This is a genomic window from Brenneria goodwinii (assembly GCF_002291445.1).
GTDB classification, from domain to species: domain Bacteria; phylum Pseudomonadota; class Gammaproteobacteria; order Enterobacterales; family Enterobacteriaceae; genus Brenneria; species Brenneria goodwinii.
The window spans coordinates 3,798,908-3,914,250 of sequence record NZ_CP014137.1; the positions used below are offsets into that span (position 1 = coordinate 3,798,908).

Genomic DNA, 115,343 nt, shown 5'->3' on the forward strand with positions numbered 1-115,343 from the left:
TGGCGATGTGTAAACCATCGGAGTCCGCATCCGCCAGAATACAGATCTTGCCGTAACGCAGCTGACTCAGATCGTCGCTATCGGGATCGATGCCGATCGCCACCGAAATATCGTGTACTTCCTGCGAGGCCAGCACTTCATCGGAAGAGACTTCCCAGGTATTCAGGATCTTACCCTTAAGCGGCATGATCGCCTGGAATTCGCGTTCCCGCGCCTGCTTGGCCGAACCGCCCGCCGAATCCCCTTCCACCAGAAACAGCTCGGTACGGTTTAGATCCTGCGAGGTGCAATCGGCCAGCTTGCCGGGCAGCGCCGGGCCGCTGGTCAACTTTTTACGCACCACTTTTTTGGCGGCGCGCATGCGGCGCTGAGCGCTGGCAATCGCCAGTTCCGCCAGTTGTTCGGCGGTTTGAATGTTTTGGTTCAACCACAGGCTGAACGCATCTTTCACCACGCCGGAAACAAATGCCGCGCACTGCCGCGAGGACAGGCGTTCTTTGGTTTGTCCGGCGAACTGCGGATCCTGCATTTTTACCGACAGCACATAGGCGCAGCGCTCCCAGATATCGTCGGCGCTCAGCTTCACGCCGCGCGGCAGAATATTGCGGAATTCGCAAAATTCGCGCATGGCGTCCAACAGACCCTGGCGCAATCCGTTAACGTGCGTACCGCCCATCGGCGTGGGGATCAGGTTGACATAGCTTTCGGTCAACAATTCGCCGCCTTCCGGCAACCACAGCAGCGCCCAGTCCACCGCTTCGGTATCGCCGTCGATCGCGCCCAGAAACGGTTTCTCCGGCAGCGTGATCAATCCATTCACCGCTTCACACAGGTAATCTTTCAATCCATCCTGGTAGCACCAGCGCTGCTCGGTATCATTGACCTTATCTTTAAAGACGATCTCTACGCCGGGACACAATACGGCTTTGGCTTTCAGCAGGTGCGTCAAACGCGATATGGAAAAACGCGGGCTATCGAAGAATTTTTCATCCGGCCAGAAATGTACGCGGGTGCCGGTATTACGGCGGCCGCAGGTTCCGGTGACGGTGAGATCCTGCACTTTATCGCCATTCTCAAACGCCATGTCATACACCTGTCCATCGCGCCGTACCGTCACCTCCACCCGTGAAGACAACGCGTTGACCACCGAGATCCCCACGCCGTGCAACCCGCCCGAAAACTGATAATTTTTATTGGAGAATTTACCGCCGGCATGCAACCGGCACATGATCAGCTCAACGGCCGGGACGCCCTCTTCCGGGTGGATATCCACCGGCATTCCCCGGCCGTCGTCGATCACTTCCAATGACTGATCGGCGTGCAGAATCACATCAATCCGGCGGGCATGCCCTGCCAATGCCTCATCGACGCTATTGTCTATTACCTCTTGCCCCAAATGGTTGGGACGCGAAGTATCGGTGTACATTCCCGGACGACGGCGCACCGGTTCTAGCCCGCTGAGTACTTCAATCGAATCAGCGTTATAACTTGATTGAGTCATGGTTTGATTTAATTCGTTGTTTTAAATGAAAAATGATGAACGTTACCGATGTGCGCTTCTCACCAGAAAATGACCGACAACGTTCACCTGCACGCCGTCGTATCATCACGGCTGACACCCTGATGTTCAGTCTGTCGTGAGCCCCAAAAAATTCACTATGGGTGAAAAAAAGTGCTCGAATCCGACAAAGGCATGATTACCCCCTGATTCCACTGTTTGACGACAGTGGGTGTAATAGGCTACAGCCTGCCGATAATCCAGCACTTCATCCCCGGTCTGAACCAGTAGCCACAATAAGTCGGGCGACTCCAGCGGTTCAACCTGCATGACCTTCAGATCGTAAACGTGCCGAGACTCTAGCACATATTGTTCGCCGGTGTAGGGGTTCTGATATTCGCCCAAATAATCAAGCAATAGCTCAAACGGCTTTACCGCCGGATTCACCACCACGGCGGGTAGGGTAAAACACTGGGATAGCCAGGTGGCATAATAACCACCGAGCGAGGAGCCAACAATACCTAGCGGACGACCGGCACGCTCCATCACCAGCGACTCCATCATTTCAGCCGCATCAGCCGGATAAGGAGGAAGCTGCGGCACCAGCATCTCGATATCAGGATGCTGATGCGCCAGCCACGCCTTTAACGCCAGGGCTTTCGTTGAATGGGGCGTACTGTTGAAACCATGAAGATAGAGTAAAGCCGGCATCAGTAACCGTCCGAATCCATGTCAGGCAGGAATTCGCTGCCCGCCAGACGAAACACCTCGGTTTCCAACCTGCCGTCCGGCATTAAATCCAGATAACGCCAGCCCGGCGCGACATCGTCGATGGCGAAATTGGTGCAGTGCGGTTTAAACTGCACGCAGGTGGATGGCGTTGCCAGCAGGCGTTTGCCGTGCCACTCAAGATCGAGTTCCTGATGAATATGCCCGCACAAAACGGTGTTCACCAATGGATAACGATCCAGCACCGCGGCCAGATTGTGCGCGTTGCGCAAGCTGTGTTGATCGAGCCAGTTGCAGCCGGAAGGGTGGGGATGATGATGGAGCAATAGCAGAGTAAAACGATCCGGCTGGCTTTGCAGGCTACGTTCGAGCCAATCGAGCTGATAGTCGCTGAGTTCGCCGTGCGGTACGCCGAACACCTGGCTATCCAGCAGAATAATCTGCCATTTATCGCCCAACAGCACATGTTTGGACGGCTCAATCCCCTCTTCGTCCAGCGTATCGAACATCGCCGGCTGAAAATCATGGTTACCCGGCAGCCACACGCAAGGCGCCGACAATTGGCGGATCCCACGGGAGAAGTGACGATAGGCTTCCAGTGAATGGTCCTGTGCCAAATCGCCTGTCGCGACGATCAAATCGAATGCATATTGCTGCGCCTGGATGGCATTCAACACAGAGTGATAACTGCGATATGTGTTAACGCCAAGCAGTGTCTCATGCTCACCGGCAAAAAGGTGGGTGTCTGTTATTTGTAAAATCCTGATTCTGGCCCCACTCGCCACAGGAAGTGTCAACAGGCTTTCCAAATGATGGTGTCCTTGGTTACTTAAATCTGTCTAACAAACTGGGATCGACATCGAACCATACGCCAAACAATATTTTAGCCAATCAGCCAGAAACTGATTAATTTGATGCTTTTCGTCACGTTGATGTAACTTCTTATTCGGATAATCATAACGTGCCTTGAAGCGGAAGATCTGCTGACTGGCACACACTTCCGCAACCAGCGCGTCATGATATAACCTGACCGTCATCATGGGCAGGCTCCAGTAACTCACCGCCGGCGCGGTCTGCTGAATCCTGACCAAAGAGGTATAACGGGTCGATTCGAGGATAGTTAAGCGATAGACGGTATTATTGACGTGATAAACCGCAGTTTCACCGACTTCGTCGATACGGGGCAGCAAACGCCGTAATTGCATGAAATTGGTTTCGCATAGCCTCATCATTGCCGGGAAATCCGGGGTATAACGCTTCATAAATTCAATCCACCCACTCGTTTCTCAGTTTTTCATGGTGCAACGCCAACCATTGCAAGGCAATGACGGAAGCTGCGTTATCGATAATCCCTTCCTCAACCCACTGATAGCTCTGTTCACGACTCACCACATGCACCCGGATATCTTCATTTTCTTCCGCCAGGCCATGAATCCCTGCCGCGGTGCGGGTATCCACTTCCCCCACCATAACAGCCAAACGCTCGCTGGTGCCACCAGGACTGGCAAGATAGTTGACGATCGGCTGACAGCGACCGACGACCAGGCCGGCTTCTTCCTGGGCTTCCCGCCGGGCGACGTCTTCCAGGCTTTCCCCCGGTTCGATCATGCCGGCGACCAGTTCCAGCAGCCAAGGGGAAACGCTGCTGTCATAAGCGGCGATGCGTATCTGTTCAACCAACACCACTTCATCGCGCACAGGATCATACGGCAGCAGAACAACCGCATGCCCGCGCTCGAAGATCTCGCGGCTGACTTCATCACTCATTTCACCATTAAACAGGCGATGACGGAAACGATAGCGCACCAGCGAAAAAAAACCTTTATATAATTCTTCTCGTGCAATAATTTCTACGTCATCTTTATTAAAGGTGACAGGACTGGATACTGAAGACACCATAGTTCAACTCCTGTTCCGGGTATTGATGGAATCCATCATTGTATGGCGAAAATTCCAGTCATCATACTCGCTGTTGTTTGTGCTAGATTTACATAAAATCAGAATCTATCCCAGCGGGCATTATTACCTTAGACCGTTTTAGTACGGCAAGTGCAAACTGTATACGCATGAAAGCCCTGCGCCGCAGAGCCTAAATGATACGGGAGCCTTCCTGATAGGATAGATCCCAAAGATATGGCACATTCAGTTACCTCATCTTATTGGCAGATTCTGATAGAATCGGAAACTATTCGTCTTATAGACAGCGCTATCATAGAAACATTGCTGTACAACAAGGAACGCAAATGAAGAAATTGCTCCCTCTTCTCATTGGTTTGAGCCTGGGCGGTTTTAGTTTAATGAGTCAGGCGGAAAACCTGTTACAGGTATACCAGCAAGCCAAAAACACCAATCCAGACTTACGTAGCTCAGCAGCCACTCGTGATGCCGCGTTTGAAAAAATCAATGAAGCACGAAGCCCGCTGCTGCCGCAATTAGGTTTAGGCGCGGATTATACTTATACCGACGGTTTCCGTGATAACAGCGGCGTCAATAATGATGTCAAAAGCGCCTCATTACAGTTAACCCAAACACTGTTTGATATGTCTAAATGGCGCGCCCTGACTTTGCAGGAAAAGCAGGCCGGCATTGAAGACGTCACCTATCAGACTTCGCAGCAAACGCTCATCCTGAATACCGCAACCGCGTATTTCAACGTTCTACGCGCCATTGACTCGCTGTCTTATATCAACGCACAGAAACAGGCTATTTATCGCCAGTTGGATCAGACCACCCAGCGTTTTAATGTCGGCCTGGTTGCGATTACCGACGTACAGAACGCCCGCGCCGAGTACGATAGCGTCCTTGCCAACGAAGTGTTGGCTCGTAATACGCTGGACAACTATTTGGAAGTTCTGCGCCAGGTGAGCGGCAATTTTTATCCGCAGTTGGCGAGCCTGGACATCAACCGCTTCTCGACCCAGAAACCCACGGCCGTCAACAATCTGTTGAAAGAAGCCGAAAACCGCAACCTAAGCCTGTTGTCCGCGCGGTTGAGTCAGGATCTGGCGCGTGAGCAAATTCGTTACGCCCAGACCGGCCATATGCCGACGCTGGATCTGACCGCTTCCAGCAGCGTAAGCGATACCAGTTATTCCGGTTCGAACGCCCGCGGCAGTTCATATAACGACACGAACGCCGGCCAGAACAAAGTAGGGATCAGCTTTAACCTGCCGCTGTATAGCGGCGGCGCGACCAGTTCGCAGGTAAAACAGGCCCAGCATAGTTTCGTCAGTTCCAGCGAACTGCTGGAAAGCGCCCACCGCGCCGTCGTTCAAACCGTGCGTTCGTCGTTCAACAATATTTCAGCGTCTATCAGCAGCATCAACGCGTACAAGCAGGCCGAGGTTTCCGCGCAGAGTTCTCTGGACGCGATGGAAGCCGGCTATCAGGTCGGCACCCGTACCATTGTCGATGTGCTGGACGCCACCACGACGCTGTATAACGCCAAACAGCAGCTTTCCAGCGCCCGCTATGATTACCTAATTAATCAGCTAAACATTAAGTCCGCCCTGGGCACGCTAAACGAAAGCGATCTGCAGGCGCTGAATGCCACATTAGGCCAGCCGGTTTCAACCACGCCGCCAGTGGCCGACAACAACGGCGGCGCAGCGCGTCAGTAATCATGCGCCATACCGATTCAAGGGGAACGGGCTGTTCCCCTTTTTTGTTGTTTTTTCAAGCCGCCGCGACATAACGTCAGGAAATGCTCCCGACATTTTTTATCGCCACCCACCGATAAAGCGAGGCACCGCACAACCGAATGTATAGCAACGTAAAGAGTCGCCGGGTTACTGCCATTGGTGCTTTAAATTCAGGCGGCCTTCCCCTATTCTTAAGCGCAATTGTTAACAATTGGGCTTGATGCCTTCTCTCTGGGATTAACACGATGAAACGCACCAAAAATATCAATCAGGAAACGTTCCGTAAGGGATGGCGAACTTATCGCTTGGCTCCCATCGCGTTAGCGGTCAGTACGGTATTTGTGTTAGCCGGCTGCGAGCAGGCCGATGAAACGGTTTCGCTTTATCAGAATGCGGATGACTGTTCGCGCGCCAACCCATCCATGAGCGAACAATGCACCACGGCTTACAATAATGCGCTGAAAGAAGCCGAAAAAACCGCCCCCAAATACGCCACCCGCGAAGACTGTGTGGCAGAGTTTGGCGAAGCGCAGTGCACTCAGGCGCCGGCGCCCGCCCAGGCAGGCATGGCCGCGGAATCCCAGCAGAGCGGCAGCTTCTGGATGCCGCTGATGGCGGGTTACATGATGGGCCGGATGATGAGCGGCGGCGGTTACGCGCAACAGCCGCTGTTTACGTCAAAATCCCCCGCCAGCCCGGCTAACGGACAATTCGTCGACGCTTCCGGTAAAAACTACGGCAACGCCACCACGGGCCGCACCATCAACGTACCGAAAACGGCTCTGGCGCCCAAACCCGCCACTACCAGCACCATCACCCGCGGCGGATTCGGCGAAACGGTGGCCAAACAAACCGCGATGCAACGCAGCAGCGCCAGTTCCAGTTCTTCCCGTAGCATGGGGGGCTGAGGACACATTTAATGAAGCGAATTGAAATTACCGAACGCCCGGACTGGCGTGAAAAAGCTACGGAATTCGGATTCCAGTTTCACACCATGTATGGAGAGCGTTACTGGTGTGAAGAGGCGTACTATCAGTTCACGCTGGCGCAAATTGAAGAATTGGAAGATACCAGCGCAGAGTTGCACCAGATGTGTCTGCAGGTGGTGGAGAAGGTCGTCGGCAGCGATGAACTGATGGCCAAATTTCGCATTCCCAAACATACCTGGGAATTCGTCAGACATTCATGGCGAACCAACCAGCCGTCGCTCTATTCGCGTCTCGATTTGGCCTATGACGGAAAAACGCCCGCCAAGCTGCTGGAGAATAACGCCGATACGCCAACTTCACTTTATGAAGCGGCATTTTTCCAATGGCTGTGGTTGGAAGATCAAATCAAAGCAGGGCAATTGCCGCAAACCGCCGATCAGTACAACAGCATTCAGGAAAAACTGATCGAACGATTTGAAGATCTCAGACTGAATCATGGCTTTGGCCTACTGCATTTCGCCTGCTGTCAGGACACCGCAGAAGATCGCGGCACAGTGCAATACCTGCAGGATTGCGCGCTGGAAGCGGGCCTGCCGAGCGAGTTTCTTTATATTGAGGAAATCGGCCTCGGTGAAAAAGGACAGTTTACCGATCTGGAAAATCAGGTCATTAGTAATCTGTTTAAACTCTACCCGTGGGAGTTCATGCTGCGCGAGATGTTTTCCACCAAGCTTGAAGATGCCGGCGTACGCTGGCTGGAGCCAGCCTGGAAGAGCATTGTGTCCAACAAAGCCTTGCTGCCCATGCTGTGGGAGATGTTCCCGGATCACCCGAACCTGCTACCCGCTTATTTCGCGGAAGACGCGCACCCCGAGCTGGAGAATTACGTCATCAAGCCGCTGTTCTCACGCGAAGGCGCCAATATTCAAATTGTGGAAAACGGCAGGGAGATTGCCGCGGTGGGCGGCCCTTATGGCGAAGAGGGCAAGATCATCCAGCAGTACCATCCCCTGCCCAAATTTGGCGACAGCTATACGCTGATCGGCAGTTGGCTGGTCAACGATCAGCCTTGCGGCATCGGCATGCGCGAGGATAAGGAATTAATTACTCAGGATTTATCGCGTTTTTATCCGCATATTATTCTGGACTAGCCATAACAAGGCACGGCTTTATACCGTGTCTTCAGGCTGTTGATAAAGCCAATGATTACTCGCCCCGCTAGTGGAGCTCGCCCCTTGGGCCGCCGCAAGCGGCGTTCAAAAACGCACGCGTTTTTGTAGGGGAAACACGAGGGGAGGTTCCCGTAGGGACGCCTCACCCCCGTGGTCGCCCCGGGTATCTCGGCTTAACAGACCGGTTTGTCAGCAAGCGCCTTGTTCGCGTTATCCCACCTGTACCGACAACATACTCAGCGAGCCCATTTCAATCCCGTCCACCGGAATGGTTATCGCTTCTTTACCGTCCCAGCATCCTAAAACGTAAAGCAGCGGCAGATAGTGGTCGGGCGTAGGATTGGATAATGCCGCGCCGTCATGCCGCATAAAGTTCACCAGCGGATGATCATCCCCTTGATAGGCCAGATTATCGCGGACAAACTGATTAAACGAAACCGCCCAGGGATAGGGCTCCGCATCGCCGTTCCATTTAGCCATACGCAGGTTATGCACCACGTTACCGCTGGCGACAATCATGATGCCCTCATCACGCAGGGCGCCCAGTTTCTTACCCAACTGATAGTGATACGCCGCGGGCTGTGTGCCATCTACGCTAAGCTGCACTACCGGGATGTCGGCTTGCGGATACATTTTTATCAGCACGCCCCAGGAGCCGTGATCCAATCCCCATTCACCGCGATCCGCCGCCACCGGGATCGGCGCTAAAAGTCGTTGAATTTTTTCGGCCAAATCAGGCGATCCCGGCGCCGGATACTGCGTATCAAACAGCGCCTGCGGAAAACCGCCGAAATCATGAATCGTCCGGGGCTTATCCATCGCCGTTACCGCCGTGCCACGGGTATACCAGTGGGCGGAAACCGCTACGATGGCTTTTGGCCGCGGCAATATTTCCCCCAGCTTCTGCCATGTCTGAGTGTACAGATTGTTCTCCAGCACATTCATCGGACTGCCATGACCGAGAAACAGTGCGGGCATACGGGAAGCGTTGTTCATCGCAGTATCCTTAGTAAAATATCAGCATCGTGCCACAGCATGTTATGGCAATCACTGTACGCCTTTTGCACATCAGAAAAACTCGGATATCTGTGATAAAGAACATCAATAAATTTGAAGGGATTGTGTAGGCATAAAAAAACGGTCAACGTGTATGGTGAAACACACGTTGACCGTTAAGCCGGGTTCTTTCATGAATAGCGTCGTGGACAGTCATTCATCTTTGCGCCTGGTTCGCACAGGCAAAAAAACCGCCGCAGCGGAATTTTATAAATAGAGTGGAGTTGACCGTTAAGCCGCGTTCTTTCATGAATAGCGTCGTGGACAGTCATTCATCTTTGCGCCCGGTTCGCGCGGGCAAAAAACCGCCGGAGCGGAATTTTATAAATAGAGTGGAGTTGACCGTTAAGCCGGGTTCTGTCGTGGACAGTCATTCATCTAGGCCAGCAATCGCTCGCTGGCTCAAGCAGCCTACCCGGGTTCAGTACGGGCCGTACCATGTGAACCCCTATTTGGCCTTGCTCCGGGTGGAGTTTACCGTGCCACGAACTGTTGCCAGCCGTGCGGTGCGCTCTTACCGCACCCTTTCACCCTTACCTGATCCCGCTTATGCGGGCCATCGGCGGTTTGCTCTCTGTTGCACTTGTCGTAGGCTTGCGCCTCCCAGGCGTTACCTGGCACCCTGCCCTATGGAGCCCGGACTTTCCTCCCCTCCACCTGTCTCCCCCGAAAGGGACGGCAGTGAAGCGGCGACTGTCTGGTCAACTCCGGCGCGGATTGTATAGTGTTTTACGCTACCTGTCATCCTTCCTGCTGGTCGAGCGCGTACTTATACAACGCATTTTTCTTAACCCCGTGTATTTCGGCGGCTAACGCGGCGGCCTTTTTCAAGGGCAATTCCTTCTGCAACAGGGACATGGTACGCAAAGCCTCGGCCGGCAACGCCTCGGCATCCGCTTTATGCCCTTCGACAATCAGCACCATCTCGCCTTTACGACGGTTCTCGTCTTCCCTCACCCAGGCCAGTAGTTCGCCTACCGGCGCGCCATAAATCGACTCCCAGGTTTTAGTGATTTCACGCGCCAACACAACATAACGCTGCGGTCCCAAGACGTCTGCCATGTCCTGCAAACTGTCCAGCAGCCGGTGTGTCGACTCATAAAAAATCAGGGTTCTCGCCTCTTCCTGCAACTCACGCAGCGTATCCTTACGCGCCTTGGTTTTTGCCGGCAGAAAACCCTCATAGCAGAAACGGTCTGAAGGCAGCCCGGCGGCGGAAAGCGCGGCGATCGCCGCACAGGCGCCGGGTAACGGCACAACACGGATCCCCGCCTCGCGGCAGCGGCGCACCAGGTGATAGCCGGGATCGTTAATCAATGGCGTTCCCGCGTCGGAAACCAGCGCGATACTTTGCCCATCTTGCAATTTCGCCAATACCGAATCCGCTTTTTGCTGTTCATTGTGATCGTGTAATGCGAACAGCCGTGCATTAATTGCAAAATGTTGTAACAACAGACCGGTATGCCGGGTATCCTCTGCAGCAATCAGATCGACGCTCTGCAATACGGCCAGAGCACGCTGGGTAATATCCCCCAGATTGCCAATCGGCGTAGGGACAATGTAAAGGGTGGATGCAGAAATGTCTGCTTGTTGGTCTTGATTCATTGTTTCATCCGGGTTGCCGATTTAATATTGAGCATCTTTAAAAAAAATCATTGGATACAGTATGCTTTCCTTTTGTTCCGTCCGTACTCAAACAGGGCGTATTCTCCCTGTATTGTTAGCGGCGCTGTTTCTTGCAGGCTGTCCAAGTCAGGCGCCGCAAAGCCCTCCACCTGAGATTCAGGGCAAGGCTGACGCTTCTGCCGATTATTATCTGCAACAGATGCAGCAAAGCGGCGATAGTAACAAGGCTGCCTGGCAATTACTCGCAATTCGCGCCTTATTGCAGGAAGGCAAAGTGCCGCTGGCAAGTCAGCAGTTTAGCGCATTACCGGCCAATTTAAGCGCTGCGCAGAAGCTGGAACAGCAATTATTGAGCGCCGAACTGTCCGTTGCGCAAAATAATATGGATGCCGCCAATACGGCATTAAGCCAACTGGACGTCAAGGCGCTCTCCGCCCAGCAGCAGCTTCGCTACTACGATGCGCAAATTATGGCGAATCAACGGCGCCCGTCGGCGACATTGCTGCGCGCCTATATTGCTCAGGAACCCTTACTGCAAGGGGGCTCCGCCCGCCAAGCGAATATCGACCAAACCTGGCTGGCGCTGGTGCAGATGACGCCGCAGGAGTCTGATTCAATACTGATCAATGCCGATGAAAACGTTCTGCAGGGCTGGCTCGATCTACTTAGCGACTATCAGGCCAACCGCCAGTCTCCCGACCAGCTAAAATCGGCGATTCAGGATTGGCAAACCCGCTACCCGCGCCATCCGGCGGCCCAAATGTTGCCGACGCAGTTGACGCTATTTACTGATTTCCATCCGTCGCAGGTCAGCAGTATCGCCCTGCTCTTGCCATTAAATGGCCAGGCGCAGGTGTTTGCCAACGCCATCCAGCAGGGATTTAACGCGGCGAGAAACGGTCAGGCCATGTTAACAGGCTCATTACCGCAAGCGGACGCCGCATCGGCCGGCGACGGTCAGCAAATCAATTCCCCGGACCAAAGCACCGAAGCCGCCGATAACCAGAACGGCCAGGATGATCAGAACGGGCAAGACGGTCAGCCGATTGCGCAATACAGCGACGAGGCTACCCCGGTAACGCCTCCCGCCGAGCAGTCGTCTCTCCCCAGCTCATTGCCGGTAAAAGTATATGACACATCATCGCAACCTTTAGCGAATGTGCTGGCGCAGGCGCAGCAGGACGGCGCTTCTCTTGTCATCGGGCCGCTGTTGAAAAATGAAGTGGAACAGTTGGCGACCAGCCAGTCTCCCTTGAATATTCTGGCGCTCAATCAGCCGGAACATGTGCAAAATGCCCCTAATATCTGCTACTTCGCTTTATCGCCGGAAGATGAAGCCAGAGACGCCGCCAAGTTTATTCATCAGCAAGGCAAACAGCAGCCGTTACTCCTGGTGCCGCGCGGAAACCTGGGCGATCGCGTCGTTAATGCGTTTGCGCAGGCCTGGAGCCAGCAAGGCGGCGGTCTCCTGTTGCAACAGCGCTTCGGCAGCACCATTGAACTCAAACAGGCGATCAACAGCGGCGCGGGTCTGAGCCTGAGCGGCCAACCGGTTAACCAGACATCCCAGACGCCGCCAGGAACAACCGTAGGCGATTTAACCATCCCGGCACAGGTAGAACCGGTGGTCAACTTATCGATGGGCGGTAATATCGATGCCGTTTACATCATCGCCACGCCTGATGAACTGTCGCTGATCAAACCCATGATCGATATGCGTACCACATCGCGCGCACGTCCCGCGCTGTATGCCAGTTCTCGCAGTTTCCAGGCAGGCAGCGGCCCCGATTTCCGTCTGGAAATGGAAGGATTACAATTCAGCGAGATCCCGCTATTGGCGGGCGCGAACCCAGCGCTGATGCAGCAGGTAAACAGCCAGTTCAAAAACGATTACTCACTGGCGCGCCTCTATGCGATGGGAATGGACGCCTGGACGTTGGCCAGCCACTTTGCCGAAATGCGCCAGATGCCTGGTCATCAGGTTGCCGGGGCAACCGGTATACTGAGCGCAACGCCCGACTGCGTGATCAACCGGCAGATGACCTGGCTGCGATATCGTCAAGGTCAGTTGGTGCCGGCATCCTGAATACTCGGGCAACCGGCGCGGATTATGAACAGCGGGCCCGGCGCTATCTTGAACGCGTCGGCTTGACCTTCACCGCCGCCAATGTCATGTTGCGCGGCGGTGAGCTGGATTTAATTATGCGCGACCGGCAAACCTGGGTCTTTGTGGAGGTTCGCTATCGGCGAAATGCCGACTTTGGCGGTGCCGCCGCCAGCGTCACCCGGCGCAAACAACAGCGGTTGCTTCATGCCGCCGCCGTCTGGCTGGCACAGCGCGGGAGCAGTTTTGATACGGCGGACTGCCGCTTCGACGTACTGGCGATTACCGGCGACCAGATTACCTGGCTTCCCAACGCCTTCAACGCGCAGGGATGATGCATGTCATAAACAATCCCAACGAGATTATACGGGGCATTTATCACGCACTGCGGCATACGGATAACGGATGAATGCCTCTGGCCCAGTCAGCGTACATATGGGCGCTAAGTTCATGGACTCTAATTAAAAGTAGGTTAATTCAACGTGCTGGATAGAATAAAAGTTTGTTTTACCGAGAGTATTCAGACGCAGATTGCTGCTGCGGAAGCCTTACCGGACGCCATCTCCCGTGCGGCCATCGTGCTGGTGCAGTGCCTGCTGAATGGCAACAAAATTCTGTGCTGCGGCAACGGCACGTCCGCCGCCAATTCCCAGCATTTTGCGGCCAGCATGATTAATCGTTTTGAGGCGGAACGCCCCAGTTTACCGGCGATTGCACTTAATGCCGATAACGTGGTCTTAACTGCGATCGCCAACGATCGGCTGCATGAAGAGGTCTACGCCAAGCAAGTTCGGGCATTGGGACAAACCGGCGATGTGTTGCTGGCGATATCAACCCGCGGAAATAGCAGAGACATTGTCAAAGCGGTGGAAGCGGCGGTGACCAGAGATATGACGATTGTCGCTTTAACCGGCTACGATGGCGGCGAACTCGCCGGGCTGCTCGGTCCACAGGATGTGGAAATCCGCATTCCTTCGCACCGTAGCGCCCGTATTCAGGAAATGCACATGCTGACCGTTAACTGCCTGTGCGATTTAATTGATAACACACTTTTTCCACACCAGAACGATTAAGGAGCACTACATGAGGATAAGTTCTGCATTTGCCGTGCTGTCTATCGCCCTCTTGTTACAAGGTTGTGTTGGCGCGGTAGTGGTTGGAAGCGCTGCTGTCGCCACCAAGAGCGCCACCGATCCCCGCACCGTGGGGACGCAGGTTGACGACGGCACACTGGAAATCCGTGTGACCAATGCGCTCGGCAAAGACGAGCAATTGAAAAAAGAGGCCCGCATTGTCGCTACCGCCTATCAGGGAAAAGTTCTGTTGACGGGACAGGCGCCGACGACCGAATTATCCGAACGGGCTAAACAGATTGCGCTCGGCGTAGATGGCGCGGCCGAAGTGTATAACGAAATTCGCCAGGGCAACCCCGTTTCACTGGGAACCGCCTCAATGGATACCTGGATCACCACCAAAGTACGTTCTCAGATCCTGGCAAGCGACACGGTTAAATCTTCCAACGTGAAGGTCACAACCGAAAATGGCGAAGTATTTCTGCTCGGCCTGGTTACCCAGCGCGAAGGCGCGTCAGCGGCTGAAATCGCCAGTAAAATCAGCGGCGTAAAACACGTCACCACCGCATTTACTTATCTGCAATAAGTCATGCTCCCACCCCAGCCGCCGATGAAAACATCCGCGGCTGGGGTCGTCAGCGTATTGGCCCTGTCCTATTCTCGCTTTCCGCAGGGATAACCGCGCAAAAGTTTTTTCAGCTGGCGGGATTTACCTGCCCATCGCGCCGTATCCGGGGTAAACCCTCCGCTTTGCTCGGATCCGGCCACCAGTAGGCGCTGAGGCTCAAATAATCATGTTTTGAACCGCTGGGAGGTAGGGATCTTTTCTGGGTGACGCAGGGATTCGTGATTTTCAGAACGCGATCGGCCTGCGCGAGCAATTGACGGTAAGCCAAACGCATTTGCGGTTTCGCCGTATGTTGCTGCAACTGTTGCTTCGCCGACGCCAGTTGGCTCGGCGCTAAAAAAGCGTAAGGCGTGTTCGCTTCATCAGCCGAACTGATTGTTGCAACGCCGCTCCATAGCGATGCGCTAAACAGTAATAAATAACGTAGCCGCGTATTTTCCCTCGCCACAACACCTTTCAGGACATTGCGTCGTGAGTCGTGAGTCATCCGGCATATCGCTTACCACATGAAACCGATTCAGTTTAAGCCATTTGCACGCAAAAACGCTTCGCCGCCGATCTGACGCATCTGGCGTAAAATCCATTGCTGGCGCTGAATCACGTACCCGGACGGCGCATTGACGCGAAAACGGATCGGATTTGGCAATACCGCCGCCAGCAAAGCCGACTCACTCGCGGTCAGCCTGCGGGCGGACTTATTGAAATAATGCCTTGAGGCGGCTTCCACACCAAAAATACCGGGGCCGAACTCCGCAATATTCAGATACACCGTCAGGATCCGCCGTTTGGTCCATACCAGTTCAACCCCGGCGGTAATTCCGGCTTCGAGACCTTTGCGCAGCCAACTGCGGCCATCCCACAAAAACAGATTCTTCACCATCTGCTGGGAAAGCGTGGATGCCCCGCGGATCCGCTGCGTATTACGCTCATTATGTCGCAGCGCCGAGTTAATGGCGTCAAAATCAAACCCCCAATGATCGGGGAATTTCTGATCTTCTGCGGCGATCACCGCCAGCGCCATTGACGGAGCGATATCATCCATTGCGACCCAGGACGAATGGGCGACGTAGGAAAAATCGCCGTTCAGCCATGCGCTGATCTGACGGTCGGCCATCACGGAGGAAAACGGTACCGGCAGAAAAGAAAACAGCACAATACCCGCCAGCCAGAGTCCCAATACCGCTAGCAGACACCGGACAATCAAGCGCTTAAAACGCATCAGCAGACCGTTACGGCGACGGCTCAATCTCATTCAATCAAGTCCAGCACGCGAGCGACCAGCTTGTCGATACCTTTTGCCGCTTCACTGATTGAGTTAGCTAACATGTAAGCGGGCGTGGTAACGACTTTGTGCTCTGCATCCACCACGATATCATCGACCGGGCAAACAACGTGAATCCCCCCCATTTCCTCAATGATTTCAGCAGTATCAATATCATTACCAATTGTAACTCTGAGTGGTTCGCCCAATAGCCTTGGTAACAGTGCGGGACTGATGCAAATAAAACCAATTGGTTTATTCTGCTTATAAATTTCCTGTGTGAGTAATTTTAAATTTTCATCAACATGACATGCCGCGCCCTGAGTGGCAAAGTCGCTTAAATTTTTGGCGGAGCCAAAACCGCCGGGTACAATCAACGCATCAAGTTGTTGCGCATCAGCGTCTGAAAGCGGTTGAATTTTTCCTCTGGCGATCCTGGCGGACTCGACTAAAACGTTGCGATTCTCATTGGTTACGTCACCTGTCAGGTGATTAACAACATCGGATTGCGGTTTATCGGGTGCAAAACAAACCGCCTCTGCCCCGGCCCTATCCAATGCAAGCAGCGTCAGCACTGCTTCATGAATCTCTGAACCATCATAAACACCACACCCGCTCAGGACAATGCCGACTCTTTTCATCATCTTTTCCCTCATTTCATTACATCAACTAATTGATTTTTTAATTGACAAACACTAATCTACATCACAGATTTTAATGATTCTTCTAACTGAAGTTTCCGCTTTTGCTATTTTGTTGCTTGATGAAGATGTAACATAATTAGGATATGCATATCCGCACTTGCGAGTTCACGAACCCTGATATCTAAATGCAGGTGCCCGTTTTCCCTGGTGTTGGCGCATAATTCGCGCACCCCGGCCTCGGTCGGGGTCATTTTTTTTCTGGCCCCCCCTTTTCGCATTCCCTTTCGATCCTACGCTTCATACGGTGAAACTTTGTCCCGGCGTTTTTTGCTCGCCACATCCCTGTGCCTCGTTCTTTGGGCCTTCACGGCGTGACGTTAAGAAACGTTCTTGCCGTTTTTTTCAGCCTCCGCCACCCAATCCTTCAGCACCTGAACATCATGACGCCAGTCATGCTTAAGTTCATCAATCCATTCCTGAACGTTATCCCACCAGGCCGGCAGTGTTGCCGTCTGTATCTGTTGGGCAATCTGTTGCAGATGGCGCAGCCCGACCGATCCCGCCGCGCCTTTAATCTTATGCCCCTCTTCAGTAATCCCTTTCTGATCGCGCGCCGTCATATTGGAATCGAGTATCGCCAGATACCCCGGCATCATTTGCTCAAACATATCCAAGCCCTGGTAAATCAATTTTGGCCCCACCAGCTCCAGATACTGTTCCAGCATCGCAACATCCAACAGGTCTTCGTTAATCGTTGCGCTCCCTTTTTCGACGGCGGGTTCCTCTGTACGGGGAACTTGGTAATCCCAATATTGTTTAATCACCGTCGTTAACGCAGGGACCGACAACGGTTTACTGAGCACGTCGTCCATACCGGCGTTCAGATACTCTTTTTTGTCTTTCAATACGTTGGCCGTTAACGCGACCAGCGGCGGCAATCGGCGATTGACGTAGCGCTTGCGGATCTCACGAGCGACATCCAGCCCCGTCATATCCGGCAGTTGAATGTCCAGCAACGCCAAATCAAACTCATCGGGATCGAACATATCCAGCGCTTCCTGACCGGTCATCGCCACTTCCACGCTGCTGCCCAATTTTTCCAGCACCGAGCGCGCCACCACCACATTCAGCTCAATATCTTCCACCAGCAGCACATGCAGCGCCGGCAACGGCATCTCATCGTCAAGCTCCGGACTGCTGAGCGAATCCTCAACGCTTGGCGCGGTAACCGTCACGGTAAAGCAAGACCCTTTGCCCTGAACGCTGGCGACATGAATATCTCCGCCCATGTTCTGCGCCAGACGTTTTGACACCGACAGGCCGATTCCCGTACCTGTCGCCGGTTTCCCGCCGTGCTGGTCTTTTACCTGATAGTACATGGCAAAGATTTTTTCCAATTCATCCGCCGGGATGCCCATGCCCGAATCCTCGACCTCAAAGCGCAGACAATCGCCCTTTTCATGCCATACGCGCACCACGATTTCCCCTTTCGGCGTGAACTTCACGGCGTTGCTGAGCAGATTCCACAATATCTGCCGTAGGCGGGTGCCATCGGTGATAATCTTCTGCGGCAGCGGTTGGTGCGGTTCCATAATCAACTTCAGTCCTTTCGGCTGAGCCAGCAGCCCGCCCAGGTTCTCCAGATCGACCAGAAATTCGGTGAAGTCTATCGGCTGGTTGTCCAACTGCACCTTGCGGCGCTCCTGCTTGTCCATTTCAATCACGTCGTTAAAGATGTTGCCCAGCGTAATCGCGCTGACATGAATGGTTTTCAGATACTTTTGCTGCTCGGCATCGAGTTGCGTATCCAGCAGGATGCGGCTTAATCCGACAATGCCGTTAAGCGGCGTACGCAGCTCGTGGCTGATCGTTGAAATGAAAGTGGTCTTCTCCCTGCTGGCGTTCTCTAACGCGTCCTGGTAACGCTTACGCTCCGTTATATCGCGCCCAAAGCCCATCAGCCCGTGACGTTTGCCCATGCGATCGTAAAAAGGAACCTTTCGCAGCTCAAAACAGGCTTTGCGCCCATCGGGATAGACCAGCCATTGCTCATACGTCAGCGAAACATTGTGGCGGAATACTTTCTCGTCCGTTTCCATCACTTTTTCAGCGATATCCGGGGGATAAACATCCTGCGGCGTCAGGCCGATCAGCTGCTTCTGGCTTTTGCCCACCAGCAGTTCCATCGCACGGTTGCAGCCAGAGAACTCTTTTTCTTCATTGCGGTAATAGACCAAATCGGGCGAGGCATCGAGAAAGGATCGCAACAATGCGGACTGTTGTTCCAATTCAATCTGCGCCTGCTCGCGGCGGGACATCTCTTCCTTCAGTTTGCTCACCACCCGCAGGCGCGCTTCTTCCGATTTGATGCGATCGGCGATTTCCTGATTAAGCTGAGCGATGTTTTCCTGAAGCTGTTCATTCAACTCAAGATCGCGGTGACGCATCTCTTCGAGCTTCGCCACCAGCTTTGACAAACGCTGACGCGACTCTTCAAGCTGTTCCACCACCACGGAAAGAAAATAAACCGCCCACGGGGTAATCAGTAACCCAAAAAAGACGGAACGAACAACGTCGATATTTTCCACTTTCCCGCTGAGCAGCAGGGTGACGGCCATCTGCACCACCATCGCCAGCAGCACCAACACCGAGGCCAGCAGCAGTGAAAAACGGACAAGACCCAGTTTTACCATTAAATCAACGTAGTACTGAGCTAACAGGCGGATTTGCTTCATAGTGGTTTCCTTAAGCGCGAACCACCGAATCATACCGTAAAATGGCGGCGCATACGGCACCGGCGCAACATATAGTTTGCCGGCGGTATTATAAATCCGCGTTAATGGCGAACGCCCCGCGGCGCTAACTAAATAGGCTGGTACAGATAAGGCGTGCCCAACGCCGAACCCTGAACGCCATGCTGCTGCAGATAGCGATCCAGTTCGACCATGCCGGTCCAGCGATTCTCACACCAGAGTGGAGCGAGCAACGTCGGGCGGCGGGCGCTGGCGGAAATGCGATGATAGATAATTTCCGGCGGCGTGCGGCGGATCATCTCGCCGGCGGTCGAGACATATTCCTCCAGCGACAGAGCGGGTAACCGGCCCGCGCGCCAGGCTTTGGCCATAATGCTGCCTTCGACGATGTGCAACGGATGGAGTTTGATGCCTTCCACGCCGGTTGCAACCACCCGATCGAGCGTGGAGAAACAGCGCTGCGCATCTTCGCCCGGCAGACCGACGATGAGATGACAGCAAACTTTCAAACCCCGTTCGCGGGCGCGCCGAACCGTCCGTTGGTAACATCCGAAGTCATGGCCGCGGTTAATCCGGTGCAGCGTTTTATCGCAGGCGCTCTGCAGACCGAGCTCCAGCCACACTTCATAGCCCTTATCGTGATAACCAGACAGTAAATCCAACACGCTATCCGGCACGCAGTCAGGCCGGGTGCCGACGCACAGCCCCACCATATCCGCCTGGGCCAGCGCCGCCTGATACATGCTTTGCAAGACATTAACTTCGGCATAGGTGCTGGTATAAGCCTGAAAATAGGCCAGATAGCGGCTGGCCCGGTTTATTTTCCCGGCCTGCGCGCTTAGCTGCTGGGCGATGCTGCGCTGCTGCATCTGTTCGTCGGCAAACGAAGCGACATTACAGAACGTACAGCCTCCCCGCCCCAGCGTACCGTCCCGATTCGGGCAGCTAAAACCGCCATGCAGCGTGAGCTTGTGTATCTTCTCCCCGTAACGGCGTTGAAGATTTCCACCAAACATATTGATTAATTTTTGTAATTGCATATTCTGATCAACCCTCTTGAGGAAGAGCAGCCTACTCCGTCAGCCTTTTGGCCGCGATGACGCCGATCAATCCCCCTCCCTTGATCAAAATGAATTATTATTCGCTTTTAGTGCAAATAAACTCATATTGAGGGTGATTAATTTTTCTTATCCGCTCTGCCGAACTTATTAGAAGATGACGGAAAAATGAAAAACAGTGTCATAAGTTAAAAAATTCAACAAAAGCAGTATAAGATTCCAAGAAGCAAAAATATGGCAGCATGTAGAAGAGACATTATGATATATGCATAGTGATACAGCTCACAGTTCAATCAAACCCAATAATCCCTCATTGGCATATTTTTACTAAAAAAATCATTAAGTTTCATAGGTATAACTAAATATTATTCCTTAATAACCTATATTGCATGGGTATTTGACCTGAACAGGCTTTCTCGCTAATTTGGGAATCCGCTGGAAGCTTTCCCGACAAGTTTTCGACTTGTCATATTTATGCAGTAAATGAAGACTCCCTCTAAAACAAGTCATTCATCACTTGTGAGACCGTCACGAGAGGCCAAAGAAGAGAGCGGCAGGTATACGCAGCTCAACGCCAAGGCGCCTTTCTCGCAGTAGGTTATGAGAGTCACACAGAGCCCGGGGAGGTTCACTATTATGTTGTACGATTCATCTCAAGAGAGAGACAACTGTGGTTTTGGATTAATCGCCCATATAGAAGGTGAACCGAGCCACAAGGTAGTGCGTACCGCGATTCACGCACTTGCCCGCATGCAGCACCGTGGCGCGATCCTTGCTGACGGCAAGACCGGCGACGGCTGTGGCTTATTACTTCAAAAACCCGATCGCTTCTTCCGTCTGGTGGCGGAGGAGCGCGGCTGGCGGTTAGCCAAAAACTACTCCGTCGGCATGATGTTCCTCAATCAGGACGAAGAGCTGGCCCGGGCCGCTCGCCGCATTGTCGAAGAAGAGCTGCAAAACGAAACGCTCTCCGTGCTTGGCTGGCGTGAAGTGCCGACCAATCCTGACGTATTGGGTGAAATCGCGCTGTCCTCTCTGCCGCGTATTGAGCAAATTTTCGTCAACGCCCCGGCCGGCTGGCTGCAAAGCGATATGGAACGCCGTTTGTTTATGGCGCGCCGGCGTATCGAAAAACGGATTGAAGACAAAGAATTCTACGTTTGTAGCTTCTCCAATCTGGTTACCATCTATAAAGGTTTGTGCATGCCGGCGGACCTGCCGCGCTTCTATCTCGATCTGGCCGACCTGCGTCTGGAGTCAGCGATCTGTCTGTTCCACCAGCGCTTCTCGACCAACACCGTACCACGCTGGCCGCTGGCGCAACCGTTCCGCTATCTGGCGCACAACGGCGAAATCAACACCATTGCCGGTAACCGACAATGGGCGCGCGCCCGTGCTTATAAATTCAAGACGCCGCTGATCCCCGATCTGCAAGACGCCTCCCCGTTCGTCAACGAAACCGGCTCCGACTCCAGCTCACTGGACAACATGCTGGAACTGTTCCTCAGCGGCGGTATGGATATTATCCGCGCCATGCGTCTGCTGGTGCCGCCGGCCTGGCAGAATAACCCGGATATGGATCCGGAGCTGCGCGCCTTCTTTGACTTTAACTCCATGCACATGGAGCCATGGGACGGCCCGGCGGGCATCGTGATGTCCGACGGACGCTACGCCGCCTGTAACCTGGATCGTAACGGCCTGCGCCCGGCGCGCTACGTCATCACCAAAGATAAGCTGATTACCTGCGCCTCCGAAGTGGGGATCTGGGATTACCAGCCGGATGAAGTGGTCGAAAAAGGCCGCGTCGGACCGGGCGAGCTGATGGTTATCGATACCCGTCACGGACGCATTCTGCACTCCGCCGAAACCGATGACGACCTCAAAAGCCGCCACCCGTATAAAGAGTGGATGGAGAAGAACGTTCAGCGTCTGGTGCCGTTTGAAGAGCTGCCGGACGATCAGGTCGGCAACCGCGAATTCGACGATGCCCTGCTGGAAACCTATCAGAAACAGTTTGGCTACAGCGCCGAAGAGCTGGATCAGATCCTGCGCGTGCTGGGGGAAAACGGACAGGAAGCCACCGGCTCAATGGGGGACGATACGCCATTCGCCGTGCTTTCCAGCCGCCCGCGCATTATTTATGACTACTTCCGCCAGCAGTTTGCCCAGGTGACCAACCCGCCCATCGATCCACTACGTGAAGCGCACGTGATGTCGTTGGCGACCTGCATCGGGCGTGAAATGAACGTCTTCTGCGAAGCGGAAGGACAGGCCCACCGGCTGAGCTTTAAATCGCCGATCCTGCTCTACTCCGATTTCAAACAGTTGCTCTCGCAGGATCGTCAACACTACCGCGCTGATGTGCTGGATCTGACGTTCGAACCAGAAAAGCAAACGCTGCAACAGACTATAGAAAAACTGTGCGACGCCGCCGAACACAAAGTACGCGACGGCGCGGTTCTGCTGGTGCTCTCCGACCGCGGGATTGCCGAAAAACGGCTGCCGGTGCCGGCGCCGATGGCGGTTGGCGCCATCCAACGCCGCCTGGTTGAAAAAAGCCTGCGCTGCGACGCCAACCTGATTGTCGAAACCGCCAGCGCGCGCGATCCGCACCATTTCGCCGTACTGCTCGGCTTCGGCGCCACGGCGATTTATCCTTACCTCGCTTACGAAACGCTGGCGCGGATGGTGGATAACCGCACCATTGAAAAACCCTATCGGGCAGTGATGCTGAACTACCGCAACGGCATCAACAAGGGGCTGTACAAGATCATGTCCAAAATGGGCATCTCCACCGTCGCCTCCTATCGTTGTTCCCAGCTGTTCGAAGCCGTCGGCCTGCATCGGGACGTTTCGACCCAGTGCTTCCAGGGCGTAGTCAGCCGTATCGGCGGAGCCAACTTCAGCGACTTCGAACAGGATTTGCAAAACCTCGCCAAGCGCGCCTGGCTGAAACGCAAAACCCTGGACCAGGGCGGACTGCTGAAATTCATTCACGGCGGCGAATATCACGCCTACAACCCCGACGTGGTCACCTCGTTGCAGAAGGCGGTTAAAAGCGGCGAATACAGCGATTACGAGCAATACTCCAAGCTGGTTAACCAACGCCCGACGGCGACCCTGCGCGACCTGCTGGCGTTGAAACCGCAGGAAGGCGCCGCGATCTCTATCGATGAAGTCGAACCCGCGACGGAAATGTTCAAACGTTTCGATACCGCCGCGATGTCAATCGGCGCCCTCAGCCCCGAAGCGCATGAGTCTCTGGCTGAAGCGATGAACAGTTTGGGCGGTTTCTCAAACTCCGGGGAAGGCGGTGAAGATCCGGCGCGCTACCGCACCAATAAGGTTTCCCGTATCAAACAGGTGGCCTCCGGCCGCTTTGGCGTCACGCCCGCTTATTTGGTCAACGCCGACGTCATTCAGATTAAAGTGGCGCAGGGCGCCAAGCCCGGCGAAGGCGGCCAGTTGCCCGGCGATAAAGTCACGCCTTACATCGCCAGACTGCGTTACTCCGTGCCGGGCGTGACGTTGATTTCACCGCCGCCGCACCATGATATTTACTCAATCGAAGACTTGGCGCAGCTGATTTTCGATCTGAAACAGATCAACCCGAAAGCCATGATCTCGGTAAAACTGGTTTCCGAACCGGGCGTCGGCACCATCGCCACCGGCGTGGCGAAAGCCTATGCCGATCTGATTACCATCGCCGGTTACGATGGCGGCACCGGCGCCAGCCCGCTCACCTCCGTGAAGTACGCCGGCTGTCCGTGGGAATTAGGTCTGGTGGAAACCCAGCAGGCGCTGGTCGCCAACGGTTTGCGCCATAAAATCCGCCTGCAGGTGGACGGCGGCCTGAAAACCGGACTGGACATCATCAAGGCGGCGATCCTGGGTGCGGAAAGCTTCGGTTTCGGTACCGGCCCGATGGTGGCGTTAGGCTGTAAATACCTGCGCATCTGCCACCTGAACAACTGTGCGACCGGTGTCGCCACGCAGGACGAAAAACTGCGTCGCGATCACTACCACGGTTTGCCGGAGCGCGTGACCAACTACTTTAAATTCATCGCGCATGAAACCCGGATGCTAATGGCGGAGCTAGGCGTGAGCCGACTGGTGGATTTGATCGGCCGTACCGACCTGCTGGTCGAGCTGGAGGGTTTCACCGCCAAACAGAACAAGCTGGATCTCTCCCCGCTGCTGCATACCGCCCAACCTCAGCCGGGTAAAACGCTGTACTGCACCGAGAGCAACCCGTCATTCGATAAGGGGCTGCTGAACAAAGAACTGCTGGCGCAGGCGTTGCCGCATGTGGAAGCGAAACAGAGTAAAGCGCTCTACTTTGATATCCGCAACACCGACCGTTCCGTGGGCGCGACCCTGTCTGGCGAAATTGCCGCGCAGTATGGCGACCAAGGACTGGCGAGCGATCCGATTAAAGTTTATCTCACCGGTACGGCCGGGCAGAGCTTTGGCGTCTGGAATGCGGGCGGCGTTGAGTTGGCGCTGACCGGCGATGCCAATGACTATGTCGGCAAAGGCATGGCCGGCGGCAGTATCGCCGTGCGTCCTCCGGTGGGATCGGCATTCCGCAGCCATGAAGCCAGCATTATCGGCAACACCTGTCTGTATGGCGCGACGGGCGGCAAGCTTTTCGCCGCAGGGCGCGCCGGCGAACGTTTTGCCGTACGTAACTCCGGCGCCATCACCGTCGTGGAAGGTATCGGCGATAACGGCTGTGAATATATGACAGGCGGTATCGTTTGTGTGCTGGGCCGTACCGGCGTTAACTTCGGCGCGGGTATGACCGGCGGTTTCGCCTACGTCCTGGACGAAGACGGCGAATTCCGCAAACGTGTTAACCTGGAACTGGTGGAAGTGCTGGATGTAGAACAACTGGCGATTCATGAAGAACATTTGCGCGGGCTGATTACCGAGCATGTACAGCATACCGGTTCGCAACGCGCAGAAGAGATCCTCGCTAACTGGCCGGCATGGGCATCGAAATTCGCCCTGGTGAAACCGAAGTCAAGTGATGTGAAGGCGTTGTTGGGTCACCGTAGTCGTTCCGCAGCCGAGCTGCGGGTTTTGGCGCAGTAAGAGGTCATCATGAGTCAGAATGTTTATCAATTTATCGACCTACAGCGCGTTGATCCGCCGAAAAAACCGCTGAAAATTCGTAAAATTGAGTTTATTGAAATTTACGAGCCGTTCTCGGAAAGTCAGTCCAAAGCACAGGCAGACCGCTGCCTGTCATGCGGTAACCCTTATTGCGAGTGGAAATGTCCGGTCCATAACTATATTCCCAACTGGCTGAAGCTGGCCAACGAAGGCCGCATCATTGAAGCAGCGGAGCTATCGCATCAAACCAACAGCCTGCCGGAAGTCTGTGGCCGCGTTTGCCCGCAGGATCGCCTGTGTGAAGGCTCCTGTACGCTTAATGACGAATTCGGCGCGGTCACCATCGGCAACATTGAACGCTATATCAATGACAAAGCGTTGGAAATGGGCTGGAAGCCGGATGTGTCCAACGTACTGCCAACCGGCAAACGCGTGGCGATCGTCGGCGCCGGGCCGGCAGGGCTGGCCTGCGCCGACGTCCTGGCGCGTAACGGCGTACAGACGGTGGTGTTCGATCGCCATCCTGAAATCGGCGGCCTGCTGACCTTCGGCATTCCGGCATTCAAGCTGGGAAAAGAAGTCATGGTCAAGCGCCGCGAGATTTTCAGCGGCATGGGCATTGAGTTCCGTCTGAATACCGAAGTGGGTAAAGACGTTCAGTTAAAAGAATTGCTGGCTGAATACGACTCCGTGTTCCTCGGCGTCGGCACGTATCAATCCATGCGTGGCGGGCTGGAAAACGAAGAGGCGTCGGGCGTTTATGACGCGCTGCCTTTCCTGATCGCCAACACCAAGCAGTTGATGGGCTTTGCAGCATCGCAGGAAGAGCCGTATATCACCATGCAAGGCAAGCGTGTTGTGGTTCTGGGCGGCGGCGATACCGCGATGGACTGCGTGCGTACGTCGATTCGTCAGGGCGCGACGCACGTTACCTGCGCCTATCGTCGTGATGAAGCGAACATGCCGGGTTCTAAACGCGAAGTGAAAAACGCGCGTGAGGAAGGGGTCGAGTTTAAATTCAACCTGCAGCCGCTGAGCATTGAGATCAACGGTTCAGGTGAGGTTTGCGGCGTCAGAATGGCGCGCACCGCGCTGGGCGCCCCCGATATCAATGGCCGCCGGCGCCCTGAAATCGTTGAAGGCTCAGAGCACGTACTGGAAGCGGACGCCATCGTTATGGCATTCGGCTTCCGTCCGCACAGAATGGAATGGCTGGCGGAATACGGTGTGGAATTGGATAAACAAGGCCGCATTATTGCACCGGAAGGCAACGAAAATGCCTTCCAAACCAGTAACCCTAAAATCTTTGCCGGCGGCGATGCCGTGCGCGGCTCCGATTTAGTGGTTACCGCGATTGCCGAAGGGCGCAAGGCCGCCGACGGCATCATGAACTACCTGGAAGTCTAATCCCGCCCATCCTCCCCTTCGCCGGGGAGGAATCTTTGCCATCGCGATATCGCGTAGAATCAGCGAGCGCTTTGAGCGTCGGTGTGGCAGCCATATTCACAGCGGTGTTATCCCGTATAGGATCCTGACGGCTACGCGAATTTAAATTTAAACAGAATGGGGCTTTCCCAGATATTCTCATGGAAGGGATTATTGAAACCAGCGAGACATTTCGCCTTCCAGTTCATCAAGCAACTGATAGCGGCGGCGGTATTCAGCCCGTTTCTTACTTGCTATGCTTTCAATGGGTTTACGGGGAATGCGCAGCGGTAGCTGAAAATATCCAGACGTCATTTTGCGCCCGCCGATAGATAACCAGAATTCATCATAATCAGCGTGCAATACGTCCTTCTTACTGCGATAACGCCAGTTTCGGTAAATATGACCGCCATTACCTACCGCGATAATTTGGTCAATGCCAAGATAATGCGCTAATGAACAAACGCCTTCCAGCGCCAATCGTTTGGGAAACAGTCCATAGCATGCCTTGGTCGTCTCATGAATTTCCGTGTGCGGCACTTCCTTATCCGCCCCCTGTAGACCACCGATGAATATCGTTGGCCGTTGGCCGTAATTCATCAGTATAAAGGTGATTTTCGCCAGAATAACTCCATCGGCATTACACGATAATAACGTCATTTCCCCCTCTCGGTTCAGATTAGAGAGAGAGGCCATTTTTAACATAACCTTATTACCCTGTTTATCCACGGCGTTACCAAGAACGGCAGGCTCTTTATTTAAGCATCCTAATAGCAGTTTCAAAGGCATGCGTTGTGTTATCAAGGTGTAATGATCACGCAATGCAAATAAGCATTCAAGTTTGCTCATTTTTACGGTCAGATACGGCCGGTGCAGTTTACAAGGTAAGTCGGGTTGTACATGCAGAATTTGCTCTATCAACAAATTGGATGCCAAAATATCCGCCAGACTAATAGTGAGGCGCCAATTAAATAGCGAACGGCATAGAAACTTCAAGCGGAATGAAAGTTTTTTCCATTCTTTACTTGGTATAACGTCGCCATTAACTAATGCAATCATTAACTGCCAACCGTTAGTGATTCTATTAGCCGGGAGTGGAACCACGAATTGAGACACGATAAAAACCCTTGTTTTATTAAAGAATAACGCTTGCACAGCGAGATAAATCATTTACGATACAATGAAAATTGTAAAAAAGTGGTCGTTATAATTTTCATCGAATAACAAAAATAAACCGGCCATGCTTGATGACATCATTATTCATCAACCCGTAGCCTTAATGCCTATCAACTTGATCGCCCTATTACAATCACCTTGTTCTAATATCTACATCCTTGAACAAGGTATCTAGAACAGCAATCAATATCCTTATCACTTTATTAAACCTTAGATTTTACAAGAAATGATGAAGATACTATCAAGATTCAATTAATTCGGTTTGGCATCTCTTCTCTATTAATACGGATGTAAGCCAACTCGTTATTAATGAACTGACGAGGAAAAGGCGGGGAAAAAACAAGATTAATACGATTAAGGCAACCGATAGTAATAGTTATTCTGGATTCATTTAATTTTACATTTTCTATTCTTAGAAAGAAATCGTATCGTTAAAAACGAGTTAATTGCTTCTATCAGCGTTACCTCTCCGGCGCCGCTATTTCTTGCAAAAGAGTCAGGGCCAATGCATTTTCAAGCGCCTGCAACCGAGTAGCGCCACCATCGCTCGTCAAATAATCATTTTTTGGCGATCGTCCGCTCTTCCGACATTGCCGTCACGGATAGACGAAAAGTCTTGAGCGAAGGCGAATTGAACGACCTGGCAGTAGAATCTTCTGTTTTATCTGAATCGCTCCCAATCAGGCAATATCTTGAAATATTATCTCATAAAATTACCATTAATCATCATAATCAACTACTTGGAATCTTCTATTATAGTGTCTAATATTGCCATATACATTTAGATCGATATTAACTATAACTTTAATTTATTTTAAGGAGATCACATGGCAGTTAAAGTAGCGCTTGTCACTGGTGCAGGTCAGGGAATTGGTCGTGCTATCGCGCTGCGACTGGCAAAAGACGGCTTTGCCATTTCCGCGGTAGATTACAACACAGAGACCGCCAAGAACGTCGCAGAAGAGATTAATAAAGCCGGTGGAAAAGCTATCGCCATTCAGGCCGATGTTTCCGATCGTGATGCGGTTTTTGCCGCGGTTGCAGAGACGCGGAAACAACTAGGCGACTTCAACGTTATCGTCAATAATGCGGGTATCGCGCCCAATATGCAGTTTGAAGTTACGCCGCCGGAAGTGATTGAACGCGTTAATAAAATCAACGTTAACGGCGTTATCTGGGGGATGCAGGCCGCGATTGAAGCGTTTAAATCCCTTAAGCACGGCGGCAAAATCGTTAACGCCTGTTCACAGGCCGGTCATCTGGGCAACCCCGACCTGGCGGTTTACAGCGCCAGTAAATTCGCCGTTCGCGGCCTGACGCAGAGCGTCGCGCGCGAAGTGGCGAAATACGGCATTACCGTAAATGGTTACTGCCCTGGAGTGGTCAATACGCCGATGTGGCGCGAGCGGGATCGCATCGTTTCCGAAGAAGCGGGCAAACCCGCGGGTTATGCTACAGCCGAATTCGCCAAGCAAATCACGCTGGGCCGTCTTTCCGAGCCGGAAGATGTGGCTGCCTGCGTGTCTTATCTGGCCGGCCCCGACTCTGACTATATGACCGGACAATCCTTACTGATCGATGGCGGGATGGTGTTTAGCTAATCGCCGAATCGCATACCGATGCGTAGCCGGGCCTCTGCGCCCGGTTGTTCCCCGCCGGAACAACACTAGGTGTTGTATAAATTCACGATCTCCTGCTCTGTCATTTCCCGGGTTTTCTCAGCAAACGAGTAATAGCTGGGCTTTTTGTCGATATAGATCTGAGCAACCAGTTTTTTCTCGGCATTCCCGTCAAACAGTCCAACCGGTACGAAATAGGTCTCTGGCGAGAGCAATTTAAAGAACAGGTGTGTGCCGCATACCTTACAAAACGCCCGCTCAGCCCATTCTGAAGAGCGATATGAAGTGATATTGGCTTCACCTTCTATCGATATATCGTGCTGGCAATCAACCGACATCAAAGGCCCGCCGCTCCACTTTTCACACATACCGCAATGGCAGGCGGTTACCTCTTTAATCGCTTTCGCGGTCGAAATCGTCACGCCGCCGCATAAGCAAGTTCCCTTATAGATCATAACTTCCTCCGTCACAAAAATGCACAAGACTCTACGATGAATCCCAGCAAAACATGCGCTGATTCAGAATGTAAAAAGGGCACAATCAATGTGCCCTTATATCAGTGTGATACGCTATTTAACAACCCGCAACGAGGGTCTTCCCCCTTTGGGGGGCTGGGGAGGATCGTCCTCAGGATTATCGCCTTCATCCGTCACGCCTGGCGGATTATTATCGACGATCGACATCACCGTGCCGGATGTGGCGGTTTCATCCTGGAAATCGTCAAACTCTCCCGCCGACTCATAAGCGGGTTCAGGCTCAAACATCGTGCCAGCGCCATTCTCACGAGCGTAAATAGCCAGCACCGCCGCCATGGGTACATAAACCTGGCGCGGCACGCCACCGAAGCGGGCGTTAAAACGAACGCTGTCATCAGCTAGTTCAAGGCCACCAACAGCACGAGGTGCGATATTCAGCACAATCTGCCCGTCTCGGGCAAATTCCATCGGAACCATAACACCTGGCAGGGTCACATCAATAACCAGGTGCGGCGTCAGCTGGTTATCCAGCAACCAGTCATAAAAAGCCCGTAACAAATACGGCCGACGCGGAGACAGTTGAGACAACGTCATGTCGTTTAACCTCTGGTTTGCAAACGCATTTCACGCTCAGCTTCCGTCAGGGAAGCCAGGAATGCATCACGCTCAAAGACGCGCGTCATGTAACCTTTCAATTCTTTCGCGCCAGAACCGCTTAACTCGATCCCTAATTGCGGCAAACGCCATAACAGGGGAGCCAAATAGCAGTCTACCAGGCTGAACTCTTCGCTCATGAAATACGGAGCTTCATTGAAAACGGGCGCGACCGCCAGTAATTCTTCACGCAGTTGTTTGCGAGCGGCATCGGCTTCCTGTGCGTTGCCCTGCATAATTTTATTCAGCAAAGAGTACCAGTCATTTTCAATACGATGCATCATCAGACGACTGTTGCCACGCGCTACCGGGTACACCGGCATCAACGGCGGATGGGGGAAACGTTCGTCCAGATACTCCATGATAATACGTGATTCATAGAGCGTCAGTTCACGGTCGACAAGCGTCGGCACGGAACCATAAGGATTGAGGTCAATAAGATCCTGCGGTAGATTATCCATGTCTACCTGCTCAATCTCGACACTCACACCTTTCTCCGCCAGTACAATGCGGACCTGATGGCTAAAAATGTCGGACGGACCAGAAAACAGCGTCATTACCGAACGTTTGTTGGCAGCGACAGCCATGAAAACCTCCAAGTTTATCGAGAAAATACGGCGGATAGCCGATATGCTATGTATCCTGCAAACCTATCTCTGCATTTTGTCATTCGGGGTAAAAAACCATCTGGCAAAATCAGTCGTTTTAGAAAAAACCACTTGCTGGCAAACAGGCATAAAACCGGCGGATAGTTTATCAGATTTTGTCCGTTCTGTGGGGGCACTCGCGTAATTTCATCGTTAACACACAGAAAATGAAGACTATTTTTTTTCGATAAAATTTTCGATAGCGATAATCTTACAGACAGAAAAAACCCGGCGACAAGCACCGGGTTTTTCGCATTGATTCCGCTGCAAAAACAGCAGGAAATTAACGCTTGGAGAACTGAGGACGACGGCGTGCTTTACGCAGACCGACTTTCTTACGTTCAACCTGACGAGCATCACGGGTAACGAAACCTGCTTTACGCAGTTCGCCACGCAGAGACTCATCATACTCCATCAGAGCGCGGGTGATACCGTGACGGATCGCACCAGCCTGACCAGAGATACCACCACCTTTAACGGTGATGTACAGATCCAGTTTTTCAACCATGTCTACCAGTTCCAGCGGCTGGCGAACTACCATGCGGGCAGTTTCACGGCCAAAGTACTGTTCCAGACTACGCTGGTTGATAACGATGTTACCACTGCCCGGTTTGATAAATACGCGAGCGGCGGAGCTTTTGCGGCGACCAGTGCCGTAGTATTGATTTTCAGCCATTGCCTATAATCCCGATTAAATGTCCAGAACTTGCGGTTGCTGTGCCGCGTGATTGTGCTCAGTACCCGCGTAAACTTTCAGTTTACGGAACATTGCACGACCCAGCGGGCCCTTCGGCAGCATGCCTTTAACCGCGATTTCAATCACACGCTCAGGACGGCGGGCAATCATCTCTTCAAAGGTCGCTTGTTTGATACCACCGATGTGACCGGAGTGATGGTAATACATTTTGTCGGAACGCTTGTTACCGGTTACGGCAACTTTGTCTGCGTTCAGAACGATGATGTAATCACCGGTATCAACATGCGGAGTATATTCCGCTTTATGCTTGCCGCGCAGGCGACTAGCCAGTTCAGTTGCGAGGCGACCCAAGGTCTTACCGCTCGCGTCAACAACGTACCAGTCGCGTTTTACGGTTTCTGGTTTAGCTGTAAAAGTTTTCATTAAAAGCTTACCCAATAATTAGTTACACGTTGGTGAACACCCAAACGCTCGAAAACAGTTGAGGCTCACACGACCATCAAGTCCAGCAAACCTACCCCTTCGAATAGCCATTGCCGGCACTATAAAGTTTTTGGGAAAAAAACTTCGTTGTAACGTGGGGTCGCAAGATTATAGAGAAGTCGTTATCAAAAATCGACCTTTTTTCTTGTCCGGGCCAAGAAAAATCACCGGTCTACGCTAAATGCGGCTGGCGTAAATACTCCTCGCTCTGCATTTCCTGTAGCCGGGACAAACAGCGCTGATATTCAAACTTCAGGTGTTCGCCTTGATAGACCTCAAACATGGGCGCCTGCGCGGAGATAATCAGTTTCACCCGCCGTTCATAGAATTCATCCACCAGCGCCAGGAAGCGGCGGGCCACGTTTTCATCCTTCGTCTCCATCACCGTCACGTTATGCAGCAGCACGGTATGATAGAGCTGGGACAGCGCAATATAGTCATTCTGGCTGCGGGCATCGGCACAGAGCGTGGCAAAGTCCACCGACAGCACGCCATCCCCCGCGCTAAGCGTCGGCAGAGAACGATGGTTGATCTCCAACACCGGACCGGGCGGCGCAAACGGCTTACCGGACAGCCGTGTAAACATCCGTTGCATTTCCGTTGCAACGTCGGGAGAGAGCGGCGTCAAATACAGATGCGCCTGCGTCAGCGTGCGCAACCGGTAATCGATACCCGCATCGACGTTGCGCACGTCGCAATATTGCTTAATCAATTCAATGGCCGGTAGAAAACGCGCCCGCTGCAGGCCGTTGCGATACAAATCGTCCGGCGGAATATTCGACGTGGCCACCAGGGTAATGCCGCGGGAAAATAGCGCGCGCAGCAGTTCGGCCAGCAGCATGGCATCCGTAATATCCGAGACGAAAAACTCATCAAAACACAGCACATCCGCTTCGGCTTTAAATCCGTCGGCCACCTTTTCCAGCGGATTCTCCTGTCCCTGCAGTTGGTTCAGCTCTTCATGAACGCGCAGCATAAAACGGTGAAAATGCAGCCGTAACTTTCGTTCAGTCGGCAAACTATGGAAAAACAGATCCATCAGCCAGGTTTTGCCGCGCCCTACGCCGCCCCACATGTACAAGCCCTGAACGGGAACCGCCGCGCGCTTATCGCTTAATCCCAGCCACGCGCGCCATTTTCCCAGCCGCCCTGCCTTATCGCCGCCAGAATGCGCCATGCGCCCGCATAACGCCTGATGAATGTTATCCAACTGCACCATGGTTTGATGTTGTACGTCGTCAGGCTGATATTCTCCGGCTGACAGCGCCTGCCGATAAAGCGTTAACGGTGTTGTTTGCTGCATAGTGTTCGCTATCCCTGAGAAAAAACTTAGTGATGTTTTGTCGCGCGTTGCCGTCGGTTCGAGCCGTAATCGTAGCAGTTAACCATCCTGATGCCAGAGAAGAGTCAACATTCCCTTAAGTCATCACGCTTCAGGATTCCACTCAGACAAGGTTAGCGGTTATAGTGACTATTATTAAGTGAAAATCCCTACGGAACAACGAAGTCAAAATAGGAGTCATTATGACCTGGGAGTACGCGCTGATTGGTTTAGTTGTCGGTATTATTATTGGCGCTGTCGCCATGCGCTTCGGCAATCGTAAGATGCGGCAACAGCAGGTATTACAAAACGAACTGGAAAAAAGCAAAGCGGAACTGGAAGAGTATCGTCAGGAACTGGTCGGGCATTTTGCCCGTAGCGCAGAGCTGCTGGACAACATGGCGCGTGATTACCGCCAGCTTTACCAGCACATGGCGAAAAGCTCCAACAACTTGTTGCCCGACGTTCCCGGTCAGGATAATCCCTTTAAATATCGCTTAACCGAAGCAGAGGCGGACAACGATCAGGCGCCGGTGGATATGCCTCCGCGCGACTATTCTGACGGCGCATCCGGTTTGTTGCGCGGCGAGCCCCCGCTGCGCAAGTAAACGCGCGCTGATTCAGCGTGAGGCTTGTTCCGGCCTCACGCGTTCAGCCCGCCTGTCCCCGTGAAAGCCCCCCGCGTAAGCTATGGTTACAATCTACTGACGAAACAGCAGTGAACTTTACACACCAATCGCCAGTCAGACTCTTCACCATATGTTTAAGTTTATATATCATCGTTTTATTCATCCGCAGGTTGTGAGAGAGTTAATCAACAATGAAGAAAAAATCTTTATTATTTAGTGCACTGGCGATGAGCATAGGCCTAACTCTATCATCGCTCCCGGCAGCTCACGCTACGCTGCCTGCGGTCATACCGGGGCAGCAGCAGCTTCCCAGCCTGGCTCCTATGCTGGAAAAAGTCTTACCCGCCGTGGTCAGCGTACATATCGAAGGCACCAGGACGCAGAGCCAGCGCGTGCCGGAAGAGTTCAAATTCTTCTTTGGTCCCAACGCTCCGCAAGACAAGCAAAGCGCCCGACCGTTCGCCGGATTGGGTTCCGGTGTGATTATCGATGCGGCGAAAGGCTATGTTCTGACCAATAATCACGTCATTAATAATGCTGACAAGATCCGCGTACAGTTGAATGACGGGCGTGAATACGAAGCCAAACTGATCGGCCGTGACGAGCAGAGCGATATCGCCCTGCTGCAGTTAGTCGATGCCAAAAATCTCGTTGAAATCAAAATGGCGGACTCCGATCGCCTACGCGTCGGCGATTTCGCCGTGGCCGTGGGAAACCCCTTCGGTCTTGGGCAAACGGCGACATCCGGTATTATCTCCGCACTGGGCCGCAGCGGGCTGAATCTGGAAGGGTTGGAAAACTTCATCCAGACAGACGCCTCGATTAACCGGGGCAACTCCGGCGGCGCACTGGTTAACCTGAACGGCGAACTGATCGGTATTAATACCGCCATTCTGGCTCCTGGCGGTGGCAATATCGGCATTGGCTTCGCGATCCCCAGCAATATGGCCCAGAATCTGGCTCAGCAGTTGGTTGAGTTTGGTGAAGTAAGACGGGGTCTCCTGGGCATCAAAGGCAGCGAGATGACATCCGAAATGGCGAAAGCCTTTAAGGTTGATGTGCAGCGCGGCGCTTTCGTCAGCGAGGTGCTGCCGCAATCCGCCGCGGCGAAAGCCGGGATAAAAGCGGGCGACGTGCTGACATCGCTGGATGGTAAACCGATCAGCAGCTTTGCGGAACTGCGCGCCAAGGTCGGCACAACGGCGCCGGGTAAAACCGTGAAAGTCGGCCTGCTGCGCGACGGGAAACAGATGGAAGTCAGCGTGGTGCTGGATAACAGCAACACAACCACGACCAATGCGGAAACGCTGTACCCCGCCCTGCAGGGCGCTTCGCTGACCAACGGTCAGTTGAAAAATGGCAGCAAAGGCGTCCAGATTGATAATGTCACTAAAGATTCGCCGGCCGCTCAGATAGGTCTGCAGAAAGGCGATATCATTATCGGCGTAAACCGTGAACGAGTAGAAAACATCACTCAATTGCGTAAAATTCTGGAAGCGAAACCGGTTGTTCTGGCGCTCAATATCGTGCGTGGCGACGAAACAATTTACCTGCTACTGCGTTAACGCCGAGCGCGTTTTTTAACGTCGAAGACGGCTAGCATAAAAAATCGGGCACTGCGCCATGCAGTGCCCGTTTATCTCATGGTATTCTCACGTCATAATTCTTTTTTACAGTAAAAAACACGCCCATGCTTGTTAAGTTATTCCGTTCCACACTGATTGGAGTGATCGTCGCCGGCCTTCTGCTATTCGCCTTACCGATGCTGCGAACCGGTACGCCTTTGCTTCAGAGCAGTAATGATAATAATGACAAGTACGCCGAAGATGCGCCGTTAAGCTATTACCATGGCGTACGTCGGGCCGCGCCCGCCGTGGTAAATGTTTATAACCGTGTTCCCAATCCGGATCAGTTGAATGAACTTAATGTTCAAACTCTCGGTTCCGGCGTGATTATGAGCGAAAATGGTTACATCCTAACCAATAAACATGTGATTAATAACGCACAGCAGATTCTGGTTGCACTGCAAGACGGCCGACTTTTTGAGGCGATGGTTGTTGGTTCAGATAGCTTGACCGATCTGGCCGTACTGCAGATTAACGGCGCCGGTCTGCCTGTCATTCCAATTAACCCGAACCGCACCGCGCATATCGGCGATGTGGTGATGGCGATTGGCAACCCCTACAACCTGGGGCAGACCATCACGCAGGGGATCATCAGCGCCACGGGCCGTGTCGGGCTCAGCGCCGCCGGGGATAACCGCCAGAACGGGCGGCAAAACCTTTTGCAAACCGATGCGTCAATTAACCGGGGCAACTCGGGCGGCGCCTTGGTTAATACGCTGGGCGAACTGGTTGGCATCAATACGTTGTCTTTCGATAAAAGCAGCGATGGAGAAACGCCGGAAGGCATCAGCTTCGCTATTCCTGTCGCCCTGGCGACCAAGGTGATGGACAAACTTATCCGTGATGGCCGTGTCATCCGTGGTTATATCGGCATTAACGGTATACAGATGGAAAATCTCGACCAGAAAGGCATCGAACAGGGAAGAATGAGCGGGATCCTGGTGAAAACGGTCGATCCGGGCGGACCTGCGGATAAAGCGGGCATCCAGGTTAACGATATTCTGCTGAGCGTTAACAACAAGCCTACCCGCTCGGTTATCGAAACCATGGATCAGGTGGCGGAGTTACATCCGGGCACCGTCATTCCCGTAACCATCGAACGGGATAAAAAATCGCTCACGCTGAATATGACGATTCAGGAATTTCCGGTTAACTAACCGCTCTCATTCGGCGGACAGGCGGATAACCATCCGAGGTTGATGACATAGCCCATAATGCGCCACCGTCATCCTCCGCAACCCCACGCCTGTCATTCCCGCAGTAGTGGCCGGGAATCTCCCGCTGAAACCGTAAACAGCCATTAGCTGATTCCCGCCTGCGCGGGAATGACGGGTTTGGAAGGTTTTGTCAGCGACTTTACCGGGTAGCGATAAGCCACCCGGTCTGCTTTCATTGGCTAGTCGCTTTCTTTCACGCGTTCGATATTGGCGCCCAGCGCGCGCAACTTATCTTCAATACGCTCGTAGCCACGATCGATATGGTAAATGCGATCGACCACCGTCACGCCTTCGGCGATACAGCCAGCCAGCACCAGACTGGCCGATGCGCGTAAATCCGTCGCCATAACCTGCGCGCCAGACAGTTTTTCCACACCGTGGCAGATCACCGTATTGCTTTCAATTTCCGCCTGGGCGCCCATGCGGATCAGCTCCGGCACGTGCATAAAGCGATTTTCAAAAATCGTTTCGGTAATCACACCGGTTCCTTCAGCAACCAGATTCAACAGGCTGAACTGCGCCTGCATATCCGTCGGGAAGCCGGGATGAGGCGCGGTGCGGATCGTCACGGCTTTCGGCCGCCGGCCATGCATATCCAGGCTAATCCAATCCTCGCCGGTTTCGATATCCGCCCCGGCTTCACGCAGTTTCGCCAACACCGCATCCAACGTATCGGGACGGGTATGACGGCAGACCACTTTACCGCCTGAAATCGCCGCCGCGACAAGGAACGTCCCGGTTTCAATACGGTCCGGCAACACACGATAGACACCGCCGCCCAAACGCGCGACGCCTTCAATGACGACCTTGTCGCTGCCCGCGCCGCTGATTTTCGCGCCCAGCGTATTCAGGAAGTTCGCCGTATCGACGATTTCCGGCTCGCGCGCCGCGTTTTCGATGACGGTGGTTCCTTCGGCCAGCGTTGCCGCGCTCATGATGGTCACCGTGGCGCCCACGCTGACCTTATCCATCACGATGTGCGCCCCTTGCAGACGCCCCTTCACCGAAGCCTTGACATAGCCCTCTTCCAGGGTGATTTCCGCCCCAAGCTGTTCAAGGCCGCTGATATGTAAATCAACCGGACGCGCACCGATGGCGCACCCGCCGGGCAGTGAAACCTGTCCTTGTCCAAAACGCGCCACCAGCGGCCCCAAGGCCCAGATGGAAGCCCGCATGGTTTTTACCAAATCATAAGGCGCACAGAATACATTAACCTCGCTGGCGTCAACGTGTACCGAACCATTACGTTCAACGCGCGCGCCCAGCTGGCTGAGGAGTTTCATCGTGGTATCAATGTCTCTCAGCTTTGGTACATTCTGGATTTCCACCGGCTCTTCCGCGAGCAAAGCGGCAAACAGGATGGGCAGGGCCGCATTCTTGGCCCCGGAAACGGTGACTTCACCAGTGAGCCGGGTTGGCCCCTGCACACGAAATTTATCCATAGCGGCTGTTTCTCAGTGTTTCAAATTCAATATTGCGTCACATGGCCGCAGGCTTAAAAACCATTAAGCTTACGGTCGCGCTGCCATTCTTCCGGCGTATATGCCTTGATTGACAGGGCGTGGATGCGGTTGTCCGCGATATACTCCGTCAGTGGAGTATAAACGGCCTGCTGCTTTTTCACTCGACTCATTCCGGCGAACAGCTCACCTACGGCAATGACCTGAAAGTGGCTGCCATCGCCGGATACGTGGACTTCCTCCAGCGCCAATGCATTCATCAGCACATCTTTAATTTCGTTATTTTCCATCGCTCTCGATTTCTATGTCAGGGGGGGATGATAAACAGGGTGGTATATTAGTTGAATACGGCGCTGTCTTAAACAAGGAAAAAGCCCCTAATGTGCAACGCCAAAAGGGGATACGGATAACATATTGTCGAGACTGGCTATACGCCTGACTCAACAGGAATGATTTCATTCAGGTTATACAGTGCGATTAGCGTTTTTAACCGATCGCCCGCCCCGATGATTCTCAGCTCTCCCCCATTCAGCGAGCGCTGGTAATAAAAATGAATCAACAAAGCCAGACCGGCGGAGTCGACCCGGCTTAGTCCAGACACATCCAGCGTGGTCTTATCTGCCAGTAACATCTCACGCTGTTGCCAGAGCGGCAACAGCGTTTCACGATCCAGACCACCGGCTAAAACCAGCGTTGCTTGCTGTGACTGCCAGCTCAGTGCATTATCCATTTTTCTTACCCAGATTAGTTTTGCTTATCCAGCGTAATGGGTTGTTTCGACGCCGCTTCCAACTGCTGGGTCAGGCCATCAACGCCTTTCTGGCGCAGCGTCGTCGCCCATTCATTTTGCTTGGTGGTAATCATACTGACGCCTTCGGCAATCATGTCATAAGCCTGCCAATAGCCGGTTTGCGTATTCTTGCGCCACTGGAAATCAAGGCGAACCGGCGGACGGCCGCCGCTATCGATAATCGTCACGCGAATGGCGATAATATTGGCGTCGCCCAACGGCTGCTCAGGCGCGATCTGATAGGTTTGTCCGTGATATAGCGCCAGCGCCTGGCCGTATGCCTGTTCCAGATAGGCTTCAAAAGCCTTGAAATAGGCATCGCGTTGCGCCGGCGTGGCATCTTTATAGTAACGGCCGAGGACCAATGCGCCGGCATATCTGATCTGCACATACGGCAGCAGTTCTTCGCGCACAACGTTACGCAGATAGTCCGGATTTTGTCTGATGCGCGGCTGCTCGGTTTTCAGGCGGGTAAAAGTTTTTTCCGCCGCTTCGCTCATCAGGCGGTAAGGATTCGTTTGATCCGCGGCGCTGGCCAATGGCGCAACCACCAGCAAAGCCACTATCAGTAAACGTTTAAACATGCAGCTATCCTCTTATGGATGTGAAGTTACGGGTTGATCCTGAGGCGCAGGTGCCGCCGTCGCATCTGCGGCCGGCGCCGAATTCCCCTGCCCGGCATTATCCTCGTTGTTGCCGCCGCTCTTATATAAGAATTGACCGATGAGATCCTCCAGCACCATGGCTGACTTGGTGTCCTGAATGACGCCGCCGTCTTTCAGGATCGACGTTCCCATCTCCTCATCCTCAAAACCGATATTCAACGCCAGATACTGTTCGCCCAACAGGCCGGACGTGCGGATAGCCAGAGAGCTGGTGTCCGGAATATGGTCGTAACGTTGCTCGATATCCATCGCCACGCGAGGAAGGTACGTTTTCTCGTCAAGAGAAATATCCGCAACCCTGCCTATAACTACGCCGCCGACTCTTATCGGCGAACGGGCCTTCAACCCGCCGATATTGTCAAACGTCGCGTATAAACGATAGGTAGGCTCGCTGCCGATTGACTTGAGATCGGCCACTCTCAGACACAAAAAGATAATGGCGAACAGCGCAATCAGTATAAATACGCCAACCCAGATTTCATTTTTCTTTGTTTGCATCGACTCAGTTCCCAAACATCAGTGCTGTCAGCACAAAATCCAATCCCAATACCGCTAATGATGAATGCACGACGGTACGGGTCGTTGCACGGCTGATCCCTTCTGAAGTAGGAATCGCATCATAACCATTAAACAGCGCAATCCAGGTCACCGTGATGGCGAAAACCACGCTTTTAATCAAGCAGTTCAGCATGTCCTGCCGCCACTCAACGGCCCCCTGCATGGCCGACCAGAAAAATCCGCTATCTATGCCCTTCCAGTCAACGCCGACCAACGATCCGCCCCAGATACCAATGGCGACAAAGATGATCGTCAACAGCGGCATACTGATTACCCCAGCCCAGAAACGCGGGGCCACCACGCGCCTTAGCGGATCGACCGCCATCATTTCCATGCTGGAAAGCTGCTCGGTGGCCTTCATCAGGCCAATCTCCGCCGTCAGTGCCGAACCGGCGCGACCGGCAAACAGCAACGCCGTGACGACCGGGCCGAGCTCGCGCAGCAACGATAGGGCGACCATCATCCCCAGACTGGCTTCAGCGCTATAGGTGGTCAGAACAAGATAACCCTGCAGCCCCAGCACCATGCCGATGAACAGGCCGGATACCATAATAATCAACAGCGACTGCACACCCACGCTGTAAAGCTGTTTGATGAGCTGCGGCCACTGTTTCCTGAATTCAGGCTTGCCCACTAATGCATTGAACAGCATCAGTCCGGCACGGCCAAAAGAAGCACAGGTAGAAATTCCCTGACGTCCCAGCGACGCCAATGCCTGTAAAAACATGAATTATTTAACCCCCAGATGAACCTAGCAGTGCGGTTTTATAGTCACCCGCCGGATAACGGAAAGGAACCGGCCCGTCGGCGACGCCGTCCAGAAACTGACGTACGCGGGAGTCATCGTTCATTTGCAATTGCGCCGTCGTGCCTTCAGCCACAACCTGCTGCTCGGCGATGATGTAAGCGTAGTCGGCGATGCTCATCACTTCCGGCACATCATGAGAAACGACGACGCAGGTGACGCCCAGTGCGTGATTCAGTTCATCAATTAGCTTCACCAGCGTTCCCATGGTTATCGGATCCTGACCGACGAAAGGTTCATCAAACATAATCAGTTGCGGATCAAGCGCAATCGCCCGCGCCAGCGCGGCGCGACGGGCCATCCCGCCGGAAAGCTCGGCGGGCATCAGCGAGGCGGCGCCGCGCAGGCCCACCGCCTCCAGTTTCATCATGACGGTGCTGTGCAACAGCGGCTCCGGCAAACGGCTGTGCTCGCGCAGCGGCCAGGCGACGTTATCGAACACGTTCAGGTCGGTGAATAACGCGCCGGATTGAAACAACATGCTCATTTTTTTACGGGCTTCATACAGCGCAGAACGTGAAAGCGCCGGAATGTTGTCGCCATCAAACCAGATTTCACCGCTATCCGGCGGTATCTGCCCGCCAATCAAGCGCAACAATGTCGTTTTACCGATACCGGAAGGCCCCATAATCGCGGTGATCTTCCCCCTGGGAACATTGAGCGTGATATCGGTGAAAATCTGCCGTTTCCCGCGCCGAAAATTCAGACCGCGAATTTCAACCAGATTAGTAGTCTCATGGTCCATTATCTTATATTCCTTACCGATCAGCATATTACGTATGTTCGTTCCGGTTTAACGAATAACTGTAATATGAACGTATCTATAAAGCGTAACGGCCGCCCTTGTCCGTGGCCCGAATTTTACAAAAAATTACGGTAACTTCTTGTCTAAAGGGGCTGAAACAAAACTGCCATAGGTTTTACTTTTCCGCCTCACGCAGTCAGAATTAGCGCTAATGATGAAAAGCATCCTTTTCGTTCAGAATTCGTCCAAAACTGCTGGTTTACATCGCTTAAGCCAGTAATTATACCTCAATAAAGGACGCTGCATGCTTTTTGCAACCGTACTCTTGATAGTTGGTTTGGTATTACTGGTCTATGGCGCCGATCGTCTGGTCTATGGCGCGGCGGTTCTCGCGCGTTCTTTTGGCATATCCCCGCTGATTATCGGTATCACCATCGTCGGGTTCGGAACCTCTCTGCCAGAACTGATTGTGTCCGTCACGGCGGCGTTAAACCAACAGATCGATATGGCCGTGGGTAACGTTTTGGGCTCAAATATTGCGAATATTCTGTTAATCCTCGGCAGCGCCGCGTTGATCCGCCCTTTAACGGTTCATTCCGAACTGCTGCGCCGCGAATTTCCGCTTATGCTGTTGGTCACCGTTTTATGCGGCTTTCTGCTGCATGATAGTTACCTGAGCCGCACGGACGGCGTGTTACTGTTGATCGCCGCCGGACTGTTTATGCTGCTGATGTTCAGAATGACGCGTCTGGCCCAGCAGGATGGCTCCGATGCCCTGGCGCAGGAACAGTTGGCGGAATTGCCGCAGGAAGACAGCAATCAGACGGTCGCCATCTTATGGCTGATCCTCGGCCTGATTATTCTGCCGATGGCCGCTCGCATGGTGATCGATAACGCCACCGTGATAGCCCGCCATTTTCACATCAGCGAATTGACCATCGGCCTGACCGTTCTGGCGATCGGCACCAGCCTGCCGGAATTGGCGACGGCGATTGTTGGCACGCTGAAAAAAGAAGATGATATTGCGCTGGGCAATCTGATTGGCTCGAATATTTTTAATATCGCGATCGTTCTGGGCGTACCGGCGCTGCTTTCTCCGGGAGCGCTCAACCCACTGGCATTCCAGCGCGATTACTGGGTCATGCTGGGGGCCAGCGCGCTGCTGACCGCGCTTTGCCTCAGCAAAAAACGCTGCATCGGACAAGGCGCCGGCGCACTTTTATTATGTGCTTTCATCGCTTACCTTTCGGCGTTGTTCTTTTTTCCCTAACCAGAACATCAAAACAAGCAGGATTATCCAGGTATGTCACATTTTGAACTACAACCCGGTTTTGATTTTCAGCAAGCAGGTAAACAGGTACTGAACATTGAACGCGACGGGCTGGCGCAACTCGACCAATACATCGACGGCAACTTCACCCAGGCCTGTGAAAAGATATTCTACTGCCAGGGGAAAGTGGTGGTGATGGGCATGGGGAAATCCGGCCATGTCGGTTGCAAAATGGCCGCCACCTTCGCCAGCACCGGCACCCCGGCGTTTTTCGTCCATCCGGGTGAAGCCAGCCACGGCGATCTGGGAATGGTCACGCCGCACGATATTGTGATAGCCATTTCCAACTCCGGCGAATCCAATGAAATTTTATCGCTGATCCCGGTATTGAAACGCCAGAAAATTTTCCTGATCTGCATGACGGGCAACCCTGAAAGCACGATGGGAAAAGCCGCCGACATCCATCTATGCGTTCACGTTCCGCAGGAAGCCTGCCCGCTTGGGCTGGCGCCCACCAGCAGCACGACGGCGACGCTGGTGATGGGCGACGCCATGGCGGTGGCGCTATTACAGGCGCGCGGTTTCACCGCCGAAGATTTTGCCTTATCCCACCCCGGCGGCGCACTGGGTCGCAAACTGCTGCTGCGCGTCAGCGATATAATGCACTCCGGCGATGAAATCCCGCACGTTCCCCTTGACGCCTCTCTGCGTGACGCGCTGCTGGAAATTACGCGCAAAAATCTGGGGATGACGGTAATCTGCGACGCGGAGATGAATATCCAGGGGATCTTCACCGACGGCGACCTGCGCAGAATATTCGACATGAATATTGACTTGAACAGCGCCCGTATTGCTGATGTTATGACCGCGGGCGGCATTCGCGTTACGCCGCAAACGCTGGCGGTGGATGCCCTGAATCTGATGCAATCCCGCCACATTACATCGTTGCTGGTCGCGGAGAACAGCCGGCTGCTCGGTATCGTTCACATGCACGATATGCTGCGTGCCGGCGTCGTGTGATCCCATACTGTAGAGTGAAAGAAGCAAGGATAAACCTGAATGAGTGAAACCGGGGCACAAACCGCTACCTGCTATGGACCTGTCGATCGTCAGGTACTGGATAAAGCCCGTGAAGTTCGTTTGTTGATTTGCGATGTCGACGGCGTGCTGTCTGATGGCTTGATTTACATGGGCAATCAGGGCGAAGAGCTGAAAGCATTCAACGTCCGGGACGGTTACGGCATCCGTTGTTTGCTGACATCCGGGATCGAGGTTGCCATCATTACCGGCCGATCGGCCAATATGCTGGTCGATCGTTGTAAAACATTGGGGATCACGCATCTTTATCAGGGACAATCGGACAAGATTTTGGCCTTCAACGATCTGTTGGATAAACTGTCGGTGAAGGCCAGCCAGACGGCCTATATCGGCGACGATCTGATCGACTGGCCGGTAATGTCGCAAGTGGGGCTGAGCGTTGCCGTTGCGGACGCGCATCCGATGCTGCTGCCGCGGGCGGACTATGTTACGCGTATCGCCGGCGGGCGTGGCGCGGTGCGTGAACTTTGCGATTTAATTCTGCTCTCACAAGGTAAGCTGGAAGATGCCAAAGGGTTGTCGATATGAGTAAAACAAAGCGTTGGCTGACAGCCTTGCTGGCACTGCTGGTACTCGTGTTGATCGGCTGGAATTTAACCGATCAGGATACGGAGTCGGCGCCGGATAACCCAGGCAATGTGGCGCCGGTCTATACCAGCGAAAAAACCACGACGCTGGTTTACAGCCCGGACGGGAAACTAACCTATCGGCTGATTGCAGACAAAGCGGAGTATTTCGACGACGAGCAGCTCAGTTGGTTCACGACGCCCGTCGCCACGCTGTTTAACGACCAGGGAACGGCCACCTGGTCGGTGCGCGCCGATCGCGCCAAACTAACCAAAGAAAAAATGCTCTATCTGTATGGCCACGTTGAGGTCAACAGTCTGACGAATGATTCACAGTTGGAGCGGATTAAAACCGACAACGCCCAGGTCAATCTGGTGACTCAGGATGTCTCTTCCGACGACGAGGTTACCCTGTATGGCGCCAGTTTCACCTCTAACGGGATGAAAATGCGTGGTAATCTGCGTGAGAAAACAGCCGAGTTGATCGAAAAGGTAAAAACCTCCTATGAAATTCAAAACAATAAATAATTCGCTGCGTAACACCCTGCTCGCCAGCTCGCTGTTAGCCGTTAGCGTTCCGATCTTCGCCGTGACCGGGGATAGCAATCAGCCCATTCACATTGATTCAGCACAGCAGTCTCTGGATATGCAGAGCAACACCGTGACCTTTACCGGTAACGTGGTGGTCAAGCAGGGAACAATCGAGGTAAAGGCCGATAAAGTGGTGGTCACCCGCCCACAGGGCGAGCAAGGCCGCGAAGTAGTGGAAGGATACGGCAATCCGGTCACATTTTACCAAATGCAGGACAACGGCAAGCCGGTGAAAGGGCGCGCCCAAAAAATCCGTTACGAACTGGCTAATGATTTTCTGGTGCTGACCGGCGACGCCTATCTGGAACAGTTGGATAGCAACGTCAAAGGCGACCGCATCACTTATTTGGTGAAGCAGCAGCAAATGGAAGCGTTCAGCGACAAAGGCAAACGCGTTACCACGGTATTGGTTCCTTCTCAACTTCAGCAAAAAGAGAATCAGGGACAAACCTCCAATTCTCAACCCTCGAAACCACGAGTCACTGAATAACTTATGGCAACATTAATCGCAGAAAACCTGGCTAAGGCGTATAAAGGCCGTAAGGTCGTGGAAGATGTCAGCCTGACCGTTAACTCCGGCGAAATCGTCGGTCTGTTGGGCCCGAACGGCGCCGGGAAAACCACGACGTTTTATATGGTTGTGGGCATTGTCCAGCGTGACGCAGGGCGGATCGTGATCGATGACGAAGATATCAGTCTGCTTCCGCTCCACGATCGCGCGCTTAGAGGTATCGGCTACCTACCGCAGGAAGCCTCGATCTTTCGCCGGTTAAGCGTGTACGACAACCTGATGGCGATATTGCAGATCCGCAAGGATCTAACCTCTGAGCAGCAGGAAGATCGGGCGAATGAACTGATGGAAGAATTCCATATTATTCATTTGCGCGATAGTCTGGGACAATCGCTCTCCGGTGGGGAAAGACGCCGGGTGGAAATCGCCCGCGCACTGGCGGCGAATCCTAAATTTATCCTGCTGGATGAACCTTTTGCCGGTGTTGACCCCATTTCGGTGATTGATATAAAAAAAATAATTGAGCATCTGCGTGACAGCGGACTGGGCGTGTTGATAACCGATCATAACGTCCGCGAAACGCTGGATGTCTGTGAGCGCGCCTATATCGTTAGTCAGGGGCATTTAATCGCTCACGGCTCACCGACGGAGATACTGGCCGACGAGCAGGTAAAACGCGTCTATCTGGGCGAAGGCTTTAGACTCTGATAGGGTAGGTTTTTATTGCATATTTTAGCCCCAATAGATTTCAGGGCGCAGCAAAGCGGTAACCGAATGATTTCTCAGGATTTCAGTCTGGGTTCAGCAAGGGAAACCGGCAGCGCTGCAACCGGAAAGATACAGGGAATATAAAGGAAGTTAGCGCAACTTATGAAGCAAGGTTTGCAACTCAGGCTTAGCCAGCAACTGGCCATGACTCCACAGCTACAGCAGGCAATCCGTCTGTTGCAACTGTCCACGCTTGAACTGCAACAAGAGATTCAACTGGCGCTGGAAAGCAATCCGTTACTTGAGCAGACGGACAATCACGAAGAAATCGAGTCATTTGAGACCACAGACAGCGATTCACTGGATACCGGCGAAGCGCTTGAACAAAAAGATATGCCGGAAGAGTTACCGCTTGACGCAACCTGGGATGAGATCTATTCCGCAGGCACGCCATCCGGCACCGGCACCGATTATCGCGATGAAGAATTACCGATCTACCAGGGGGAAACCACCCAAACCCTGCAGGATTACCTGATGTGGCAGGTCGAACTGACGCCCTTTTCCGATACCGATGCCGCCATCGCGACATCCATCGTCGATGCCGTAGACACCACGGGTTATCTCACCGTGCCGCTGGAAGACATTCTCGACAGCATCGGCGATGAAAGCGTTACGCTGGATGAAGTCGAAGCGGTGCTGAAACGCGTTCAGCGTTTTGATCCCGTTGGCGTTGCGGCCCGCGATCTGCGTGACTGTCTGTTGGTTCAGCTCTCCCAATTCGCCGACGATACGCCTCGTCTCGCGGAGGCGCGACTGATCGTCAGCGAGTACCTCGACCTGCTGGCAAATCATGATTTCCGCAGTCTGATCCGCGCCACCCGGCTGAAAGAAGAGGTGCTAAAAGAAGCATTGGCGCTGATTCAGTCCCTCGATCCCCGTCCGGGTCAGTCAATCAACACCGGTGAGTCGGAATATGTTATTCCGGATGTTCTGGTGCGGAAAATTCATGGCCGCTGGGTGGTGGAACTGAATACCGACAGCATCCCCCGGTTACAGATTAATCAGCAGTATGCCGCGCTAGGCAACAGCGTGCGCAGCGACAGCGACGGCCAGTTTATCCGCAGCCACTTACAGGAAGCCCGCTGGTTAATCAAAAGTCTGGAAAGCCGTAATGATACGCTGCTCAAGGTCACCCGCTGCATCGTCGAACAGCAGCAGGAATTCTTTGATCAGGGCGAAGAATTCATGAAGCCGATGGTTCTGGCGGATATCGCCCAGGTCGTCGATATGCATGAATCCACGATTTCCCGTGTGACGACGCAGAAGTTCCTGCACAGTCCGCGCGGCATTTTTGAACTAAAATACTTCTTCTCCAGCCATGTGAATACCGATAATGGGGGGGAAGCCTCCTCAACGGCGATCCGGGCGCTGGTCAAGAAGTTAATCGCTGCGGAGAACCCCGCCAAACCGTTAAGCGACAGTAAGCTCACCACGCTGCTCTCCGAGCAAGGCATTATCGTGGCGCGGCGTACCGTTGCGAAATATCGAGAGTCTTTATCTATCCCACCATCGAACCAGCGTAAACAATTGGTTTGATCTCAACTAGAAGGAAGACGCTATGCAGCTCAACATTACCGGACACCATATCGAAATTACCGAGCCTCTACGCGATTTCGTGAATACCAAATTCGCCAAGTTGGAGCAATTTTTCGACCGCATTAACCAGGTCAATGTGATACTTAAAGTGGAGAAAGTGCAAAAGATCGCCGACGCCACGCTCCACGTTAATGGCGGAGAGCTGCATGCCACATCAGAAGCGGAAGATATGTACGCGGCCATCGATCTCTTAATCGATAAACTGGCCCGGCAGTTGAACAAGCATAAAGACAAGCTCAAACAACACTGATTTTCCTCTCTGGCCGTTTAACCAGAGATCAGACCTGGTCCATAGGTTTTATGGGCCAGGCTCATACGGAGTGAACGCACCGTCAGGTGAATATAAAATGAACAACGATCCCATATTGCAACTCAGCACAGTGTTACGTCCCGAGTGCACCCAAAGCGCCGTCCATTGCCAAAGCAAAAAACGGGCATTGGAAATCATTAGCGAGCTGGCCGCCAAACAGCTGAATCTGCCCACGCAGATTATCTTTGACGCCTTGCTCATTCGTGAACGCATGGGCAGCACCGGTATCGGAAATGGCATCGCCATCCCTCATGGCAAACTTGAAGGGGAGGATGTACTGGGAGCAGTCGGGGTATTTATCCAGTTGGAACAACCTGTCGCATTCGATGCCATTGATAATCAACCCGTTGATTTACTTTTTGCCTTGCTGGTTCCCGCAGAACAATGTAAAACCCATTTACATACGCTTTCGCTTGCCGCCAAACGATTGGCCGATAAAACCGTTTGCCGCCGTTTGCGCGCCGCGCAAAGTGATGAAGAGCTGTATCAGATTATGACGGAAGCCGGTTAAATCAGAGGTGAATGCCGATGGTCAATGGCCGCATCGTCTGTAATAAGCCTGTTATATCCTAAATCATTCGAGTGACAGGAAGGCGGCGACGCGGGGATGGAGCGAATAACAAAACCAACGCACATGCAACTTGCAGTATGACGGGTATGGTCGTTCATTGTATTATCGAAAACCAATGTATTATCAAAAACCATTGTATTATCAAAAACCATTGTATTATCAAAAACCGTTGTATTATCGAAAGCTATCGTATTCTCGAAAACAAGGGCAGCGCTAGTTCGCCATCACGTTGCCAAGGGGGAGTCGTCAGATGGTGCTGATGATCGTCAGTGGTCGCTCAGGCTCAGGGAAATCCGTCGCCCTGCGTGCGCTGGAAGATATGGGATTCTACTGCGTAGATAACCTTCCTGTGGTTTTGCTGCCGGAATTGGCTAATACGCTGGCTGCGCGGAACATCTCTGCGGCGGTCAGCATTGATGTGCGCAACATGCCGGAATCGCCGGAAATATTTGAGCACGCCATGGCGCAACTGCCGCAAAGTTTCTCGCCACAGCTGCTGTTTCTGGATGCCGATCGCAATACGCTGATCCGCCGTTACAGCGATACCCGCCGTCTGCACCCGCTGTCCAGCAAGAATTTATCGCTGGAAAGCGCCATTGATGAAGAAAACGATCTGCTGGAACCGCTGCGATCGCGCGCCGATCTGATCATCGACACCTCGGAGATGTCGGTACATGAGCTGGCGGAGATGCTGCGTACCCGCCTGCTCGGCAAACGGGAACGTGAACTGACGATGGTTTTTGAATCCTTCGGCTATAAGCATGGCATCCCGATCGATGCCGATTATGTGTTTGATGTCCGCTTCCTGCCTAACCCCCACTGGGATCCGAAATTACGTCCGATGACCGGTTTGGATAAACCCGTAGCCGCCTTCCTCGACCGGCATACCGAAGTACATAATTTTATCTATCAGACCCGCAGCTATCTGGAACTGTGGCTGCCCATGCTGGAAACCAATAACCGCAGCTACCTGACGGTGGCGATTGGCTGTACCGGCGGGAAACACCGTTCCGTTTATGTCGCGGAACAGCTGGCTGATTATTTCCGTTCGCGCGGTAAAAATGTACAGTCCCGCCATCGCACACTGGAAAAACGCAAGTAATCATGACCGTCAGGCAATTTGTTGAAATAAAAAACAAGCTGGGTATGCACGCCCGTCCCGCCATGCAGCTGTTTGAACTGGTGCAAAGTTTTAATGCCGAGGTGATATTGCGCAATGACAGCGGCACTGAGGCGGAAGCCAGCAGCGTGATTGCCATGCTGATGCTGGATTCGGCCAAAGGCCGGGTTATCGAAGTGGAAGCCAGCGGCCCGGATGAGGTTCAGGCGCTGGCCGCCGTTATTGAACTATTCGAAGCCGGATTCAACGAAGAATAACGCGCCGCATCATCCGGCCCCGTAATGAGCGGTACGGAATCACTCTCCCGCAATCTTCATTTCAGGCAATAACACCGACCCACATTGAATATTGCTGCGTGTTTCGATGTCGTTCCCTACGGTCACGATATTGCGCAGCATCTCTTTCAGGTTGCCCGCGATGGTAATCTCACTGACCGGATACTGAATTTCGCCATTTTCGACCCAAAACCCGGAAGCTCCGCGGGAATAGTCCCCGGTCACGCCGCTGACGCCCTGGCCCATCAGCTCGGTAACCAGCAATCCTTTCCCCATCTGTTTCAGCAACCCGTTGAAATCCAACCCCTGCCCGGCGATACGCCAGTTATGAATACCGCCGGCATGACCCGTGCTCTTCATCCCCAGCTTACGGGCCGCGTAGCTGGTCAGCAGCCAGGTTTGCAGCACGCCGTCCTTCACAATTTCACGCTGGCTGGTACGCACCCCTTCGCTGTCAAACGGCGTAGAGGCCAGCCCTTTGCGCAGATGCGGCAGCTCTTCAATCGTCAGCCACTCAGGCAGAATTTGCTGACCCAGCTTATCCAGCAGGAAGGTTGATTTACGGTATACGCTGCCGCCGCTAATCGCCCCGACCAGATGGCCGAACAACCCGGTCGCCACTTCGGCGGAAAACAAAACGGGAGCCTGCATGGTCGGCAGCTTACGCGGAGACAGGCGCGACAGCGTACGGCGCGCGCACTCTTCGCCGACCCATTCCGGAGTGCGTAATTCATCCAACGAGCGAGCGATGGTGTAGGCATAGTCGCGCTCCATATCCCCATTCACTTCCGCGATCACGCAACTGGACATGGAGTGGCGGCTGGAACAATAACTTTGCAGCATACCGTGGCTATTGCCAAAAACCTTGATGCCATAATGGCTGTTAAAGCTGCCGCCTTCGGTATTGGTGATGCGCTTATCCGCCTGCAGCGCGGCCTGTTCCGCGCGGGCCGCCAGTTCAATCCCCCGTTCCGCATCCAATTCTGACGGATGGAACAGATCCAGATCCGGCGCGTCAAACGCCAGCAGCTCTTTATCCGCCGGGCCGGCGTACGGATCGACGGAGGTGTAGCGGGCAATATCCAACGCGGCCTGCACGGTACGGGCTATCGCATCCGGACTCAAATCGGTGGACGATGCGTTGCCCTTACGCTGTTGGTGATACACCGTAATACCCAGCGCGCCATCGCTGTTAAATTCAACGTTTTCAACTTCACCATAGCGGGTGCTAACGCCAATCCCTGTCGTTTTTGACACCGCGACTTCCGCCGCATCGGAACCCGCTCGCGCCAGTTCCAGAGCCTGAGCAACCGCCTGTTCCAGCGCTTTACGCTGTTGTGCAACCTGAATGATTATTGTCATCGTCCTGCCATAATGAATGAGAAAACCGAAACCAATATATACCTGCAACGTGAAAGATGAAGGGTATAAAAGGGTGTAGCATAGTGCCTCTAAGTCTAACAGGATCTTTAGACAATTTCGCACAAAGCCCAAACCTGTTAGGATCGGCTTCTTTTTATGACGGGCGCCTTGTCCGTCGCTCTGAGAGCCGCCGCGGCGGCGTTAAAAATTGATGGAAGGCGTCCGGTCTTCCCCCCCTGGCGGGCTAACGCTCCGGCGTTTTTTTCTCCTGGAAATTTTTTAAGGATCCAACCATGAACAAGAAACCCGAAGACTGGCTTGATGAAGTCCCGGACAATAATGAAGACGACGATGATGATGAAATTATCTGGGTCAGTAAGAGCGAGATAAAACGTGATGCCGAAGCGCTGAAAGATCTCGGCGCGGAACTGGTTGAGTTGGGTAAAAACGCGCTGGAGCGAATTCCGCTGGATGACGATCTGCGCGCGGCGATCGAACTGGCGCAGCGCATCAAGAAAGAGGGACGCCGCCGCCAGTTACAGTTGATCGGCAAAATGCTGCGCGCCCGCGATCCGGAACCCATTCAGACCGCGTTGGATAAACTGAGAAACCGCCATAATCAGCAGGTGGTGCTTTTCCACAAGCTGGAACAGTTGCGCGATCGTCTGATGGCCGAGGGGGACGATGCCATTCCCGACGTTCTGGCGCGCTATCCTCATGCGGATCGCCAGCAGTTACGCTCGCTGATACGTAACGCGCAGAAGGAAAAGGCGGCCAATAAACCGCCAAAGTCCATGCGCCAGATTTTTCAGTATCTGCGTGAGCTGGCGGAAGCCGGCGAATAAAATAATAGGATAAAAAGCAAGCCCCAGAAATGGGGCCACGCGGTCAGCGTGCGGGCACCAACGCTGCGCCATTGCCGGCGGCCCAGAAGAGAAATTCGCCGCCAGACTCACCGCTTAGTCAGCCCGTAGTGGCGGCTCCAGGCTTCCAATTGCGCAGGAGGCAACGGCCGGGAGAATAAAAAACCCTGAGCCAGCTCATAACCTTGTTGCGCCAATATTTCACGCTGCGTTTCATTTTCCACGCCTTCCGCCACGATGCATAAATCAAGTTTATCGCCGATATGGGTAACGGCATCGGTCAGCACGCGATTTTTATGATGACATTCAATGTCATGAACGAAACTCTGGTCGAGTTTCACTTCATCAAAATTAATACGGTTCAGATAGCTTAAGCTGGCGAAGCCGGTGCCGAAATCATCCATCGATAACTTGACCCCCAGCTCGCGCACCTTATTCAGGATATTCATGGTATCGGCATTGCCATCCAGAATCACCTCTTCGGTAATTTCGATGGTCAGATTGTCTGGCGGTAACGACAACTGCGACAATATGCGGGAAATCAGCGCCGGCAGTTCAGGATTGTGGAAATTGGTGGGCGACAGATTAATCGATACCGTCGGTACATTCACGCCGCGCCGGTGCCAGTCGGCGAGTTGCCGGCAAGCCTCCTGAAGGACCCATTCCCCCAGCTTGTCCATCAGCCCGCACTCCTCCGCCAGTGGAATGAATCGAATAGGGGAAATTTCGCCGAACTCCGGGTGGAACCAGCGGGAAAGAGCTTCAACGCCATGGATCTCGCCATTCTTCAGGCTAATCTGCGGCTGATAGTAGAGCTGCAGGGAAAAGTCTTCCAGAGCTTTCCTCAACGCGCTTTCCAGCGTCAAACGCCTTTTAGCGATCTCATTCATCTCTTTGTTAAAAAAGCCCAAACGCCCACGCAGGTGATACTTCGCCTGGTGCAAGGCGATATCCGCCCCCTGAATCAACGCCCCCATATCATGGCTGTTATCAGGGTATAAATTGATGCCTATGGTGACGGAGGGGGTCACCATGACCCCATCGATAGGAACCGTTTTTGACAACATCGACAGCAATCGTTCGGCCTTTGCCGTGACATCCCGAACATCGTCAATGTTCAACAGCATGGCAAACTCGTCAACAGAAAGTTTGCCGACGAGATCGGCCGCGCCGCATTGCTGGCGCAGGCACTCCGCAATATGGCAGAGCAACTTATCGCCGGCCGCCGCGCCCAAAGAGCCGCTAACCTGCTTGAAACGATCGAGACTGATCATCAGCACGGCTAACGTGTTTCCCCTACGGGCGGCGTTAATAACGGCATTATCCGCGCTGGCGCGGAACAAATTACGATTCGGCAAGCCGGTTAAAGGATCAAAAAAAGCCAACAGCCTGATCTTTTCACTGGACTCATACCGTTCTATCGCCAATGCGCAAAGCCCGGTACTGAGCGTAACCAGGTTCTGATGAAATTTACTGGGCCCGCGCTCCTGCCGAAAATAGAACGCAAGCGTGCCGATGACCTTATTCTGGCTTGAAAAAATGGGGCTGGACCAACAGGCGGCCAATCCTAAAGGCAACACCAGATCGCAACACTCTTCCCATAGCGGATTGTGGGCAATATCACGCACCATCACAGGCACGCCTAGCCAGGCTGCGGTGCCGCTGGAACCAGACTTCGGCCCGATGGGAATGCCGTCCAACGCCTGACTGTAAGAAGCGGGCAATCGCGGTGACGCCAGCGGCCGCAGACAGCCATGCTCATCCACGCGCGACACGCTGCATATCACCTCAGGAGCGATACTTTCTATCTCCAGGCAGAGCCGTTCCATCACTTCTTCCAACGGTCTGTCACGGGCGAGCGCTTCCAACACCGGAAATTGCAACACCTCATACATTTTGGTGGCGGTAATTTCGGTAAAGACGCTGATGGCATACATAATATTATTGCGCTCATCATAAAAATGATTGAGTGCAATAGAGCACCATAACGGATAGCCGGATTTATGATAAACCCGGGTTTCAACACGATAGCGATGATGAGCCTCCCGGACCTCATCCTTATCCGGCTGACAGCCAAACTCGGTTTCACACCGGATAAGCGTTCCTGGGTCATGACCTGACGCCTCCTGCTGGCTATAACCGAAAAGCTGTGTAAAACCGGCGTTCACGAAAGCGGTTCGCCGCTGACCGTCAACATAACGGGCAATAAGTATGGCGCTGTCACTACCGTTGACGGCGGCTGCCAATAGCCCTTCCTCAATCGATTCTGTAACAGTCTCCGCCTTTAAAGGGTGACTTTTCATAAAATTAACCTTTTCAATCAACAGAACCATCATCGCTATTGCATAGCCGCGCCGGAAAACGGTAGACACCCGGCGCGGCTTAACGTCAGCATTGAATCGCATGTGCTGACTCGCCGTCATTCACCCCTGACCGACGCTCACCCTTTGCCGATAAGGATACCGTCGGTGGCGGCATCGGCATCGTTATTCCTTCCCGATAAGGTGAATACGCGCATTGACGCTTCTAACAAATCAGCCTGTTCGGCCAGCGAACCGGTGGCGGATGAGGCTTCTTCCACCAACGCGGCATTTTGCTGTGCGACCTGCTCCAACTGCGTTACCGCAATGTTGACCTGTTCGATCCCCTGACTCTGCTCTTCCGAAGCTAATGAAATGGCGGAAACCAATTCCTTCACTTTATTTACTTCGGCCAACAGCGTTTCCATGTCATTCCCGGATGTCGTCGCCAGCGTGAACCCTTGATGTATTCTACTACTGGTATCTTCAATTAACTCTTTGATCTCTTTAGCTGATCTGGCGCTACGTTGCGCCAGATTACGCACCTCGGAAGCCACCACCGCAAAGCCTTTTCCGGCCTCGCCGGCTCTGGCCGCTTCAACCGCGGCATTCAGCGCCAGGATATTGGTTTGGAAAGCAATGGAATCGATCACGCCGATAATGCTGGAGATCTGCGCCGAGCTTTCGGAAATATCATTCATCCGCTTAACAATATTGGTGATGTTGTCGCCATTCTTTTGCGCCAACCCGGCCATATTTTCCGTCATTCCGGTGACCTGCCGGGTATTTTCGGTATTCTGTTTCACCGATGAAGTCAGTTCTTCCATACTGGCGGCCGTTTGCTCAATCGACGACGCCTGCTCTTCCGTTCGTGATGATAAATCCTGGTTGCCGGCGGCAATCTGACGCGTGCCGACGGAAATAACCTCGGAAGATTCTCTAACATCGGAAACAATGACTTTCAGTGACTGTTTCATATCTTCCAGCGAGGTCAATAATCCCCCCATTTCCGTTTTGGGCTGACGCGGGATATCAAGCGACAGGTCGCCTTTGGCAATCAGGCTGAAAACATGCTTAGCCTCATTGATGGGCGAGAAGATAATCGCGCCAACCAACATTTTTGATAGCACAATCAACACAATAGTTAAAACAATGGCGACGATCACCACCCCCACGTTGATTTTATAGGAGGCAGCGGAATGTTCGATTTCCTGGTCGCCCAACGCGCTCGCAAAAGTAGAAAATTCGTCAATACTGTTCTGCAGCTCTTCGCCCTTTTTTGAGACCGTTGTGGTTATCATCTGGTAAAAAAGATCTAAGTTACCTGAATCCAGCGCCTGCCTGGCGGGCGTGATGCCCTCTTTTATATAAGTATCGTAGGCCTTCTCAATGTTAAGACGCAGCTGCCGTCCTTGTTCCGTCACCGGGACAATACCGTGCAGCGTCTCCATATTTTTATTCGCTGAATTTAAGTAACTCTCCGCTTTCGCCGACATAACATCGGAGCTTCGCCCCTCTTCTTTGGCCATGGCCAAATTATAAAGCACAATTCGGTTACTTAATAAATCAGCATATAACGCATGGAGTTGATTGAGCTGATCCCCTTCAATTCTGTCTATGGTATACAAAGCACCTTTACTTTTTGTCAGCGCATTGATACTAAAAGCGCTGACGCCGATAAGTGAAAGGCTGAACAACCCTATAATTATAGTCAGCCCCAGGCTTATTTTTACTTTCTTAAACATCGCCACCTCCAAAAATATTAACAACGGTGACTATCGTCCTGATTGAATAAACCTTTATCACAAATTTTTTATTTAAAACGATCACCCGGCATAAGAGTTCAATCAAGATAATGATCTCGATTACGAGTCAGTTGCTAGTGATAAATGTCACAAAATCATCTTTACGCATTGAAATAATCCCACTACAAAACAGTTTACATCTCATTTATTTTTACGAGAACAATCAAATGATTTACATTATTAATTAATCAATAAAAAAGTAGCCATAAAGTAAAAAAATAAACATAATTAATTGTTTTAACTGTCATTTATTAAATGATAATTCAACGCCATTATTAACGTAAAAATAAAAAAATATATAAAAGATAATAATCAATCGAGGAGTATGGATGCTAATGAAATATTTCTGGCGTAATATTCATTAGCGGGATAATTTCCGCACTTATAACCACGGTTATTACACCGAACATTTAGCCTTTCAACTCCGGTAAACAGTAATATTATCGACGGTATCCGTTCAGTTAGCCAACACCGCTGACGTGATTTTAATTTAGTTAGGGAAGCAAGTGAACACATCATCAATGAAGGGATACGGTTGAAAAAATAATAGCCCTACCATGTTTTATTATACCATCGAACATATATTCAGCGGCGACAGGTAATATTCGCACAAAAATAATAGCCGGATGAAAAAAACTTAAGCAAAAAAACAGCGGAATATTGAAAAATAACTTTATTTATCAACACGACAGAATAAAAATCCAGGAATAAAAAAGCGCCAGCCCATTGAGACCGGCGCTCCCGTTTATCATCCTGCCGACGATATCGGCTTACGCCGTACCGCCCACGGTGAGATTATCCAGTTTCAGCGTCGGCTGACCAACGCCCACCGGCAGGCTTTGCCCTTCCTTACCGCAGACGCCCACGCCTTTATCCAGCGCCAGATCGTTTCCTACCATCGAAATCTGCTGCATCGCCTCAATACCGGAACCGATAAGGGTAGCGCCTTTCACCGGGCTGGTTATGCGGCCTTTCTCAATCAGGTAGGCTTCCGACGTGGAAAAGACAAACTTCCCGGAGGTAATATCCACCTGGCCGCCGCCAAAATTCGGCGCATACAAACCATAATCCACGCTGGCGATAATCTCTTCCGGCGTTGATTTTCCATCCAGCATGTAGGTATTGGTCATGCGCGGCATCGGTAAATGGGCATAGGATTCACGCCGGCCATTACCCGTTGGAGAGACGCCCATCAGGCGGGCATTGAGTTTATCCTGCATGTAACCTTTCAGGATCCCGTTCTCGATCAGCACATTGTATTGCCCCGGCACCCCTTCGTCATCCATCGCCAGCGAGCCGCGGCGGCCATCCAGCGTACCGTCGTCGACCACGGTGCAAATCTCAGACGCCACCAGTTCGCCTATCTGACCGCTGAATACCGATGTGCCGCGACGGTTGAAATCCCCTTCCAAACCGTGGCCCACCGCCTCATGCAACAGCACGCCCGGCCAGCCCGCGCCCAACACCACCGGCATGGAGCCGGCCGGCGCCGCAACCGCAGACAGATTAACCAACGCCATGCGCACGGCTTCCTTCGCCCAGGCATCGACGCGCGTTTCACCGGCCGTCGTTTCCCAGAAATAGTCATAACCGCCGCGCGCGCCGCCGCCGCTGGAACCGCGTTCACGTTTGCCGTCCGCCTCGACCAGTACGCTGATCGACAAGCGAACCAGCGGACGAACATCCGCCGCCAGCGTGCCGTCGGTGGCGGCGACCAGCACCAATTCGTACACGCCGCTCAAACTGGCGGTAACTTCCTGCACTCTGGCATCGGCGGCGCGGGCCACCGTATCCGCGCGCTGCAATAGGGCTATTTTGTCTTCACGGCTCAGGCTATCCAACGGATTAAGCGGAGAATAAAGCGCGCGATGGGGAACCTCTCCCAGCGTATGCGCGACGCCGTTGCCCTGTTCGCGCACAATACTGCGCGCTGCCTGGGCGCTCTGGTGTAGCGCGTTCAGGGTGAGCTGATCGGCATAGGCAAAACCCGTTTTTTCGCCATTAATGGCGCGAATCCCCACCCCCTGATCGATATTGTAGGAGCCGTCCTTAATAATACGGTCTTCCAACACCCAGGATTCGTGATAACTGGACTGAAAATAGAGGTCGGCATAATCCAGACGACGCTCATTTAACACCTCCAGCACAGAGGACAGGTCTTGAAGACTCAACTTGTTTGCGGTGAGTAATTGCTCACTGACAAAAGACAGACTCATATTTTTTCACTCTTTATTAAATGAAATCGGGTGGACGAACCGCGTTGAGTATTTCGTCGCTACTCGGACTTATTTATGACTCGGTTCACGCAGTACTTCCTGAATCTTCGGCTGATCAAGGCTACCGGAAATCTGGTAGCGGATCAGCGAAATCTTATTCCATAACGGCGCCAGCACCTTACTGGCGGCAAATACGGCGGCGCCCACCACCGGGTTAATGACAAATGCCGTCGCCACGCCCACCGTGGCTGAAATTTCTGGGGCAATGACCGCTTCCATATCGATCTGGCGATTCACCAGATCGACATTGCCCTTCATGGCGATATCCGCTTCCAACCCATCCACCAGCATATCGTCGGTATGCAAAACACCGTCTTTAATCCACGCGGTGCTGCGGATGGAGTCGAAGTAAAAACCACTGCCAAAGGTATCGCGGAAATCCAGCCTGAGCTTGCGCAGCAACGCATCAAAGCTGACCAACCGCAACAATTGTCCGGCCTGTCCGGTGCCCGCGTCGGCAATTTCGCCCTTGCCTACCCGCGTATGCAGTATACCGCTCAGGCTGGCGATATCGGGCGCCCAGGGCTTCCCGCGCCAGTAAAGATCGTAATCGACATCGAAAGCCCCGGCACGCAGCGGCGTATCAATGCCAAACCATTCGGCATTCTGTATCAGACTCTCGCCCGATACCTTTCCTTTCAGTGCGGTACGGGCGCCTTCGGCGTTTTCCTGCCAGCTGCCATTCACCGTCAGCCGCGCTTTCCCGGTATCAATGACTCCATCACTTAACGTCAGTTTCTCTTTTTCCGGCTGCAGCCTTCCCTGAACCTGACCGAAATTTTGCCCGACGAACCAGCACTGATGACAATTTATCTGTAATGCGGGCCAATTTTCAAAGCGCACGCCCTGCTCATTCAGCGGCGACTTGTTCTCAGCCAGCGTGATAGGGTTAGTCGCCTCATCGCCTTTCCATTGAGGATTGTAGTAGAGGTAGCGAATATCGCCGCGCCACATGCCGCTGCCGGGTATATCAAGCGTCGCGTCGATTTCGCGCCCCTTAAGCCCCACCTCGCTGCCGCCGCCCAGGGTATTCTTGCCGGTAATCGATAAATCGTGCCACTGCTGTCCCAACAGTTTAAGTTCCGGCGTACGCACGGTGATGTCCGTAGGCAGGCGGACGCGGCTGGCGGCGTCGGTAACCGTAGGGCTTAGCGATGACCGCGCAGACGGCAGCAGCCCAAGCCAACGCTCGCCATCCAGCGCGGGAAGATCGATAGACAGAGTCGACGCTGCCGGCAAAGGCGGCGTTTTCGCCCCTCTCTGCAATGCGCCGCGCGCCAGCGTTACCGTATGGCCTTTCAGCAACCACTGGCTGTTAAACCCATACTCCTTACCCGCACTCCCCTGCATCGTGAAACCGTTCAGGTCGCCCCGGGTCTTTATCTGCAATGCTACGTTCTCTCCGGCCGCTTTGTTCAACGGCGAGGGTAAGTGACTACTCACTTTGTCGAGATCGGCCAGAATATCGATACTATAAGTCGGTTTGCCGCCATGAGGCAGAGTCACGGATACCGCGCTTTTCCAATCCGCGCCGCCGGAGAGACGCTCGGCGACCAACGTTGGCAATCCTGGCAAACGGGAGGGTTGCCACCCCCCTTGCAGACCGATATTCACCAGAAACGCCTTATCCTGCTCTTCCGTGGTGAAATCCACCGTCATCGGCTGATTGAGCCAATTGGCCTGTAGCGTTTCACTACGCAAGTTGCCGTTGTCATAACGGAATTTACCGGTCAGATTTTTTATCGTGGTTGATAATGGCTCGATGTAAAGGCTGTTGTTATTTAATGCGATATCCCCGCCGGCTTTGACTTCCCCGCCGGCCAGCGGAATATCCAGATGCAGCGACCCCTGCACCGCGCCGCCGATCTGTAGCGCTTCAAGCGCGCTCCCCAGCGAGGATTTCATCGGCGTCTGTTGGAAATAATCACCGATATCCGCTCCCTGCCCTTCCAACTCGCCGTCGACCAGCAAATGTTCCTGGTGATAATCAGGGATGACGGCGCGGATATTCCTGCCCTCCACTTTTCCCAACCAGATTTGCGGCGCCAGCATCCATAAGCCGTTATTGGCAAAATCAAGATTGATATCCAGCTGCGTTAACGCAGGCCAGCCCGGTTGAAACTCGAAGGTCGAATTTTTGACCGGCACCCAAACTTCGAATTGTCCTTCATTGTGGGCGTAGGGGAAACGTTGTGGATTGCCCGCAAATATCAACGTGCCGTTATCCACATAGCCGCTCTTCAGCGCGCCGCTCAGATAGTTCACCAGCTCCGTTCCCATGAAGGGTTCGGGGTAATAGCGCCAGGCATCGGCGGCATCCGTCAAACGCAGGCCAGCCAGAATGTCCAGTCTTGGCTCCCCTTTTTCCGGCTGCTGATAATGGAAATCGCCGTTTACCCACAGCGACCTGGCCTGTACATCCAGCCCGTGGCTCCAGAGTTCCCATCCCTGACTGTTATACCGCCAGTTAAGCGCGCCGCCGGCCTGATGAATCTCCAACGGCGCCCGGAACATGCCATCGGACGGTAGCGTGCTGTTCGCCAGCGTTAGATCCGCCCGTCCCTGTTCGGCGCTGCCGCTCAGCTTGCCGGAAAAGTGTTCCACGCCCGGCAGGTGCTGCCACGCCTGCCAGCTCACGTCATGCCATTGGGCCTGGAAACGGCTCTTCTCCGGCTGCTGCAAAGGGATGTCGATCGCCAGAGAATCCAGCATGCCTTTCGGCTGCAGCGCATCCCAGCGGGTTTTCAAGGTGGGCGTGGTCGTGGATAACAGCGGCAGCACGCTTCCCAAACGCGTCAGATCGAGGTTACCGGCCCGAACACGCAATTCTCCCTGGGCGTCGGTTCCCGGCGGAAGATGCTCGCTCTTCGGCAGCCAAAGGGCTGCAAGTCGGCCTTTCGGCCAGGCTACGCCATCGGTTGCCAGATTCAGCGCCGGCACGGCAAGCTGCCAGCCATTTTCCTGACGGCTGGCGTGCAGCACCATATCGTTAACGCTCAGATGGTGGGTATCCTCATTCTCGGCCCAGGAAGCGGTTCCCTGATGAAGAAACACGTCTGCGCCATGAATATCGCCGCCACCGACCTTGAGCCAGGCCGACAGGCTGAAGTCGGCGCTTTCCAGGCCGGTATTATTCGTCATCCAGCGGCTCAGCCAGGGCTTCATGTCGATATTGTCGGCCTGCAGGTAGATCGTGCCGTTATTCAGCCGCCCTTGCGCATCGTCCAAATCCATCCTCATCTGCACCACGCCATGCTGACCGTTAAAGCTCGACAGGCTGATAAGTCCTTCGGCGCGGTGGCGCCGATCGCTATTCAGCCAGGTCAGTTGAGGGATGCTGAATTCGGCCCGCGAGCCGGAAGGCGTCAGAAAAGAAACATGGCTGTCGCGCAGGTCGAAATGATCGAACTGGCGCAGAAAAAGGTCGTTCAACCGGCCGGATTCCATCAGGTTGTCATCCTGACGCTCTCCGGTCAGCGTGGTATTGAGGTCGAGCTGTAGTTGATAAAAAGTGAGATCGCGGAACTGCCAGCGCCCATGCAGCAAAGATTGCCAGACATCCAGCGCCAGGGTGATCCGCTCAGCCCGCCAATTCGACTCCGGCAGGCGGGTTTGAAACTTTTCGATTTCCAGCGTGGGACCGAAAGACGCCCAGTGTCCTTTAAGCGATCCGATCTCCAGCGGCACCCCTGCGACAGACTGAGTCCATGCGACCAACTGCGGCCGGAAATAATCGAGCTGTGGCAGCACCAATCTTAAACCGCTGACTAACAGCGCAACAATCACGATAAGAGTGGCGCCCGTGACTAGCAATATTCCGGGCAGTCGCCTCACGTATTTCTCCTTGTTTTCGTCACCGACGACGAGCAAAAGCCGCTTTCATAGGGAATCGGTATGCCGTCGCCCACCATGCTCATGCCCGGGAAGGTGAGTTCATGGCTGACATGCCTCGCAAGCATTACATCATGACAACGTCGAACTGTTCCTGACTATACAGTGGTTCAATCTGGACTTTGACCTGCTTGCCAACGAAGATCTCCACTTCAGCCAGCGCATGCGACTCTTCGCTTTTCAGCGCTTCCCCCACCGCCGGCGACGCATAGACCAGGAAGCGATCGGTATCATAAGCATGATGGACGCGCACAATCTCACGCATAATCTCGTAACAGACGCTTTCAACCGTTTTCACCGTTCCACGCCCGTGGCAGGTGGGGCATTCGTTACATAATACGTGCTCTATACTCTCACGGGTTCGCTTACGCGTCATCTCCACTAATCCTAGTTGAGAGAAACCATTAATACTGGTTTTTACCCGATCTTTACTTAACGCCTGTTCCAGAGAATGCAGTACGCGCCGCCGGTGATCTTCGTTATTCATGTCAATGAAATCGATGATGATAATGCCGCCGAGGTTACGCAGACGCAACTGCCGCGCTATCGCCTGAGTCGCTTCGATGTTGGTATTAAAAATGGTCTCATCCAGATTACGATGACCGACGAATGCCCCGGTATTAATATCAATGGTGGTCATGGCTTCGGTCTGATCGATAATCAGGTAACCGCCTGATTTCAACTCAACCTTTCTTTCCAGCGCGCGCTGAATTTCATTTTCCACGTCAAAGAGATCGAAGATGGGCTGCTTGCCGGCGTAATGCTCCAGCTTGTTGGTCATTTCGGGAATGTATTCCGCCGTAAACTCCAGCAGTGAATCGTAGGTCAGTTTGGAATCCACGCGGATGCGATCCAGCGCCGCGCCGGTGAAATCGCGCAGGATCCGCTGCGCCAGCGCCACTTCGCCGTAGAGTTTACATTTGGTCAGGTTGCGTTTTTTCCGCTCCATGACCTTACCCCACAGCCGCTTCAGGAACGCCGCGTCCTGGGCCAGCTCTTCCTCGCCGATCCCTTCCGCCGCGGTACGGATAATGAAGCCGCCGTTCTCATCGCAATAGTCCGCGACCGTTTTCTTTAAACGCTCGCGCTCGACTTCGCTTTCGATCCGCTGCGAAACGCCGACATGCGAGGCGCCCGGCATAAAGACCAGGTAACGCGACGGTAATGTGATATCCGTTGTCAGACGGGCGCCTTTGGTGCCCAACGGATCTTTAACCACCTGCACCATCAGATCCTGACCCTGGCGAACCAGTTCGGCGATATCGCGCACATGAAAGTTTTTCTGTTCGTCACCGGCAACGCACTCCGTGTGCGGCATAATATCGGACGCATGCAGGAATGCGGCTTTATCCAGCCCGATGTCCACAAAGGCGGCCTGCATCCCCGGCAATACCCGGCTCACGCGGCCTTTATAGATATTACCGACGATGCCGCGTTTGGCTTCACGCTCAATATGGATTTCCTGCAAAATGCCGCCATCGATATAGGCGACGCGCGTCTCTGATGGCGTGACGTTTACCAGTAACTCAGCAGTCATGTTTTCCTCTTGCAATCCGCAATGCAGCAAAATTACTGAACAACTCATAGGTTTCCACCAGCGGCAATCCTACCACTGCGTGGTAACTTCCCTTGATCGATTTGACAAAGCATCCGCCTTTACCCTGAATGCCATAGGCTCCGGCTTTATCCATGGGCTCACCGCTGGCGATATAATGATGGATATCCTGACGGGAAAGTGTGCGGAAAACGACGTCAGTAACAACCAGACTGCTTAAAATATCGTGTTTGTCGGCCAATGCCACGGCGGTCATCACCTGATGCCGTTGGCCGGACAACTGGGTAAGCATCTGTGCAGCATGAGCCTCATCCCGTGGTTTTTCCAGCACTTGTCCATTCAATACCACGATGGTATCCGCGCCCAGCACCGGTAAATCAGACGGCGCGGCCAATACGCCGGCCGCCGCTTTTTCATGGGATAACCGGCGAACATAGGCCTCCGCCGCTTCATTCGGCAAACGCCGCTCTTCCACCGCCACGCTCAGATGCGCGAAAGGAATATCGAGCAACGTCAGCAGCTCGCGTCGGCGGGGAGAAGAAGATGCCAGATAAAGTTGAGTCATGAGCAGCCTTATTGCACAGTAAACTGACGGCGTATCTTACGCATCAGCAGGAATAGCCACGGCCAGAGCACGCCGTCGACCACGCTATTCCAGAAGGTTTCCGGACGAAAAGCGATGTTAATCACCAGGAATTCGGCCCAGAACACAATCAAATCCACCAACAACGAAAGCAGCATTACAATCAATGCCTGCTGCCATAGTGCCATATTGCGGAACAGCTGAAATTTAAACGCCACCAGATAGGCGACGATACTCAGCGCCAGCGCCCGGACACCTAACGTCGACCCCAAAATCAGATCCATGATCACGCCCAGCACGAAGCCGGTTCCCACGTTAACCCGGTGCGGCAACGCCATGACCCAGTAAATAAGGAACAGCGTCAGCCATGAGGGGCGATACATATAAATCTGCTCCGGCCACGGCATAATCTGCAAGACCATCGCGATTAAAAAAGAGAGCCAGATAATCCAGTTGCCGTGTCTGCGGTAGCGATTCATTGGCGTACTCCACCAGATGGCGCGGCGGCGGGATCGGGTGCCGGCGGCGGCGGTCCCATCTCATCGGGAGAAGGTAAAACCTGGGGCATCATCTGCATCAGCCGTTCATTGGCGACGCGGTGAACCTCTCCCGGAGGTAAAGCCGCGCCTGAATTTTTTTCCACACCCCACAACAGCAGCAAATAACGCAGACGCTGCAAACCGGCGGTGGGATGCGCCTGAATTACAGTATAGGCCCGTTGGGTATCAATTTTTACCGATGAAACCACCGCAACGGGATATCCTTCCGGAAAGCGCCCGCCCAACCCGGAGGTGACCAGCACATCGCCAACGCGAATGTCGGTGTTGTTAGGCAGGTGTTCCAGTTGCAGATCGTCCGTACAGCCATTACCGGCGGCAATCACGCGGATATCGTTGCGCAGTACCTGGATCGGCAGCGCATGGGAAACATCGCAAATCAGCAAAATCCGGCTGGTGAACTGCCCGACAGCCACCACCTGGCCAACCACGCCTTTATCGCTGATCACCGGCTGCCCTTCATACACGCCATTGGCCCGTCCTTTATCAATGACCACCTGATCGCTATACGGATCGGTGCCCGCCGATATGACCTGAGTCACCATTTTCTGTTCATCCTGACGCAACGGCGAACCGAGCAGTTCACGCAACCGGGCATTTTCTTGTTTTAGTTGTCCCAGTAACAATAAATCGCTGTTTTTCATCAGCAGCTCCTGACGCAACGCGGTATTTTCCAACCCCAGTTGCTCACGAGTGGCCAACGATTCAGACATATTATCCAACACCTGGCGCGGGCCATTTGCCAGAAAATAGAAAGGACTGACGGCGGTATCCATGTACGTTCTGATGTGAACAAACGCACCGAGCCGACTGTCGGCAATGATCACAAAAATCGCGGTAACGACAGCAAGGAAAAGTCGTAGTTGCAGGGAAGGCCCCCTGCTAAAAATCGGCTTCATAAAATTGCGAATTCCTCGACAGCTGACTCAAATCGCCAGAAGCGATTTAAAACGTTTTGCAGCGACGGCCTGAAAGATGACCATAAAAAATCGCCGGGAGCGATTTTAAACGCCGATTGCGGCGGCCCGAAAGACGGCGGGCAGGACGCCTGCCATAAAAAAGGGGGCACCCGTGCGGGATGAAAAACGCGCGCGTTCACCCATACGGCTCCCCCTTTTCCCCGATCGGATTATTCTTCGCTGAACAAATCGCCGCCATGCATATCGATCATTTCCAGCGCTTTACCACCGCCGCGGGCCACGCAGGTTAACGGATCTTCAGCCACCACGACAGGGATCCCCGTCTCTTCCATCAGCAGGCGATCCAGATTGCGCAGCAACGCGCCGCCGCCGGTCAACACCATACCGCGTTCGGAAATATCGGAAGCCAGCTCCGGCGGGCATTGTTCCAGCGCCACCATCACCGCGCTGACAATACCGGTCAGCGGTTCCTGCAAGGCTTCCAGAATTTCATTGGAGTTCAGGTTAAAGCCGCGCGGCACGCCTTCCGCCAGGTTACGCCCGCGAACTTCGATTTCGAGCACTTCATCACCCGGATACGCCGACCCGATTTCGTGCTTGATGCGCTCTGCCGTCGCTTCGCCGATCAGCGAGCCGTAATTACGCCGGACATAGTTGATAATCGCTTCATCGAAGCGGTCGCCGCCGATGCGCACGGAAGAGGAATACACCACGCCATTGAGTGAAATCACGGCGACTTCGGTGGTGCCGCCGCCGATATCCACCACCATGGAACCGGTCGCTTCCGAAACCGGCAGGCCCGCGCCAATCGCGGCAGCCATCGGCTCTTCAATCAGGAAGACTTCACGCGCCCCGGCGCCCTGGGCCGACTCGCGAATCGCGCGACGCTCAACCTGCGTAGCCCCAACCGGCACACAGACCAGAACGCGCGGGCTTGGACGCATAAAGCTATTGCTGTGCACCTGCTTGATAAAGTGCTGCAACATTTTTTCGGTCACGAAGAAGTCGGCGATAACGCCGTCCTTCATCGGGCGAATTGCGGCGATATTGCCAGGCGTACGGCCCAGCATTTGTTTAGCGTCATGGCCTACAGCGGCTACGCTTTTCGGAGAACCGGCGCGATCCTGGCGAATAGCAACCACAGAGGGTTCATTCAGTACAATGCCCTGCCCTTTAACATAAATCAGGGTATTGGCGGTACCCAGGTCGATGGACAAGTCGTTGGAAAACATGCCACGAAATTTCTTAAACATAACGAAAGGATAATCCTGCAAGCTGGGGGCGAAAAATAAATTCGCCTACTTTACCAACCACACAAAGCAGCGACAAGGCACGAAAACGCTCTGCTTCGGTGAAAAAAGTCTGTGTTGCGCACATCGGATCCAGAAAGGAAGGCAACCGGAAACGTTCCCTCTCCAAATAGCAAGGCAGATTACCACTTTCCGCCCGACAGAATAGCGCTAACACAGGACATAAAATCTGACATTTAACCGGATTGCCGTTAATGTGAGCGCACACTAACTTAATCGACGGCCGACTCATTCTACGTCAATTCGCGCTGGACTTTTACACTAAACACGATAGTGCGGTGAATATTTTTTCAACTCATCGCTCACCGGCAGCGAAGCGGCGAAAAAATCGCCCTGTCCGCCGTAAACGCCCTTATCCAATAACATCCGCCACTCTTGTTTCGTGCGAACGCCAGCGGCAAAAACTTTGGTCCGCGTGCCTTTACAGGCCTCCGTCAGACTCTGTACGAACAGCTGATTTTCCGGGCGTCGCTCAATGCTGCGCACCAGTCCGGGATGAAGCTTAATCACTTCTACCCGCAGCGACTTAATATAAGTCGTACTGACCAGCGTTAACCCCGCCTGGGCGACAGCCAGACGACAGCCAAAACCCTGGATAAGATGCAATGCCGGACGCAAACGGCCGATATATTGACAGACATCAGCCTCTGCAAGTTCAAATAAAATGCATTGTCGTTGTTTTTTCGGACATTGCAGCAAGGCTTCCTGTAGCCAGCTTAGAAATGTCTTTTGCAAAAGTGAGTCCACACTAACCGGAACAGCCAGTATTTCATCAGGCCAACCGGTGGATAATGCGATAATCCGGGAGACCAGTTGCCGATCGTAACTGACGCTCAGTCCCAGTTGCTGCACCAGCGGCATGTACTCCGCAGCCAGCAACTCTTGCGTACCGTCATAGATACGGCTCATCATTTCACGATGGTGGACCACGCCTTCCTTGGTCACCGCCGGTTTCTGATACAGTCTCGGTCCCCCCCGGGCCAAGGTTTGTTCCAGCAGCGTGCGCCATTTCACGCTGCCGCGGCCTTTATCCGGCACCTGGCGATCATAAACGCACCAGCCGTTGCCGCCCTGCAGCACCGCGTTGCGCGTGGCGTCTTCCGCGCTTTCCATCACCTGTTCCGAACTTTGTCCGCTGCGATAGGCGCAAATGCCGATGTGCAGCATGTCCTCTCGGTCGATCAGCGGCGTAACCGGTAAAATATCAATGGCTTTGACCAACTGCGCCGCAATGTTATCCGCCTCTTTCAGGGTGCAGTGCGGTAATAACACCGTGAAATCGCTATTGAAATAACGCGCCAGCAGCGCCGACGGATAACGCATCACAAACGTCGACAGCAAATTCACCAGCGTGAAGCTATATTCCTGAACCTCACCGCCGTAGCCGTGCGTTTCCTGCAGGGTTTCAAAGTCAGGCAGACGAATCATCATCACGATGCCGTGAGTGCCAACGTTTTCACTGTCTTCCAACTGCGTGGTCAGCTGATTGTCGAAAAACAGGCGATTACTCAGCCCGGTTTCCGCATCCTGCGCCGCAAAGGCCCGAATCAGGGTGTCAACCCGGCTGCGCTCTTCCCGGGCTTCGAGCAGGTCGGCCAGCAGTTGATCGATAGCGCCGCTGGCATTCACCGGCCACTCGCGTGCGGACCCATGCATCACGGATTCCCGCTCGCCGTTCAGAATACGCCGGGCCCGCTCCTCAAGTTCTTTCTGTCCGGCCGTTTCACGCTGCAACCAGCGAATAAACAGATACAGCACCAGCGTCAACAGGCAGATGGTCACAGACGCCAACAGCGGAAATATCAGAAAATTCGGGATGCCGAGCAAAGGATCGAGGTAAGTCGCGACAACCACCATATCCGGATGATGCATCAGCGGGAAATCGGTATCGTGATACAGAAAAGCCCGATGACTTTCCGCGTCGGACAAGCGTACCGAATACAGTACGGCGTCCGCATTTCGGATCGCCAACGCGGCAACGCCGGCGGTTTTCATCATCGCCGGTAACCAGTATTGGATATTTTCAGGCGATTGCACCAAAAGCGCCTGATCAATACTGGACGTAATCTCGTTCAACTGTTGAGCCGCTCTTTGCTGACTATAATAGAAGAGGCTAAAGACGATGCTGAAAAGCATTAAGACAATGGCTAACACCGTCAACAGTGTCACGCGCATGGTGAATCTGGTCGTAAATCCCATCCCTGCGTTCTACTCCTGATAAATGTTGTTCTGCGGATCGGCTCTCTTTTATCAGTCCGTATACTACCTGTTACAAATATAGCCGTTAAATAGTTAAGTACCTTTTTATTCGACAGCCGTAGAGCATACATGCAGACTCGGGTTCCCGAACAGCAAAATGGGATAACGTCCTCCAGATCCGTGAACCGGGTTCGATTCGGCTTCCCCAGGAGAGGTAACGATCGGCCACGGCGACCGTTTTCGGCCGGATCGGTCCATTATGCCGGCGGAGGGTCTTGTTACACTCTGCAAAAAACTATTTCTCTGCGCCTGGCGCGATTTCCCCGCCAACTCATCTATAAATAAGTAAAGCGTCAACCCCAACCAGCCCGTAGGCGGAAAACATATGCATAAACATCGCAAGCTGACAGAGGCTGACGTCACGCCGGAAGAGATTTTCCACCAGCGTCGCCGCGTATTAAAAGCGCTGGGTATTACTGCCGCGACCCTGTCGTTGCCGCTATCGGCGCAGGCGGACCTGCTGGCCTGGCTGAAGGGAAGCGATCGCCCCAAGGCTCCGCCGGGCAAACCATTATCGTTTACGCAGCCGGCGGACTGGCGGTTAAAAACGCCGCTCACGCCGGAAGATAAGGTTATCGGCTACAACAATTTCTATGAGTTCGGTATGGATAAAGCCGATCCGGCGGCCAATGCCGGCGGATTGAAAACGGAAGCGTGGAAAATACAGATTGACGGCGAGGTAGCCAAACCTATCACGCTGGATATCGATGACCTGCTTAAGCGTTTTCCGCTCGAAGAGAGGATTTATCGTTTTCGCTGCGTGGAAGCCTGGTCGATGGTCGTGCCCTGGATAGGGTTTGAGCTGGCGAAGTTAATCAAGTTTGCCGAACCCACCGGCAATGCCCGTTACATCGCCTTCCAGACGCTCTACGATCCGCAGCAGATGCCGGGACAAAAGAACAGCTTTATGGGCGGCGGCCTTAGCTATCCCTATGTTGAAGGATTGCGGTTGGATGAAGCCATGCATCCCCTTACGCTCCTGACCGTCGGCGTGTACGGCAAAACGCTGCCGCCGCAGAATGGCGCGCCGATAAGGCTGATCGCGCCGTGGAAATACGGCTTTAAGAACATCAAATCCATCGTACAGATCCGCTTTACCCGCGAACGTCCGCCGTCAACCTGGAATCTGGCGGCTCCCGACGAATATGGCTTTTACGCCAATGTCAATCCGCATGTCGACCACCCTCGCTGGTCACAAGCGACGGAACGGGTCATTGGATCCGGCGGAATTCTGGATGTACAGCGACAGCCAACGCTGTTGTTCAACGGCTATGCCGATCGCGTCGCCTCGCTGTATCGGGGTCTGAACTTACGGGAGAACTTCTGATTGATGGCGCTGATTACCGGGATCACCTCAGCATGCGGCTGACGCTACAACAGATAAAATGGCTGAAGATTATTCTCCATCTGGCGGCCTTTTTACCGCTGCCATGGCTGATTTTGGCCGTCGATCAGGGATGGTTCAGCGCCGATCCGGCAAAAGATATTCAGCATTTTACCGGCCGGATGGCGCTGAAATTATTGCTTGCCTCGCTGCTGATCGCCCCGCTGGCGCGTTACGGCAGGCAGCCACTGCTTATTCGCTGCCGGCGCCCGATCGGGTTATGGTGTTTTGCCTGGGCCACGCTGCATCTGGTGAGTTATTCACTATTGGAACTGGGGTTAAACCATCTGACGCTGCTGGGAGAAGAGCTGATCGCCCGCCCGTATTTAACGCTGGGGCTCGTCAGTTGGCTGATTCTGCTGGCATTAGCGCTGACTTCCCCCCGGATCGTGATGCGCAAGTTGGGATCCCGCTGGCAAAAACTGCATAACTTCGTCTATCTGGTCGCAATCCTGGCACCGATACACTATCTTTGGTCGGTCAAAACGCTCTCGCCCCAACCCATTCTCTATGCTCTGCTGGCGCTGTTATTGTTACTGTTGCGTTATAAAAAATTCCGTCAGTGGTGGCGATAAACCACCGCCGCGGCGAACAGGCCGGAAAGACGCCCAGCGGAGCGCAGGTTGAATATCTCCGCAGATAAGACCAGTATTTGGCTGCGAATTGCGACGAAATGGTTATAATGCACAACTTTGTTTCCCGGCATCGGACAATTTACATCGTGAAAGGTGACAAACGAATAGCTTCGCGCTATTTTGTGCGACACCATTTTGTATTCTGGGCAAATCGCGGGAGATAGCAGCACAATGGCAGAGAAGTTTCACATTTTGCTTTTGAATGGCCCTAATCTGAATCTGCTGGGCGCCCGTGAACCAGATAAATATGGCAATACCACGCTGGCGGAAATCGTTAGCAATCTGGAAACACAGGCCCAGGCGCTGGATGTGCGGTTTTCTCATCTGCAATCCAATGCGGAGCATATTCTGATTGACAGAATTCATCAGGCCAGGGGAAATACGGATTTTATTTTGATTAATCCGGCGGCATTCACCCATACCAGCGTCGCACTGCGCGATGCCCTACTGGCGGTCGCTATCCCGTTTATCGAAATCCATTTGTCCAACGTGCATGCACGTGAGCCCTTCCGCCATCACTCCTATTTGTCTGATGTCGCGGTAGGGGTAATTTGCGGCCTTGGGGCAGATGGTTATAACTATGCGTTACAGACAGCGGTAAAACGCCTGTCTACTTCCAATTAAACAAAAGAGTACGGAACCACATCAATGGATATTCGTAAAATCAAAAAACTGATCGAACTGGTCGAAGAATCCGGCATCGCCGAACTGGAAATTTCCGAAGGCGAAGAATCAGTACGTATCAGTCGCGCCCCGGCAACGCCAAGCTACCCGATGATGCAGCAGGCCTATGTGCCTATGCAGCAGCAACAGCCGGCGCTGGCTACCGCCGTTGCGCCGGTGTCCGAGGCCGCCGCGGCGGAAACCGCAGCAGCGCCGGCCGCCATTAGTGGTCACATCGTTCGCTCGCCGATGGTTGGCACTTTCTATCGTACCCCGAGCCCCGATGCAAAAGCGTTTGTTGAAGTGGGACAGCAGGTCAATGTCGGCGATACGCTGTGCATCGTTGAAGCCATGAAAATGATGAACCAAATCGAAGCGGACAAAGCGGGCGTCGTCAAAGCGATTCTGCTCGACAACGGTCAACCGGTTGAATTTGACGAGCCGCTGGTTGTCATCGAATAACGGGGCTTACCATGCTAGATAAAATCGTTATCGCCAACCGCGGAGAGATTGCGCTGCGCATTTTGCGTGCCTGTAAAGAGCTGGGCATCAAAACCGTCGCCGTTCACTCCAGCGCGGATCGCGATCTGAAACACGTATTGCTGGCGGATGAAACGGTGTGTATCGGTCCGGCTCCATCCGCCAAAAGCTATCTGAATATCCCGGCGATCATCTCCGCCGCGGAAATTACCGGTTCCGCCGCTATTCACCCTGGCTACGGTTTCCTGTCGGAAAACGCTGATTTCGCCGAGCAGGTTGAACGTTCCGGCTTTATTTTCATTGGTCCGCGCGCCGAAACCATTCGCCTGATGGGCGACAAGGTATCCGCCATCAATGCCATGAAAAAAGCGGGCGTTCCTTGTGTTCCGGGCTCCGACGGCCCGTTAGACAACGATATGGACAAAAACCGCGCCTTTGCCAAACGCATCGGCTACCCGGTGATCATCAAGGCTTCCGGCGGCGGCGGCGGGCGCGGCATGCGCGTGGTACGCAGCGATAAAGAACTGGAACAATCCATCAATATGACCCGTGCGGAAGCCAAAGCGGCTTTCAATAACGACATGGTCTATATGGAAAAATATCTGGAGAATCCGCGTCACGTGGAAATTCAGGTATTGGCGGACGGCCAGGGCAACGCCATTTATCTGGCCGAACGCGACTGCTCCATGCAGCGCCGTCACCAGAAAGTGGTGGAAGAAGCGCCGGCGCCGGGCATCACCGGCGAACAGCGCAAGTTTATCGGCGAACGCTGCGCGAAAGCCTGTCTCGATATCAACTATCGCGGCGCAGGTACGTTCGAATTCCTGTACGAAAACGGCGAGTTCTACTTCATTGAAATGAACACCCGAATTCAGGTGGAACACCCGGTTACCGAAATGATTACCGGCGTGGATTTGATCAAAGAGCAATTACGCATTGCCGACGGTCAGCCGTTGTCCATCAAACAGGAAGACATTCACGTTCACGGTCACGCGGTAGAGTGCCGTATCAACGCCGAAGATCCGAATACCTTCCTGCCAAGCCCCGGTAAAATCACCCGTTTCCACGCGCCGGGCGGTTTCGGCGTGCGTTGGGAATCGCATATCTACGCCGGGTACACCGTACCGCCGTATTACGATTCCATGATCGGGAAATTGATCGCCTACGGCGAAACCCGCGAGGTGGCGATTGCCCGCATGAAGAACGCGTTGGCGGAACTGATCATCGACGGCATCAAAACCAACGTCGATCTTCAGATGAAGATAATGAACGACGAAAACTTCCAGAAAGGCGGAACCAATATCCACTATTTGGAAAAGAAACTCGGTTTACAGTAAAGCGTCGCGAGCCCGCAAATGCGGGCTTTTTCAGACCGCTGACCAAACCAAAGGGAAATACGGGAACGAAGCATGCCTCGCCCCGTGTGCCTTAATCTCGGCGTCATGAATCCGGCCATCGGCATGACATTAATATTGATAGGCAATCCTCAGCTTCGCGCCTCTTCCACCACCGTGATATAGACTTTCACCTGCTTTCAGGCGCGAGCGCTAACCCAAGCAATACTTTTGCCCTTCTAACCAATTATTACTAGGCAATTGGCTCACATGTCGTAAAATTCCGGGTTTTGTCATACCTATACGAATACGCCGGTTTACGATGGATAAAAAAATGGATACACGTTTCATGCAGGCGCACAGGGAAGCCCGCTGGGCTTTTTTCCTGACGCTGGCGTACCTGTTCGCCTGGATTCTGGCAGCCTACCTGCCTGACAGCGCTCAGGGTATTACCGGTCTTCCCCACTGGTTTGAAATGGCCTGTCTATTGCTGCCGCTTGTCTTCGCTCTGCTGTGCTGGTTGATGGTTCGCTTCATCTTCCATGACATCTCTCTGGAGAATGACGATGCAAAATGAAGTGCTGCTGCCGCTGCTGGGCTATCTGTTATTGGTTTTCGGCCTGTCGGTATACGCCTATCGCCGCCGGCAGGCGGGCAACTTTCTTAACGAGTATTTCCTCGGCGGACGTTCGATGGGGGGCTTCGTTCTGGCGATGACCCTCATCGGCACCTATGTAAGCGCCAGTTCATTTATCGGCGGGCCGGGCGCCGCCTACAAATACGGCCTGGGATGGGTGCTGCTCTCCATGATTCAGCTTCCCACCATGCTGCTGTCGCTGGGCATCCTGGGCAAAAAGTTCGCGATTTTAGCCAGACGCTATAACGCCATTACGCTCAACGATATGCTGTACGCCCGCTACGGCAGCCGGTTGCTGGTGTGGTTCGCCAGTCTCAGTCTGCTGGTGGCGTTTATCGGCGCCATGGCGGTGCAATTCATCGGCGGCGCGCGTCTGCTGGAGACCGCCGCCAATATTCCCTACGATATCGGCCTGTTGATATTTGGTGTGACCATTGCCTTGTACACGGCGTTTGGCGGCTTCCGCGCCAGCGTATTAAACGATGCCATGCAGGGCATGGTGATGCTGTTGGGCACGGTAATACTATTAGTGGGGGTGCTCCACGCCGCAGGCGGTTTGCACAGCGCGGTGGATAAATTACAGTCGATCGACCCGGCGCTGGTGACGCCTCAGGGCAGTAATCATATCCTGTCGATGCCGTTTATGGCCTCTTTCTGGGTGCTGGTGTGTTTCGGGGTTATCGGCCTGCCGAATACCGCGGTGCGCTGTATCTCCTACCGTAATAGTCAGGCGCTGCACCGCGGCATTATCATCGGCACCATCGTGATTGGCATTCTCATGCTCGGCATGCACCTGTCCGGCGCGTTGGGGCGGGCGATCATGCCGGATCTGACGATCCCGGATCAGGTGTTGCCGGCGCTGATGGTGACCGTCCTGCCGCCGTTAGTCGCCGGGATATTCCTCGCCGCGCCGATGGCGGCTATCATGTCCAATATCAATGCGCATCTGCTTCAGGCTTCCGCCACCATAATAAAGGATCTTTATCTCAGCGTTCGCCCGCAGCAAATTCGCAATGAAAGGCACATTAAGCGCCTTTCCAGCATGACCACCCTGGTACTGGGCTTATTGGTGTTGCTGGCCTCCTGGCGTCCGCCAGAGATGATTATCTGGCTAAATCTGCTAGCCTTCGGCGGACTGGAAGCCGTGTTCCTCTGGCCGCTGGTGCTTGGCCTTTACTGGGAACGCGCCAACGCGACCGGGGCGCTATGCGCCATGTTCAGCGGCGCGGGCTGTTATACGGCGCTGGCCAGCTTCAATATTTATCTGGCAGGCTTTCACCCCATCGTACCGGCGCTGACCTTAAGTCTGCTGGCGTTTATTATCGGTAATCGGTTTGGGCACAGCGTTCCCGAGCCGGTGGCCACCCCTACTTCACTTTAAAATGTAATAGAGACCGCTATGCCGTGGATTCAACTGAAAATAAACACCTCCGGCAGCCATGCCGAGCAACTGGGGGATGTACTGATCGAGAGCGGCGCCGTGTCCGTTACGTTTCAGGATACGCATGATACTCCCGTGTTCGAACCGCTGCCGGGTGAAACCCGTTTGTGGGGCGATACCGATGTCATCGGCTTATATGACGCAGAAACCGAAATGGCCGATGTCATTGCCGCGCTGGAACAAGAGCCCCTGCTGGGGGCCGGATTCAAACACAAAATCGAGCAGTTGGAAGATAAGGACTGGGAACGCGAATGGATGGATAACTTCCACCCAATGCGTTTCGGCGAACGGTTATGGATCTGTCCGAGCTGGCGCGACGTGCCCGACCCGACGGCCGTGAATGTCATGCTCGATCCCGGTCTGGCTTTCGGCACCGGAACCCATCCCACCACCGCGCTGTGCCTGCAATGGCTGGACGGGCTGGATTTACAGGGCAAAACCATCATCGATTTCGGCTGCGGCTCCGGCATTTTGGCCATCGCCGCGCTCAAGCTGGGCGCGGCCCGCGCTATCGGCATCGATATCGATCCGCAGGCTATCCAGGCCAGCCGCGATAACGCACAGAGAAACGGCGTTTCCGAGCGTTTGGAACTCTACCTGCCGAAAGATCAGCCGACCGACCTTGCCTTCTCCGCCGACGTGGTGGTCGCCAACATCCTGGCCGGCCCGCTGCGTGAGCTGGCGCCGTTAATCAGCGAGTTGCCGAAAACCGGCGCTCATCTTGGCTTATCGGGCGTTCTGGCGACTCAGGCCGCCAACGTGGCCGAAGCCTATCAGGACAAATTCCAGCTTGATCCGATAGCGGAAAAAGAGGAATGGTGCCGGATTACCGGTATCCGTAAGTAAGGCCCCGTCAGCACACGGAGGTAGCCATCAGGCTATCTCCAACATCGAAATCCCCCCGCCAGACGTCTCCCCCTTAAGAATCGGAATTATCCGGTTCTGGCCGATTTTGCCGGCAAACCATTAACCATTGTAAATGTGGGTGTATCCTCTATGACGCGTAAAATAAACGTAAGTCATTCAAACCTATTGTTTTAAATGGATTATCCAATGAAGTATAAATTACTAGCCGCTCTGGCTTTTAGCGCCTGCTTTTCGCTGCAGGCTTCCGAACACGCCCACTGGAGCTATGAAGGACAGGAAGCGCCTACCCACTGGGGCAAACTCTCTCCCGATTTCTCCCTGTGCGAGAACGGTAAGAATCAATCCCCCGTTGATATCCACGGCGCGCTGAAAACCACCCATGAAGGATTAAAACTCGCTTATCAGACTGGTCCACAGCATATCGTCAATAACGGCCACACCATTGAGGTAGAAACCAGTCCGGGTAATACGCTGACGATAGATAACGATATCTTCACCCTCCAGCAGTTCCATTTCCATGCGCCCAGTGAAAATGAGATCGACGGCAAAACCTTCCCATTAGAAGCGCATTTTGTTTACAAAGACCAACAGGGCGCATTAACGGTAATGGCGCTGATGTTTGAGCAGGGCCAGGCCAATCAAGAACTGGAAAAGGCCTGGCGGCAAATGCCATCAGCCCTCAATAAGCCGGAATCATTAACTACGCCATTGAACGTTGGCGCGCTGATCCCGGCAACGGACTCTGAGCATTACTACCGTTTTAGCGGCTCGCTCACCACCCCGCCATGTTCTGAGGGCGTTCGCTGGCTGGTGCTGGAAACACCGGCCACGATTTCAGCGGCTCAGGTAGCCCAATTCACCGCGGCCATCCATCACGCCAACAATCGTCCCATCCAGCCATTAAATGGCCGTGTTATCGTTAATTAATCTTGCTGCTTTGCCCGCGGCTCCCGCCCGATTTATGGCGGGAGCCCATCATTTGCCGTGTTATGGTGCAAAAATTTATCGCTGTTCTTTGTTTATTGACAACGTAATCCCCTGCGAATACCAAATATCGCTGTCACTCCTGCTTGGATCACAGCAAATTACAGATAAATGACGATGCAACAGGAATATTTTCTCGAACAAAAAAAACTCACAAATAGTCAAAACCTATTGTTAAATATAGATAATATTTTCGTCTGACAGAATGAAACACGTTTTCTTTGATCGCCTTCGGCTAATTGGTCAAAGTTTGGCCTTTCATCTCACGTAAAAAATGCGTAATATACGCGCCCTTGCAGGCACAGTATGGTCACTCTTTGTCTATGCGCATTGGACAATTTCAGCTACCTAATCGCTTGATAGCCGCCCCGATGGCTGGCATTAGCGATCGCCCATTCAGAGCACTCTGTCATTCGATGGGCGCTGGAATGGCCGTGTCCGAAATGCTGATTTCCAATCCGGAGGTCTGGCGCTCGGACAAGTCACGCTTGCGCATGGTACATAGCGATGAACCTGGGATCAGAGCCGTGCAAATTGCCGGCAGCGATCCGGATGAAATGGCTGTTGCGGCAAGAGTCAATACGGATTTCGGCGCGCAGATCATCGACATCAATATGGGCTGTCCGGCGAAGAAGGTGAACCGCAAGATGGCAGGATCTGCATTATTGCAGTATCCGGATTTGGTAAAACAAATCCTCTCGGCGGTAGTGAAAGCGGTAGACGTACCGGTAACACTAAAAATCCGTACCGGCTGGGCGCCGGAGCACCGTAACTGTGCAGAGATTGCCAAATTGGCTGAAGACTGCGGTATTCAGGCTCTGACCATTCACGGACGCACACGTGCGTGCCTGTTCAATGGCTCGGCGGAATACGACAGTATTCGGACAGTTAAGCAGGCCGTTTCCATTCCCATTATTGCGAATGGCGACATTACTGACCCGCATAAAGCCAGAGCGGTTCTTGATTACACCGGGGCGGATGCCCTGATGATAGGACGGGCCGCTCAGGGGAGACCCTGGATCTTTCGGGAAATCCAGCATTATCTGGACACGGGGGAGTTGCTGCAACCAATGCCGTTGGCAGAGGTTAAGCGCTTGTTGATCAAGCATATACGGGAATTGCACGACTTTTATGGTCCAGGCAAGGGATTCCGTATAGCTCGTAAGCACGTCTCCTGGTATCTCCAGGAGAACGCCCCAAACGACCAGTTTAGGCGCACATTCAACGCCATTGAGGATGCCAGCGAGCAGCTGGAGGCGTTGGAGGCATACTTTGAAAATCTTGCGTAAACAGAAAAAGAGCTGACAGAACTATGTTCGAACAACGCGTGAATTCTGACGTACTGACCGTTTCCACTGTAAACTCTCAGGCACAGGTAACCCAAAAACCCCTGCGTGACTCGGTTAAACAGGCACTGAAGAACTATTTTGCCCAATTAAATGGTCAGGACGTAAGTGACCTGTATGAGCTGGTATTGGCTGAAGTTGAACAACCCCTGTTAGACATGGTGATGCAATACACCCGCGGCAACCAAACCCGCGCCGCACTGATGATGGGTATCAACCGCGGTACTCTGCGTAAGAAACTGAAAAAATACGGCATGAACTGATACTAATCAGTTAACGTATTAAAAAAAGCGCTTGTCGGAAACGGCAGGCGCTTTTTGTTAATGTTTATACTGATGTTTATACTGATGTTTATACTGATGTTTATACACTGATCGCTGAACGATACCGAAAGCATAGAAACCAATCAGACTACCGGATCGCCGTTGTGCCATATCACCGGCGGTTAACTTTTTAAAATTAACCGTTTACTTTTGTTAAAGAAATTTTCTCTGAGGTTTTATCATTCCACAGAGTAAATACAACATTTTTTTCACTCTCAGAAAGCCAAATCTGGCTACGGCCATTATCCTCTTTCCTGTATAAAGAGAATTTCATTTTCTTTAAATACGCTTCCAGTGGGGCCAGATCCCCGCCATGAAAAGTAATAGTGCTCATTTCTCCCTGACCGCCATCAGGTGAAACGTAGCTAAAAGAGTAGCGATCTGAGACCCTGGGAGCATTCTTTATATCTTTATCCGTATAAAAATAATAGCTATACAGATCGCTTTCCTTATACTCTGCTTTATCTGTCACCGGGATAAAAAGATAAAAAGCTGCAACCACAATTATTAACAGAATTAAAATCCATCCAGATTTTCTCATGTTCATACGTATCTCATTTCAAAAAAGAAAAATAAGTGCCATTCTGGTTTAATACTCTGACATTATCAGATCGGAGATCAGTATATGGTTGAATCCATCGCATAAAGTGTGGAAGATTGCCCTTATAAGGTTTTCTGATTACACACGGGTCTTCAGGATCCGGGAAAAGAAGCGGTAAAAAACCTGTATTTTTATAATTACCTATCGGTCCATAGTAATCCCACCGCTTGAGAGCCTCATATTTACTCACCAGCTTTAGCCTGGACTGATAGTTAGAGGGCAATATTGCCCGATAAAAACCAAGCAAATCTGATGTTAAATCTTCGCCACTGAAGCCACTATCCGTATACCAGCTAAAAAAAGGTGACGCTTGGTATCCTTCAAACACTCTGGCAGTCATCATCATCATGCCCAGCGCAATGCTGTGTATTTCGTTAACTGTTCGGCCTTTTTTTATTTCCCATTTAACATATTTTCCCGTTCCAAACCGTTTACTGAAAGCGTGCATCTTTTGTGTATAATCAATCTGGTAATAGTCTGCTTTACCCGCCTCCCCCGTGCGGAATTCCGCTAACAGAGAAATGATATCGGTGCCCTGAGCATGACCTATATCAATCCACCCCAATACATTGCTGTATACCAGGCCAGTTTTTCTGTTGTTAGTCCAATCACATGGCTCAATAACTTCACTGCGTTTACTCATAACATCCTCTGTAAAATTTCTTTTCATCAGTACTGCGGAACACGTAGCCCGACGGAAAAAAATCACCTGCTACTGAATGAGCAGGCCTCCGCATTCATCATACGGTCTTATGTTTTTCTGCTCTTATCTTAGCCAAAAATGATATACCAGTTATAGCCTGGCTTCCGACTTTCCAGAATTCAATGCGAAAAAATACAATACGCCTTAATACCTACAACAAATAATAATATGATTTACAATAAATATAATTAAAAATGGAGGCAGATAAGACTTATTCTATGAAGTTAATTTTCTAGCCTGTAGCCTGAGGTAGCCGTTCATCAGCATCATTAGTCAAGCTTACGTTTTAAAGTATGTTGTTGACCGCCAGCACCACCGCTGGAATGTGCATAAGCGCCTCTTCTGGTGTCTTTTCAGGGGGAAAAATTTCCCACTGGCGACATGCGTAGCGATTGGATTAACCATGTACCACCTCCACAGCCCCGTTATCAGGATCCATAGCAGTACGGTGTAAGCATTCCAGCCGTTCCCACAAGATAAACATCAGGATTTCTTTTGCTTCTGGATTATTCAGTTCCACAATAGCGTAGGCCAGTGCACGACACTGATCGATAACTTCTTCCAGTTCTAACGGCGTGTTATCAAACATGGCGCGTCTCCTGAATTGGCAGACGACCAGCGAAAACAATAACGTGGCCATTGGGGGATTGTTCCCGCGCTTTGCATTCGGTAGCGGCGGTGATTTGAACGATACTTTGAGACAAAATGCCCTGCGCCAGAAAGCGATACTGAAATTCGGGGCGAGTTTGGGTAAACTGGACATCAGCCATAGCGTTACCTCACTTAACGTTGTGGTTAGACGCCCGGTTAGTGCTGGTAACACTGCCGGGCGTTGCTGTTTTGCATATGATAGACTTGTACTGTACATTGTCTGACACAAACAAATTAACCCCAGAGTACAACACGTGTCAAACACAAATTTACCACGAGGCAACAAACAGATTGCTTTTCGTGCTGAGCCTGAATTAGAGCTATCCATGCGTAAGGCAATGGAAAGTGATGGTGATGAATCCATATCTGCCTGGATAAAACGCATTATCAGAAAAGAACTAAAACAGCGCGGCTTAGAACCCAAAAGCTGATCGTCTCCCTGAATTTGGATAACGAAACTACGGGGACTACCTCTCCAAAAATTGAGTAGAGCTCCTGGCTTTGGAATGCTCGAAACCCTGCCCAGCAAGGAAATTTAATTTTTCATCGCTGATTACTTTTCGTCAATTATGCTAATTTTCGGCTGTATGGCGTATCAACGTTTTCGACGGTTGGCGGATTACTAACTCACTGAAGTACATCACTAAAATCGGCCATTGAGGCCGGCGGCAAAGACAACGGTCAGCCGGGGCTGCGCCCGAACTATCATCCCCACTGCTATCATCTCCACGACTACGCCGCGTTTATTATCGACCCCGACGGCTATAACATCGAAACCGTCTACCCTCATGCTCCGACCGGTTAACCTTAAGAAAAGCTATCCTAATCAAATCGGGGTCTAATTCTTTTATTATGAAAGAATTTGGCCGAATATCGGGTTGCACACTTAAAAGATTCTTCCTTATCCTTAAGCAAAGCACGACATTCCCACCGGCGCGCCGTTGCGCCGGGAAATAGCCAAACCGCAAGAAAACCAGCATAACAAACTGATATTAAAAAATACTTTCCATTCACGACAGAAAGAACCCTCAATTAGCGCCGGCAAAATAGCATGCATTGTCTGCCATGGATTCTCGCTCACAAACCTGCGTCACCCCACCAATCTTTCATTTTGAATAAAAAAACTTTCAAAGTGTGATCGATTTAAAATTTAAAAAACACATTTAGATATATTTTTAGTCTCACTTTAATAAAACAACAATCGTCAGAACCAGCCAGAGGAAACAGGAGAATATCATGATAGACGTCATCACCCATGGGGCTGAGTGGTTCATCGGCCTGTTTCAAAAAGGGGGGGAAGTTTTTGTCGGAATGGTCACCGGCATACTGCCTTTGCTGATTAGCCTGCTCGTTATTATGAATGCGCTGATCGTGTTTGTCGGCCAGGAACGGATCGAGCGCCTGGCTCAACGCTGTGCGGGTAACCCGCTCTCTCGTTATCTGCTGTTGCCGGTCATCGGCACATTCGTCTTTTGTAACCCCATGACGTTGAGTCTGGGCCGTTTCATGCCGGAAAAGTACAAGCCCAGCTACTACGCCGCCGCCTCTTATAGCTGTCACTCGATGAATGGTCTGTTTCCCCACATCAATCCAGGGGAACTGTTCGTCTATCTCGGTATCGCCAGTGGCCTGACAACGCTTGGTCTGCCGCTGGCCCCGCTGGCGGTGAGCTACCTGCTGGTCGGGATGGTGAGCAACTTTTTCCGCGGCTGGATCACCGATCTGACCACCACGCTATTTGAACGCAAAATGCGTATCCAGCTCGACCGTCAGGTTCAGCTCTAACGGGGAATATCATCATGAATAACGTAATTCGTATCGAAAAAGGCGAAAGCGGCTGGGGCGGTCCCCTGCTGATTGAAGCCGTGCCGGGTAAAAAAATTGTCTATATCACCGCGGGAACGCGTCCGGCCATCGTCGATCGTCTGAGCGAACTGACCGGCTGGCCGGCCGTTGATGGCTTTAAAGAGGGCGAACCGCCGGCGGAAGAGATTGGCGTCGCCGTTATTGACTGCGGCGGCACGCTGCGCTGCGGTATTTATCCCAAACGCCGGATCCCGACGATTAACATCCATTCAACCGGCAAGTCCGGCCCGCTGGCGCAATTTATTCTGGAAGACATTTATGTCTCCGGCGTCCGTGAAAAAAACATCCAACGGGTGGAAGACGCTGCAACCTCTTCTGCAATGGAGAAAACGGAGAGCAGCGCAACGCCCCCGGGACTTGTCCGCGACTACGACAGCAGCAAGAAAATCACAGAACAGAGCGATGGCCTGCTGGCCAAGGTCGGTATGGGAATGGGATCGGTTGTCGCCGTGTTTTTCCAGGCCGGGCGGGAAACCATCGATACCGTACTGAAAACCATCCTGCCGTTCATGGCGTTCGTCTCGGCGCTCATCGGCATCATTATGGCGTCGGGGTTAGGCGACGTGATTGCGCACAGCCTGACGCCGTTGGCAAACAGCCCGATCGGACTGATCACGCTGGCCCTGATCTGCTCATTCCCCCTGCTCTCCCCATTCCTTGGGCCGGGCGCGGTGATCGCGCAGGTCATCGGGGTACTGGTCGGCGTGCAGATTGGGCAGGGGCATATCCCGCCCGCCCTGGCGCTGCCCGCATTGTTCGCCATCAACGCCCAGGCTTCCTGCGACTTCATTCCCGTCGGTCTGTCGCTGGCGGAAGCGAAGCAGGACACCGTGCGCGTAGGGGTGCCTTCCGTACTGGTGGGACGTTTTCTTACCGGCGCGCCGACCGTACTGCTGGCCTGGGTAGTTTCCGGTTTTATCTACCAATAGTTTTTCGCACTGGGAGACGGTATGAACACGGTTTTTCAAACGGTATTTACCCGAATTGGCGACAACGCTCCTGAGTCACTGGACGAGGACATGATGATCACCTTTCGCAAGGGGGCGCCGGAAGACATCGAGTCATTCTGCTTTATCCACCAGCATGGCGATCTGCGCGGTGAACTGCGCACCGGCGACACGCTGATGCTTGCGGACCAGGCCTATCCGATTACCGCGGTAGGCTCGGTAGCGACGCAAAATCTGCGTGAGCTGGGCCATATCACCATCCGGTTTGATGGGGCGGCTGAAGCCGAGTTTCCCGGTTCATTGCACGTTGCAGGTAAGACGCCGACGGATATCAAGGTCGGCAGCAAATTAACGATTGTTTCTTAAACATGAAGTGGGAGATGCATATGAAACAGGTTGCGGTAGTCATCGGCGGAGGACAAACCCTCGGTGCGTTCCTGTGTGAGGGTCTGGCTGACGCAGGTTATCAGGTTGCAGTGGTTGATTTAAACGCGCAACACGCCATGCAGGTAGCGGAAAAGATTAACGCGCAATACGGCGCCGGATGCGCCTGCGGCTTTGGCGCCGACGCCACCGATGAAGCGCAGGTTGAACAGCTGGCGCAGTCGGTGGATGCCCAATTCGGCCAGGTCAATCTTTTAGTCTATAGTGCGGGGATAGCCAAGGCGGCCCCCATTACACAGTTCCAACTTAACGACTTTGATTTGTCTTTACAGGTTAATCTGGTGGGGTATTTTCTGTGCGCCCGCGAGTTTGCCAAGCTGATGATCCGCGACGGCATCGCCGGGCGCATTATCCAAATCAACTCGAAATCGGGGAAAGTGGGCAGCAAGCACAATTCCGGTTATAGCGCGGCCAAGTTCGGCGGCGTTGGGCTAACCCAGTCGCTGGCGCTGGATCTGGCGGAATTCGGCATCACCGTCCATTCGCTGATGCTGGGCAACCTGCTAAAATCGCCGATGTTCCAGTCCCTGTTGCCGCAGTATGCCAAAAAACTGGGCATCCAGCCGGAGGAAGTAGAGCAATACTACGTTGATAAGGTGCCGTTAAAACGCGGCTGCGACTATCAGGATGTCCTGAATACGCTGCTCTACTACGCCAGCGACAAGGCATCTTACTGCACCGGTCAGTCGATTAATATTACCGGCGGGCAGGTCATGTTTTGATCAGCACAACGCCTCCGGCGCCATGCCGGAGGGATCACTAAGGAGGCGGATGATGACGCCGGCATCACTATTGATCGCTTTTGCGGTAAGCGCATGGCTGTTACAGATCGCTCTTGGCTGGTGGCAACTGCGCCGTTTCAATCAGGCGTATGACAATCTGTATCGTCGGGGCCACAAAGTGGGTATCGGCCGTTCCGCCGGAAGATTCAAAGCCCGGGTGGTTATCGCGCTGGCGTTCGATGAGCAGGACCGAGTACGTGACGGCTTTATCATGCGCGGACTGACGGTCTTTGCCCGCCCGCGCCAGATAAAAGAATTAATCGGATTGAAAAGAGAGCAGCTGGTGCCAAGTGTGATCTTTCCCATAGAACCGACCTGTCAGACCGCGCTTTCATTGGCGATTGAAGCGAAATCATGATATTTTCATTTTAAAAGATATTTCCTTTCATTTGGTAGTATTTCATCCGCCAAATCACGTAAGGGAATGATGATTACCCCATAGCTTGCAGGAAAACAGACCGGCGGTAATGGTACACGCCCAACCGGTCCACAACCTGAAAGCGAACGGGGATAAATGAGCATATCGGATGGAAATCGCGCAATGAAACCGAAACAGCGTCAGGCGGCAATCCTGGAATATCTGCGTACGCACGGCAAAACGTCTGTGGAAACGCTGGTCAATCGCTTTAATACGACAGGGACGACAATCCGTAAGGATTTAACCGCGCTGGAAGAAGAAGGCGCGGTTATCCGTACTTACGGCGGCGTGGTGCCAAGCCGGGAAGAAGGCGATCAGCCCATCGATCGCAAAACGCACATCAATACCGCCAAGAAAAAGCAAATTGCCCAAGCGGCCGCCACGCTGATTAATGACGGCGACTCATTGATTTTTGATGCCGGCAGCACCGTATTGCAAATGGTGCCGTGGCTCACGCAGTTCAATAACATTACCGTCATGACCAACAGTCTGAGCATCGTCAATGAGCTGGTGGAGCTGGACAACGATCAAACCATTCTGATGCCGGGCGGCACCTACCGTAAAACGTCGGCCTCGTTCCATGGCAGTCTGGCGGAAGCCGCGTTTTCTCATTTCAGTTTCGACAAGCTGTTTATCGGCGCCGACGGCGTGGATCTGAATGCCGGCGTCACCACCTACAATGAACTGCACGCCGTCAGCCAGGCCATGTGCCGCGCCGCGCAGTTACTCATCCTGCTGGTGGACTCCTCCAAATTCGGCCGCAAAAGCCCGAATGTCGTCTGCGAACTCAGCGCCGTCGATATTCTGATTACCGATAGCGGCATCAACCCCGACTATCTCGCCGCTCTCAGAGAGAGAAATATTAATGTAATCGTGGTGGGAAATAACGATGAATGAGCGTTTATTGACCTTTGCCCGTGAAACGCTGGCAATAGAAATCACTGAAGCACAGCGCATGCTGGCCCGGCTGGATACGCGCTTTGTCGACGCCTGCAAACTGCTGCTGGCATGCACAGGAAAAGTGGTGGTGTCCGGCATGGGAAAATCCGGCCACATCGGCAAGAAGATCGCCGCCTCGTTGGCCAGCACCGGCACACCGGCGTTTTTTGTTCACCCGGCGGAAGCGCTGCATGGCGATCTGGGTATGATTGGACCGCAGGATGTGGTGATATTTATCTCTTACTCCGGCCGGGCGCAGGAGCTCAATGTCCTGCTTCCGTTGCTGGCCGAAAGCCATATCCCGGTTATTGCCCTGACCGGCGGCGCTGAGTCGCCCCTCGGTCTGGCCGCCAGCTGCGTACTGGACGTCAGCGTCACGCGCGAGGCGTGCCCGATGGGACTGGCCCCCACCTCCAGCGCGGTGAATACGCTGATGATGGGCGACGCGCTGGCGATGGCCCTGATGCGCCATCGGGGATTCAGCGCAGAACAGTTCGCGCGCTCACACCCCGGCGGCAGTCTGGGCGCCAGGTTGCTCAACCGCGTCCACCATATTATGCGCAGCGGCGAGCAGTTGCCTCGCGTCGATCAAACGGCAAGCGTCATGGACGCCATGCTGGAACTGAGCCGCACCGGGCTGGGATTGATTGTGGTCTGCGATGATGAAAACCGGGTGGCCGGCGTATTTACCGACGGCGACCTGCGTCGCTGGCTGGTCAAAGGCAACGCGTTGGATACCGTTATCACCCAGGCGATGACCCGCCCCGGCTATCAGTTGCCCGCGGACTGGCGGGCCGTGGCCGCGCTGGAAGCCCTGCATGAACAGCATATTTCAGCCGCCCCGGTGGTCGACAGCGAAGGCCGGCTGGTCGGCGCGATCAATCTGCACGATCTGCACGCGGCGGGCGTCGCCTAAGCGGCGGTTAATACGGACTGACCGGCAGCGGCGTATTTTCAGCACGAAAAATGCGCCGCGCCGGGTTTACCGCGCCGGCGTTGTCCTGCCGAGCGTCGCGCCCTCGATAAAGCGCACGCCGCACTGAATCTGTAACGGAATAGCGTGATGCTCGGACATGCGGCGCTTCAGCAAGCGGATGCTTTCACGTCCGATCGTATAGCGATCGACATGCACCGTGGTCAAACGGGGCGTCGTCATTTCCGCAAAGGTCATATCTTCATAACCCACCACCGACAGGTCTGCGGGCACGACAAGTCCTTCCTCGCTGGCCGCCTGCATCACGCCGACGGCGGTCAGATCGTTGACGCAGAAAACCGCGCTGTAAGGAAACGCCTCTTTTTGCGCAAATACCTTGCCGAAATAGGCCAGCGCCGTTTCGAAACGATCGTAGCCGATTTCCAGCACATCGCCGGTAACGCCTTCCGCCTCTTCCACCGCATCCATAAAGCCGCGCATTCTTTCACGCCAGGGAAAACGCAGATCGCCGGTGACGAACAGCAGCCGGCGATGACCGTTGGCGATAATCCGCTGCGTGACCAGACGAGCCCCCGCGTAGTTATTGGCAATGACGCTATCGAACTGCATGCTCATGTCCACCGTGTTCACCAGCACTAACGATCCATGTCGGGTGAAATGCTCGGCGACCTCAGATTCAGGCGCGGTATAGAACATGATGGCGGCATCGGTATCATGCGCCTGAGCATTACGTTCAATACACGCCAGATCGACGGCGCCTTCCGGCATCAGCTTTGGAAACAGCACATAGCCTTCCTGCTCGGCTTCCAGTTTTGCCCCTTCCAGTACCTGCTGAAAAACCTCATGTAACCCACCGGTTACCGGGTGCATGGGCAGATAAACGACCACATTGGCCGCGGCGCCCGCACGCTGGTTTTCTATATATCCCAAATCATCGGCAATCCGGCGGATCCGTTCGCGCAACTCCGCCGACATGCCCACTTGCCCGGAAAGCGCCCGGGAAACCGTACTGACGGACACCTCGGCCAGTCGGGCAATATCCGCCTGATTGATCCGTTTTGAAGGCTCCATGACTTCTCCTGAATAGCCGAAACGGCGGCAACGCAATTTTCATATTTGCGCAAATTGCGTTGCCGAACAAGATTTACACTCTCACAAGTGAGGAAAACTATGGTTGATAAAACAAAATTCATCCTGCTGACAACGCGCCATATCAAGAGAGAGCGAAGATAAGGCCAACGCTTATGAAGCCTTGGCCGAGTAAGGCTCGTCACTCTGGCGCCGGCAGCGGTAGTTGTCATCAACCGTCAAGTTTATCTTAATTTAGTTGCATTGATAGCGAAGGAATTTACAGAAATTCCCCCCGGTTGTCATAAAAAAACGCTATACGCAAATTGCGCAATTTGTGTTGACCAGGAAAATTATCAAGAATAGTCTCCTGATTGTGGAGACGAATTGATAACCCGTGAAGGCAAACCGGCCCCACCTGACAAAATCCGAATAACATAGGACGAGACTCATGCAACCTCATCCATCTGATACAACCTACGACCTGGTGCTTAAAGGCGGACGGCTGATCGATGAACGCAACGGCCTTGACGCCGTATGTGATATTGCCATCAAAGCCGGACGGATTGCCGCCATAGGAGGGGATCTGACGCCCGGCGCCCGCTACATCCGGGATGTCTCCGGCTGTATTGTGTCGCCGGGGCTGATTGACTTTCATACTCATGTCTACCACAAGGCGACATCGCTGGGCGTCGATCCCAATATGCTGGCCCGACGCTCCGCCGTCACCACCCTGGTCGATGCCGGCAGCGCCGGCGCCGGGAATTTCGACGGACTGCGTGATTTTGTCATGCGCCATTCGCCCTACCGCATCCTGGCGTTTCTCAACGTCTCTTTTCCGGGCATTTTCGGCTTTGATAAAGGCCTTTTCATCGGTGAAGCCACGTTGGCGGAGATGCTGCCGGTCGACCGATGCATCGCCAAAATAGAAGAAAACCGGGACAGCATTGTCGGCGTAAAAGTCCGCATTGGCGGCCCCGCCACGGGCGAGCTGGGACTGGGCGCGCTCGACCTTGCGCTGGAAGCGGCGAGCGCGGTCAATCTGCCGTTAATGGCGCATATCGGCGGACCGCCGCCCAGCTATGCCGACGTGGTTTCCCGCTTACGGCCCGGCGATATCCTGACCCATTGCTATCGCCCCGATCCTAATTCCGCTATCGGCGCCGACGGCCGGATCCTGCCGGAAATCATTGCCGCGCGTCAGCGTGGCGTACTGTTCGATATCGGCCACGGCATGGGCGCCCTGTCGTTTAAAAGCACGGAAGCCGCGCTGGAAAACGGCTTTATGCCGGACATTATCTCCTCGGACGTGCATGTCGCTTCAGTAGAAGGGCCGGCTTTCGATCTGCTGCACACCATGAGCAAATTGCTCAATTGCGGCATATCACTGGCATCGATTATCGCCATGGCGACCAACCGGCCCGCGTTGGCGATGCGGCGATCCGATCTGGGGCACCTGGGCATCGGCGCCATTGCCGATATCACCGTACTGGAAGAGGTGGAAAAACCGTTTAATTTTGTCGATGTCGGCGGCGATATCCGTCAGGGCGACCGCCTGCTCCATCCGGTGGCGGTCTATCTGGGCGGCAAAGATATGGAAATTTCACGCAGACCTTTCGAGGAACTGCGCCATTACTCCTGTAGTTGTTGTCATCAACATTAGCACCGCGCGCAATACGGGACGATCCGGGCAACACGGCGCCGGATCCACAAGCACTAATGGGGGCAAAAATGAAACTGAAATCACTCTTTGCTGTCGCCGCTACCCTCTTTTTCCTCGGGGTAGCCGGACCGGCCGCATCACAAGACAAACAGGGCGGAGTCCTGACCATCGCCACGGTTGGCGAACCGCCAACGCTGGATCAGATGCAAACGCCGACCGATCTGGTCGGCATGATCAGCCAGCATATCTACGAAACGCTCTACACCTTTGACGACAAATGGCAGCCGCAGCCGCTGCTGGCCGCCGACATGCCGACCCTATCGGAAGATGGCCTCACCTACGCCATCCCGCTACGCAAAGGGGTGACCTTTCATGACGGCAGCGCCATGACGTCGGCGGATGTGGTGGCGTCGTTACAACGCTGGGAGAAAATCAACTCCAAAGGGAAACAGGTCGCCGATTACATCGACAGCGTGAGCGCAGACGGCATTGATACGGTGATCGTCAAGCTGAAATCCCGTTATTCCCCGCTGCTGGCGACGCTGTCGCAGGCCGCCATCATCATGCCGGCAGAAAAAATCCAGGATACGCTGACCGAATTCGTGGGAACCGGCCCCTATATGCTGAAGGAAAGGAAACCGGACCAGTACATCCAGCTCGTCCGCTTTCCGGCTTATCAGTCTCCTGAAGGCGCGCCCAGCAACTACGCCGGCGAACGTCAGGCCTTGGCCGATGAACTCCGCTTCGTACCGGTTCCGGATGCCAATACCCGCGTAGAAGGTCTGCTGGCCGGCCAGTATGACTATGCCGATTCGCTGCCGTTCAGCGCTTATGATCGCGTCGCCGCCAGCGATAAAGCGCAACCGGTGGTATTGCAGTCGGGGGGCTGGGCCTCGTTCAACATGAACATGAAAGAAGGTCTGTTTACCAATAAAGATCTGCGCAATGCGGTACAGGCCGCGCTCAATCCCAGCGATATGATGATGGCCGCGTTCTCGGATGCGAAGTTCTACCATGTCGACGGCGCCTATTTCCCGGAAGGCTATTTCTGGCACACCGAAGCCGGCGTTGCCCGCTACGGCGAAGGCGATCCCGCGGCGGCCGGCGCGTTGCTGAAAAAAGCCGGTTATAAAGGCACGCCCATCCGTCTGCTGACATCGCGCCAGTATGAATTCCATTACAAGATGGCGGAAGTGGCCAAAGCCTATCTTGAGGCCGCCGGTTTCAAGGTCGATTTACAGGTGACCGACTGGGCGACGCTGACAACGCGCCGCGCCGATCCGACGCAATGGGATATTTTCATCACTCATTCCAACTTCCCCGGCGATCCGACGATGATGAACACCATTTCGGATACCTATCCCGGCTGGTATGTCTCCGCGGCCAAAACCCAGGCGGTGGAGACCTATCTACAAGCCGTCACGCCGGAAGAAAAATTTGCGGCATGGGAAAAGCTGCAGGCCACGCTGTATGACGACGCGCCAATTTTCAAAGTCGGCAACTTCAATGTGCTTTCCGGACTGGCCAAAGGGATTCAGGGATATGAACCGCACTACTGGCCAACATTCTGGAACGTTTCGGCCAGATCGTAAGGAAGGGTTGCCATGTCGCGGATCTTGTATGCCTTTATCACTCGTCTTGCCGGTATCATCGCCGTCCTGCTGATACTGGCGACCGTCGTTTTCCTGATCGTCCGCGTCACGCCGGGCGATCCTGCCGCGGTGATGCTGGGATCGGACGCCACGCCGCAGGACATTGCAGAGCTGCGCGAAAGGCTGGGGCTCAATGCCCCGCTTCTGCAACAATACGTCTCTTTCATCGCTAAGGCCGTACAGGGCGACCTCGGGCAATCCATCTTTCTTAATATGCCCGTGACCTCGGCGCTGGCGGCGCGTGCGGAACCGACATTTTTCCTGACGCTATTTTCCATTCTGATCGCGACGATCATTGCGCTGCCGGTCGGCATCCTGTCGGCTTACAAACGCGGTTCCGCATTCGATCAGATCGTCGTGGGCGTCACGATGGTGGCCGCCAGCATCCCCAGTTTTTGGTTGGGCCTGATCCTGATCCAAACGATGGCGGTAAAACTGGGCTGGTTTCCGGTGTCCGGTTACGGCGGACCGGATTCGTCTTTCTTCACCCGTCTGCACCATCTTGTGCTACCGGCCATCGCGCTGGGGATCGTCAACTCGGCGCTGATTACCCGCTTTACCCGCGCGGCGATGCTGGACGTGCTGTCGGATGACTATATTCGTACCGCCCGGGCCAAAGGCGCGGCGGAGAAGACCGTTATCCTCAAACACGCGCTGAAGAATGCGCTGATCCCGATCATCACGGTGATCGGCCTGTCCATCGCGTTACTGGTTTCCGGCGCGGTGGTGACGGAAACCGTATTTGGCCTGCCCGGCATCGGCAATCTGGTGGTTTCCGCCGTACAACGCCGCGACTACCCGGTTATTCAGGGCGCGCTGCTCGCCGTGGCCGCTATCTATGTGCTTATCAATTTCATTGTGGATATGCTCTATATTCTTGTCGATCCGAGGGTCCGGCTATGACCACCGCAACCCTTTCCTTGCGCGTAAAGTTACGGCGCATGTGCCGCAACAAAGCCATCCTGCTGGGCGTGATCATCCTGAGCGTAGTGGTGTTCGCCGCGCTGTTTGCCCCCTGGATAGCGCCCTATGCGCCAAACAAATTGTCTATCATCAATCGGTTGCAGTCGCCATCGCTGGCGCATCTGTTCGGCACCGATGAATTTGGCCGCGATGTGTTCTCCCGCGCTATCCATGCCGGGCGAATCTCCCTGATGGTCAGCGCCGGCGTCGTAATACTGGCGACCGTACTGGGGATTTTTCTCGGCGTACTGGCCGGTTATTTCCGCCGGTTGGATGCGCCGATCTCCCGCATGCTGGACGCCATGATGTCATTCCCCGACATTCTGCTGGCTATCGCTCTGGTGGCGGCGCTCGGCCCTTCGCTGATCAATGTCATTCTCGCCCTCGGCATCACTTACGCTCCCAGGCTGGCGCGCGTGGTGCGAGGATCGACGTTGGTGCTGCGCGAACTCCCTTACGTGGAGGCGGCCAAGTCGCTGGGCCTGCCCACCCATCGGATACTGCTGCGCCATATCCTGATCAATCTGGCGTCGCCGATCCTGGTGCAGTCGAGCTTTATCTTCGCCTCGGCCATGCTGGCCGAAGCCAGTTTGTCTTTCCTCGGCATTGGCGTCAGCACCGACGTTCCCACCTGGGGCACCATGCTGGCGATGGGACGGGAATATATGAATGACGCCCCCTGGCTGATGTACTTTCCGGGGCTGGCTATCGTCTTTGCCGTGTTGTCTTTGCAGTTACTGGGTGACGGTCTGCGCGATCTCGTCGATCCCCGCTTGTCCAAGGAGGTCTGAGTGATGAACCAACCCACTGCGCCGGTACTCAGTATTGAAGGCCTGACCACATCATTTCGCACGGAAAATGGTTGGAATCCGGTTATCCGCGATATCTCGCTTAGCGTAGCGCAGGGCGAAACCGTCGCCATTGTCGGTGAATCCGGTTCGGGGAAAAGCGTCACCGCCCTGTCGACCATGCGGCTGCTGCCCGCGGGTAAAGCGCGTTGTGAAGGGAAAATTCTGTTTCAAGGGCGCGACCTGCTCACGCTGCCGGAAGCGGAAATGCGCAAGGTCCGCGGTAATCATATCGGCATGATCTTTCAGGAGCCGATGACCAGCCTTAACCCGGTCTTCACCATTGGTTCTCAGCTTGCGGAAGCTCTGATGCTGCACCGGGATATGTCGGCGCATGAGGCAAAGCAGGAGGCCATACGCCTGCTGGAGCGGGTGCGCATTCCCTCCGCCCGCTCCCGGATTAATGACTATCCGCATAAGCTGTCCGGCGGCATGCGCCAGCGGGTGATGATCGCTATGGCGCTGGCCTGCCGGCCGCAGCTGCTGATTGCGGATGAGCCCACCACCGCGCTGGACGTTACCATTCAGGCGCAAATCCTGCACCTTATCCGTGAACTCCAGGCGGAAGAGAATATGGGCGTGCTGTTTATTACCCACGATATGGGCGTTGTCGCCGAAGTGGCGGACCGAACGGTGGTGATGTTCCGCGGCGACCGAATCGAAACCGGCGAAACCGCCGATATCTTCGCCCATCCCCGGCATATCTATACCCGAACGTTACTCTCTTCGATTCCGCGGCTCGGGTCGATGGGGGATGTCGCCCGTCCCATGCGCTTTCCGGAGATTAATCCGCACACCGGCGCAGTGACGGCGCCGGCGCAGATAGCGGAAACCATCCTCAGTAACAATCCGATCATTAGCGTCAGCGATCTCTCCGTTCGTTTCGATATCTCCGCCGGTCTGGGCCGGCTTGCCGGCCGGGTTCACGCCGTCGAAAATGTCTCCTTCGATCTCTTCCCCGGCGAAACCCTGTCCATCGTCGGCGAATCCGGCTGCGGCAAATCTACCACCGGGCGCGCCATCATGCGTCTTAATGAACCCACCGCCGGCGCCATCTTTGTGGCCGGGCGCAATGTGCTGACCTCCACCAGCCGCGAGCTGCGGGAAAGCCGCCGCACGGTACAAATGATTTTTCAGGATCCCTTTGCCTCTCTCAATCCGCGCATCACTATCGGTTCCGCCATCGCCGAACCGATTCTGGCGCATGGCATGATGGGGCGAAAGGCCGCGCGAGAACGCGTCGTTGATTTACTGGAAAAGGTTGGATTACAGGCGGAAATGGCCGATCGCTACCCGCATGAATTTTCCGGCGGCCAGCGCCAGCGGATCTCTATTGCCCGCGCGCTGGCCCTGGAGCCGAAAGCCATCATCGCCGACGAAGCCGTTTCCGCGCTGGATGTGTCCGTAAAGGCCCAAGTGGCCAACCTGCTGCTCAGTTTGCAGGAAAGCATGAAAATCGCCTTTCTTTTTATTTCGCACGATATGGCGGTGGTCGAACGCCTCAGCCACCGCGTCGCCGTGATGTATCTGGGCGAAATCGTCGAGATCGGTCCCAGAACCGCCGTTTTCAGCAATCCGCAGCATGAATATACCAAGCGGCTGATCGCCGCCGTGCCGCTGCCGGATCCGGCGCGCCGTAACCCGCTGCCGCCGGAGCTGACCAACGAGATAAAAAGTCCGGTCCGACCGACCGACTACATTCCCCCCAAGCGCATTTACCGTGAATGTTCTCCGGGGCATTTCGTCGCCATCGAGGCGGACTGAAACCACAACCGCTGGCGCGGGCCGCGTCAGCCTATCGGTTAACTATTGATGGAGAAGACAACACGTGAACGACATCGCAGACGCATCTTCAATATATGAGGTCGACACCCCCGCCGTACTGGTTAACCTTGATATCGCCAGGGCGAACATTATCCGCTTTCAGCGCTATGCCGAGAGTCACGGGCTGAAAGTGCGGCCGCATATCAAAACCCACAAGCTGCCGCAGATTGCCGAAATGCAGTTGGACGCCGGCGCTATCGGCATTACCTGCCAGAAAGTTTCCGAAGCGGAGGCCATGACGGCGGGCAGCCCACACGTCGCCGATGTACTGATCACCTATAACATCGTCGGAGAGAACAAGGTTCGCCGCCTTGCCGCACTGGCGCGCAGGGTGCGTCTCAGCGTGGTCGCCGATAGCGCGGAAGTGATTAGCGGTCTGTCCGCCATCTTCGCATCCGAACCGTCGCCGCTCGCCGTTCTGGTGGAGTGCGACACCGGCGCGCACCGCTGTGGTGTGTCTTCTCCACAGGACGCCGCTCGCCTTGCCGAGCTGATTGATAGCGCGCCCGGACTGGCCTTTGCCGGTTTGATGACCTATCCGCCGGTTGCCGGAGAAGAGACGGTCGAGCGGTTTATGCAAGAGGCAAAGCAGTGTATTCGTCAACGCCTGGGCGAGCGCGAACTGGTCATCAGTTCCGGCGGCACCCCCTCGATGATGCAGGCCGCCAATGCGCCGGTGGTTACCGAATACCGGCCCGGTACCTATGTTTATAACGATCGCTCGCTGGTCTCCCGCGGGGTATGCGGATGGGAAGACTGCGCGCTGACCGTACTGGCGACTGTGGTTTCCGTGCCAGACGACAACCGGGCGGTAATTGATGCCGGCAGCAAGGCGTTAACCTCCGATTTACTCGGTCTGTCCGGATACGGCCACGTTCTCGGTCGTCCGGACATCGTTATCGATCAACTCTCCGAAGAACATGGGCGTCTGGTCAGCGACGCGCCTATCGGGCTGTCGGTGGGCGATAAAATCCGCATCGTGCCCAACCATGCCTGCGTCGTCACCAATATGGTCGATGAGATTCACATTATCCGCAACGGCGTTCTGGATGGCGTACAGCCGGTTGTCGCGCGCGGATGCATCGTCTGACGCGCCGGTCTTTTTTAGCTGCGAGTAAAATAAAAGGAACAGAGAAATGACAATCAAACGCTATGGTGAGGGAGAAAAAGGCGCGGGCGGCAAGGCACTGCCTTTTGCCCGAGCGGTGCAGGCCGATGGCTGGCTGTACGTTTCCGGTCAGGTCGCGATGGAAAGCGGCGAGATCGTCTCCGGCGGGATCGTGACCGAAAGCCGCAAAGCTATTGAAAACCTTATCGCCATCCTCCAGGAAGCGGGCTACGGTACGGAGGATGTGGTGCGGGTTGGCGTATGGCTGGACGATCCGCGCGATTTTTGGAGTTTTAACGGCGTTTATGCCGAATATTTCGGCGACAATCCCCCCGCCCGCGCCTGTGTGCAATCCAGTATGATGGTCGATTGCAAAGTTGAAATTGACTGCGTTGCCTATCGGTCCGACAAACGTTGAACGCGTAAAGCAGCATCACGGCGGCGCCACGGGTGCCGCCCTAACTCGCCCCTTCACTGGCAAACCGCCGCCGAATGACTATATTCAGTTCTGATATAACCCATCACGCAATGTAATTTATAAAACGAAATCTTCTCGCGTAAATTCATTATTAGTAAAACTTATAACCCATATCATGCTCATTACCCACAGGAACTGATAATAATGAAGAAAGTACGTTTTGCCTTACTGACTGGCGTCCTGCTTGCCACCAGCGTTCTGGCGCAAGCGCAGGATGACCTTAGCGCCATCAAATCCGCCGGCGTGATTAAGTTCGGAACCGAAGGCACCTATGCGCCCTATACCTATCACGATAAATCGGGCCAACTGGTGGGTTTTGATGTGGATATTGGCCGCGCCGTCGCCGATAAATTAGGCGTTAAAGCTCAGTTTATCGAGGGCCGCTGGGACGGGCTCATCGCCGGCATCGACGCCAAACGCTACGATGCCGTCATCAATCAGGTTGGCGTGACCAAAGAGCGCCAGGCTAAATACGACTTCTCCAAACCGTATATCGACTCGAAAGCCGTGCTGATTACCCGTGCCGATAACACCACCATCAAAAACTTCGATGACTTGAAAGGCAAAAAATCAGCGCAAAGCCTAACCAGCAACTATGCGAAACTGGCGACCAGCCACGGTGCGGAGATCGTGCCTACCGACGGCTTTAACCAGTCGCTGGATCTGGTGCTCAGCGGCCGCGCCGATGCCACGCTCAACGACAACCTGTCTTTCCTCGACTTCAAAAAACAGAAGCCGGATGCTAACGTCAAAGTTATCGCCACCTCCCCCACGGGAGAGCCTTCAGCCATTTTAATCCGCAAAGGACAAACGCAGTTAGCGGATGCCTTAAACAACGCGCTGGATGAAATTAAAGCAGATGGCACGTATAAAACGATATCCGTACGCTACTTCGGTGAGGACGTATCTCAATAATCACCGCTTTATCGGAGCCATTTTCCATGCCGCCTTGGCTACAACTTATGGCAGACTCTTTCTGGAGTCTGCTGTCTGCGGGACTGAAATTTACTGTCCCGCTTGCCATTCTTTCCTTTATTTTCGGCCTGACTGTCGGTGTTATTGTCGCGCTGATCCGCCTCTACGGCCCTAAGCCGCTGAAATGGATTGGCGATTTTTATGTCTGGGTTATCCGCGGAACGCCGCTGCTGGTTCAGCTATTTCTCATTTTTTACGGGCTGCCGAGCGCGGGCATTACGCTGGATGCCTTCCCAGCCGCCTTAATCGGATTCACGATCAGCGTCGGCGCATACAGTTCGGAAATTGTCCGCGGGGCAATACTGTCCGTACCGAAAGGCCAGTGGAACGCGGCCTACTCTTTGGGCATGAATGGAACTCAGGCGATCCGCTGGGTCATCTTTCCGCAATCGGTTTTCGTTTCATTACCGCCGCTGTCCAATACGTTCATTTCGCTCATTAAAGATACCTCGCTTGCCGCGGTGATTACCGTTCCGGAAATGTTTTTATCCGCGCAGCGCATTGTGTCCGTCACCTACGAGCCACTGATTCTTTACATTGAGGCGGCGTTGATTTATCTGATGTTCAGTACGGTGCTGAGCCAGTTGCAGGTGAAACTCGAAAAGTATTACCAGCGTCATATCGTGCAGTGAGGCTTTACTTTCCTGAGATCAGGCAACCGCGCAGGCTCGCTATCGTCCTGGGGTCTGCGCACCAAAAAAGAGCGATGGGAGCGTATTTTCTTTATTTTGGTGCAAATGCGTTCATTAATTGCCCTTCTGCGGATCAATCCATTCTCATTTTCTTTTCGCTTATCAGCAAAATATAAAATTGGCACCCTAATTGCTTATCTCTTGCCGCGGCGCTAAGCCGACAGGCAAGAATGGTGCATCTTATTTTTGCACTTCAAACACAACAGCATATAACAATTTAGTTACAAGGATGATTATGAAAAGAATGATTATTTCGACTCTGGTTGCCGGTGCGTCCTTGCTTGCAGCGATCAATCAGGCCCATGCCGGCGCGACTCTGGATGCCATTCAGAAAAAAGGGTTCGTACAGTGTGGTATCAGTGATGGGTTACCTGGTTTTTCCTATGCGGATGCCAGCGGTAAATTCTCCGGCATTGATGTTGACGTATGCCGTGGTGTGGCTGCCGCCGTATTCGGTGACGCGGATAAGGTAAAATATACTCCCCTGACGGCGAAAGAGCGTTTCACCGCGCTGCAATCAGGCGAAGTCGATCTATTGTCACGCAATACCACTTGGACCTCTTCTCGTGATGGCGGCATGGGCATGCTGTTCACCGGCGTCACCTATTACGATGGCATCGGTTTCCTGACGCACAACAAGGCCGGATTAACCAGCGCCAAAGAGCTGGATGGCGCAACGGTCTGTATTCAGGCGGGCACGGACACCGAACTGAATGTGGCTGACTACTTTAAAACGCATAAAATGCAGTACACGCCCGTCACCTTCGATCGCTCTGACGAAAGCGCCAAAGCGCTGGAATCCGGCCGCTGCGATACCCTGGCCTCTGACCAATCCCAGCTTTACGCGCTGCGCATCAAGCTGAGCAACCCCAGCGAATTTATCGTTTTACCTGAAGTGATCTCCAAAGAACCGCTGGGACCGGTAGTACGCCGCGGCGATGAAGAGTGGTTCTCTATTGTCCGCTGGACGCTGTTCGCGATGTTGAACGCAGAAGAGTTGGGCGTAACGTCACAAAACGTCGACCAGTTGGCCGCCAAACCCACCACTCCGGATATGTCTCATCTGCTCGGTCATGAAGGCAGCTACGGTAAAGATCTGAAATTACCGAACGATTGGGCGCATAAAATCATCAAGCAAGTCGGTAACTACGGCGAAATCTTTGAGCGCAATGTCGGTATGGGCAGCGAATTAAAAATCAAACGCGGCCTGAACGAATTATGGAATAAAGGCGGGATTCAGTACGCACCGTCCGTACGTTAATCCGCCAGCAGAAACAGAAACACGGGCGCAGCAGGATTGCTGCGCCCTCTGTATCCCCGCTATTGAGGCTTCAATATGCAACAACGCCCAACCGTGAAAAGTGATTTATCACTAACTAATCCAGCGGTGCGCGCCTGGCTGTATCAAATCATCGTTGTCATCGCCGTATTAGCTATCGCCGCTTACCTACTACACAATACCGTTACCAACCTGGCCCAGAGAGGGATCACATCCGGATTCGCATTCCTGAACAATAGCGCAGGCTTTGGGATTATCCAGCATCTGATTGACTACCAGCAAGGCGACACTTATGGACGTGTTTTCCTTGTCGGGTTATTCAATACCTTATTGGTTTCAGCGCTATGTATCGTCTTCGCCTCAATTCTTGGTTTTGTCGTTGGTCTGGCACGCCTGTCCGACAACTGGCTGCTGCGTAAGATCTCAACCATCTACATTGAAATATTCCGTAATATTCCGCCGCTGCTGCAGATTTTCTTCTGGTATTTCGCGGTACTGCGCAACCTGCCTGGTCCACGGCAGGCCATCAATGCCTTCGAAATTTCGTTCCTGAGCAACCGCGGACTTTATATCCCCTCGCCCGAAGCCGGGCCGGGTGCCGGCGCGTTTTTCCTGTCCATTATCATCACGCTGGTTGTCACGCTGATGGTTTTCCGTAGGAATAAACGCTACCACGCGCTCACCGGACAAATCAGAAAAACATGGCCGGTGGCGTTAGGACTTCTGGCGGCGTTGCTTGTGCTGAGCCACCTGATCTTTGGTCCGGCCATACATTGGAATGTGCCGGTATTACAAGGTTTTAATTTCCGCGGCGGCATGGTGTTAATCCCCGAATTAGCGGCGCTGACGCTGGCGCTATCGGTTTATACCTCTTCCTTCATCGCTGAAATTATTCGTTCCGGGATTCAATCCGTTTCTTACGGTCAGCATGAAGCGGCCCGCTCCCTTGGCCTGCCGAATCCGATAACGCTGCGCAAAGTGATTCTGCCTCAGGCATTGCGCGTCATTATCCCGCCGCTGACCAGCCAGTATCTTAACATCGTTAAAAACTCATCGCTGGCCGCCGCCATCGGCTACCCGGATATGGTATCGCTATTTGCAGGAACGGTGCTGAACCAGACCGGTCAGGCGATAGAAACCATCGCAATAACCATGTCGGTGTATCTCATTATCAGCCTGCTGATTTCGCTGCTGATGAACATTTACAACCGCAAGATTGCGTTAATAGAGCGCTAAGAGGATTACATGACGATGATTTCTCCAACACAGAACCGTCAGGCCTCGCTTTTTAAAGCGGTCTATTGGGCGCGACGTAATCTGTTCTCCAATATCACCAACAGCCTGCTGACGCTGCTTTGCCTGTGGCTGCTGTGGCTAGCCATTCCCCCGTTATTGAACTGGGCGGTCTTGCAGGCCAACTGGATTGGCACAACCCGCAACGATTGTACTCGGGAAGGCGCATGCTGGGTGTTTATCCATGCCAGATTCGGTCACTTCATGTACGGGCTTTACCCGGCAGAAGAGATCTGGCGCATCAACTTTGCGCTGGTTATCGGTTTGCTCAGCATCCTGCCGATGTTTTGGCGCAATCTTCCGCACCGCGGGCGCTACATTGCCGTCTGGGCCGTTACTTATCCTCTGGTCGCCTGGGGGCTGCTGCATGGCGGATTCGGCGGGCTCAGTCTGGTTGAAACCCGTCAATGGGGCGGGTTGACGCTGACGCTGATTATCGCCGCCGTGGGCATCGCGGGCGCTCTGCCGCTGGGTATTTTATTGGCGCTGGGGCGCCGCTCATCGTTACCCGTCGTACGCGTGCTCTCGATTGTTTTTATTGAGTTCTGGCGCGGCGTGCCGCTGATTACCGTGCTTTTTATGTCGTCCGTTATGCTCCCTCTGCTTTTAACGGAAGGCACAAATATCGATAAGCTGTTGCGCGCGCTGGTTGGCGTCATTCTTTTCCAGTCCGCCTATGTTGCCGAAGTGGTTCGCGGCGGATTACAGGCGCTGCCCAAAGGGCAGTATGAGGCGGCGGAGTCGCTGGGGTTGGGCTATTGGCGGATGCAGGGACTGGTTATCCTGCCGCAGGCGCTGAAAATGGTGATCCCCGGACTGGTGAACACCATTATCGCCCTGTTTAAAGACACCAGCCTGGTGATCATCATCGGCTTGTTCGATCTCTTCAGCAGCATTCAACAGGCGACGGTCGATCCGGCGTGGCTTGGTATGTCGACTGAAGGCTATGTTTTTGCCGCCATGGTCTATTGGATCTTCTGTTTCAGTATGTCGCGCTATAGCCAGCATCTGGAAAATCGTTTTAACACCGGACATAAGTCGCATTGAGGCCAGCCATGAATCAGAATTCTTTAACGCAATCTGCCGATCACATGATCACATTAGAGGATGTGAATAAGTGGTATGGACAATTCCACGTACTGAAAAATATTAATTTGCAGGTGAAACAAGGCGAACGGATCGTGCTTTGCGGCCCTTCCGGCTCCGGGAAATCCACCACAATACGCTGTATCAATCATCTGGAGGAACACCAACAGGGACGCATCGTGGTTGATGGCATCGAGCTGAACGACGATCTGCGGAATATTGAAAAAATCAGAACTGAAGTGGGTATGGTATTCCAGCACTTTAATCTGTTTCCTCATTTAACGGTGTTGCAGAACTGCACTCTGGCGCCGTGCTGGGTGCGGCATATACCGAAGAAAGAGGCGGAAGAGCTGGCGATGCATTATCTGGAACGGGTGCGTATTGCCGAACACGCGCACAAGTTTCCAGGGCAGTTGTCCGGCGGGCAGCAGCAGCGCGTCGCCATCGCCCGTTCGCTGTGTATGAAACCCAAGATCATGCTGTTTGATGAACCAACGTCGGCACTCGATCCGGAAATGGTGAAAGAAGTATTGGATACCATGCTGGGACTGGCGGAAGATGGCATGACGATGCTGTGCGTAACCCACGAAATGGGATTTGCGAAAACCGTCGCCGACCGGGTCATTTTTATGGATCAGGGTGAAATCGTCGAACAGGCGGCGCCAGAGATTTTCTTCTCTAACCCACGTTCCGAGCGGACGCAGGCATTCCTTTCTCAGATTCTGCATTAATCAAAAAGGAAGCCTGCCATACTTGACAGGCTTCCTTTCCCATTCCGTCACCTTCATCTCTCTTCCGCCGCCCAATACATCGATTTATAGGCCGATACCGTCAGCATCGTTCAGTGATAAAATCCATCCGGACACGCCATCAATTTGAATGTGGCGGCACTTGCCCCGTTGGCGGTAAACGTGGGGATTAACATATTGGGTGATGCATGTTGTTACTGATTGATAACTATGACTCTTTTACCTACAACCTGTATCAGTATTTTTGTGAGCTGGGTGCGGAAGTACAGGTCAGGCGTAATGATGAGCTAACGCTGGATGATATCGAACGGCTATCGCCGTCACGTCTCGTTATCTCTCCCGGTCCCTGCACGCCGGATGAAGCCGGCATTTCACTGGCGGCTATCCGCCGTTTTGCCGGCAAATTGCCCATCCTTGGGGTGTGCCTTGGGCATCAGGCCATGGGGCAGGCATTCGGTGCGCGCGTCATTCGCGCTCGTCAGGTCATGCACGGCAAAACATCGGTTATCCAACACAACGATACCGGTGTTTTTACCGGGCTGTCTCAGCCTTTGACCGTAACGCGCTATCACTCGCTGGTTATTGAACCCGCCTCTCTTCCTGACTGTTTTACAGTGACGGCCTGGAGCGAGCGCGATGGCGAACGTGACGAAATAATGGCGATTCGGCATCGTTCATTACCATTAGAAGGTGTTCAGTTTCATCCTGAAAGTATTCTCAGCCAGCAAGGACACCAACTTTTAGATAATTTTCTTAAAATAGAAATGGATAGAAAATAAATTTTCTTTCGAGGCGATTAAACATTGCCTGTGATTGATTTTTTATGCATATTTATTGACTATATTTTCACTCAGCAGTCGTTGATATCGGAGCGTGCAGGCAGATGGCAACAGATAAAAAAGCAGTAACTCGGGAAACTCACGACAAAGTTATTTTGCCGGTTTATGCACCAGCGCAGTTTGTGCCAGTAAAAGGTAAAGGGAGCAGAGTATGGGATCAGCAAGGGCGAGAATACATTGATTTTTCCGGCGGCATTGCCGTTACCGCGCTTGGCCACTGCCATCCCGCTCTGGTCGCCGCGTTAAAACAACAGGGAGAACAACTGTGGCACACCAGCAATATTTTTACCAACGAGCCGGCGCTACGGTTAGCCAGTAAGCTGATTAACGCCACCTTTGCCGACCGGGTGTTCTTTGTTAACTCGGGCGCGGAAGCAAACGAAGCGGCTTTCAAGCTGGCGCGACACTACGCGATTAAACGCCACAGCCCGTATAAAACCAAGATTATTGCTTTCTATAACGCGTTCCACGGACGCACGCTATTTACCGTATCGGTTGGCGGTCAGGCGAAATATGCCGATGGCTTTGGGCCAAAACCCGCCGATATCGTACACGTTCCTTTTAACGATCTGGCGGCGGTAAAAGCGGTGATGGACGACCATACCTGCGCCGTGGTGCTGGAACCCGTTCAGGGCGAAGGCGGCATTACGCCAGCAACGCAAGAATTCCTGCAGGGCGTACGCAAACTGTGCGATCAATATAAAGCGCTGCTGGTCTTCGATGAAGTACAATGCGGCATGGGCCGTACCGGTAAGCTGTTCACTTATATGCACTACGGTATTACGCCGGATATTCTGACTACAGCCAAAGCATTGGGCGGCGGCTTCCCCATCAGCGCGATGCTCACCACGGAAGAGATCGCCTCGGTAATGACCGTTGGCGTGCATGGCACCACGTATGGTGGCAACCCGCTGGCCTGTGCTGTAGCGGAAGCGGCGTTAGATACTATTAATACCCCGGAAGTGCTATCCGGCGTAGCGGAACGTCATGACCTGTTTGTCAGCGCCTTGGAAAAAATCAACCAACGGTATGATATTTTCGAACAAATTCGCGGCATGGGATTATTACTGGGAGCCGAGCTTAAGCCAAAATGGCATGGCCGAGCAGGCGACTTCTTAGCCGCGGCGGCGGAACACGGTGTAATGGTATTAATGGCAGGGCCGAACGTGATTCGCTTTGTGCCGTCTCTGGTTATCGATCCTAAAGAGGTGGAAGAAGGAATGGCGCTGTTCACCAAAGCAGTGGAGCAGGTGGTTAATTCCGCCGGTTGATACGACGCTATTTCCAATTAGCAAAAAGCCTTGGATCCCACCAGGGCTTTTTTATCACGCCAGACCACCCTTGCAGATAACCTATTCACAGATGCGCAAAACAAAAGGCCCAGTCTTTCGACTGGGCCTTCCGCTTGATTTGATGCCTGGCAGTTCCCTACTCTCACATGGGGAGACCCCACACTACCATCGGCGCTTCGGCGTTTCACTTCTGAGTTCGGCATGGGGTCAGGTGGGACCACCGCGCTATCGCCGCCAGGCAAATTCTGTTTTATCCCAACCGTTGCGTCTTCTTTCCTACGCAACCATCAGAACCAATCTTTGAACAAGCTAAAATTCTCTGAGTCTATTCGTATCATCCTGATACTCACCCCTACGGGGCCAGTGCTCCGCACTGTTCAAAATCGTTCCCGACGATTTTGTCTCTCAAAACACCTTCGGTGTTGTAAGGTTAAGCCTCTCGGGTCATTAGTACCGGTTAGCTCAACGCATCGCTGCGCTTACACACCCGGCCTATCTACGTCGTCGTCTTCAACGGCCCTTCTGGGGACTCAAAGTCCCAGGGAAGACTCATCTCGAGGCAAGTTTCCCGCTTAGATGCTTTCAGCGGTTATCTCTTCCGCACTTAGCTACCGGGCAATGCAATTGGCATCACAACCCGTACACCAGTGGTGCATTCACTCCGGTCCTCTCGTACTAGGAGCAACCCCTCTCAATCTTCCAACGCCCACGGCAGATAGGGACCGAACTGTCTCACGACGTTCTAAACCCAGCTCGCGTACCACTTTAAATGGCGAACAGCCATACCCTTGGGACCTACTTCAGCCCCAGGATGTGATGAGCCGACATCGAGGTGCCAAACACCGCCGTCGATATGAACTCTTGGGCGGTATCAGCCTGTTATCCCCGGAGTACCTTTTATCCGTTGAGCGATGGCCCTTCCATTCAGAACCACCGGATCACTAAGACCTGCTTTCGCACCTGCTCGAGCCGTCACTCTCGCAGTCAAGCTAGCTTATGCCTTTGCACTAACCTCCTGATGTCCGACCAGGATTAGCTAACCTTCGTGCTCCTCCGTTACTCTTTGGGAGGAGACCGCCCCAGTCAAACTACCCACCAGACACTGTCCGCAACCCCGCTCAGGGGCCCACGTTAGAACATCAAACATTAAAGGGTGGTATTTCAAGGTTGGCTCCATGCAGACTGGCGTCCACACTTCAAAGCCTCCCACCTATCCTACACATCAAGGCTCAAGGTTCAGTGTCAAGCTATAGTAAAGGTTCACGGGGTCTTTCCGTCTTGCCGCGGGTACACTGCATCTTCACAGCGAGTTCAATTTCACTGAGTCTCGGGTGGAGACAGCCTGGCCATCATTACGCCATTCGTGCAGGTCGGAACTTACCCGACAAGGAATTTCGCTACCTTAGGACCGTTATAGTTACGGCCGCCGTTTACCGGGGCTTCGATCAAGAGCTTCGCCCTAAGGCTTACCCCATCAATTAACCTTCCGGCACCGGGCAGGCGTCACACCGTATACGTCCACTTTCGTGTTTGCACAGTGCTGTGTTTTTATTAAACAGTTGCAGCCAGCTGGTATCTGCGACTGGTCTCAGCTCCGTCCGCAAGGGACTTCACCAAATCCAGCGTGCCTTCTCCCGAAGTTACGGCACCATTTTGCCTAGTTCCTTCACCCGAGTTCTCTCAAGCGCCTGAGTATTCTCTACCTGACCACCTGTGTCGGTTTGGGGTACGATTGATTGTTACCTGGTGCTTAGAGGCTTTTCCTGGAAGCGTAGCATCGGTTACTTCATCACCGTAGTGACTCGTCATCACGCCTCAGTGTTAACAGTGTTCCGGATTTACCAAAAACACCCACCTGCACGCTTAAACCGGGACAACCGTCGCCCGGCCAACCTAGCTTTCTCCGTCCCCCCTTCGCAGTAACAACCAGTACAGGAATATTAACCTGTTTCCCATCGACTACGCCTTTCGGCCTCGCCTTAGGGGTCGACTCACCCTGCCCCGATTAACGTTGGACAGGAACCCTTGGTCTTCCGGCGTGCGGGTTTTTCACCCGCATTATCGTTACTTATGTCAGCATTCGCACTTCTGATACCTCCAGCAACCCTCACAGGCCACCTTCAACGGCTTACAGAACGCTCCCCTACCCAACAACACATAGTGTCGCTGCCGCAGCTTCGGTGCATGGTTTAGCCCCGTTACATCTTCCGCGCAGGCCGACTCGACCAGTGAGCTATTACGCTTTCTTTAAATGATGGCTGCTTCTAAGCCAACATCCTGGCTGTCTGGGCCTTCCCACATCGTTTCCCACTTAACCATGACTTTGGGACCTTAGCTGGCGGTCTGGGTTGTTTCCCTCTTCACGACGGACGTTAGCACCCGCCGTGTGTCTCCCGTGATAACATTCTCCGGTATTCGCAGTTTGCATCGAGTTGGTAAGTCGGGATGACCCCCTAGTCGAAACAGTGCTCTACCCCCGAAGATGAATTCACGAGGCGCTACCTAAATAGCTTTCGGGGAGAACCAGCTATCTCCCGGTTTGATTGGCCTTTCACCCCCAGCCACAAGTCATCCGCTAATTTTTCAACATTAGTCGGTTCGGTCCTCCAGTTAGTGTTACCCAACCTTCAACCTGCCCATGGCTAGATCACCGGGTTTCGGGTCTATACCCTGCAACTTAACGCCCAGTTAAGACTCGGTTTCCCTGCGGCTCCCCTATTCGGTTAACCTTGCTACAGAATATAAGTCGCTGACCCATTATACAAAAGGTACGCAGTCACCCCACCCCAAAACACTCACTGCTTGTTTTGTGTGTTGCTCATCGCAAAAAACGCGATGACAACCGTCACCTCGACATCCGCATTGCCTTTCGGCCCGGAAGTGTTTTGGTGGTGGGGCTCCCACTGCTTGTACGTACACGGTTTCAGGTTCTATTTCACTCCCCTCGCCGGGGTTCTTTTCGCCTTTCCCTCACGGTACTGGTTCACTATCGGTCAGTCAGGAGTATTTAGCCTTGGAGGATGGTCCCCCCATCTTCAGACAGGATATCTCGTGTCCCGCCCTACTCATCGAGCTCACAACCTGTGCATCTTCGTGTACGGGACTGTCACCCTTTGTTGTGCGACTTTCCAGACGCTTCCACTGACACACAAGCTGATGCAGACTCTGGGCTCCTCCCCGTTCGCTCGCCGCTACTGGGGGAATCTCGGTTGATTTCTTTTCCTCGGGGTACTGAGATGTTTCAGTTCCCCCGGTTCGCCTCATCACACTATGTATTCATGTGATGATAATGTGTCGAAACACACTGGGTTTCCCCATTCGGGTATCGTCGGTTGTAACGGTTCATATCACCTTACCGACGCTTTTCGCAGATTAGCACGCCCTTCATCGCCTCTGACTGCCTAGGCATCCACCGTGTACGCTTAGTCGCTTAACCTCACAACCCGAAGGTGTCTTTCGACATCTCGCGCTGCGATTATTTGAGAGACTCTGATACAGCCAAATCACATCTCAGTACTACACGGAGAGATATGTTTAGCCGCATCGTTTCAAATTTCAGCTTGTTCCAGATTGTTAAAGAGCAAATATCATAAAACCTGACTATTACTAATCAGCTTTAGGATATGGCGTAAGCATTAAAATATCGACTTACTGGATGACCCCCGCTTTCACCGGAATGGTCGGATGCGCTGGCGTCCCCTAGGGGATTCGAACCCCTGTTACCGCCGTGAAAGGGCGGTGTCCTGGGCCTCTAGACGAAGGGGACACGACACCGTACTTTGTTGACGCTTTTGCTCATGACTTTCATCAGACAATCTGTGTGGACACTGCACATTACCTACATCAGGCTTTTGGTAAGGAGGTGATCCAACCGCAGGTTCCCCTACGGTTACCTTGTTACGACTTCACCCCAGTCATGAATCACAAAGTGGTAAGCGCCCCCCCGAAGGTTAAGCTACCTACTTCTTTTGCAACCCACTCCCATGGTGTGACGGGCGGTGTGTACAAGGCCCGGGAACGTATTCACCGTAGCATTCTGATCTACGATTACTAGCGATTCCGACTTCATGGAGTCGAGTTGCAGACTCCAATCCGGACTACGACGCACTTTATGAGGTCCGCTTACTCTCGCGAGGTCGCTTCTCTTTGTATGCGCCATTGTAGCACGTGTGTAGCCCTACTCGTAAGGGCCATGATGACTTGACGTCATCCCCACCTTCCTCCGGTTTATCACCGGCAGTCTCCTTTGAGTTCCCACCCGAAGTGCTGGCAACAAAGGATAAGGGTTGCGCTCGTTGCGGGACTTAACCCAACATTTCACAACACGAGCTGACGACAGCCATGCAGCACCTGTCTCAGAGTTCCCGAAGGCACATTCGCATCTCTGCAAACTTCTCTGGATGTCAAGAGTAGGTAAGGTTCTTCGCGTTGCATCGAATTAAACCACATGCTCCACCGCTTGTGCGGGCCCCCGTCAATTCATTTGAGTTTTAACCTTGCGGCCGTACTCCCCAGGCGGTCGACTTAACGCGTTAGCTCCGGAAGCCACGGTTCAAGACCACAGCCTCCAAGTCGACATCGTTTACGGCGTGGACTACCAGGGTATCTAATCCTGTTTGCTCCCCACGCTTTCGCACCTGAGCGTCAGTCTTCGTCCAGGGGGCCGCCTTCGCCACCGGTATTCCTCCAGATCTCTACGCATTTCACCGCTACACCTGGAATTCTACCCCCCTCTACGAGACTCTAGCCTGCCAGTCTTGAATGCAGTTCCCAGGTTAAGCCCGGGGATTTCACATCCAACTTAACAGACCGCCTGCGTGCGCTTTACGCCCAGTCATTCCGATTAACGCTTGCACCCTCCGTATTACCGCGGCTGCTGGCACGGAGTTAGCCGGTGCTTCTTCTGCGGGTAACGTCAATGAATAAGGTTATTAACCCTACTCCCTTCCTCCCCGCTGAAAGTACTTTACAACCCGAAGGCCTTCTTCATACACGCGGCATGGCTGCATCAGGGTTTCCCCCATTGTGCAATATTCCCCACTGCTGCCTCCCGTAGGAGTCTGGACCGTGTCTCAGTTCCAGTGTGGCTGGTCATCCTCTCAGACCAGCTAGGGATCGTCGCCTAGGTGGGCCCTTACCCCGCCTACTAGCTAATCCCATCTGGGTTCATCCGATGGTGTGAGGCCCGAAGGTCCCCCACTTTGGTCTTGCGACGTTATGCGGTATTAGCTACCGTTTCCAGTAGTTATCCCCCTCCATCGGGCAGATCCCCAGACTTTACTCACCCGTCCGCCGCTCGCCGGCAAAGAAGCAAGCTTCTTCCCGCTGCCGCTCGACTTGCATGTGTTAGGCCTGCCGCCAGCGTTCAATCTGAGCCATGATCAAACTCTTCAATTTAAGATTTGTTTGATTCGCTAAGTTAATAGCTGTGCTCAAAGAATTAGTAACTGTTTATTCGTAATGAATTTACTGTCAGTCACTCTTCAAGACTTTTTTATATCGTTGCCGATACGGTCTTGTGAGTGCCCACACAGATTGTCTGATTAAATTGTTAAAGAGCAGTGCCACATTAACCTGTGGCGCGGGCGGCATATACTATGCTTTTCCGCTGTGAAGTCAAGTAATTATTGCCTGACTTCCGACTCGCCGCACAACCGCGCAAGCGCTGTTGCCGGGTCAGTGGGAGCGCATTATAGGGACTTCTGAGCAGGCCGCAACAGGTAATTTGCATAAAAACCACCGTTTGCTGCATTACACAGCAAAAGGCCGGTTTATACCCTTTTGTGCACAAACTTATCCACAGAACGGATTCTTGCTGAAATTAGACGAGCATCACGCAAACGTTTTCGCTACAATTCTTCCGCGAAAAAACGCACCTTCTTTACTGTGAACGCTAACTGAATATTTTTCTTTGTCTTGCAGAGATGCACAATAAATGAAGAAAAAGACGATATTCACGTACTGTTCTTTACTGACTACCCAATCCAAGGGATACATCATCATGCAACAACCTCGTCCTATCCGCCGTGCTCTGCTCAGCGTTTCTGACAAAGCAGGTATTGTCGACTTTGCTCAAGCCTTATCACAACGGGGAGTTGAGCTTCTCTCTACCGGTGGCACGGCACGCCTGCTGGCTGATGCTGGTTTACCGGTCACGGAAGTGTCTGACTACACCGGTTTCCCGGAAATGATGGATGGACGCGTTAAAACTCTGCATCCGAAAGTGCATGGCGGCATTCTTGGGCGCCGCGGTCAGGACGATGCCATCATGGCGGAGCACGATATCCAGCCTATTGATATGGTTGTCGTAAATCTTTATCCGTTCGCCCAAACCGTCGCCCGCCCAGACTGCAAACTGGAAGATGCCGTCGAGAATATCGATATTGGCGGGCCGACCATGGTTCGCTCCGCGGCCAAGAACCATAAAGATGTCGCCATCGTAGTGAAAAGCAGCGACTACAACACCATCATTAATGAGCTGGATGCCAACAACGGCTCGCTGACCTACGAGACGCGTTTCGATTTGGCGATCAAAGCGTTTGAGCACACCGCCGCTTATGACAGCATGATTGCCAACTACTTTGGTTCGCTGGTGCCGCCTTATTATGGCGAAACAGACAAACCATCAGGACGCTTCCCCCGCACGCTCAATCTAAACTATGTGAAGAAGCAGGACATGCGCTATGGCGAAAACAGCCACCAGCAGGCCGCTTTCTATATAGAAGAGAATGTAGCGGAAGCCTCTGTTGCGACATCCCGGCAATTGCAGGGTAAGGCGTTGTCTTACAATAACATCGCCGATACCGACGCCGCGCTGGAGTGTGTGAAAGAGTTCACGGAAGCGGCCTGTGTGATCGTCAAACACGCCAACCCGTGCGGTGTCGCCACCGGCGGCTCGATTCTGGACGCCTATGAGCGCGCCTACAAAACCGATCCCACTTCTGCTTTCGGCGGCATTATCGCCTTTAATCGTGAGTTGGACGAACAGACCGCGCAGGCCATCGTCAGCCGTCAGTTTGTCGAAGTGATTATCGCGCCATCCATCAGCGATGCGGCGTTAAAAGTCACCTCCGCTAAACAGAATGTTCGCGTGCTCGCCTGTGGCGCATGGCAACAGCGCGTGCCTGGTCTGGATTTCAAACGCGTGAACGGCGGCCTGTTGGTGCAGGAACGCGATCTGGGAATGGTCGATGCCTCTCAGTTACGCGTGGTGACCGAGCGTCAACCCAGCGAGCAGGAACTGCGTGATGCGCTGTTTTGCTGGAAAGTCGCTAAGTTTGTAAAATCCAATGCCATTGTCTATGCCAAAGACAACATGACCATCGGTATAGGCGCGGGTCAGATGAGCCGGGTTTATTCCGCAAAAATCGCCGGCATCAAGGCCGGTGATGAAGGGCTGGAAGTTGAAGGTTCAGCCATGGCTTCCGATGCCTTCTTCCCATTCCGCGATGGTATTGATGCCGCCGCGGCCGTCGGCATCACCTGTGTCATTCAACCCGGTGGTTCTATCCGTGACGATGAAGTCATTGCCGCAGCCAACGAACACGGCATCGCGATGATCTTTACCGATATGCGCCATTTCCGTCATTAATTCAGGATCTGACGAACATGAAAATTTTAGTTATTGGTAATGGCGGACGCGAGCACGCGCTGGCCTGGAAAGCCGCTCAGTCGCCGCTGGCGGATATCGTTTATGTCGCGCCGGGAAACGCCGGTACGGCGCTGGAAGCAGGGCTGAGCAATGTCGATATTGCCGCAACCGATATTCCCGCGTTGGTCGCGTTTGCGCAGCAGAAGCAGATCGATTTAACCATCGTGGGGCCGGAACAGCCTCTGGTTATTGGCGTGGTGGACGCTTTTCGCGCCGCCGGGCTGAAAATTTTCGGACCCACGCAGGCTGCCGCGCAGTTGGAAGGCTCGAAATCCTTTACCAAAGATTTCCTTGCCCGCCATAACATTCCTTCCGCGGAATACCAGAACTTTACCGAAGTCGAACCGGCGCTGGCCTATGTCCGCAGCAAAGGCGCGCCCATAGTAATCAAAGCTGACGGTCTGGCCGCCGGGAAAGGCGTCATCGTCGCCATGACGCTGGAAGAGGCGGAAAACGCCGTTCAGGATATGCTGGCAGGCAACGCGTTCGGCGATGCCGGTCATCGAATCGTGGTGGAAGAGTTTCTGGACGGCGAAGAAGCCAGTTTCATTGTCATGGTCGATGGCGAACACGTGCTGCCGATGGCCACCAGTCAGGACCATAAACGTGTCGGCGACAAAGACACCGGTCCGAACACCGGCGGCATGGGCGCCTATTCCCCTGCGCCGGTGGTGACCGATGAAATTCACCAGCGCGTGATGGATCAGGTGATCTGGCCGACGGTGAAAGGCATGGCGGCCGAAGGCAATGTCTACACCGGCTTCCTGTACGCCGGACTCATGATTTCCGCCGATGGTCAGCCAAAGGTGATTGAATTCAACTGCCGTTTTGGCGATCCGGAAACCCAGCCCATCATGCTGCGTTT

The 115,343-nt window shown here is 53.5% G+C and carries 102 protein-coding genes, 1 tRNA gene, 3 rRNA genes, 1 other RNA gene and 1 pseudogene (2 of these 108 running past the window's edge); 61 read left to right on the forward strand and 47 right to left on the reverse strand.

Going from position 1 to position 115,343, the window contains the following annotated elements:
* From parE to nudF, 5 genes are all read right to left on the reverse strand, one after another.
* Positions 1-1,501, reverse strand: the 5' portion of a protein-coding gene (gene parE / locus ACN28R_RS16860; protein ID WP_048636478.1) for a DNA topoisomerase IV subunit B. Its footprint begins 395 nt before the window's first position; the window shows 1,501 of its 1,896 coding nt (coding positions 1-1,501); its start codon is at positions 1,499-1,501; its stop codon lies off the left edge, out of view.
* Between the two features lie 126 nt (positions 1,502-1,627).
* Positions 1,628-2,209, reverse strand: a complete 582-nt coding sequence (yqiA, locus tag ACN28R_RS16865; RefSeq protein WP_095835016.1) for an esterase YqiA — start codon at positions 2,207-2,209, stop codon at positions 1,628-1,630.
* A complete protein-coding gene (gene cpdA / locus ACN28R_RS16870) occupies positions 2,209-3,036 on the reverse strand; it encodes a 3',5'-cyclic-AMP phosphodiesterase (RefSeq protein WP_048636480.1) in 828 nt (275 codons plus the stop codon). The genes yqiA and cpdA overlap by 1 nt, the downstream gene beginning before the upstream one ends.
* A gap of 30 nt (positions 3,037-3,066) precedes the next feature.
* The gene (locus ACN28R_RS16875) at positions 3,067-3,489 is read right to left on the reverse strand and encodes a DUF1249 family protein (RefSeq protein WP_048636481.1); all 423 of its coding nucleotides are present in this window, start codon (positions 3,487-3,489) and stop codon (positions 3,067-3,069) included.
* A gap of 4 nt (positions 3,490-3,493) precedes the next feature.
* A complete protein-coding gene (nudF, locus tag ACN28R_RS16880) occupies positions 3,494-4,126 on the reverse strand; it encodes an ADP-ribose diphosphatase (protein ID WP_048636482.1) in 633 nt (210 codons plus the stop codon).
* A 344-nt stretch (positions 4,127-4,470) separates the two neighbouring features.
* On the opposite strand from nudF, the gene tolC reads away from it, so the two are divergent.
* From tolC to ACN28R_RS16895, 3 genes are all read left to right on the forward strand, one after another.
* Positions 4,471-5,847, forward strand: coding sequence for an outer membrane channel protein TolC (gene tolC, locus ACN28R_RS16885; protein ID WP_095835017.1), 1,377 nt, complete (start codon positions 4,471-4,473; stop codon positions 5,845-5,847).
* A gap of 266 nt (positions 5,848-6,113) precedes the next feature.
* Positions 6,114-6,776, forward strand: a complete 663-nt coding sequence (locus ACN28R_RS16890; RefSeq protein ID WP_048636484.1) for a DUF1190 family protein — start codon at positions 6,114-6,116, stop codon at positions 6,774-6,776.
* Between the two features lie 11 nt (positions 6,777-6,787).
* The gene (locus tag ACN28R_RS16895; protein WP_048636485.1) at positions 6,788-7,948 is read left to right on the forward strand and encodes a glutathionylspermidine synthase family protein; all 1,161 of its coding nucleotides are present in this window, start codon (positions 6,788-6,790) and stop codon (positions 7,946-7,948) included.
* A gap of 231 nt (positions 7,949-8,179) precedes the next feature.
* Here ACN28R_RS16895 and ygiD read toward each other — a convergent pair whose 3' ends face one another.
* The 3 genes from ygiD to rsmI form a co-directional block, all read right to left on the reverse strand.
* The gene (ygiD, locus tag ACN28R_RS16900; RefSeq protein WP_095835018.1) at positions 8,180-8,965 is read right to left on the reverse strand and encodes a 4,5-DOPA-extradiol-dioxygenase; all 786 of its coding nucleotides are present in this window, start codon (positions 8,963-8,965) and stop codon (positions 8,180-8,182) included.
* Positions 8,966-9,355: 390 nt separating this feature from the next.
* Positions 9,356-9,734, reverse strand: an RNA gene (gene rnpB, locus ACN28R_RS16905) — RNase P RNA component class A.
* A 32-nt stretch (positions 9,735-9,766) separates the two neighbouring features.
* On the reverse strand, positions 9,767-10,630 hold the full coding sequence (rsmI, locus tag ACN28R_RS16910) for a 16S rRNA (cytidine(1402)-2'-O)-methyltransferase (RefSeq protein WP_095835019.1): 864 nt from the start codon (positions 10,628-10,630) through the stop codon (positions 9,767-9,769).
* A 61-nt stretch (positions 10,631-10,691) separates the two neighbouring features.
* On the opposite strand from rsmI, the gene ACN28R_RS16915 reads away from it, so the two are divergent.
* From ACN28R_RS16915 to dolP, 4 genes are all read left to right on the forward strand, one after another.
* Complete coding sequence (locus ACN28R_RS16915; RefSeq protein ID WP_095835020.1) at positions 10,692-12,737, forward strand: penicillin-binding protein activator; 2,046 nt, start codon at positions 10,692-10,694, stop codon at positions 12,735-12,737.
* Positions 12,734-13,090 carry a YraN family protein gene (locus tag ACN28R_RS16920; RefSeq protein WP_183092062.1) on the forward strand — a complete coding sequence of 119 codons (357 nt, stop codon included), beginning with the start codon at positions 12,734-12,736 and terminating at the stop codon, positions 13,088-13,090. The genes ACN28R_RS16915 and ACN28R_RS16920 overlap by 4 nt, the downstream gene beginning before the upstream one ends.
* Positions 13,091-13,237: 147 nt before the next feature.
* A complete protein-coding gene (gene diaA / locus ACN28R_RS16925) occupies positions 13,238-13,828 on the forward strand; it encodes a DnaA initiator-associating protein DiaA (protein ID WP_048636490.1) in 591 nt (196 codons plus the stop codon).
* Positions 13,829-13,838: 10 nt separating this feature from the next.
* Complete coding sequence (gene dolP / locus ACN28R_RS16930; protein ID WP_048636491.1) at positions 13,839-14,414, forward strand: division/outer membrane stress-associated lipid-binding lipoprotein; 576 nt, start codon at positions 13,839-13,841, stop codon at positions 14,412-14,414.
* A 112-nt stretch (positions 14,415-14,526) separates the two neighbouring features.
* On the opposite strand, the pseudogene ACN28R_RS16935 reads toward dolP, so the two are convergent.
* The 5 genes and pseudogenes from ACN28R_RS16935 to mnmL all read right to left on the reverse strand — a co-directional run.
* A pseudogene (locus ACN28R_RS16935) lies at positions 14,527-14,943 on the reverse strand (alginate lyase family protein); the annotation flags it as partial.
* Between the two features lie 30 nt (positions 14,944-14,973).
* The gene (gene mtgA, locus ACN28R_RS16940; protein ID WP_048636493.1) at positions 14,974-15,708 is read right to left on the reverse strand and encodes a monofunctional biosynthetic peptidoglycan transglycosylase; all 735 of its coding nucleotides are present in this window, start codon (positions 15,706-15,708) and stop codon (positions 14,974-14,976) included.
* Positions 15,705-16,358 carry an isoprenoid biosynthesis glyoxalase ElbB gene (gene elbB, locus ACN28R_RS16945; RefSeq protein ID WP_095835836.1) on the reverse strand — a complete coding sequence of 218 codons (654 nt, stop codon included), beginning with the start codon at positions 16,356-16,358 and terminating at the stop codon, positions 15,705-15,707. The genes mtgA and elbB overlap by 4 nt, the downstream gene beginning before the upstream one ends.
* Positions 16,359-16,738: 380 nt before the next feature.
* Complete coding sequence (arcB, locus tag ACN28R_RS16950; protein WP_095835022.1) at positions 16,739-19,096, reverse strand: aerobic respiration two-component sensor histidine kinase ArcB; 2,358 nt, start codon at positions 19,094-19,096, stop codon at positions 16,739-16,741.
* Between the two features lie 128 nt (positions 19,097-19,224).
* Positions 19,225-20,154, reverse strand: coding sequence for a tRNA modification radical SAM protein MnmL/YtqA (mnmL, locus tag ACN28R_RS16955; protein ID WP_095835023.1), 930 nt, complete (start codon positions 20,152-20,154; stop codon positions 19,225-19,227).
* Between the two features lie 654 nt (positions 20,155-20,808).
* Here mnmL and gltB point away from each other — a divergent pair.
* Positions 20,809-25,269, forward strand: a complete 4,461-nt coding sequence (gene gltB, locus ACN28R_RS16960) for a glutamate synthase large subunit (RefSeq protein WP_095835024.1) — start codon at positions 20,809-20,811, stop codon at positions 25,267-25,269.
* A gap of 9 nt (positions 25,270-25,278) precedes the next feature.
* Positions 25,279-26,697, forward strand: coding sequence for a glutamate synthase small subunit (locus ACN28R_RS16965; protein WP_095835025.1), 1,419 nt, complete (start codon positions 25,279-25,281; stop codon positions 26,695-26,697).
* A gap of 189 nt (positions 26,698-26,886) precedes the next feature.
* On the opposite strand, the gene ACN28R_RS16970 is transcribed toward ACN28R_RS16965, so the two are convergent.
* Positions 26,887-27,831: a VirK/YbjX family protein gene (locus ACN28R_RS16970; protein WP_095835837.1), complete on the reverse strand. Its 945-nt coding sequence runs from the start codon at positions 27,829-27,831 to the stop codon at positions 26,887-26,889.
* An 887-nt stretch (positions 27,832-28,718) separates the two neighbouring features.
* Here ACN28R_RS16970 and ACN28R_RS16975 point away from each other — a divergent pair.
* Positions 28,719-29,492: a (S)-acetoin forming diacetyl reductase gene (locus ACN28R_RS16975; protein WP_048636499.1), complete on the forward strand. Its 774-nt coding sequence runs from the start codon at positions 28,719-28,721 to the stop codon at positions 29,490-29,492.
* A 65-nt stretch (positions 29,493-29,557) separates the two neighbouring features.
* Here the strand turns inward: ACN28R_RS16975 and ACN28R_RS16980 are convergent, their stop codons facing one another.
* The 6 genes from ACN28R_RS16980 to zapE all read right to left on the reverse strand — a co-directional run bounded on the left by ACN28R_RS16980 (position 29,558) and on the right by zapE (position 33,770).
* Complete coding sequence (locus tag ACN28R_RS16980) at positions 29,558-29,965, reverse strand: GFA family protein (RefSeq protein WP_310794037.1); 408 nt, start codon at positions 29,963-29,965, stop codon at positions 29,558-29,560.
* A gap of 114 nt (positions 29,966-30,079) precedes the next feature.
* Positions 30,080-30,580, reverse strand: a complete 501-nt coding sequence (sspB, locus tag ACN28R_RS16985) for a ClpXP protease specificity-enhancing factor (protein ID WP_095835026.1) — start codon at positions 30,578-30,580, stop codon at positions 30,080-30,082.
* A 5-nt stretch (positions 30,581-30,585) separates the two neighbouring features.
* Entirely contained in the window at positions 30,586-31,227 is a 642-nt protein-coding gene (gene sspA, locus ACN28R_RS16990) for a stringent starvation protein SspA (protein ID WP_048636501.1), read from the reverse strand.
* A gap of 343 nt (positions 31,228-31,570) precedes the next feature.
* The gene (gene rpsI / locus ACN28R_RS16995) at positions 31,571-31,963 is read right to left on the reverse strand and encodes a 30S ribosomal protein S9 (protein WP_048636503.1); all 393 of its coding nucleotides are present in this window, start codon (positions 31,961-31,963) and stop codon (positions 31,571-31,573) included.
* A 15-nt stretch (positions 31,964-31,978) separates the two neighbouring features.
* Positions 31,979-32,407, reverse strand: a complete 429-nt coding sequence (rplM, locus tag ACN28R_RS17000) for a 50S ribosomal protein L13 (RefSeq protein ID WP_048636504.1) — start codon at positions 32,405-32,407, stop codon at positions 31,979-31,981.
* A 232-nt stretch (positions 32,408-32,639) separates the two neighbouring features.
* The gene (gene zapE / locus ACN28R_RS17005; protein ID WP_095835027.1) at positions 32,640-33,770 is read right to left on the reverse strand and encodes a cell division protein ZapE; all 1,131 of its coding nucleotides are present in this window, start codon (positions 33,768-33,770) and stop codon (positions 32,640-32,642) included.
* Positions 33,771-33,991: 221 nt separating this feature from the next.
* Between zapE and zapG the strand changes: the two genes are divergently transcribed.
* The 3 genes from zapG (at position 33,992) to degS (ending at position 37,199) form a co-directional block, all read left to right on the forward strand.
* Positions 33,992-34,396 carry a Z-ring associated protein ZapG gene (gene zapG / locus ACN28R_RS17010; protein ID WP_048636506.1) on the forward strand — a complete coding sequence of 135 codons (405 nt, stop codon included), beginning with the start codon at positions 33,992-33,994 and terminating at the stop codon, positions 34,394-34,396.
* Positions 34,397-34,608: 212 nt separating this feature from the next.
* On the forward strand, positions 34,609-35,982 hold the full coding sequence (degQ, locus tag ACN28R_RS17015) for a serine endoprotease DegQ (protein ID WP_095835028.1): 1,374 nt from the start codon (positions 34,609-34,611) through the stop codon (positions 35,980-35,982).
* Positions 35,983-36,107: 125 nt separating this feature from the next.
* Positions 36,108-37,199 (forward strand): outer membrane-stress sensor serine endopeptidase DegS, encoded by a 1,092-nt coding sequence (degS, locus tag ACN28R_RS17020; protein ID WP_048636508.1) that lies wholly within the window; start codon positions 36,108-36,110, stop codon positions 37,197-37,199.
* 239 nt (positions 37,200-37,438) lie between these two features.
* Here degS and murA read toward each other — a convergent pair whose 3' ends face one another.
* The 7 genes from murA to mlaF all read right to left on the reverse strand — a co-directional run bounded on the left by murA (position 37,439) and on the right by mlaF (position 42,282).
* Positions 37,439-38,701: a UDP-N-acetylglucosamine 1-carboxyvinyltransferase gene (murA, locus tag ACN28R_RS17025; protein ID WP_048636509.1), complete on the reverse strand. Its 1,263-nt coding sequence runs from the start codon at positions 38,699-38,701 to the stop codon at positions 37,439-37,441.
* 53 nt (positions 38,702-38,754) lie between these two features.
* Positions 38,755-39,009 (reverse strand): BolA family iron metabolism protein IbaG, encoded by a 255-nt coding sequence (gene ibaG / locus ACN28R_RS17030; protein ID WP_048636510.1) that lies wholly within the window; start codon positions 39,007-39,009, stop codon positions 38,755-38,757.
* A 137-nt stretch (positions 39,010-39,146) separates the two neighbouring features.
* A complete protein-coding gene (gene mlaB, locus ACN28R_RS17035; RefSeq protein ID WP_048636511.1) occupies positions 39,147-39,449 on the reverse strand; it encodes a lipid asymmetry maintenance protein MlaB in 303 nt (100 codons plus the stop codon).
* A 14-nt stretch (positions 39,450-39,463) separates the two neighbouring features.
* The gene (gene mlaC, locus ACN28R_RS17040) at positions 39,464-40,093 is read right to left on the reverse strand and encodes a phospholipid-binding protein MlaC (protein ID WP_048636512.1); all 630 of its coding nucleotides are present in this window, start codon (positions 40,091-40,093) and stop codon (positions 39,464-39,466) included.
* A gap of 12 nt (positions 40,094-40,105) precedes the next feature.
* A complete protein-coding gene (gene mlaD / locus ACN28R_RS17045) occupies positions 40,106-40,672 on the reverse strand; it encodes an outer membrane lipid asymmetry maintenance protein MlaD (protein ID WP_048636513.1) in 567 nt (188 codons plus the stop codon).
* A 4-nt stretch (positions 40,673-40,676) separates the two neighbouring features.
* Positions 40,677-41,459, reverse strand: a complete 783-nt coding sequence (mlaE, locus tag ACN28R_RS17050) for a lipid asymmetry maintenance ABC transporter permease subunit MlaE (protein ID WP_048636514.1) — start codon at positions 41,457-41,459, stop codon at positions 40,677-40,679.
* 7 nt (positions 41,460-41,466) lie between these two features.
* Entirely contained in the window at positions 41,467-42,282 is an 816-nt protein-coding gene (mlaF, locus tag ACN28R_RS17055) for a phospholipid ABC transporter ATP-binding protein MlaF (protein WP_095835029.1), read from the reverse strand.
* Between the two features lie 304 nt (positions 42,283-42,586).
* On the opposite strand from mlaF, the gene ACN28R_RS17060 reads away from it, so the two are divergent.
* The 11 genes from ACN28R_RS17060 to npr all read left to right on the forward strand — a co-directional run bounded on the left by ACN28R_RS17060 (position 42,587) and on the right by npr (position 50,940).
* On the forward strand, positions 42,587-43,552 hold the full coding sequence (locus ACN28R_RS17060) for a calcium/sodium antiporter (protein WP_095835030.1): 966 nt from the start codon (positions 42,587-42,589) through the stop codon (positions 43,550-43,552).
* Between the two features lie 33 nt (positions 43,553-43,585).
* Positions 43,586-44,572, forward strand: a complete 987-nt coding sequence (kdsD, locus tag ACN28R_RS17065; RefSeq protein ID WP_095835031.1) for an arabinose-5-phosphate isomerase KdsD — start codon at positions 43,586-43,588, stop codon at positions 44,570-44,572.
* A 39-nt stretch (positions 44,573-44,611) separates the two neighbouring features.
* Complete coding sequence (gene kdsC, locus ACN28R_RS17070; RefSeq protein ID WP_048636517.1) at positions 44,612-45,178, forward strand: 3-deoxy-manno-octulosonate-8-phosphatase KdsC; 567 nt, start codon at positions 44,612-44,614, stop codon at positions 45,176-45,178.
* Complete coding sequence (gene lptC / locus ACN28R_RS17075) at positions 45,175-45,744, forward strand: LPS export ABC transporter periplasmic protein LptC (protein ID WP_095835032.1); 570 nt, start codon at positions 45,175-45,177, stop codon at positions 45,742-45,744. The genes kdsC and lptC overlap by 4 nt, the downstream gene beginning before the upstream one ends.
* A complete protein-coding gene (gene lptA, locus ACN28R_RS17080) occupies positions 45,722-46,297 on the forward strand; it encodes a lipopolysaccharide ABC transporter substrate-binding protein LptA (protein ID WP_048636519.1) in 576 nt (191 codons plus the stop codon). The genes lptC and lptA overlap by 23 nt, the downstream gene beginning before the upstream one ends.
* Positions 46,298-46,300: 3 nt before the next feature.
* Positions 46,301-47,026, forward strand: coding sequence for an LPS export ABC transporter ATP-binding protein (gene lptB, locus ACN28R_RS17085; protein WP_048636520.1), 726 nt, complete (start codon positions 46,301-46,303; stop codon positions 47,024-47,026).
* 162 nt (positions 47,027-47,188) lie between these two features.
* Positions 47,189-48,622 (forward strand): RNA polymerase factor sigma-54, encoded by a 1,434-nt coding sequence (rpoN, locus tag ACN28R_RS17090; RefSeq protein WP_048636521.1) that lies wholly within the window; start codon positions 47,189-47,191, stop codon positions 48,620-48,622.
* Between the two features lie 22 nt (positions 48,623-48,644).
* Entirely contained in the window at positions 48,645-48,932 is a 288-nt protein-coding gene (hpf, locus tag ACN28R_RS17095; RefSeq protein WP_048636522.1) for a ribosome hibernation promoting factor, read from the forward strand.
* 97 nt (positions 48,933-49,029) lie between these two features.
* On the forward strand, positions 49,030-49,503 hold the full coding sequence (gene ptsN / locus ACN28R_RS17100) for a PTS IIA-like nitrogen regulatory protein PtsN (protein WP_048636523.1): 474 nt from the start codon (positions 49,030-49,032) through the stop codon (positions 49,501-49,503).
* A gap of 310 nt (positions 49,504-49,813) precedes the next feature.
* Complete coding sequence (gene rapZ, locus ACN28R_RS17105) at positions 49,814-50,665, forward strand: RNase adapter RapZ (protein ID WP_048636524.1); 852 nt, start codon at positions 49,814-49,816, stop codon at positions 50,663-50,665.
* A gap of 2 nt (positions 50,666-50,667) precedes the next feature.
* Positions 50,668-50,940 (forward strand): PTS phosphocarrier protein NPr, encoded by a 273-nt coding sequence (gene npr, locus ACN28R_RS17110; RefSeq protein ID WP_048636525.1) that lies wholly within the window; start codon positions 50,668-50,670, stop codon positions 50,938-50,940.
* Positions 50,941-50,979: 39 nt separating this feature from the next.
* Here the strand turns inward: npr and pmbA are convergent, their stop codons facing one another.
* Positions 50,980-52,320, reverse strand: a complete 1,341-nt coding sequence (gene pmbA / locus ACN28R_RS17115; RefSeq protein ID WP_048636526.1) for a metalloprotease PmbA — start codon at positions 52,318-52,320, stop codon at positions 50,980-50,982.
* A 293-nt stretch (positions 52,321-52,613) separates the two neighbouring features.
* Here pmbA and yjgA point away from each other — a divergent pair, with 293 nt between their 5' ends.
* The gene (gene yjgA, locus ACN28R_RS17120; protein WP_048636527.1) at positions 52,614-53,165 is read left to right on the forward strand and encodes a ribosome biogenesis factor YjgA; all 552 of its coding nucleotides are present in this window, start codon (positions 52,614-52,616) and stop codon (positions 53,163-53,165) included.
* A 107-nt stretch (positions 53,166-53,272) separates the two neighbouring features.
* Here the strand turns inward: yjgA and ACN28R_RS17125 are convergent, their stop codons facing one another.
* The 10 genes from ACN28R_RS17125 to csrD all read right to left on the reverse strand — a co-directional run bounded on the left by ACN28R_RS17125 (position 53,273) and on the right by csrD (position 70,579).
* Positions 53,273-55,486: a bifunctional diguanylate cyclase/phosphodiesterase gene (locus ACN28R_RS17125; RefSeq protein WP_183096820.1), complete on the reverse strand. Its 2,214-nt coding sequence runs from the start codon at positions 55,484-55,486 to the stop codon at positions 53,273-53,275.
* Positions 55,487-55,623: 137 nt separating this feature from the next.
* Positions 55,624-57,228, reverse strand: coding sequence for a methyl-accepting chemotaxis protein (locus tag ACN28R_RS17130; RefSeq protein WP_095835034.1), 1,605 nt, complete (start codon positions 57,226-57,228; stop codon positions 55,624-55,626).
* Positions 57,229-58,058: 830 nt separating this feature from the next.
* Positions 58,059-59,504 (reverse strand): metalloprotease TldD, encoded by a 1,446-nt coding sequence (tldD, locus tag ACN28R_RS17135; protein ID WP_048636530.1) that lies wholly within the window; start codon positions 59,502-59,504, stop codon positions 58,059-58,061.
* Positions 59,505-59,573: 69 nt separating this feature from the next.
* Positions 59,574-63,398 (reverse strand): AsmA2 domain-containing protein YhdP, encoded by a 3,825-nt coding sequence (gene yhdP / locus ACN28R_RS17140; protein ID WP_095835035.1) that lies wholly within the window; start codon positions 63,396-63,398, stop codon positions 59,574-59,576.
* A 124-nt stretch (positions 63,399-63,522) separates the two neighbouring features.
* Positions 63,523-64,992: a ribonuclease G gene (gene rng, locus ACN28R_RS17145; protein ID WP_048636532.1), complete on the reverse strand. Its 1,470-nt coding sequence runs from the start codon at positions 64,990-64,992 to the stop codon at positions 63,523-63,525.
* Positions 64,982-65,575, reverse strand: coding sequence for a Maf family protein (locus ACN28R_RS17150; RefSeq protein WP_048636533.1), 594 nt, complete (start codon positions 65,573-65,575; stop codon positions 64,982-64,984). Before ACN28R_RS17150 ends, rng begins: the two co-directional genes overlap by 11 nt.
* Positions 65,576-65,583: 8 nt before the next feature.
* Positions 65,584-66,072: a rod shape-determining protein MreD gene (gene mreD, locus ACN28R_RS17155; protein WP_048636534.1), complete on the reverse strand. Its 489-nt coding sequence runs from the start codon at positions 66,070-66,072 to the stop codon at positions 65,584-65,586.
* Positions 66,069-67,049, reverse strand: a complete 981-nt coding sequence (gene mreC / locus ACN28R_RS17160; protein WP_095835036.1) for a rod shape-determining protein MreC — start codon at positions 67,047-67,049, stop codon at positions 66,069-66,071. The genes mreD and mreC overlap by 4 nt, the downstream gene beginning before the upstream one ends.
* 230 nt (positions 67,050-67,279) lie before the next feature.
* Positions 67,280-68,323: a rod shape-determining protein MreB gene (gene mreB, locus ACN28R_RS17165; protein WP_009114770.1), complete on the reverse strand. Its 1,044-nt coding sequence runs from the start codon at positions 68,321-68,323 to the stop codon at positions 67,280-67,282.
* Between the two features lie 318 nt (positions 68,324-68,641).
* Entirely contained in the window at positions 68,642-70,579 is a 1,938-nt protein-coding gene (gene csrD / locus ACN28R_RS17170) for an RNase E specificity factor CsrD (RefSeq protein WP_095835037.1), read from the reverse strand.
* Between the two features lie 385 nt (positions 70,580-70,964).
* On the opposite strand from csrD, the gene msrP reads away from it, so the two are divergent.
* The 11 genes from msrP to fis all read left to right on the forward strand — a co-directional run bounded on the left by msrP (position 70,965) and on the right by fis (position 80,673).
* Positions 70,965-71,966 carry a protein-methionine-sulfoxide reductase catalytic subunit MsrP gene (gene msrP, locus ACN28R_RS17175; protein ID WP_048636537.1) on the forward strand — a complete coding sequence of 334 codons (1,002 nt, stop codon included), beginning with the start codon at positions 70,965-70,967 and terminating at the stop codon, positions 71,964-71,966.
* Positions 71,967-71,998: 32 nt separating this feature from the next.
* Positions 71,999-72,598: a protein-methionine-sulfoxide reductase heme-binding subunit MsrQ gene (msrQ, locus tag ACN28R_RS17180; RefSeq protein WP_048636538.1), complete on the forward strand. Its 600-nt coding sequence runs from the start codon at positions 71,999-72,001 to the stop codon at positions 72,596-72,598.
* 231 nt (positions 72,599-72,829) lie between these two features.
* On the forward strand, positions 72,830-73,282 hold the full coding sequence (aroQ, locus tag ACN28R_RS17185) for a type II 3-dehydroquinate dehydratase (RefSeq protein ID WP_048636540.1): 453 nt from the start codon (positions 72,830-72,832) through the stop codon (positions 73,280-73,282).
* Between the two features lie 24 nt (positions 73,283-73,306).
* Positions 73,307-73,783, forward strand: a complete 477-nt coding sequence (accB, locus tag ACN28R_RS17190) for an acetyl-CoA carboxylase biotin carboxyl carrier protein (protein WP_048636541.1) — start codon at positions 73,307-73,309, stop codon at positions 73,781-73,783.
* A gap of 11 nt (positions 73,784-73,794) precedes the next feature.
* Positions 73,795-75,138, forward strand: a complete 1,344-nt coding sequence (gene accC, locus ACN28R_RS17195; protein WP_048636542.1) for an acetyl-CoA carboxylase biotin carboxylase subunit — start codon at positions 73,795-73,797, stop codon at positions 75,136-75,138.
* Between the two features lie 331 nt (positions 75,139-75,469).
* On the forward strand, positions 75,470-75,712 hold the full coding sequence (locus ACN28R_RS17200) for a YhdT family protein (RefSeq protein WP_048639697.1): 243 nt from the start codon (positions 75,470-75,472) through the stop codon (positions 75,710-75,712).
* Entirely contained in the window at positions 75,702-77,153 is a 1,452-nt protein-coding gene (gene panF, locus ACN28R_RS17205; RefSeq protein WP_048636543.1) for a sodium/pantothenate symporter, read from the forward strand. Before ACN28R_RS17200 ends, panF begins: the two co-directional genes overlap by 11 nt.
* A gap of 18 nt (positions 77,154-77,171) precedes the next feature.
* Positions 77,172-78,059 (forward strand): 50S ribosomal protein L11 methyltransferase, encoded by an 888-nt coding sequence (gene prmA, locus ACN28R_RS17210; protein WP_095835038.1) that lies wholly within the window; start codon positions 77,172-77,174, stop codon positions 78,057-78,059.
* 207 nt (positions 78,060-78,266) lie between these two features.
* On the forward strand, positions 78,267-79,007 hold the full coding sequence (locus ACN28R_RS17215; RefSeq protein ID WP_095835039.1) for a carbonic anhydrase: 741 nt from the start codon (positions 78,267-78,269) through the stop codon (positions 79,005-79,007).
* 380 nt (positions 79,008-79,387) lie between these two features.
* The gene (dusB, locus tag ACN28R_RS17220; RefSeq protein ID WP_048636546.1) at positions 79,388-80,353 is read left to right on the forward strand and encodes a tRNA dihydrouridine synthase DusB; all 966 of its coding nucleotides are present in this window, start codon (positions 79,388-79,390) and stop codon (positions 80,351-80,353) included.
* A gap of 23 nt (positions 80,354-80,376) precedes the next feature.
* A complete protein-coding gene (fis, locus tag ACN28R_RS17225) occupies positions 80,377-80,673 on the forward strand; it encodes a DNA-binding transcriptional regulator Fis (RefSeq protein ID WP_005975342.1) in 297 nt (98 codons plus the stop codon).
* Between the two features lie 196 nt (positions 80,674-80,869).
* Here fis and ACN28R_RS17230 read toward each other — a convergent pair whose 3' ends face one another.
* The 4 genes from ACN28R_RS17230 to ACN28R_RS17245 form a co-directional block, all read right to left on the reverse strand.
* Positions 80,870-81,280 carry a hypothetical protein gene (locus tag ACN28R_RS17230; protein WP_095835040.1) on the reverse strand — a complete coding sequence of 137 codons (411 nt, stop codon included), beginning with the start codon at positions 81,278-81,280 and terminating at the stop codon, positions 80,870-80,872.
* Positions 81,281-81,287: 7 nt separating this feature from the next.
* Positions 81,288-81,977 carry a hypothetical protein gene (locus tag ACN28R_RS17235; protein ID WP_095835041.1) on the reverse strand — a complete coding sequence of 230 codons (690 nt, stop codon included), beginning with the start codon at positions 81,975-81,977 and terminating at the stop codon, positions 81,288-81,290.
* A 457-nt stretch (positions 81,978-82,434) separates the two neighbouring features.
* Positions 82,435-82,626: a hypothetical protein gene (locus ACN28R_RS17240; RefSeq protein ID WP_095835042.1), complete on the reverse strand. Its 192-nt coding sequence runs from the start codon at positions 82,624-82,626 to the stop codon at positions 82,435-82,437.
* Positions 82,619-82,807: a host cell division inhibitor Icd-like protein gene (locus tag ACN28R_RS17245; RefSeq protein ID WP_095835043.1), complete on the reverse strand. Its 189-nt coding sequence runs from the start codon at positions 82,805-82,807 to the stop codon at positions 82,619-82,621. The genes ACN28R_RS17240 and ACN28R_RS17245 overlap by 8 nt, the downstream gene beginning before the upstream one ends.
* 135 nt (positions 82,808-82,942) lie before the next feature.
* On the opposite strand from ACN28R_RS17245, the gene ACN28R_RS17250 reads away from it, so the two are divergent.
* From ACN28R_RS17250 to gutQ, 8 genes are all read left to right on the forward strand, one after another.
* The gene (locus tag ACN28R_RS17250; RefSeq protein ID WP_095835044.1) at positions 82,943-83,119 is read left to right on the forward strand and encodes a hypothetical protein; all 177 of its coding nucleotides are present in this window, start codon (positions 82,943-82,945) and stop codon (positions 83,117-83,119) included.
* 805 nt (positions 83,120-83,924) lie between these two features.
* Positions 83,925-84,473 carry a PTS glucitol/sorbitol transporter subunit IIC gene (gene srlA / locus ACN28R_RS17255; protein WP_048636547.1) on the forward strand — a complete coding sequence of 183 codons (549 nt, stop codon included), beginning with the start codon at positions 83,925-83,927 and terminating at the stop codon, positions 84,471-84,473.
* 14 nt (positions 84,474-84,487) lie between these two features.
* Complete coding sequence (srlE, locus tag ACN28R_RS17260) at positions 84,488-85,483, forward strand: PTS glucitol/sorbitol transporter subunit IIB (RefSeq protein WP_095835045.1); 996 nt, start codon at positions 84,488-84,490, stop codon at positions 85,481-85,483.
* A 21-nt stretch (positions 85,484-85,504) separates the two neighbouring features.
* A complete protein-coding gene (srlB, locus tag ACN28R_RS17265) occupies positions 85,505-85,867 on the forward strand; it encodes a PTS glucitol/sorbitol transporter subunit IIA (RefSeq protein WP_095835046.1) in 363 nt (120 codons plus the stop codon).
* A gap of 20 nt (positions 85,868-85,887) precedes the next feature.
* Positions 85,888-86,667 carry a sorbitol-6-phosphate dehydrogenase gene (gene srlD, locus ACN28R_RS17270; protein WP_048639699.1) on the forward strand — a complete coding sequence of 260 codons (780 nt, stop codon included), beginning with the start codon at positions 85,888-85,890 and terminating at the stop codon, positions 86,665-86,667.
* 52 nt (positions 86,668-86,719) lie between these two features.
* The gene (gene gutM, locus ACN28R_RS17275; RefSeq protein ID WP_048636550.1) at positions 86,720-87,085 is read left to right on the forward strand and encodes a transcriptional regulator GutM; all 366 of its coding nucleotides are present in this window, start codon (positions 86,720-86,722) and stop codon (positions 87,083-87,085) included.
* A 183-nt stretch (positions 87,086-87,268) separates the two neighbouring features.
* Entirely contained in the window at positions 87,269-88,042 is a 774-nt protein-coding gene (gene srlR, locus ACN28R_RS17280; RefSeq protein ID WP_048636551.1) for a glucitol operon DNA-binding transcriptional repressor SrlR, read from the forward strand.
* Positions 88,035-89,000, forward strand: a complete 966-nt coding sequence (gutQ, locus tag ACN28R_RS17285) for an arabinose-5-phosphate isomerase GutQ (protein WP_095835047.1) — start codon at positions 88,035-88,037, stop codon at positions 88,998-89,000. The genes srlR and gutQ overlap by 8 nt, the downstream gene beginning before the upstream one ends.
* 66 nt (positions 89,001-89,066) lie before the next feature.
* Here gutQ and ACN28R_RS17290 read toward each other — a convergent pair whose 3' ends face one another.
* On the reverse strand, positions 89,067-90,089 hold the full coding sequence (locus ACN28R_RS17290) for a LacI family DNA-binding transcriptional regulator (RefSeq protein ID WP_095835048.1): 1,023 nt from the start codon (positions 90,087-90,089) through the stop codon (positions 89,067-89,069).
* Positions 90,090-90,537: 448 nt separating this feature from the next.
* Between ACN28R_RS17290 and ACN28R_RS17295 the strand changes: the two genes are divergently transcribed.
* The 15 genes from ACN28R_RS17295 to argD all read left to right on the forward strand — a co-directional run bounded on the left by ACN28R_RS17295 (position 90,538) and on the right by argD (position 106,806).
* Positions 90,538-91,749 (forward strand): amidohydrolase/deacetylase family metallohydrolase, encoded by a 1,212-nt coding sequence (locus tag ACN28R_RS17295; protein ID WP_095835049.1) that lies wholly within the window; start codon positions 90,538-90,540, stop codon positions 91,747-91,749.
* A 68-nt stretch (positions 91,750-91,817) separates the two neighbouring features.
* Positions 91,818-93,341 carry an ABC transporter substrate-binding protein gene (locus ACN28R_RS17300; protein ID WP_095835050.1) on the forward strand — a complete coding sequence of 508 codons (1,524 nt, stop codon included), beginning with the start codon at positions 91,818-91,820 and terminating at the stop codon, positions 93,339-93,341.
* Between the two features lie 12 nt (positions 93,342-93,353).
* Positions 93,354-94,304 carry an ABC transporter permease gene (locus tag ACN28R_RS17305; protein ID WP_095835051.1) on the forward strand — a complete coding sequence of 317 codons (951 nt, stop codon included), beginning with the start codon at positions 93,354-93,356 and terminating at the stop codon, positions 94,302-94,304.
* Positions 94,301-95,155: an ABC transporter permease gene (locus ACN28R_RS17310; protein WP_048636556.1), complete on the forward strand. Its 855-nt coding sequence runs from the start codon at positions 94,301-94,303 to the stop codon at positions 95,153-95,155. Before ACN28R_RS17305 ends, ACN28R_RS17310 begins: the two co-directional genes overlap by 4 nt.
* 3 nt (positions 95,156-95,158) lie before the next feature.
* Positions 95,159-96,976: an ABC transporter ATP-binding protein gene (locus ACN28R_RS17315; protein WP_095835052.1), complete on the forward strand. Its 1,818-nt coding sequence runs from the start codon at positions 95,159-95,161 to the stop codon at positions 96,974-96,976.
* A 64-nt stretch (positions 96,977-97,040) separates the two neighbouring features.
* Positions 97,041-98,126 (forward strand): D-TA family PLP-dependent enzyme, encoded by a 1,086-nt coding sequence (locus ACN28R_RS17320; RefSeq protein WP_220701784.1) that lies wholly within the window; start codon positions 97,041-97,043, stop codon positions 98,124-98,126.
* A gap of 46 nt (positions 98,127-98,172) precedes the next feature.
* Positions 98,173-98,562, forward strand: coding sequence for a RidA family protein (locus ACN28R_RS17325; protein ID WP_095835053.1), 390 nt, complete (start codon positions 98,173-98,175; stop codon positions 98,560-98,562).
* Positions 98,563-98,766: 204 nt separating this feature from the next.
* Positions 98,767-99,537, forward strand: coding sequence for an amino acid ABC transporter substrate-binding protein (locus ACN28R_RS17330; RefSeq protein ID WP_048636559.1), 771 nt, complete (start codon positions 98,767-98,769; stop codon positions 99,535-99,537).
* A 26-nt stretch (positions 99,538-99,563) separates the two neighbouring features.
* Positions 99,564-100,229 carry an amino acid ABC transporter permease gene (locus ACN28R_RS17335; protein WP_048636560.1) on the forward strand — a complete coding sequence of 222 codons (666 nt, stop codon included), beginning with the start codon at positions 99,564-99,566 and terminating at the stop codon, positions 100,227-100,229.
* 295 nt (positions 100,230-100,524) lie between these two features.
* Entirely contained in the window at positions 100,525-101,550 is a 1,026-nt protein-coding gene (locus ACN28R_RS17340) for an amino acid ABC transporter substrate-binding protein (protein ID WP_048636561.1), read from the forward strand.
* 75 nt (positions 101,551-101,625) lie between these two features.
* On the forward strand, positions 101,626-102,804 hold the full coding sequence (locus ACN28R_RS17345) for an amino acid ABC transporter permease (protein WP_095835054.1): 1,179 nt from the start codon (positions 101,626-101,628) through the stop codon (positions 102,802-102,804).
* A gap of 9 nt (positions 102,805-102,813) precedes the next feature.
* Positions 102,814-103,908, forward strand: a complete 1,095-nt coding sequence (locus tag ACN28R_RS17350) for an amino acid ABC transporter permease (protein ID WP_048636563.1) — start codon at positions 102,814-102,816, stop codon at positions 103,906-103,908.
* Positions 103,909-103,916: 8 nt separating this feature from the next.
* Positions 103,917-104,678, forward strand: a complete 762-nt coding sequence (locus ACN28R_RS17355) for an amino acid ABC transporter ATP-binding protein (RefSeq protein WP_048636564.1) — start codon at positions 103,917-103,919, stop codon at positions 104,676-104,678.
* Positions 104,679-104,884: 206 nt separating this feature from the next.
* The gene (locus ACN28R_RS17360; RefSeq protein ID WP_048636565.1) at positions 104,885-105,475 is read left to right on the forward strand and encodes an aminodeoxychorismate synthase component II; all 591 of its coding nucleotides are present in this window, start codon (positions 104,885-104,887) and stop codon (positions 105,473-105,475) included.
* 104 nt (positions 105,476-105,579) lie between these two features.
* Positions 105,580-106,806, forward strand: coding sequence for a bifunctional acetylornithine/succinyldiaminopimelate transaminase (argD, locus tag ACN28R_RS17365; protein ID WP_095835055.1), 1,227 nt, complete (start codon positions 105,580-105,582; stop codon positions 106,804-106,806).
* Between the two features lie 144 nt (positions 106,807-106,950).
* Here the strand turns inward: argD and rrf are convergent.
* The 4 genes from rrf to ACN28R_RS17385 form a co-directional block, all read right to left on the reverse strand.
* A 5S ribosomal RNA gene (gene rrf / locus ACN28R_RS17370) occupies positions 106,951-107,066 on the reverse strand.
* 187 nt (positions 107,067-107,253) lie between these two features.
* A 23S ribosomal RNA gene (locus tag ACN28R_RS17375) occupies positions 107,254-110,263 on the reverse strand.
* Positions 110,264-110,517: 254 nt separating this feature from the next.
* Positions 110,518-110,593, reverse strand: a tRNA-Glu gene (locus ACN28R_RS17380).
* An 89-nt stretch (positions 110,594-110,682) separates the two neighbouring features.
* A 16S ribosomal RNA gene (locus ACN28R_RS17385) occupies positions 110,683-112,224 on the reverse strand.
* Together the 16S, 23S and 5S rRNA genes with 1 tRNA gene alongside form the textbook arrangement of a ribosomal RNA operon.
* A gap of 604 nt (positions 112,225-112,828) precedes the next feature.
* Between ACN28R_RS17385 and purH the strand changes: the two genes are divergently transcribed.
* Both purH and purD read left to right on the forward strand, forming a co-directional pair.
* Positions 112,829-114,418, forward strand: coding sequence for a bifunctional phosphoribosylaminoimidazolecarboxamide formyltransferase/IMP cyclohydrolase (gene purH / locus ACN28R_RS17390; protein ID WP_095835057.1), 1,590 nt, complete (start codon positions 112,829-112,831; stop codon positions 114,416-114,418).
* A gap of 17 nt (positions 114,419-114,435) precedes the next feature.
* Positions 114,436-115,343, forward strand: the 5' portion of a protein-coding gene (gene purD / locus ACN28R_RS17395) for a phosphoribosylamine--glycine ligase (protein ID WP_095835058.1). 379 nt of this gene lie beyond the right edge of the window; 908 of the gene's 1,287 nt are visible here — the first part of the coding sequence; its start codon is at positions 114,436-114,438; the stop codon falls past the right edge of the window.

Bases quoted from the DNA above. Each gene is read 5' to 3' on its own strand.
- yqiA (WP_095835016.1), bottom strand. From the start codon at position 2,209: ATGCCGGCTTTACTCTATCTTCATGGTTTCAACAGTACGCCCCATTCA.
- ACN28R_RS16875 (WP_048636481.1), bottom strand. From the start codon at position 3,489: ATGAAGCGTTATACCCCGGATTTCCCGGCAATGATGAGGCTATGCGAA.
- nudF (WP_048636482.1), bottom strand. From the start codon at position 4,126: ATGGTGTCTTCAGTATCCAGTCCTGTCACCTTTAATAAAGATGACGTA.
- tolC (WP_095835017.1), top strand. From the start codon at position 4,471: ATGAAGAAATTGCTCCCTCTTCTCATTGGTTTGAGCCTGGGCGGTTTT.
- ACN28R_RS16890 (WP_048636484.1), top strand. From the start codon at position 6,114: ATGAAACGCACCAAAAATATCAATCAGGAAACGTTCCGTAAGGGATGG.
- ACN28R_RS16895 (WP_048636485.1), top strand. From the start codon at position 6,788: ATGAAGCGAATTGAAATTACCGAACGCCCGGACTGGCGTGAAAAAGCT.
- ygiD (WP_095835018.1), bottom strand. From the start codon at position 8,965: ATGAACAACGCTTCCCGTATGCCCGCACTGTTTCTCGGTCATGGCAGT.
- rsmI (WP_095835019.1), bottom strand. From the start codon at position 10,630: ATGAATCAAGACCAACAAGCAGACATTTCTGCATCCACCCTTTACATT.
- ACN28R_RS16915 (WP_095835020.1), top strand. From the start codon at position 10,692: ATGCTTTCCTTTTGTTCCGTCCGTACTCAAACAGGGCGTATTCTCCCT.
- dolP (WP_048636491.1), top strand. From the start codon at position 13,839: ATGAGGATAAGTTCTGCATTTGCCGTGCTGTCTATCGCCCTCTTGTTA.
- mtgA (WP_048636493.1), bottom strand. From the start codon at position 15,708: ATGAGATTGAGCCGTCGCCGTAACGGTCTGCTGATGCGTTTTAAGCGC.
- elbB (WP_095835836.1), bottom strand. From the start codon at position 16,358: ATGAAAAGAGTCGGCATTGTCCTGAGCGGGTGTGGTGTTTATGATGGT.
- arcB (WP_095835022.1), bottom strand. From the start codon at position 19,096: ATGAAGCAAATCCGCCTGTTAGCTCAGTACTACGTTGATTTAATGGTA.
- mnmL (WP_095835023.1), bottom strand. From the start codon at position 20,154: ATGCAATTACAAAAATTAATCAATATGTTTGGTGGAAATCTTCAACGC.
- gltB (WP_095835024.1), top strand. From the start codon at position 20,809: ATGTTGTACGATTCATCTCAAGAGAGAGACAACTGTGGTTTTGGATTA.
- ACN28R_RS16965 (WP_095835025.1), top strand. From the start codon at position 25,279: ATGAGTCAGAATGTTTATCAATTTATCGACCTACAGCGCGTTGATCCG.
- ACN28R_RS16975 (WP_048636499.1), top strand. From the start codon at position 28,719: ATGGCAGTTAAAGTAGCGCTTGTCACTGGTGCAGGTCAGGGAATTGGT.
- ACN28R_RS16980 (WP_310794037.1), bottom strand. From the start codon at position 29,965: ATGATCTATAAGGGAACTTGCTTATGCGGCGGCGTGACGATTTCGACC.
- sspB (WP_095835026.1), bottom strand. From the start codon at position 30,580: ATGACGTTGTCTCAACTGTCTCCGCGTCGGCCGTATTTGTTACGGGCT.
- sspA (WP_048636501.1), bottom strand. From the start codon at position 31,227: ATGGCTGTCGCTGCCAACAAACGTTCGGTAATGACGCTGTTTTCTGGT.
- rpsI (WP_048636503.1), bottom strand. From the start codon at position 31,963: ATGGCTGAAAATCAATACTACGGCACTGGTCGCCGCAAAAGCTCCGCC.
- rplM (WP_048636504.1), bottom strand. From the start codon at position 32,407: ATGAAAACTTTTACAGCTAAACCAGAAACCGTAAAACGCGACTGGTAC.
- zapE (WP_095835027.1), bottom strand. From the start codon at position 33,770: ATGCAGCAAACAACACCGTTAACGCTTTATCGGCAGGCGCTGTCAGCC.
- zapG (WP_048636506.1), top strand. From the start codon at position 33,992: ATGACCTGGGAGTACGCGCTGATTGGTTTAGTTGTCGGTATTATTATT.
- degQ (WP_095835028.1), top strand. From the start codon at position 34,609: ATGAAGAAAAAATCTTTATTATTTAGTGCACTGGCGATGAGCATAGGC.
- degS (WP_048636508.1), top strand. From the start codon at position 36,108: ATGCTTGTTAAGTTATTCCGTTCCACACTGATTGGAGTGATCGTCGCC.
- murA (WP_048636509.1), bottom strand. From the start codon at position 38,701: ATGGATAAATTTCGTGTGCAGGGGCCAACCCGGCTCACTGGTGAAGTC.
- ibaG (WP_048636510.1), bottom strand. From the start codon at position 39,009: ATGGAAAATAACGAAATTAAAGATGTGCTGATGAATGCATTGGCGCTG.
- mlaB (WP_048636511.1), bottom strand. From the start codon at position 39,449: ATGGATAATGCACTGAGCTGGCAGTCACAGCAAGCAACGCTGGTTTTA.
- mlaC (WP_048636512.1), bottom strand. From the start codon at position 40,093: ATGTTTAAACGTTTACTGATAGTGGCTTTGCTGGTGGTTGCGCCATTG.
- mlaD (WP_048636513.1), bottom strand. From the start codon at position 40,672: ATGCAAACAAAGAAAAATGAAATCTGGGTTGGCGTATTTATACTGATT.
- mlaE (WP_048636514.1), bottom strand. From the start codon at position 41,459: ATGTTTTTACAGGCATTGGCGTCGCTGGGACGTCAGGGAATTTCTACC.
- mlaF (WP_095835029.1), bottom strand. From the start codon at position 42,282: ATGGACCATGAGACTACTAATCTGGTTGAAATTCGCGGTCTGAATTTT.
- ACN28R_RS17060 (WP_095835030.1), top strand. From the start codon at position 42,587: ATGCTTTTTGCAACCGTACTCTTGATAGTTGGTTTGGTATTACTGGTC.
- kdsD (WP_095835031.1), top strand. From the start codon at position 43,586: ATGTCACATTTTGAACTACAACCCGGTTTTGATTTTCAGCAAGCAGGT.
- kdsC (WP_048636517.1), top strand. From the start codon at position 44,612: ATGAGTGAAACCGGGGCACAAACCGCTACCTGCTATGGACCTGTCGAT.
- lptC (WP_095835032.1), top strand. From the start codon at position 45,175: ATGAGTAAAACAAAGCGTTGGCTGACAGCCTTGCTGGCACTGCTGGTA.
- lptA (WP_048636519.1), top strand. From the start codon at position 45,722: ATGAAATTCAAAACAATAAATAATTCGCTGCGTAACACCCTGCTCGCC.
- lptB (WP_048636520.1), top strand. From the start codon at position 46,301: ATGGCAACATTAATCGCAGAAAACCTGGCTAAGGCGTATAAAGGCCGT.
- rpoN (WP_048636521.1), top strand. From the start codon at position 47,189: ATGAAGCAAGGTTTGCAACTCAGGCTTAGCCAGCAACTGGCCATGACT.
- hpf (WP_048636522.1), top strand. From the start codon at position 48,645: ATGCAGCTCAACATTACCGGACACCATATCGAAATTACCGAGCCTCTA.
- ptsN (WP_048636523.1), top strand. From the start codon at position 49,030: ATGAACAACGATCCCATATTGCAACTCAGCACAGTGTTACGTCCCGAG.
- rapZ (WP_048636524.1), top strand. From the start codon at position 49,814: ATGGTGCTGATGATCGTCAGTGGTCGCTCAGGCTCAGGGAAATCCGTC.
- npr (WP_048636525.1), top strand. From the start codon at position 50,668: ATGACCGTCAGGCAATTTGTTGAAATAAAAAACAAGCTGGGTATGCAC.
- pmbA (WP_048636526.1), bottom strand. From the start codon at position 52,320: ATGACAATAATCATTCAGGTTGCACAACAGCGTAAAGCGCTGGAACAG.
- yjgA (WP_048636527.1), top strand. From the start codon at position 52,614: ATGAACAAGAAACCCGAAGACTGGCTTGATGAAGTCCCGGACAATAAT.
- ACN28R_RS17125 (WP_183096820.1), bottom strand. From the start codon at position 55,486: ATGAAAAGTCACCCTTTAAAGGCGGAGACTGTTACAGAATCGATTGAG.
- ACN28R_RS17130 (WP_095835034.1), bottom strand. From the start codon at position 57,228: ATGTTTAAGAAAGTAAAAATAAGCCTGGGGCTGACTATAATTATAGGG.
- tldD (WP_048636530.1), bottom strand. From the start codon at position 59,504: ATGAGTCTGTCTTTTGTCAGTGAGCAATTACTCACCGCAAACAAGTTG.
- rng (WP_048636532.1), bottom strand. From the start codon at position 64,992: ATGACTGCTGAGTTACTGGTAAACGTCACGCCATCAGAGACGCGCGTC.
- ACN28R_RS17150 (WP_048636533.1), bottom strand. From the start codon at position 65,575: ATGACTCAACTTTATCTGGCATCTTCTTCTCCCCGCCGACGCGAGCTG.
- mreD (WP_048636534.1), bottom strand. From the start codon at position 66,072: ATGAATCGCTACCGCAGACACGGCAACTGGATTATCTGGCTCTCTTTT.
- mreC (WP_095835036.1), bottom strand. From the start codon at position 67,049: ATGAAGCCGATTTTTAGCAGGGGGCCTTCCCTGCAACTACGACTTTTC.
- mreB (WP_009114770.1), bottom strand. From the start codon at position 68,323: ATGTTTAAGAAATTTCGTGGCATGTTTTCCAACGACTTGTCCATCGAC.
- csrD (WP_095835037.1), bottom strand. From the start codon at position 70,579: ATGGGATTTACGACCAGATTCACCATGCGCGTGACACTGTTGACGGTG.
- msrP (WP_048636537.1), top strand. From the start codon at position 70,965: ATGCATAAACATCGCAAGCTGACAGAGGCTGACGTCACGCCGGAAGAG.
- msrQ (WP_048636538.1), top strand. From the start codon at position 71,999: ATGCGGCTGACGCTACAACAGATAAAATGGCTGAAGATTATTCTCCAT.
- aroQ (WP_048636540.1), top strand. From the start codon at position 72,830: ATGGCAGAGAAGTTTCACATTTTGCTTTTGAATGGCCCTAATCTGAAT.
- accB (WP_048636541.1), top strand. From the start codon at position 73,307: ATGGATATTCGTAAAATCAAAAAACTGATCGAACTGGTCGAAGAATCC.
- accC (WP_048636542.1), top strand. From the start codon at position 73,795: ATGCTAGATAAAATCGTTATCGCCAACCGCGGAGAGATTGCGCTGCGC.
- ACN28R_RS17200 (WP_048639697.1), top strand. From the start codon at position 75,470: ATGGATACACGTTTCATGCAGGCGCACAGGGAAGCCCGCTGGGCTTTT.
- panF (WP_048636543.1), top strand. From the start codon at position 75,702: ATGCAAAATGAAGTGCTGCTGCCGCTGCTGGGCTATCTGTTATTGGTT.
- prmA (WP_095835038.1), top strand. From the start codon at position 77,172: ATGCCGTGGATTCAACTGAAAATAAACACCTCCGGCAGCCATGCCGAG.
- ACN28R_RS17215 (WP_095835039.1), top strand. From the start codon at position 78,267: ATGAAGTATAAATTACTAGCCGCTCTGGCTTTTAGCGCCTGCTTTTCG.
- dusB (WP_048636546.1), top strand. From the start codon at position 79,388: ATGCGCATTGGACAATTTCAGCTACCTAATCGCTTGATAGCCGCCCCG.
- fis (WP_005975342.1), top strand. From the start codon at position 80,377: ATGTTCGAACAACGCGTGAATTCTGACGTACTGACCGTTTCCACTGTA.
- ACN28R_RS17230 (WP_095835040.1), bottom strand. From the start codon at position 81,280: ATGAACATGAGAAAATCTGGATGGATTTTAATTCTGTTAATAATTGTG.
- ACN28R_RS17235 (WP_095835041.1), bottom strand. From the start codon at position 81,977: ATGAGTAAACGCAGTGAAGTTATTGAGCCATGTGATTGGACTAACAAC.
- ACN28R_RS17240 (WP_095835042.1), bottom strand. From the start codon at position 82,626: ATGTTTGATAACACGCCGTTAGAACTGGAAGAAGTTATCGATCAGTGT.
- ACN28R_RS17245 (WP_095835043.1), bottom strand. From the start codon at position 82,807: ATGGCTGATGTCCAGTTTACCCAAACTCGCCCCGAATTTCAGTATCGC.
- srlA (WP_048636547.1), top strand. From the start codon at position 83,925: ATGATAGACGTCATCACCCATGGGGCTGAGTGGTTCATCGGCCTGTTT.
- srlE (WP_095835045.1), top strand. From the start codon at position 84,488: ATGAATAACGTAATTCGTATCGAAAAAGGCGAAAGCGGCTGGGGCGGT.
- srlB (WP_095835046.1), top strand. From the start codon at position 85,505: ATGAACACGGTTTTTCAAACGGTATTTACCCGAATTGGCGACAACGCT.
- srlD (WP_048639699.1), top strand. From the start codon at position 85,888: ATGAAACAGGTTGCGGTAGTCATCGGCGGAGGACAAACCCTCGGTGCG.
- gutM (WP_048636550.1), top strand. From the start codon at position 86,720: ATGACGCCGGCATCACTATTGATCGCTTTTGCGGTAAGCGCATGGCTG.
- srlR (WP_048636551.1), top strand. From the start codon at position 87,269: ATGAAACCGAAACAGCGTCAGGCGGCAATCCTGGAATATCTGCGTACG.
- gutQ (WP_095835047.1), top strand. From the start codon at position 88,035: ATGAATGAGCGTTTATTGACCTTTGCCCGTGAAACGCTGGCAATAGAA.
- ACN28R_RS17290 (WP_095835048.1), bottom strand. From the start codon at position 90,089: ATGGAGCCTTCAAAACGGATCAATCAGGCGGATATTGCCCGACTGGCC.
- ACN28R_RS17295 (WP_095835049.1), top strand. From the start codon at position 90,538: ATGCAACCTCATCCATCTGATACAACCTACGACCTGGTGCTTAAAGGC.
- ACN28R_RS17300 (WP_095835050.1), top strand. From the start codon at position 91,818: ATGAAACTGAAATCACTCTTTGCTGTCGCCGCTACCCTCTTTTTCCTC.
- ACN28R_RS17305 (WP_095835051.1), top strand. From the start codon at position 93,354: ATGTCGCGGATCTTGTATGCCTTTATCACTCGTCTTGCCGGTATCATC.
- ACN28R_RS17310 (WP_048636556.1), top strand. From the start codon at position 94,301: ATGACCACCGCAACCCTTTCCTTGCGCGTAAAGTTACGGCGCATGTGC.
- ACN28R_RS17315 (WP_095835052.1), top strand. From the start codon at position 95,159: ATGAACCAACCCACTGCGCCGGTACTCAGTATTGAAGGCCTGACCACA.
- ACN28R_RS17325 (WP_095835053.1), top strand. From the start codon at position 98,173: ATGACAATCAAACGCTATGGTGAGGGAGAAAAAGGCGCGGGCGGCAAG.
- ACN28R_RS17330 (WP_048636559.1), top strand. From the start codon at position 98,767: ATGAAGAAAGTACGTTTTGCCTTACTGACTGGCGTCCTGCTTGCCACC.
- ACN28R_RS17335 (WP_048636560.1), top strand. From the start codon at position 99,564: ATGCCGCCTTGGCTACAACTTATGGCAGACTCTTTCTGGAGTCTGCTG.
- ACN28R_RS17340 (WP_048636561.1), top strand. From the start codon at position 100,525: ATGAAAAGAATGATTATTTCGACTCTGGTTGCCGGTGCGTCCTTGCTT.
- ACN28R_RS17345 (WP_095835054.1), top strand. From the start codon at position 101,626: ATGCAACAACGCCCAACCGTGAAAAGTGATTTATCACTAACTAATCCA.
- ACN28R_RS17350 (WP_048636563.1), top strand. From the start codon at position 102,814: ATGACGATGATTTCTCCAACACAGAACCGTCAGGCCTCGCTTTTTAAA.
- ACN28R_RS17355 (WP_048636564.1), top strand. From the start codon at position 103,917: ATGAATCAGAATTCTTTAACGCAATCTGCCGATCACATGATCACATTA.
- ACN28R_RS17360 (WP_048636565.1), top strand. From the start codon at position 104,885: ATGTTGTTACTGATTGATAACTATGACTCTTTTACCTACAACCTGTAT.
- argD (WP_095835055.1), top strand. From the start codon at position 105,580: ATGGCAACAGATAAAAAAGCAGTAACTCGGGAAACTCACGACAAAGTT.
- purH (WP_095835057.1), top strand. From the start codon at position 112,829: ATGCAACAACCTCGTCCTATCCGCCGTGCTCTGCTCAGCGTTTCTGAC.